At 32.1% G+C, this 115,343-nt stretch carries 86 protein-coding genes and 2 tRNA genes (1 of these 88 cut by a window edge); 47 read left to right on the top strand and 41 right to left on the bottom strand.

Going from position 1 to position 115,343, the window contains the following annotated elements; all coding sequences use genetic code 11:
• Nucleotides 1-46, bottom strand: partial view of a Crp/Fnr family transcriptional regulator gene (locus tag D6200_RS07000; RefSeq protein ID WP_073184509.1) — the beginning only. Its footprint begins 641 nt before the window's first position; 46 of the gene's 687 nt are visible here — the first part of the coding sequence; its start codon is at nucleotides 44-46; the stop codon falls past the left edge of the window.
• A 104-nt stretch (nucleotides 47-150) separates the two neighbouring features.
• Here D6200_RS07000 and D6200_RS06995 point away from each other — a divergent pair, with 104 nt between their 5' ends.
• From D6200_RS06995 to D6200_RS06945, 11 genes are all read left to right on the top strand, one after another.
• Complete coding sequence (locus D6200_RS06995; RefSeq protein ID WP_073184507.1) at nucleotides 151-2,523, top strand: heavy metal translocating P-type ATPase; 2,373 nt, start codon at nucleotides 151-153, stop codon at nucleotides 2,521-2,523.
• Between the two features lie 4 nt (nucleotides 2,524-2,527).
• The gene (gene deoC, locus D6200_RS06990; protein WP_073184505.1) at nucleotides 2,528-3,193 is read left to right on the top strand and encodes a deoxyribose-phosphate aldolase; all 666 of its coding nucleotides are present in this window, start codon (nucleotides 2,528-2,530) and stop codon (nucleotides 3,191-3,193) included.
• A 39-nt stretch (nucleotides 3,194-3,232) separates the two neighbouring features.
• Nucleotides 3,233-3,931: a purine-nucleoside phosphorylase gene (gene deoD / locus D6200_RS06985; RefSeq protein WP_073184502.1), complete on the top strand. Its 699-nt coding sequence runs from the start codon at nucleotides 3,233-3,235 to the stop codon at nucleotides 3,929-3,931.
• A 53-nt stretch (nucleotides 3,932-3,984) separates the two neighbouring features.
• Nucleotides 3,985-5,346, top strand: a complete 1,362-nt coding sequence (gene hemN, locus D6200_RS06980) for an oxygen-independent coproporphyrinogen III oxidase (RefSeq protein ID WP_073184500.1) — start codon at nucleotides 3,985-3,987, stop codon at nucleotides 5,344-5,346.
• Nucleotides 5,347-5,469: 123 nt separating this feature from the next.
• Nucleotides 5,470-5,634, top strand: coding sequence for a cbb3-type cytochrome oxidase assembly protein CcoS (gene ccoS, locus D6200_RS06975; protein WP_073184498.1), 165 nt, complete (start codon nucleotides 5,470-5,472; stop codon nucleotides 5,632-5,634).
• A gap of 33 nt (nucleotides 5,635-5,667) precedes the next feature.
• Nucleotides 5,668-7,869, top strand: coding sequence for a cytochrome-c oxidase, cbb3-type subunit I (gene ccoN / locus D6200_RS06970; RefSeq protein ID WP_073184496.1), 2,202 nt, complete (start codon nucleotides 5,668-5,670; stop codon nucleotides 7,867-7,869).
• A 5-nt stretch (nucleotides 7,870-7,874) separates the two neighbouring features.
• Nucleotides 7,875-8,042 (top strand): cytochrome c oxidase subunit IV, encoded by a 168-nt coding sequence (locus D6200_RS06965; protein WP_047790117.1) that lies wholly within the window; start codon nucleotides 7,875-7,877, stop codon nucleotides 8,040-8,042.
• 14 nt (nucleotides 8,043-8,056) lie between these two features.
• On the top strand, nucleotides 8,057-8,980 hold the full coding sequence (locus tag D6200_RS06960; RefSeq protein WP_047790118.1) for a cbb3-type cytochrome c oxidase N-terminal domain-containing protein: 924 nt from the start codon (nucleotides 8,057-8,059) through the stop codon (nucleotides 8,978-8,980).
• A 36-nt stretch (nucleotides 8,981-9,016) separates the two neighbouring features.
• Nucleotides 9,017-10,438, top strand: a complete 1,422-nt coding sequence (ccoG, locus tag D6200_RS06955) for a cytochrome c oxidase accessory protein CcoG (protein WP_073184494.1) — start codon at nucleotides 9,017-9,019, stop codon at nucleotides 10,436-10,438.
• 76 nt (nucleotides 10,439-10,514) lie between these two features.
• Nucleotides 10,515-10,961 carry a FixH family protein gene (locus D6200_RS06950; protein ID WP_047790120.1) on the top strand — a complete coding sequence of 149 codons (447 nt, stop codon included), beginning with the start codon at nucleotides 10,515-10,517 and terminating at the stop codon, nucleotides 10,959-10,961.
• On the top strand, nucleotides 10,961-11,659 hold the full coding sequence (locus tag D6200_RS06945) for a sulfite exporter TauE/SafE family protein (RefSeq protein ID WP_073184492.1): 699 nt from the start codon (nucleotides 10,961-10,963) through the stop codon (nucleotides 11,657-11,659). The genes D6200_RS06950 and D6200_RS06945 overlap by 1 nt, the downstream gene beginning before the upstream one ends.
• 30 nt (nucleotides 11,660-11,689) lie before the next feature.
• Here D6200_RS06945 and D6200_RS06940 read toward each other — a convergent pair whose 3' ends face one another.
• A complete protein-coding gene (locus D6200_RS06940) occupies nucleotides 11,690-12,985 on the bottom strand; it encodes a hypothetical protein (RefSeq protein WP_073184490.1) in 1,296 nt (431 codons plus the stop codon).
• Nucleotides 12,986-13,114: 129 nt separating this feature from the next.
• Between D6200_RS06940 and D6200_RS06935 the strand changes: the two genes are divergently transcribed.
• A complete protein-coding gene (locus D6200_RS06935) occupies nucleotides 13,115-13,951 on the top strand; it encodes a universal stress protein (protein WP_073184488.1) in 837 nt (278 codons plus the stop codon).
• Between the two features lie 67 nt (nucleotides 13,952-14,018).
• Here the strand turns inward: D6200_RS06935 and D6200_RS06930 are convergent, their stop codons facing one another.
• The 7 genes from D6200_RS06930 to D6200_RS06900 all read right to left on the bottom strand — a co-directional run bounded on the left by D6200_RS06930 (nucleotide 14,019) and on the right by D6200_RS06900 (nucleotide 23,357).
• Nucleotides 14,019-14,723 (bottom strand): DUF4369 domain-containing protein, encoded by a 705-nt coding sequence (locus D6200_RS06930; RefSeq protein WP_073184486.1) that lies wholly within the window; start codon nucleotides 14,721-14,723, stop codon nucleotides 14,019-14,021.
• A gap of 40 nt (nucleotides 14,724-14,763) precedes the next feature.
• On the bottom strand, nucleotides 14,764-16,071 hold the full coding sequence (locus D6200_RS06925; protein WP_047790125.1) for a DUF819 family protein: 1,308 nt from the start codon (nucleotides 16,069-16,071) through the stop codon (nucleotides 14,764-14,766).
• Between the two features lie 42 nt (nucleotides 16,072-16,113).
• Nucleotides 16,114-16,773 (bottom strand): DUF2490 domain-containing protein, encoded by a 660-nt coding sequence (locus tag D6200_RS06920; RefSeq protein ID WP_073184598.1) that lies wholly within the window; start codon nucleotides 16,771-16,773, stop codon nucleotides 16,114-16,116.
• Between the two features lie 140 nt (nucleotides 16,774-16,913).
• Nucleotides 16,914-18,833 (bottom strand): S9 family peptidase, encoded by a 1,920-nt coding sequence (locus D6200_RS06915; RefSeq protein WP_073184485.1) that lies wholly within the window; start codon nucleotides 18,831-18,833, stop codon nucleotides 16,914-16,916.
• 45 nt (nucleotides 18,834-18,878) lie between these two features.
• Nucleotides 18,879-22,073 (bottom strand): WD40/YVTN/BNR-like repeat-containing protein, encoded by a 3,195-nt coding sequence (locus D6200_RS06910; RefSeq protein WP_073184484.1) that lies wholly within the window; start codon nucleotides 22,071-22,073, stop codon nucleotides 18,879-18,881.
• 96 nt (nucleotides 22,074-22,169) lie between these two features.
• Nucleotides 22,170-22,337: an Arc family DNA-binding protein gene (locus D6200_RS06905; protein ID WP_073184483.1), complete on the bottom strand. Its 168-nt coding sequence runs from the start codon at nucleotides 22,335-22,337 to the stop codon at nucleotides 22,170-22,172.
• A 159-nt stretch (nucleotides 22,338-22,496) separates the two neighbouring features.
• On the bottom strand, nucleotides 22,497-23,357 hold the full coding sequence (locus D6200_RS06900) for an SPFH domain-containing protein (RefSeq protein WP_073184482.1): 861 nt from the start codon (nucleotides 23,355-23,357) through the stop codon (nucleotides 22,497-22,499).
• A gap of 122 nt (nucleotides 23,358-23,479) precedes the next feature.
• On the opposite strand from D6200_RS06900, the gene D6200_RS06895 reads away from it, so the two are divergent.
• The 4 genes from D6200_RS06895 to D6200_RS06880 all read left to right on the top strand — a co-directional run bounded on the left by D6200_RS06895 (nucleotide 23,480) and on the right by D6200_RS06880 (nucleotide 28,150).
• Entirely contained in the window at nucleotides 23,480-24,268 is a 789-nt protein-coding gene (locus tag D6200_RS06895) for a S1/P1 nuclease (protein WP_047790129.1), read from the top strand.
• Between the two features lie 129 nt (nucleotides 24,269-24,397).
• Nucleotides 24,398-24,910, top strand: coding sequence for a TlpA disulfide reductase family protein (locus D6200_RS06890; RefSeq protein WP_047790130.1), 513 nt, complete (start codon nucleotides 24,398-24,400; stop codon nucleotides 24,908-24,910).
• A gap of 6 nt (nucleotides 24,911-24,916) precedes the next feature.
• Entirely contained in the window at nucleotides 24,917-25,537 is a 621-nt protein-coding gene (locus D6200_RS06885) for a thioredoxin family protein (RefSeq protein ID WP_073184481.1), read from the top strand.
• A 114-nt stretch (nucleotides 25,538-25,651) separates the two neighbouring features.
• Entirely contained in the window at nucleotides 25,652-28,150 is a 2,499-nt protein-coding gene (locus tag D6200_RS06880; RefSeq protein WP_073184480.1) for a M14 family metallopeptidase, read from the top strand.
• A gap of 84 nt (nucleotides 28,151-28,234) precedes the next feature.
• On the opposite strand, the gene D6200_RS06875 is transcribed toward D6200_RS06880, so the two are convergent.
• Nucleotides 28,235-29,140, bottom strand: a complete 906-nt coding sequence (locus tag D6200_RS06875) for a hypothetical protein (protein WP_073184479.1) — start codon at nucleotides 29,138-29,140, stop codon at nucleotides 28,235-28,237.
• Between the two features lie 265 nt (nucleotides 29,141-29,405).
• On the opposite strand from D6200_RS06875, the gene D6200_RS06870 reads away from it, so the two are divergent.
• The gene (locus D6200_RS06870) at nucleotides 29,406-29,561 is read left to right on the top strand and encodes a YqaE/Pmp3 family membrane protein (protein ID WP_073184478.1); all 156 of its coding nucleotides are present in this window, start codon (nucleotides 29,406-29,408) and stop codon (nucleotides 29,559-29,561) included.
• A 108-nt stretch (nucleotides 29,562-29,669) separates the two neighbouring features.
• Here D6200_RS06870 and pafA read toward each other — a convergent pair whose 3' ends face one another.
• Entirely contained in the window at nucleotides 29,670-31,307 is a 1,638-nt protein-coding gene (pafA, locus tag D6200_RS06865; protein WP_073184476.1) for an alkaline phosphatase PafA, read from the bottom strand.
• Nucleotides 31,308-31,426: 119 nt separating this feature from the next.
• On the opposite strand from pafA, the gene D6200_RS06860 reads away from it, so the two are divergent.
• The 8 genes from D6200_RS06860 to D6200_RS06825 all read left to right on the top strand — a co-directional run bounded on the left by D6200_RS06860 (nucleotide 31,427) and on the right by D6200_RS06825 (nucleotide 41,277).
• Nucleotides 31,427-32,167 (top strand): MlaE family ABC transporter permease, encoded by a 741-nt coding sequence (locus D6200_RS06860; protein WP_047790134.1) that lies wholly within the window; start codon nucleotides 31,427-31,429, stop codon nucleotides 32,165-32,167.
• Nucleotides 32,167-32,931 (top strand): ABC transporter ATP-binding protein, encoded by a 765-nt coding sequence (locus D6200_RS06855; protein ID WP_047790135.1) that lies wholly within the window; start codon nucleotides 32,167-32,169, stop codon nucleotides 32,929-32,931. The genes D6200_RS06860 and D6200_RS06855 overlap by 1 nt, the downstream gene beginning before the upstream one ends.
• Nucleotides 32,932-33,064: 133 nt before the next feature.
• Nucleotides 33,065-33,137 (top strand) — tRNA-Lys (locus D6200_RS06850).
• 46 nt (nucleotides 33,138-33,183) lie between these two features.
• A tRNA-Tyr gene (locus D6200_RS06845) sits at nucleotides 33,184-33,266 on the top strand.
• 114 nt (nucleotides 33,267-33,380) lie between these two features.
• Nucleotides 33,381-35,780 carry a TonB-dependent receptor gene (locus D6200_RS06840; RefSeq protein WP_073184474.1) on the top strand — a complete coding sequence of 800 codons (2,400 nt, stop codon included), beginning with the start codon at nucleotides 33,381-33,383 and terminating at the stop codon, nucleotides 35,778-35,780.
• Between the two features lie 70 nt (nucleotides 35,781-35,850).
• Complete coding sequence (locus D6200_RS06835; protein WP_047790137.1) at nucleotides 35,851-36,963, top strand: C1 family peptidase; 1,113 nt, start codon at nucleotides 35,851-35,853, stop codon at nucleotides 36,961-36,963.
• 213 nt (nucleotides 36,964-37,176) lie between these two features.
• Nucleotides 37,177-39,678: a toxin-antitoxin system YwqK family antitoxin gene (locus D6200_RS06830; protein ID WP_073184472.1), complete on the top strand. Its 2,502-nt coding sequence runs from the start codon at nucleotides 37,177-37,179 to the stop codon at nucleotides 39,676-39,678.
• A 150-nt stretch (nucleotides 39,679-39,828) separates the two neighbouring features.
• Nucleotides 39,829-41,277 carry a DUF389 domain-containing protein gene (locus D6200_RS06825; RefSeq protein ID WP_047790139.1) on the top strand — a complete coding sequence of 483 codons (1,449 nt, stop codon included), beginning with the start codon at nucleotides 39,829-39,831 and terminating at the stop codon, nucleotides 41,275-41,277.
• A 131-nt stretch (nucleotides 41,278-41,408) separates the two neighbouring features.
• On the opposite strand, the gene D6200_RS06820 is transcribed toward D6200_RS06825, so the two are convergent.
• The 3 genes from D6200_RS06820 to pdxH are packed head-to-tail and all read right to left on the bottom strand — an operon-like array spanning nucleotide 41,409 to nucleotide 43,480.
• Nucleotides 41,409-42,305 (bottom strand): Ppx/GppA phosphatase family protein, encoded by an 897-nt coding sequence (locus D6200_RS06820; protein WP_073184470.1) that lies wholly within the window; start codon nucleotides 42,303-42,305, stop codon nucleotides 41,409-41,411.
• Between the two features lie 8 nt (nucleotides 42,306-42,313).
• Nucleotides 42,314-42,802, bottom strand: coding sequence for a SixA phosphatase family protein (locus D6200_RS06815; RefSeq protein WP_073184467.1), 489 nt, complete (start codon nucleotides 42,800-42,802; stop codon nucleotides 42,314-42,316).
• 30 nt (nucleotides 42,803-42,832) lie between these two features.
• Complete coding sequence (pdxH, locus tag D6200_RS06810; protein ID WP_073184465.1) at nucleotides 42,833-43,480, bottom strand: pyridoxamine 5'-phosphate oxidase; 648 nt, start codon at nucleotides 43,478-43,480, stop codon at nucleotides 42,833-42,835.
• 235 nt (nucleotides 43,481-43,715) lie between these two features.
• Between pdxH and D6200_RS06805 the strand changes: the two genes are divergently transcribed.
• From D6200_RS06805 to D6200_RS06795, 3 genes are all read left to right on the top strand, one after another.
• Nucleotides 43,716-45,872 carry a TonB-dependent receptor gene (locus D6200_RS06805; protein ID WP_073184463.1) on the top strand — a complete coding sequence of 719 codons (2,157 nt, stop codon included), beginning with the start codon at nucleotides 43,716-43,718 and terminating at the stop codon, nucleotides 45,870-45,872.
• 120 nt (nucleotides 45,873-45,992) lie between these two features.
• Nucleotides 45,993-46,412 carry a DUF2141 domain-containing protein gene (locus D6200_RS06800; protein ID WP_082118675.1) on the top strand — a complete coding sequence of 140 codons (420 nt, stop codon included), beginning with the start codon at nucleotides 45,993-45,995 and terminating at the stop codon, nucleotides 46,410-46,412.
• A gap of 87 nt (nucleotides 46,413-46,499) precedes the next feature.
• The gene (locus D6200_RS06795) at nucleotides 46,500-47,126 is read left to right on the top strand and encodes a tetratricopeptide repeat protein (protein WP_073184460.1); all 627 of its coding nucleotides are present in this window, start codon (nucleotides 46,500-46,502) and stop codon (nucleotides 47,124-47,126) included.
• On the opposite strand, the gene D6200_RS06790 is transcribed toward D6200_RS06795, so the two are convergent.
• The 7 genes from D6200_RS06790 to D6200_RS06760 form a co-directional block, all read right to left on the bottom strand.
• Nucleotides 47,123-47,800, bottom strand: coding sequence for a hypothetical protein (locus tag D6200_RS06790; protein ID WP_073184458.1), 678 nt, complete (start codon nucleotides 47,798-47,800; stop codon nucleotides 47,123-47,125). The two genes, D6200_RS06795 and D6200_RS06790, sit on opposite strands and share 4 nt — an antisense overlap.
• An 18-nt stretch (nucleotides 47,801-47,818) precedes the next feature.
• Entirely contained in the window at nucleotides 47,819-47,998 is a 180-nt protein-coding gene (locus D6200_RS06785; RefSeq protein ID WP_073184456.1) for a hypothetical protein, read from the bottom strand.
• 239 nt (nucleotides 47,999-48,237) lie between these two features.
• The gene (locus tag D6200_RS06780; protein WP_073184454.1) at nucleotides 48,238-48,873 is read right to left on the bottom strand and encodes a nitroreductase family protein; all 636 of its coding nucleotides are present in this window, start codon (nucleotides 48,871-48,873) and stop codon (nucleotides 48,238-48,240) included.
• An 11-nt stretch (nucleotides 48,874-48,884) separates the two neighbouring features.
• Nucleotides 48,885-49,307 carry an organic hydroperoxide resistance protein gene (locus tag D6200_RS06775; RefSeq protein ID WP_047790147.1) on the bottom strand — a complete coding sequence of 141 codons (423 nt, stop codon included), beginning with the start codon at nucleotides 49,305-49,307 and terminating at the stop codon, nucleotides 48,885-48,887.
• Nucleotides 49,307-49,735, bottom strand: a complete 429-nt coding sequence (locus tag D6200_RS06770) for a MarR family winged helix-turn-helix transcriptional regulator (protein ID WP_047790148.1) — start codon at nucleotides 49,733-49,735, stop codon at nucleotides 49,307-49,309. Before D6200_RS06770 ends, D6200_RS06775 begins: the two co-directional genes overlap by 1 nt.
• A gap of 115 nt (nucleotides 49,736-49,850) precedes the next feature.
• The gene (locus D6200_RS06765; RefSeq protein WP_083574841.1) at nucleotides 49,851-50,408 is read right to left on the bottom strand and encodes a hypothetical protein; all 558 of its coding nucleotides are present in this window, start codon (nucleotides 50,406-50,408) and stop codon (nucleotides 49,851-49,853) included.
• 10 nt (nucleotides 50,409-50,418) lie between these two features.
• A complete protein-coding gene (locus D6200_RS06760) occupies nucleotides 50,419-50,796 on the bottom strand; it encodes a hypothetical protein (protein WP_073184452.1) in 378 nt (125 codons plus the stop codon).
• Nucleotides 50,797-51,104: 308 nt separating this feature from the next.
• On the opposite strand from D6200_RS06760, the gene D6200_RS06755 reads away from it, so the two are divergent.
• Nucleotides 51,105-51,704, top strand: coding sequence for a leucine-rich repeat domain-containing protein (locus D6200_RS06755; protein ID WP_073184449.1), 600 nt, complete (start codon nucleotides 51,105-51,107; stop codon nucleotides 51,702-51,704).
• Between the two features lie 27 nt (nucleotides 51,705-51,731).
• Here the strand turns inward: D6200_RS06755 and D6200_RS06750 are convergent, their stop codons facing one another.
• From D6200_RS06750 to D6200_RS15545, 4 genes are all read right to left on the bottom strand, one after another.
• Complete coding sequence (locus D6200_RS06750) at nucleotides 51,732-52,310, bottom strand: sugar O-acetyltransferase (RefSeq protein WP_073184447.1); 579 nt, start codon at nucleotides 52,308-52,310, stop codon at nucleotides 51,732-51,734.
• Nucleotides 52,307-54,205, bottom strand: a complete 1,899-nt coding sequence (locus tag D6200_RS06745; protein WP_073184445.1) for a beta-N-acetylhexosaminidase — start codon at nucleotides 54,203-54,205, stop codon at nucleotides 52,307-52,309. The genes D6200_RS06750 and D6200_RS06745 overlap by 4 nt, the downstream gene beginning before the upstream one ends.
• Nucleotides 54,206-54,466: 261 nt before the next feature.
• The gene (locus tag D6200_RS15505; protein WP_262509483.1) at nucleotides 54,467-54,601 is read right to left on the bottom strand and encodes a hypothetical protein; all 135 of its coding nucleotides are present in this window, start codon (nucleotides 54,599-54,601) and stop codon (nucleotides 54,467-54,469) included.
• A 243-nt stretch (nucleotides 54,602-54,844) separates the two neighbouring features.
• Nucleotides 54,845-54,988, bottom strand: coding sequence for an ArsR/SmtB family transcription factor (locus tag D6200_RS15545; RefSeq protein ID WP_317039793.1), 144 nt, complete (start codon nucleotides 54,986-54,988; stop codon nucleotides 54,845-54,847).
• A 346-nt stretch (nucleotides 54,989-55,334) separates the two neighbouring features.
• Here D6200_RS15545 and D6200_RS06735 point away from each other — a divergent pair, with 346 nt between their 5' ends.
• Nucleotides 55,335-55,703 carry a cupin domain-containing protein gene (locus D6200_RS06735; protein WP_073184443.1) on the top strand — a complete coding sequence of 123 codons (369 nt, stop codon included), beginning with the start codon at nucleotides 55,335-55,337 and terminating at the stop codon, nucleotides 55,701-55,703.
• Here D6200_RS06735 and D6200_RS06730 read toward each other — a convergent pair.
• Nucleotides 55,671-56,360: a ZIP family metal transporter gene (locus D6200_RS06730; protein WP_047790154.1), complete on the bottom strand. Its 690-nt coding sequence runs from the start codon at nucleotides 56,358-56,360 to the stop codon at nucleotides 55,671-55,673. The genes D6200_RS06735 and D6200_RS06730 overlap by 33 nt on opposite strands.
• Nucleotides 56,357-57,082, bottom strand: coding sequence for a class I SAM-dependent methyltransferase (locus D6200_RS06725; protein WP_047790155.1), 726 nt, complete (start codon nucleotides 57,080-57,082; stop codon nucleotides 56,357-56,359). Before D6200_RS06725 ends, D6200_RS06730 begins: the two co-directional genes overlap by 4 nt.
• 113 nt (nucleotides 57,083-57,195) lie before the next feature.
• Between D6200_RS06725 and D6200_RS06720 the strand changes: the two genes are divergently transcribed.
• Nucleotides 57,196-58,377 (top strand): THUMP domain-containing class I SAM-dependent RNA methyltransferase, encoded by a 1,182-nt coding sequence (locus tag D6200_RS06720; RefSeq protein ID WP_047790156.1) that lies wholly within the window; start codon nucleotides 57,196-57,198, stop codon nucleotides 58,375-58,377.
• 39 nt (nucleotides 58,378-58,416) lie between these two features.
• On the opposite strand, the gene D6200_RS15500 is transcribed toward D6200_RS06720, so the two are convergent.
• Genes D6200_RS15500 through D6200_RS06705 form a run of 3 tightly spaced genes read right to left on the bottom strand, consistent with a single transcriptional unit; the run spans nucleotide 58,417 to nucleotide 60,288 of the window.
• Nucleotides 58,417-59,046, bottom strand: coding sequence for a tetratricopeptide repeat protein (locus tag D6200_RS15500; RefSeq protein ID WP_083574840.1), 630 nt, complete (start codon nucleotides 59,044-59,046; stop codon nucleotides 58,417-58,419).
• 26 nt (nucleotides 59,047-59,072) lie between these two features.
• On the bottom strand, nucleotides 59,073-59,852 hold the full coding sequence (locus D6200_RS06710) for a serine hydrolase domain-containing protein (protein WP_073184438.1): 780 nt from the start codon (nucleotides 59,850-59,852) through the stop codon (nucleotides 59,073-59,075).
• Nucleotide 59,853: 1 nt separating this feature from the next.
• On the bottom strand, nucleotides 59,854-60,288 hold the full coding sequence (locus D6200_RS06705; protein ID WP_053056741.1) for a MarR family winged helix-turn-helix transcriptional regulator: 435 nt from the start codon (nucleotides 60,286-60,288) through the stop codon (nucleotides 59,854-59,856).
• Between the two features lie 729 nt (nucleotides 60,289-61,017).
• Here D6200_RS06705 and D6200_RS06700 point away from each other — a divergent pair.
• Genes D6200_RS06700 through D6200_RS06690 form a run of 3 tightly spaced genes read left to right on the top strand, consistent with a single transcriptional unit; the run spans nucleotide 61,018 to nucleotide 68,939 of the window.
• Nucleotides 61,018-66,768: a beta strand repeat-containing protein gene (locus D6200_RS06700; RefSeq protein WP_125064388.1), complete on the top strand. Its 5,751-nt coding sequence runs from the start codon at nucleotides 61,018-61,020 to the stop codon at nucleotides 66,766-66,768.
• A 13-nt stretch (nucleotides 66,769-66,781) separates the two neighbouring features.
• The gene (locus D6200_RS06695; RefSeq protein WP_159432128.1) at nucleotides 66,782-68,011 is read left to right on the top strand and encodes a gliding motility-associated C-terminal domain-containing protein; all 1,230 of its coding nucleotides are present in this window, start codon (nucleotides 66,782-66,784) and stop codon (nucleotides 68,009-68,011) included.
• Between the two features lie 4 nt (nucleotides 68,012-68,015).
• Complete coding sequence (locus D6200_RS06690) at nucleotides 68,016-68,939, top strand: PorP/SprF family type IX secretion system membrane protein (protein WP_073184919.1); 924 nt, start codon at nucleotides 68,016-68,018, stop codon at nucleotides 68,937-68,939.
• Nucleotides 68,940-69,020: 81 nt separating this feature from the next.
• Here the strand turns inward: D6200_RS06690 and D6200_RS15270 are convergent, their stop codons facing one another.
• Nucleotides 69,021-69,188, bottom strand: a complete 168-nt coding sequence (locus D6200_RS15270) for a hypothetical protein (RefSeq protein WP_159432127.1) — start codon at nucleotides 69,186-69,188, stop codon at nucleotides 69,021-69,023.
• A gap of 304 nt (nucleotides 69,189-69,492) precedes the next feature.
• Here D6200_RS15270 and D6200_RS06685 point away from each other — a divergent pair, with 304 nt between their 5' ends.
• From D6200_RS06685 to D6200_RS06665, 5 genes are all read left to right on the top strand, one after another.
• Nucleotides 69,493-69,852 (top strand): hypothetical protein, encoded by a 360-nt coding sequence (locus D6200_RS06685; RefSeq protein WP_047790760.1) that lies wholly within the window; start codon nucleotides 69,493-69,495, stop codon nucleotides 69,850-69,852.
• The gene (locus tag D6200_RS06680) at nucleotides 69,809-70,246 is read left to right on the top strand and encodes a hypothetical protein (RefSeq protein ID WP_073184917.1); all 438 of its coding nucleotides are present in this window, start codon (nucleotides 69,809-69,811) and stop codon (nucleotides 70,244-70,246) included. The genes D6200_RS06685 and D6200_RS06680 overlap by 44 nt, the downstream gene beginning before the upstream one ends.
• A 110-nt stretch (nucleotides 70,247-70,356) precedes the next feature.
• Nucleotides 70,357-74,034 carry a hypothetical protein gene (locus D6200_RS06675; protein WP_073184914.1) on the top strand — a complete coding sequence of 1,226 codons (3,678 nt, stop codon included), beginning with the start codon at nucleotides 70,357-70,359 and terminating at the stop codon, nucleotides 74,032-74,034.
• Nucleotides 74,035-74,037: 3 nt separating this feature from the next.
• Nucleotides 74,038-75,396, top strand: a complete 1,359-nt coding sequence (locus tag D6200_RS06670; RefSeq protein ID WP_073184912.1) for an endonuclease/exonuclease/phosphatase family protein — start codon at nucleotides 74,038-74,040, stop codon at nucleotides 75,394-75,396.
• Between the two features lie 20 nt (nucleotides 75,397-75,416).
• The gene (locus D6200_RS06665) at nucleotides 75,417-86,162 is read left to right on the top strand and encodes a LysM peptidoglycan-binding domain-containing protein (protein ID WP_073184911.1); all 10,746 of its coding nucleotides are present in this window, start codon (nucleotides 75,417-75,419) and stop codon (nucleotides 86,160-86,162) included.
• Nucleotides 86,163-86,222: 60 nt separating this feature from the next.
• Here D6200_RS06665 and D6200_RS15265 read toward each other — a convergent pair whose 3' ends face one another.
• Nucleotides 86,223-86,399, bottom strand: coding sequence for a hypothetical protein (locus D6200_RS15265; RefSeq protein ID WP_159432126.1), 177 nt, complete (start codon nucleotides 86,397-86,399; stop codon nucleotides 86,223-86,225).
• Nucleotides 86,400-86,670: 271 nt separating this feature from the next.
• On the opposite strand from D6200_RS15265, the gene D6200_RS06660 reads away from it, so the two are divergent.
• From D6200_RS06660 to D6200_RS06640, 5 genes are all read left to right on the top strand, one after another.
• Complete coding sequence (locus D6200_RS06660) at nucleotides 86,671-90,396, top strand: two-component regulator propeller domain-containing protein (protein WP_073184927.1); 3,726 nt, start codon at nucleotides 86,671-86,673, stop codon at nucleotides 90,394-90,396.
• Nucleotides 90,397-90,572: 176 nt separating this feature from the next.
• Nucleotides 90,573-93,641 (top strand): SusC/RagA family TonB-linked outer membrane protein, encoded by a 3,069-nt coding sequence (locus tag D6200_RS06655; protein WP_073184910.1) that lies wholly within the window; start codon nucleotides 90,573-90,575, stop codon nucleotides 93,639-93,641.
• A 19-nt stretch (nucleotides 93,642-93,660) separates the two neighbouring features.
• The gene (locus D6200_RS06650; RefSeq protein ID WP_073184909.1) at nucleotides 93,661-95,244 is read left to right on the top strand and encodes a RagB/SusD family nutrient uptake outer membrane protein; all 1,584 of its coding nucleotides are present in this window, start codon (nucleotides 93,661-93,663) and stop codon (nucleotides 95,242-95,244) included.
• Between the two features lie 79 nt (nucleotides 95,245-95,323).
• A complete protein-coding gene (locus D6200_RS06645; protein ID WP_083574851.1) occupies nucleotides 95,324-97,126 on the top strand; it encodes an alkaline phosphatase in 1,803 nt (600 codons plus the stop codon).
• Nucleotides 97,119-98,624, top strand: a complete 1,506-nt coding sequence (locus D6200_RS06640) for a calcineurin-like phosphoesterase C-terminal domain-containing protein (protein WP_073184908.1) — start codon at nucleotides 97,119-97,121, stop codon at nucleotides 98,622-98,624. Before D6200_RS06645 ends, D6200_RS06640 begins: the two co-directional genes overlap by 8 nt.
• 1,626 nt (nucleotides 98,625-100,250) lie before the next feature.
• On the opposite strand, the gene D6200_RS06635 is transcribed toward D6200_RS06640, so the two are convergent.
• Genes D6200_RS06635 through D6200_RS06595 form a run of 9 tightly spaced genes read right to left on the bottom strand, consistent with a single transcriptional unit; the run spans nucleotide 100,251 to nucleotide 111,130 of the window.
• A complete protein-coding gene (locus D6200_RS06635; RefSeq protein WP_073184907.1) occupies nucleotides 100,251-101,093 on the bottom strand; it encodes a GIY-YIG nuclease family protein in 843 nt (280 codons plus the stop codon).
• Nucleotides 101,090-101,587, bottom strand: coding sequence for a hypothetical protein (locus D6200_RS06630; protein ID WP_073184906.1), 498 nt, complete (start codon nucleotides 101,585-101,587; stop codon nucleotides 101,090-101,092). The genes D6200_RS06635 and D6200_RS06630 overlap by 4 nt, the downstream gene beginning before the upstream one ends.
• 7 nt (nucleotides 101,588-101,594) lie before the next feature.
• Nucleotides 101,595-102,620, bottom strand: a complete 1,026-nt coding sequence (locus tag D6200_RS06625; protein WP_073184905.1) for a PD-(D/E)XK nuclease family protein — start codon at nucleotides 102,618-102,620, stop codon at nucleotides 101,595-101,597.
• 16 nt (nucleotides 102,621-102,636) lie between these two features.
• Nucleotides 102,637-103,038: a DUF6979 family protein gene (locus D6200_RS06620; protein ID WP_073184903.1), complete on the bottom strand. Its 402-nt coding sequence runs from the start codon at nucleotides 103,036-103,038 to the stop codon at nucleotides 102,637-102,639.
• A gap of 25 nt (nucleotides 103,039-103,063) precedes the next feature.
• Complete coding sequence (locus D6200_RS06615; RefSeq protein WP_073184901.1) at nucleotides 103,064-106,174, bottom strand: type I restriction endonuclease subunit R; 3,111 nt, start codon at nucleotides 106,172-106,174, stop codon at nucleotides 103,064-103,066.
• A 17-nt stretch (nucleotides 106,175-106,191) separates the two neighbouring features.
• Nucleotides 106,192-107,382, bottom strand: coding sequence for an AAA family ATPase (locus D6200_RS06610; RefSeq protein ID WP_073184898.1), 1,191 nt, complete (start codon nucleotides 107,380-107,382; stop codon nucleotides 106,192-106,194).
• Nucleotides 107,383-107,403: 21 nt separating this feature from the next.
• Nucleotides 107,404-108,606, bottom strand: a complete 1,203-nt coding sequence (locus D6200_RS06605; RefSeq protein WP_073184896.1) for a restriction endonuclease subunit S — start codon at nucleotides 108,604-108,606, stop codon at nucleotides 107,404-107,406.
• On the bottom strand, nucleotides 108,603-109,586 hold the full coding sequence (gene rhuM / locus D6200_RS06600) for a RhuM family protein (RefSeq protein ID WP_073184894.1): 984 nt from the start codon (nucleotides 109,584-109,586) through the stop codon (nucleotides 108,603-108,605). The genes D6200_RS06605 and rhuM overlap by 4 nt, the downstream gene beginning before the upstream one ends.
• Entirely contained in the window at nucleotides 109,583-111,130 is a 1,548-nt protein-coding gene (locus D6200_RS06595; protein ID WP_073184892.1) for a type I restriction-modification system subunit M, read from the bottom strand. The genes rhuM and D6200_RS06595 overlap by 4 nt, the downstream gene beginning before the upstream one ends.
• Nucleotides 111,131-111,716: 586 nt before the next feature.
• On the opposite strand from D6200_RS06595, the gene D6200_RS06590 reads away from it, so the two are divergent.
• The 3 genes from D6200_RS06590 (at nucleotide 111,717) to D6200_RS06580 (ending at nucleotide 115,293) form a co-directional block, all read left to right on the top strand.
• Nucleotides 111,717-112,406: an SMI1/KNR4 family protein gene (locus tag D6200_RS06590; RefSeq protein WP_073184890.1), complete on the top strand. Its 690-nt coding sequence runs from the start codon at nucleotides 111,717-111,719 to the stop codon at nucleotides 112,404-112,406.
• 1,765 nt (nucleotides 112,407-114,171) lie between these two features.
• Entirely contained in the window at nucleotides 114,172-114,588 is a 417-nt protein-coding gene (locus D6200_RS06585) for a hypothetical protein (protein ID WP_047790780.1), read from the top strand.
• A 171-nt stretch (nucleotides 114,589-114,759) separates the two neighbouring features.
• Entirely contained in the window at nucleotides 114,760-115,293 is a 534-nt protein-coding gene (locus D6200_RS06580) for a hypothetical protein (RefSeq protein WP_125064385.1), read from the top strand.
• The last annotated feature ends 50 nt before the right edge of the window (nucleotides 115,294-115,343 follow it).

The following is a 115,343-nucleotide window of genomic DNA, read 5'->3' as shown; positions in this document are numbered from 1 at the left end:
TTAAAGAATTAAATTCTCTGATGATACATTGCTCACACTTGCTCATAGATATGCCCTTTTTTTTGCTACTCAAATATACGGAAAACCTGATAATTATCATGTTTTAATTTGAGATGTTATCCGACATTTGTACTAGGCAAAAGAGTAAATATGGAAAGCACAACATGTTTTCATTGTGGTAACGAGTGCGACACAAAAACAATTACAAAAGAAGATAAATTTTTCTGTTGTAATGGATGCAAAACGGTTTATGAAATTTTTTCAGAGAACGATTTAACTTGTTATTACGATTTTCAAAACAACCCAGGAGCAATACCTGAAGAGATACAAGGAAAATATGATTTCTTGGATAATGAATCCATTGTAGATAAACTATTAGAGTTTAACGATGGCAATGTACAAGTGGTAAATTTATACATTCCACATATACATTGTAGTTCATGTATTTGGGTATTAGAAAACTTACACAAACTACAAGAGTTTGTATCTTCATCTCAAGTTAATTTCCCAAAGAAAACAGTACGAATTACTTACAATTCCGAAAAAACATCACTTAAAGAAATAGTATTACTATTAAGTTCTATTGGTTATGAACCTTACATAAGTCTTGAAGATTATGAGGTAGGGAAAAAGAAGGTAGACCGTAGTTTAATTTATAAACTAGGAATAGCAGGTTTTGCTTTTGGAAATGTTATGTTTTTATCATTCCCGGAATATTTTGAAGTATCAGAATATTGGTTAGAGCAATACAAAGGAATCTTCCGTTGGTTAATGTTTATATTTTCGTTACCTGTAGTGTTTTATGCTGGAGTTGATTATTTTATTTCAGCATACAAAGGAATTCGCTCTAAAATTTTAAACATTGATGTTCCTATTGCTCTTGGAATTTTAGTGCTATTTGTACGTAGTACAGCAGAGATTATGTTGGATTTAGGGACAGGCTTTTTTGATAGTTTAACAGGGCTAGTGTTCTTCTTATTACTAGGGAAGTTTTTTCAACAAAAAACTTATAATTTCTTGTCATTCGAACGCGATTACAAATCGTACTTCCCAATTGCAGTAACAAGAATAACTACGGATAAAAAAGAAGAAAACACGCAAATCTATGATGTCAATAAAGGAGACAGATTATTAATTAGAAACCAAGAATTAATTCCTGTTGATGGAATTTTAATTAATGGAGAAGCGAAAATAGATTACAGCTTTGTTACAGGTGAGGCTGTTCCTGTAAATAAAAAGTCAGGAGATAAATTATTTGCAGGAGGAAAGCAACTGTCAGGAAGTATAGAGATGGAGGTACTAGCTTCGGTTTCACAAAGCTATTTAACACAGTTGTGGAGTAATGATGTATTTCAAAAAGATAAAAATTCATCGTTTAAAACGTTAACTGATAAAATCAGTAAGAATTTTACCATCATCGTATTGTCAATAGCGTTTTTGTCTACAGCATTTTGGTTATACTATGATTCAAGTGTAGCATTAAACGTATTTACGTCAGTACTAATTATTGCATGTCCTTGTGCCATAGCCTTAGCAGCACCGTTTACTTTAGGGAATATCCTACGAATCTTTGGGAGAAAGAAATTTTATTTAAAGAATGCTACAGTAGTAGAACAATTAGCAGCTATAAACTCAGTTATTTTTGATAAAACAGGTACGCTTACCACCAATAAAGAAAATACGATAACATATAAAGGTGAAGATCTAAATAAACTCCAAAAAGCGATATTAAAAAGCTCATTAAGAGCCTCAAATCATCCACTAAGTAGAATGTTATATGCTTCTTTAGAAGAAGAAATGTTACCAGTTGATAATTACCAAGAATATGTAGGAAAGGGAATTGAGACAAGTTATCAACAAACAAGATTAAAAATAGGTTCGTCTTCTTTTGTAAAAAATGCAGAAGAACGATTAAATTTTGATACTTCTGTTCATATTAGTGTTAACGATAAGTATAAAGGAAAGTTTGTGTTTAAAAATGCTTATAGAAAAGGAGTTGAAAACCTGTTTTCAAGCTTAAATAAAAAATATGAATTATCTGTAGTTTCTGGAGATAATGAAGGGGAAAAGAAGTTTTTAGAAGAGTTATTACCTAAAGAAACAACATTTTTATTCAATCAAAAACCGCAAGATAAGCTACATTATGTAGAGGAACTACAAGAAAAAAACAAAAGTGTATTGATGATTGGTGACGGATTAAATGATGCAGGAGCGTTAGCTCAAAGCAATGTAGGAATAGCTTTATCGGAAAATATCAATGTGTTTTCACCTGCTTGCGATGCTATTTTAGATGCCACAAAGTTTAGTGAAATAGGAAACTATATAAAAGCATCGCAAAAAGCGATAAAAATTATTAAGTATTGTTTTTTATTATCTTTAATGTATAATGTTGTTGGACTTTATTTTGCGGTAACGGGGCAGTTGATGCCAGTAATAGCAGCTATTTTAATGCCGTTGAGTTCAATTAGTGTAGTAGTATTTACAACAATAGCTACCAATATTTTAGGTAGAAAAATAAAATAAAAAGATGCAGATTAATAAATATATAGATCATACTTTATTAAAAGCTACAGCAACTAAAGCAGATATAGTAAAGCTGTGTAATGAGGCCAAAAAATATAACTTTTATGCAGTTTGTGTAAATGGATGTTATGTAGAATTGGTAGCCAAAGAGTTAAAAGGTTCGGATGTAAAAATAGCAGCTGTAGTAGGTTTTCCTTTAGGAGCAATGACTACCAAAGCTAAAATTTTTGAAGCCAAAGAATGTATAAAAAATGGAGCTTCAGAAATAGATATGGTTATCAATATAGGTAAGTTGTTAGATGGTGAAGAAAATTATGTAGAAAAAGAAATTCGGTTGATTAAAGAAGAAATAGGAGAAAATATATTAAAAGTAATTTTTGAAAACTGTTATCTATCTAAGGAACAAATAAAAATAGCAAGTCAATTAGCGGTAGAAGCCGGGGCTGATTTTGTAAAAACATCTACAGGTTTTGGTACTGGAGGGGCTACTTTTAAAGATGTAGCGATAATGGATAGTGTTGTAGATGGAAAAGCACAGATAAAAGCAGCTGGTGGTATTAGAGATATTGAAACAGCTAAGAGGTACATAGAAATGGGAGTAACTCGTTTAGGAACCTCGTCAGGTGTTTCATTAGTAACGAGTGGTATTTCAGATAAGAATCAGTATTAAAATAAGTTTTTAATAACTCAAAATCTAAAAGAACAAAGAATGAGCGTACATATAGAAGCAAAGAAAGGAGAAATAGCAGAAACTGTTTTATTACCAGGTGATCCTATGCGCGCAAAATGGATAGCAGAAACATTTTTAGAAAATCCAACGTGTTACAATGATGTTCGTGGAATGCTAGGTTTTACAGGGACGTATCAAAGAAAGCGAATATCTGTTCAAGGAACTGGAATGGGAATTCCTTCCACATTAATTTATTGTCATGAATTAATTACAGAGTATGGAGTTAAAAATTTAATAAGAGTAGGTTCAGCTGGTTCTTATCAAGAAGATGTAAAAATTAGAGATATTGTTATAGCCATGGCAGCATCGACAAATTCTGGATTAAATACCATACGTTTCAACGGAGCCGACTATGCGCCGACAGCAAGTTTTGAACTATTCCAAAAAGCAGTTGATGTAGCAAAAAACAAAGGAATTCCGCTAAAATCAGGAAATATTTTAAGTTCAGATGAGTTTTATGCTGATGAATTTGAAAGCTATAAAAAGTGGGCAGATTATGGGGTGCTTTGTGTTGAGATGGAAACAAATGGATTATATACTGTTGCAGCAAAACACAAAGTAAATGCACTGTCAATTTTAACCATTTCAGATAGTTTAGTTACTGGAGAAAGAACAACTGCTGAAGAAAGAGAACAAACCTTTAAAGAAATGATTGAAATCGCTTTAGAATTGGCTTAATCGTCATTTTAAGAGGTTTTGATGAAGAATGAAACAAAACAGTAGCATAGAATATGAATTCACTTATTCAAAAATATAATATTCCAGGACCAAGATATACAAGTTATCCAACCGTTCCGTATTGGGAGAATGATAGCTTCTCAAAAGAAAAATGGATTAAAACTTTTAAACAATCGTTTATCGAAAGTAACTCATCAGAAGGAATTAGCTTATATATTCACTTACCATTTTGCGAGAGTTTATGTACGTTTTGTGCATGCCATAAACATATAACAAAACGTCATGAAATGGAAGATCCGTATATAGAAACTGTTTTAAAAGAATGGCAGCTATATGTTAATTTGGTAGATGAAACACCTATAATAAAAGAAATCCATTTAGGAGGAGGGACTCCAACATTCTTTTCAGAAAAACAATTAAAAAGATTAATTGATGGGATTTTTATGAACGCAGAAAAACATCCCAATCATGAATTTAGTTTTGAAGGGCATCCAAACAACACCACAAAAGAACACCTACAAACTTTGTATGACTTAGGATTTACACGAGTAAGTTTTGGAGTGCAAGATTACAATCCAAAAGTACAAGAAGCAATTCATCGAATTCAGCCTTTTGAAAATGTTCAAAACGTACATAATTGGGCAAAAGAAATAGGATATACATCTATCAGTCACGATTTGGTATTTGGACTTCCGTTTCAAACCAAGGAAAATGTAATTCATACTATTAATAAAACAAAAGAGCTAGAACCTGATAGAATTTCGTTTTATAGTTATGCGCATGTTCCGTGGGTAAAAGGAGTTGGACAGCGAGGATTTAATGAAAATGACCTACCAAAAAATGAAGAAAAGCGAGAGTTGTATGAAATAGGAAAGAAATTGTTTGCAGAAATGGGTTACATAGAAATAGGAATGGATCATTTTGCATTACCTACTGATAGCTTGTATGAAGCCACAAAAAAGAAAACGTTGCATCGTAATTTTATGGGGTATACCGCCAATAAAACACAATTAATGATTGGTTTAGGAATGTCGTCAATATCTGATTCTTGGTACGGGTTTGCACAAAATGTAAAAACGGTAAAAGAGTATGAAAGCGTTGTAAACGAAGGAGAAATTCCTGTGTTTAGAGGGCATATATTATCTGAAGAAGATTTAAAAATTAGAAAACATATTTTAAATATCATGTGTCACTTTTCCACTTCGTGGGAAGAAGAGCAGTTACAGATTGAAAATATAGAAACACATATAGAAAAATTAGAAGAAATGATGGCTGATGGTTTGGTTTCTATAAAAGGGAGTAAGTTAACCGTTCCAGAAAAGGCAAGACCCTATGTGCGTAATATTTGTATGGCATTTGATAAAAAGTTACACAAAAAACAACCTGAAACCCAACTGTTTTCAATGACAATTTAAACAACAAATAACTCGAAGAAAAAATCTTCGAGTTTTTTTGTGTAAAAAACTTGAAACATGACAAAAGTCATATTTTAAGAGAATCTTCACAAGTATCTTTGAACTATAATTATCAGGCAAGATATGAGCGTTATTTACTTACTATTATCACTAAGTATTTTAGTGGCTATTATTTTCTTTATAGCATTTATTGTTTCAGTAAAAAAAGGGCAGTACGATGATTCGTACACGCCGTCGGTTCGCATGTTGTTTGATGATGAATTGGTAAAAGAGGAAACAAAGAACTAACAATTAACAATAGATATTAAATTCAAATAGATTATGGAAATGCAACAATTTTATTACGATAATAAGATCGTAAAAAAATTCATCTACGCAACCTTACTATGGGGAATAGTAGGTTTTTCAGTGGGATTGTTATTGGCTTTTATGTTTTTATTCCCAAATTTAACTGACGGTATTTCGTGGTTAAGTTTTGGACGTTTAAGACCATTACATACGAACGCAGTAATTTTTGCATTCGTTGGAAATGCCATTTTTGCAGGAGTTTACTACTCACTACAGCGATTACTGAAAGCCCGTATGGCGAGTGATTTTTTAAGTAACTTTAACTTTTGGGGATGGCAGTTAATAATTGTTGCAGCAGCCATAACACTTCCGCTAGGGTATACCACTTCAAAAGAATACGCTGAATTAGAATGGCCAATCGATATTGCCATAGCCCTAGTTTGGGTGGCTTTTGGTGCTAACATGATTTGGACAATCTTACAAAGAAGACAACGTCATTTATATGTAGCAATTTGGTTTTACCTAGGAACTTTTGTAACCGTAGCAGTATTACATATTTTTAATAGTTTAGAGTTGCCAGTAAGTTTCATGAAAAGTTACTCAGTGTATGCAGGGGTTCAAGATGCACTGGTACAATGGTGGTACGGACACAACGCTGTGGCATTCTTCTTAACGACTCCGTTCTTAGGATTAATGTATTACTTTGTTCCTAAAGCGGCTAATCGTCCAGTATATTCATATAGATTATCTATTGTGCACTTTTGGTCATTAATTTTTATCTACATCTGGGCAGGGCCTCACCACTTATTATATACATCATTACCAGATTGGGCTCAAAATTTAGGAGTTGCGTTCTCAGTAATGTTAATTGCACCATCTTGGGGAGGTATGATTAACGGATTGTTAACTCTTCGTGGAGCTTGGGATAAAGTAAGAGTAGATCCAGTATTAAAATTCATGGTAGTTGCAATTACAGGTTATGGTATGGCAACTTTTGAGGGACCAATGTTATCATTAAAGAATGTAAATGCAATTGCGCACTTTAGTGATTGGATTATCGCTCACGTACACGTAGGAGCCTTAGCTTGGAACGGATTCTTAACTTTCGGTATGTTATACTGGTTAGTACCAAGAATGTTCAAAACAAAATTATATTCTACAGCATTGGCTAACTTCCATTTCTGGATTGGAACTTTAGGTATTATTATGTATGCGCTACCAATGTATGTTGCAGGATTTGTACAAGCTTCAATGTGGAAACAGTTTAATCCAGATGGAACGTTAACTTATGGTAACTTCTTAGAAACAGTAAACGAAATTATTCCAATGTATTGGATGCGTGCTATTGGAGGAAGCTTATTTATCCTTGGAGCATTTGTAATGTTATATAACATTGTTAAAACGGTAAGATCAGGAAGTGGAGTAACAGATGAACTAGCAGAAGCAGCGGCATTAACAAAAGTATCTAAATACAGAACTTCTAAAGAAGGTTGGCATACTTGGTTAGAAAGAAGGCCTGTAAAATTAACTATATATGCTACAGTGGCGATTTTAATAGGAGGAGTTGTTCAAATTATTCCAACATTATTAGTAAAATCTAATATTCCAACAATAACAAGCGTACAACCTTATACTCCTCTAGAATTAGAAGGTAGAGATATTTATATCCGTGAAGGATGTGTGGGATGTCACTCACAAATGGTACGTCCATTTAGATCGGAAGTAGAACGTTATGGAGAATTTGCAAAAGCAGGAGAGTTTGTATACGACCATCCGTTTTTATGGGGTTCTAAACGTACAGGTCCAGATTTATTAAGAGTTGGAGGAAAGTATAACGATAGTTGGCATTTAAATCATATGTATGATCCACAAAGTACATCTCCAGGATCTATTATGCCAGCATACCAATGGTTAGTAAGAAATAAGTTAGATAAGAGTGATACCGAAAGCAAAATGAAAGCAATGGTTAGCTTAGGAGTTCCTTATACGGAAGAAGATATTGCAAATGCACAAACAAGCATGGAAGAGCAAGGAGCTAAAATTCAAGAGAACTTGTATGCTGATCCAGACTTTGCAACAAACTATGAAGCAGATAAAAAGTATGCTCAAGAAAATGGACAAACTTTCATAGAAATGAAAGATAGGGAAATCGTAGCCTTAATCGCTTATTTACAACGATTAGGTACCGATATTAAGATTAAAGATGTTCAAGACCAATTAAGCGCTAAAAACTAGAAATTATGTTAAAGTTTGTAAAAAATCATATGGAAACTATTGCAGGTATTGAAATATACCCAATTATTTCACTAACCATATTCTTTACATTTTTTGTAGTGTTGTTTTGGTGGGTATTTACAGCCAAGAAAGAATATATAAGTAGGGTAAGTGAATTGCCTTTAGATAATTAGTAAAATTTAAAAAGATGAAAAAATATTTTCAGTCTATAGTATATATCATTTTTGTTGCAGTAACCTTTTTTGCTATTGCTACTGCAATTAAATCATATCAAAATCCATTTAGTCTATATGAACACCCATTAGTTTGGATAGCGATTGTAGGGCTTATAACTGTTGTAGTTTTAAAAGAAGTTTTAAATATTGTGGCTCAGCAAAGAGCAGAGCAACTTCAAATGGAAAAAGATGGAATTAAACCAGAAGAAGTTGATAAATGGGCTTGGGCTAAAAAACTTATTAGTAAATGGACAGAGGCCAAAGCAATTGAGCAAGAAGATGAAATTATTCTTGATCATAATTATGATGGAATTAAAGAGTTAGACAATAACTTACCACCATGGTGGCTATATATGTTCTATGCAACAATCATTTTTGCAGCAGTATATTTAGTAAGATATCATGTATTAGGAGCAGATAACCAAGAAATGGAGTATGCTCAAGCAGTAGCAGAAGCTAAAAGAGAATTAGCAGCATTTAAATCAAACTCAAAGGAAGCTATTATTGATGCAGAAACTGCTACAGTATTAACTTCTGATGCCGATTTAAGTAGAGGTAAAGCTGTATTTAATTTAAACTGTGCAGCATGTCATATGGCTGATGGAGGAGGAGGTATAGGACCTAATCTGACAGATGAGTATTGGATTTTAGGAGGAGGAATGAAGAATATTTTTAATACAGTTGCTAATGGAGGTAGAGATGGTAAAGGTATGGTTGCTTGGAACAAAACATTAAAACCTAAAGACATTCAAAAGGTTGCGAGTTATATAATTTCTTTACAAGGAACTACACCAGCAAAACCAAAAGAACCTCAAGGAGAGTTATATAAAGAAGAAGGTCAAGCATCAACTGTTGCAGAACCAGTAGAAGAGCAAGTAAAAGATAGTATTCAATAAAAATAGAAGTTACAAATTAGTTTTTAATAGTTGATTATGGAAACACCCAAAAACGAACAATTCAGAGATAGTATTGGTACTATAAATGATGAAGGAAAAAGGGCTTGGGTGTTTCCAAAAAAACCAAGCGGAAAGTTTTATAAGTATCGAAGCTATATAAGCTATTTTTTATTAGCGTTTTTATTACTAGCACCGTTTATTAAAATTAACGGAAATCAGTTTTTACTATTTAATGTTTTAGAACGTAAATTTAACATTTTCGGATTTCCTTTTTGGCCACAAGACTTTCATTTAATGGTGATTTCAATGATAATAGGAGTGGTGTTTATCATTCTATTTACTGTTGTTTTTGGTCGAATTTTTTGCGGTTGGATTTGTCCGCAAACTATTTTCTTAGAAATGGTTTTTAGGAAAATTGAATATTTAATAGAGGGAGATAGAGGAAAACAAATTCGTTTAGCAAAACAAGCTTGGAATGCAGAAAAAATAAGAAAAAGAGTCTTAAAATGGATAGTCTTTTTTATCATCTCTTTTATTATAGCAAACGTTTTCTTAGCATATTTAATAGGAAGTGATAAATTAATAAGTTACATAACAGGTAACCCATTAGACCATATTAGTACTTTAATATCATTGCTAATTTTTACAGGAGTTTTCTATTTTATTTTTGCATGGTTTAGAGAGCAAGTTTGCATTATAGCTTGCCCTTATGGTAGACTGCAAGGAGTGCTGTTAGATAATAAAACTATTAATGTGGCTTACGATCATGTAAGAGGAGAAGGAAAAGCAGGGAGAGGAAAGTTTAATAAAAAAGAAGATAGAGCAGCGTCTGGAAAAGGAGATTGTATAGATTGTTTTCAATGTGTGCATGTATGTCCTACAGGAATAGATATTCGAAACGGTACGCAATTAGAATGTGTAAACTGTACAGCTTGTATTGATGAATGTGACCATATAATGGAAAAGGTAGGATTGCCAAAAGGACTTATTCGTTATGCAAGTGAAGAAAATATTGTAAAGAAAGCACCTTTTAAATTCACTGCAAGAATGAAAGGGTACTCAGCAGTTTTGTTTATTTTAATAGGAATTTTAATAGGGATGCTGTTTTTGAGGAACGATGTAGAAGCAACAATTTTACGATTGCCAGGGCAGTTGTATCAACACAAAGAAAACGGAGTTATTAGTAATATTTACACTTTTAAAGTAGTAAATAAAACAACAAAACAAATAGATAATGTGAGTTATAAATTGTTATCTCATAAAGGAAAAATAGAAACAGTAACACATCAAGATTTTGAAGTACCTAAACAAGGATTAGCAGAAGGAACCTTATTTATAGAGTTACATCAGTCTGAAATGAAAAATGAAAAAGAAAAACTAAAAATAGGAGTGTATAGTGGTGATAAACTTATTGAAACTACTACAACCAACTTTTTAGGACCAAGAAGTTATAGATAAATCAGTCTAAAGTTCATTAGCTTTTAGGAGTAAGTATGAATAAAGATTAAGAACCAAAGACTAAAAACAAATTAAAATGAAACTAAACTGGGGCACGGGTATAGTAATAGCAATAATAGGATTTATAGGCTTTATTATGTATTTCGTAATTACGATGAGTACAGGTAAAAACTTTAATCACGATTTAGTAACTGAAAAATACTACCAACAAGAATTAGAATTTCAGAACAAATTAGATGCTACTAAAAATGCGAAAGCATTAAAAAAGAATATTAAAATAGAAAAAGTAACTGAAGGAATTAAAGTCCATTTTCCAACGGACTTTAACCCTAAAGATATAAAAGGAAAAGTGTTCCTATACAGACCATCTGATAAACAATTGGATTTCGAAATACCTATTTCGATTTCCGAAACATATTTGCTCGTGCCTGAGAAACGTTTGTTGGGTGGTCGTTGGAACATAACAGTTTCCTGGAACTACAAAAATAAAGATTATTTATTTCAGAAAGAGTTAGTGTTTTAATGTTTCTTTCAGCAATCATATTTGGTTTATTAGGTAGTTTTCACTGTATAGGCATGTGTGGTCCTATAGCCTTTATGTTACCTGTAGACAGAACGAATAAAGTAAAACAGTTTTTTCAAATAACTAGTTATCATTTAGGACGCTTATTTACTTATAGTTTAATAGGCTTTTTATTTGGTTTACTAGGTAAAGGGTTTTATTTTTTTGGGTTTCAGCAACAACTATCAATTATTGTTGGTGTATTAATGATTTTTGCAGTTTTAATACCTAAAACTTTTCAGAAATATAACTTTTCAAATCCAATAAATAAATTGGTAATGAAAGTAAAGTCTTCTTTAGGGAAAGAATTAAAGAAAAAAGGAAATGATACTTTTTTTACCATCGGTTTTCTAAATGGATTTTTGCCTTGTGGATTAGTTTATATGGCAGTTTTTGGAGCGTTGAGTACAACTAATATGTTATCAGGAAGCCTATATATGTTTCTCTTCGGATTAGGAACAATACCATTAATGACGGCAGTGGTTTATGTAGGGAATTTTGCAAATGGTTTGGTGCGAAAAAGAATTCAACAAGCAATACCTTATGTTGTAATTATTATTGGAGTATTGTTTATTCTTAGAGGACTAGGGTTAGGAATACCTTATGTTTCTCCACTTCCTGTATCTGATCTTCATAATTCAGTTGAAGGTTGCCATTAATCATAATTTTGAAAAGTGTAAAAAACTTGTTTAATAGTTGGTTATGTTAATTTCCTGTTTTATATAGTTTCCTTGATTGTCTATTATTACATTTCCTTTTAATGTAAAAACATCATAAAAACTAAGAATTGTTTTGTTTGGTAAAAAAGTTGCATTCACAGTAACTTTACCATAAGCATTATTTAAAAAAGGATTGTTTTCTTCATTAAAATCCCATAGTTTATTTCCTGTTATAGTATCATATGCTGAAATGATATAAGGAGTTTCTTTTTTTATGTTGACTTTGTATCTAATAACAACAACATTATTTCTATAAGAAATAATTTCAGCATTTAAAAAGATAGTTTCTTGTAAGGTAGTAGCTAGCTGTTTCTTTTTTGCATATAATTTATATCTATGTTCGTTTATGCGTCTTAGATAGTATGTGCTGTTAGTGTATTTGTATCTATCAGTAATTAAATTATCATCTGTATGCAAGTATAACACCTCACCGTAATTAGTTTTTACATAGACACTATTTTTTTGAGCAGGAGAATAACTTAATTCGGCAATACCACTTTTTTGATGTTTTTTGGGCATCATACGGTTTAAGTCTTCTTTGTTTTTTATAACCATGTTGCTGTTAACCATGTTAAAAGCTTTTATATAATTATTAGAAGTTTCAAATAACCATAAGGTATCTTTTGCACTAAAAACGTAAACATTATTGCCTGGAATAACTAATTTTTCAAATAAAACTGTATCTATTTTTTTAGTGTTAAATTTTCTTACAACTAAAAATGAAGAGTCATTGCTTACGGTTTTATGTTCTTTAATATAGTTACCTCTTATTTTTTGAACACCTATTTCCCAAATTTCATTATTAGGATTATATATGCGCTCTTTAAGTACATAATCACCTCTTTCATTGATGTTTAAAAAAGAATCAATATTTATGTATTTGGGCATAAAGTAGAAGCTAACAACAAGTAGTGTTAAAATAAAATCTCTTTTGGCTAATTGCGTGTTTTGTGCTTTAAAATTTAAAAATGTTGCAATAGCAGAAAATACTCCAAAGTAAAAAACTAAAGCAATAAAAATCACTAGAAGTAAGGGTAAGGCTACATATAAACCATCATTGTTTAATACAAAAAAATCAAAAGTCCATCCATTTTGTCCTGGTTTATATGAATAATGTGTACTAGTATATGCTATAGATCTATTAAAAAAAATACGATTGGGTATGGTAATAAAAAACTTTAATAAAATACCTAAAATAGAAACGACCATTAAAGAAATAAAGGCACGTACAACAACGCCTACAAATTTAGAAGAGTTTTTATCCATAACAAATGTAAAATTTAAGAAAGCAAATGTATAGAATATATAGTGGTTTATAAAGTGACAAAAATCATAGCTTTACTGATAAAATTTAGGTAACTTTATAGAAGACGTAGAACCTAAAAGTAATTAATCATGAAAAAAATTATAGTCCCAGTTGATTTTTCTAAATATTCTGAAAATGCTTTACAAACAGCAGCTTTTTTAGCAAAAAAGTCAGACGCTGAGGTGTTGGTAGTACATATGCTTGAGTTATCTAATGCTGTTTTAAGTAGATCAGAAAGTTATTTACAACAAGAAATGTTGTTTTATTTACAAATGTCTGAGAAAAAGTTAGCAGAATTTTTAGAGAAAGAGTATTTATCGGGTATAAAAGTAACTCCAATTATAAAGCATTTTAAAATCTTTAGCGAAATAGACCAGTTGGCAAGAAATGAAGGAGCAGATTTGATTGTTATGGGATCTAAAGGAGCTAGTGGTTTAAAAGAAATGTTTATTGGTTCTAATACAGAAAAGGTAATCCGTTATGCGCATGTACCTGTATTAGTAATAAAAGAGGAACCGATAGTAAAACAGATAGAAAAGATACTGTTTGCTTGTGACTTTTCTGATGACGATGTACAACCATATATGGAAGCGAAAGAGTTTCTTAAGAAGTTTAATGCAGATATGGAGCTGGTATATGTAAGTACACCAACGTCTAAGTTTAAAAGCACCGAAGAGTTAGAAGAAAGAATGAAGCATTTTTTTAATCAAACAAATGAAAGTTATGATGAAAACATTCATAAAGTAAAAATAATTTCTGATTATTTTGTAGAAAAGGGAGTGTTCTATTATGCAGACAAAATAAACTCAGATGTTTTAGTAGTAGCTACGCATGGTAGAAAGGGAATAGCACACTTTTTTGAAGGTAGTATTTCAGAAGATATTGCCAATCACAGTAAGTTACCAGTATTGTCTTTTAAAATTTAGAATATAAAAGTAAAAAAGCTCATTCAAACTGAATGAGCTTTTTTACTTCTTTTAAAGAAAAGAATATTTACTTTCCTTCTTTAGTTTTTATATCATCTACAAACTTTTGTAAACGTTTACCGTATTCAGAATTTTTAACTTTATCAGTTAAACTATTATTAATAGTATCTAAAAGCTGAATGTTAGCATCATATAGTTCAGATAATGCAATGTATGGTGCAGCTTCACTATCAGCGTTTGCAATAGCAAAGTTTGTAGAGAATAAGAAACGACGACGTACCATTTTCTTATAATCTGCTTCTACTTGTTCTAATTGTACCTCATCTTGAGCTTGACGAGCTTCTACTTCTTTTTTTACAAAATCTAGACGTTGCTCCATAAAACGTTGGTTTATTTTACGATACTCATTCATTACTTCTTGATTTTTAGAACCTTTAATTTCAGGTTTAAAACCAAACTCTTCAATTTTATCGTTGATGGTAATTTCACCTTCTTCCCCAAAAAACATAATGTGTTTATCTGTTGTATTACCATCAAAAGTTAAGTAATACATTACAGGAGACTCAACATTATCTGTTAATATAAATTTATCATCACCTAACAACGCCATAGAATCAACAGATACCAATAATGTGTCCTTCATCTTTTGAAGATATAAAGTACCTTTTTTTAATCCTTTAATCTGACCTTTAACAACCATGTTTCCTTCTTTTTTAGAGGAACAAGCAAAAGCAACAAGTGCAATTGCGAAAAAAGCAATAATTTTCTTCATTGAATTCAAAATTTGTCTGTTGCAAATATGCAGATTTCTCCTAAACTTTTGAGGCTATTTCCATTAAAATTGTACATAGGATTGCGCCTACGGTACCGATAGCGTATCCGAAAACAGCTAATAAAACACCTACAGTTGCTAAAGATGGATGAAAAGCTTGCGCTACGATTGGGGCAGATGCAGCCCCACCAACATTTGCCTGACTTCCTACTGCTAAGAAGAAATATGGAGCGCGAATTAATTTAGCTACTAAGATTAATAATCCAGCATGAATTGCCATCCATACCAAACCAATAAAAATTAAATTGAAATTATCAAAAATTAGCGTTAAGTCCATTTTCATACCAATAGTTGCTACCAGTACATAAATAAAAATACTTCCTAATTTACTAGCACCGGCACCTTCGTAATTTTTAGCTTTAGTAAAAGATAAAATAACAGCAGCAATTGTTGATATACTAATTAACCAGAAAAAGTTTGATCCCAAGAAAGAGAAAATGTTTTTTGTAGTTTGAGATTCCATAGTTGCTGTTAACGAAGCAAAAACGTCACTTAAATACGCTCCTGCAAAATGACCAAAACCAACAGTACCAAAAGCAATGGCAAGCATAATTATAAAGTCGGTTAAAGTAGGAGTTCTTTTTACACTTTGTGTAAAGTTAGAAACTCTTTGTTTTAAATCTTCAATAGCTGAAGTATCAGCTTTTAACCATTTATCTATTTTGTCTTTTTTACCAATTCCAATTAAAATGATAGCCATCCAAATATTAGCTACTACGATATCAACAAACACCATTCCTCCATATTTAGCTGGATTGTATTGATAAATTTCTAGCATAGCAGTTTGGTTAGCTCCACCACCAATCCAACTACCAGCTAAGGTAGAAAGTCCTCTCCAAACAGCATCAAATCCAGCTCCTCCTACTGTTTCTGGTGAAACAGTAGAAATTAATAAAATGGCAATTGGTCCTCCAATAACAATACCAACAGTTCCTGTAAAAAACATGATTAAAGCTTTTGAGCCCAAGTTGAAAATAGCTTTTAAGTCAATACTTAATGTCATTAAAACTAAGGCAGCAGGTAATAAAAACCTACTAGAAACATAGTATAGTTGTGATTTGTTTTTTACGACTTCGCCAGCAGCACTGGTAGTTTCCCATTCTGGAGAAATAACTCCTAAAGTAGTAAATATTGCAGGGATAAAATAAGCCATGAATAAACCTGGGACTATTTTATAAAACTTAGGCCAAAATCCTGAGGTTTTTGATTCTGTATAAAATACAAAACCTAACGAAATCATTAAAATACCAAATACGATTGCATCGTTTGTAAAAAGAGGTGCTTCCATTTAAAAATAATTTGTCGCTAAAGTATGAAATATTAGTTAGTTCTATTTTCTATGATCTGTACTTATTGCAACTCCTAATTGAATTCTATTAAAGTTACCAACCTCGTTTACATGTATTAGTTGATATCCTGCTTGAAGCTTAACTACGTCAGATACTTTATATTTAAAACCAGCTCCAAACCAGTTTTGATTATAAGCTTCTCCCTCAAAATCTAAAAAGGTTTCATTGTATAGGTATGTAGACCATTTTTCATTGATAGGATGTCCCAATGCAAGTTGATATCGAAAGAAATTACTGGTAGTTGATTTAAAAAAACGTTGTTCACCTCTAAAACGATGTGCTAAGTTTAAACTAGCTATTTTATGATTTACATTTAGGTCTTCATAAATACGATGTTCGTTAAAGTCGCCTGCATTAACATTAAAAGTTTCATCAGTGTTTAAGAAGGCATACCCTATAGTAGCGTTGATATTTTTATTGAACTTATAATTAGCTCCCAAACGCCCGATAAACTGCTGCATGTCATCTCCAACTTCAAAAAAGCGAAAATGTGCCATAGATTTTAAACCAAATTTATCTGAAATTTGGTGTGATCCGTTATACATGTACCAAACCCCTAATTCTTTTGTTGGATCAGGTTGATTTTGTGAAAAACTGTTTAATGAAAGTAAAGAGACAATTAATAAGAATAATTTTCGCATAATAATAGTGTTGTAGTTCTTTGTCATATTAAAAATCTCCCACATAAATAAATATACGGGAGATTTTATGTTGTATTGACAAAAATATAAACTCAATAATTTGTATGAAAAGTTATATTGTTAAAGTTCTTCGAGTTTATTTATAATTGGTCGTTTTTTATAGGTTCTTCTTTCTTTAAGTAGGTGTCTAAAAATTGTAAGATTCTACTATTAGCTTCTATTTGATTTTCCTTTTTAACAAAACCATGCCCTTCATCATCAAACAGCACATATTCTACAGGAACTCCATTTTTCTTAACACCAGCTACAATTTCATCAGATTCTACCTGTAAAACTCTTGGGTCTTTAGCTCCTTGTAATACCATTAATGGCTTGGTTACTTTGTCTGTATGGAATAAAGGAGAAATTCTTTTCAATCTTACTGAGTCTGCAGAGTGTGGATCTCCTAGTTCTTTATATAAAGCCTCTCTAAAAGATTCCCACCAAGATGGAATACTTTTTAAGGTGCGCATCCAGTTTGTAACTCCGTAAATGTTTACACCAACAGCAAATTCTTCTGGAGTGTATGTTAAAGCAGCCATGGTCATATAACCACCGTAAGATCCTCCAATAATACCTATTTTTTCAGCATCAATTTCTGGTTGTTTTGCTAACCAATTTTTCCCTTCTACACAATCTTGCAAATCTTTTTCTCCATGGTTTAAATCATCCATAGTAAAAAAGGTTTTACCGTATCCGCTACTACCTCGATTGTTTACAGCTAAAACAGCATAGCCATGGTTTACTAAATATTGAATTCTAGAACTGAAATTTTGACGTGATTGTCCTCCAGGACCTCCATGAACCCAAACTAAAGCAGGAACTTTAGTGTCTTCTGAAGCTTGATGAGGTACATAGTAAATTGCAGGAATAGTTACTCCATCAAAAGAAGGGTAACGAATTACTTTCGCTTTTACTAAATCAGCAGGATTAATTTCTTTATTTAACACATCGGTTAGCTGCGTTTGTTTTTTTGTTTTTAAGTCATACACATATAAGTTTGAAGGAGTATTAGAACCACCAGCATAAAAACGCATCATACTTTCGTCTCTAGAAAAACCAACGCTAGTAATACTTTTTCCATCAACATTAGGAAGCTCAATATTTTTACCAGCTTTAACATCATAAACTTCAATTACATTTTTAGCATCTTCATTAATGTATGTTACTCTATAGGTACCATTGTTTGTAAAGTAGCTTCCGGAAATATCCCAATCTTTGGCTAGTACTTTTTCTGTTTCGTTAGTACTAATTGTATATTTCATTAAAGTAGCAAATTCACCTTCAGCATCTGTTGTATAGTAGAACTCGGTATCATCAATAGAAAAATCAGCAGCAGAATTACCACTTAATCTTAGGTTAATTTTGGTGATTACTTTGGTGGTTCTATCAAACAAAAATAAATCACTATCGTTAGTATTAACCGTTTTGCTTAGGGCTAGTATGTTTTTATTGTTTGATATTGCTGCTACGTTATAACCTTCTTTATTTTCATAAATCATTTTTGGAGTAAACGTTTCCACATCCATTTCATAGAGATCCATAAAACGATTGTCTCTTTCATTTGAAGTAAAAAAGAAACTTTTTTCATCTTTAGCCCAACCAAAAAAGCTTGCTCTGGCACCTTTAGTTGGTGTTAAATCTTTAATATCACCGTTAAGTTCTCTTAAAAAGATATGATAAATTTCATCTCCATTATTATCCATTCTAAATAACATTCTTTCATCCTTTGGGAAATAAGATGTTGCAAAAACGGAAGAACTATCTGATTTTGTAATAGGTTCAAATTCTCCTCCAGATGTTGAAACGGTGTACATGTTATAGATTCCTGAACGATTACTAGTTACAAGTAACTTAGAATTATCAGGAGAAAAACTTCCACCAAAAACGTTTTCGTTATCCATCATTTGCTCAATAGAATATTTTTTGGGAGCTGTACTGGTTTTAACAGATTCTTTTTTATCCGTTTTACAAGCAATTACCGAAACGGCAATGGCAAGTAATAAGAAATGTTTTTTCATAAGTGTGTGTTTGGGTTATTAATTTCGTTTTTTTGATAGGGTTTGTTATTCTAAGCTAAACTGCTTGGTTTCTTTAAAAGGAGATAAATCTATTTTCTCAACTTCTGCCTTATACTCTTTCCAATCTTTATTAAAGAAAGCATTGGTTTTTTCTAAAGCAGGTTTTAAAGCTTCTTTAAATTGAATAATTAACTGTTTTTCTGTAGAAGTTTGTTCGCCAAATCTACTATTCACATATCTACTAGCAGTTCCTAAACGTTGCATAACATTTACTTCTGGGTTTCGTGTAATTCCTTGTCTTTTATCTACCTTTCCTAAATAAACAGCTAAAAGTGTATCTATTTTCTTAATAATATCTTTAGAATCTTTAATTGATTCTTTATAAAGTTTTTTGTCTTTTTTAGATAGTTTTTGGTTGAAACTATTTGCAATATTTTTACTCTCAACTAACTGTTTTACTGCATCAGCTATAATTTTTTGCTGAGCTTCAAGATCTTTGGCTGCTGCATATTTTTGATCGATTGCGTTTTGAGAAATATGCAGTCTAGGGTCAAACTTTACAGTAATGTTTTGTTCTGATGTTTGATTACCAAACGTAGCTTTTATGCTGTAGGTTCCAGGTTTTACTCTAACACCTCTAGGTTCTCTTTTTTGTTTCCTGATAGTTCTAGAAGGTCTGGCAACACCTTTTTCACTCATAAACCAAACACCTTTATGAATACCATTTTCTTTGGGAGTTTTTCTTTTAAAGGTTCTAATAAGTCTGTTACCATCAAAAACTTCAAATTTGATAGAATCCCATTTTATGGTATTCTCGTCTTCTTTTTTAATAGAATCTTTGCCTTTTACTTCAGTTTTTTTTGTTGATTTCGGTTTATTCACATAAAATTGAACCAAAGCACCACGACTTCTATTAGTTCCATTAAACATAGCATCAGCACCAAATCGGCTACCAGTGGGTTGTTGGTATGCTGCTTGATATGCTGTTGGAGGTGTGAATAACTCAATATTTTTGGTAAGAATGTTTTTGTTTTTAGCTATTGCTCTTAACGGACGAATGTCATCTAACACCCAAGCAGCTCTACCAAAAGTGCCAATAACTAAATCGTGCTCTCTTGGGTGAATTACTAAATCTTTTACAGGAACAGTAGGGAAGCCTTCCGTCCATTTTGTCCATTTTTTTCCTGCGTTGATAGAAATATATAAACCGTCATCAGTTCCTAAGAATAGTAAATTTGGCTCAATTGGGTCTTCGATAATACATTGTGTAAAGCTTTTTACATCGCTTTCATCAACAATACGTTCCCATGTTGCTCCGTAATCTTTTGTTCTGTATGCATAAGGTTTATAGTTAAAACGACGATAATCGTTAGCAACTAGTAGAGCTTCTCCTTTATTTTTATTAGATGCTTTTATTTGCGTAATCCAACTATTTTCAGGTAAACCTTTCAAGTTTTTGGCAACATTTGTCCAAGTTGTACCTCCATTTTTAGTAATATGTACTTGTCCATCATCCGTAGCAATCCATAACATATCTTTTTCTAGGGGAGAAGGTTCAATTACTAAGATAGTACAGTGATTTTCTGCTCCGGTAGCGTCCATGGTTAACCCACCACTTTCTGATTGCTTGAGTTTGCTTTTATCATTCGTAGTTAAGTCTGGAGAAATTACTTTCCACGTTAAACCTTTATCGGTTGATTTGTGTACAAATTGGCTTCCAAAATATAAAGTGCTGTTATCAAACGGGTCAATATTAATAGCTGCATTCCAATTGAAGCGTAGTTTTATAGTAGCATCAGGATGTGTAGGACGAACAGTGTAATTATTACCTGTTTTGTAATCGTAACGAGATACATAACCTTGTTGACTCATAGACCAACCATAACGCGAGTCGTCTTTGTCTGGAATAACATCAAAACCATCACCGAAACTAATCTCTTGCCAATAAGAATTTCGTATTCCTTGGTCTTTCCATACATAAGCAGGTCCGCGCCAAGAGCCATTATCTTGCATACCGCCATACACATTGTAAGGAAACTCATTATCTACATTAATATGATAAAATTGTGCAACAGGCAAATTCCCAATAAAACGCCAAGTTTTACCTCCATCTTTGGTAACATTCATTCCACCATCGTTTCCATCAATCATGAATTTTCCATTTTTAGGATGAATCCACCAAGCGTGATGGTCTGGGTGAATACCATTATCAACACCATAAGCAGGCATGAGTTGCTTAAAGTTCTTTCCTCCATCAATAGAAACATTTACATAGGTAAAAACAGTGTATAGTTTATGTTCGTTTTGAGGATCTACATAAATTTCTGAATAATAAAAAGGGCGATTTCCAATGCCTTTTTTATCATTAATTTTTTTCCAAGAAAAACCACCATCTTCACTTTTATATAAAGCGTTTTTTTTTGCTTCTACCAAAGCATAAACAGTGTTTGGGTTAGAGGGAGCGATTGCTACTCCAATTCTCCCCAATTCTCCTTTTGGAAAACCTTCTTTTTCGGTAATTTTTTTCCAGTTTTCTCCACCATCATGGGTAATGTATAAACCACTTCCTTTACCTCCTGATTTAAAAAACCAAGGATCACGTTTGTGTTCCCACATAGCAGCTATTAGTTTGTTTGGATTGGATGGATCCATAATTAAATCTGCAGCACCGGTTTTATTATTATTGAATAAAATTTGTTTCCAAGTTTTACCGCCGTCGGTAGTTTTGTATACACCACGTTCTTTATGTTCACCCCAAGGTGATCCAATAGCACCAACGTAAACAATGTCTGGATTGTCTGGATGTATCACTACACGATGTATATGACGTGTTTTTTCTAACCCCATCGATTTCCACGATCTTCCTCCATCAAGAGATTTGAATATTCCGTAACCACCATTTAAACTATTACGAGGGTTTCCCTCACCTGTTCCTGCCCAAATTACACTAGGGTTTGATTGTTGTATGGCTAAAGCACCAATAGAGGCTGTTACTTCTTTATCAAAAATAGGTTCCCATTTAATGCCTCCTGAAGTAGATTTCCAAATACCTCCAGAAGCTGTACCAACGAACATAATATCAGGATTGGATTCAACAACATCAATTGCTGTGACACGTCCACTCATTCCACCGGGACCAATGTTTCTCGGTTTCATGTTTTTGACTAAATCCATTGAGAATTCTTGAGAAAAAGTAGCGCAAGAGAAGGTTATAAATAGTAGATAAAAAAGGTTTTTCATAAGAGTTAGTTGCTTGTAATTTAAGATTGTACAATGTACAAAATAGAAAACGTCCAATAAAATTGGACGTTTTTTTTAACAAGTTCTTAAGATTTGTTATTCTTCTTCTTTCTTTTTTGGCTCTCTTTTAGCTTCTTTAAGGGCTTGCATAAGCATCCATTCAATCTGTCCATTGGTAGATCGAAATTCATCGGAAGCCCATTTTTCAATGGCTTTTAACATTTCTTCATTAATACGGAGTGCAAAAGCTTTCTTTTTTGCCATGTTGTGTTTTATAATAGTGTTTTTTGAAACGCAAAAATGGTTACAAAAATACAATTTCAAAATTCTTTTAGTTTATAGTAAAGAGCTCATAAAAATTAAGATATATACTATAATAGTGTTTATAATTTGTACCACGTTAATTGATTTTGTGTTGATAACTTAATGGTTTAAAGTACCAGCATTTACCACAGGAGACGCTTCTTTGTCTCCACATAAAATAACTAATAAGTTACTAACCATGGCAGCTTTGCGTTCTTCGTCTAACTCCACAATTTCTTTTTTGTTTAGCTCTTCTAAAGCCATGTCCACCATATCCACCGCACCTTGCACAATTTTATGTCGAGCAGCAACGATGGCTGTAGCTTGTTGACGCTTTAACATGGCGCTTGCAATTTCTTGTGCATAGGCTAAATAACCAATTCGTGCTTCTAGAACCTCAATACCTGCAATGGCTAATCGTTCTTCTAATTCTTTTTCCAAAGCTTCACTGACTTCGTTTACACTAGAACGTAGTGTAATATCTTCTTCGTGTCCCTCATCTGCGAAATTGTCGTATGGATACATACTAGCTAGTTTTCGTACAGCAGCATCTGTTTGTACACGAACAAAATTCTCATAATTATCAACATCAAAAGCAGCCTTATAGGTTTCGGTAACTCTCCAAACTAAAATAGTGCTTATCATTACCGGGTTTCCTAGTTTATCATTAACCTTTAAACGCTCACTATCAAAATTACTAGCTCTTAACGAAACAGTTTTCTTTTTGTATAATGGATTAGCCCAGTATAAACCATTTTGCTTCACAGTACCTACATATTTACCGAAGAATAATAGAACTTTTGAAGAATTAGGGTTTACTAAAATAAAGCCCAATGCTAAAATAAATGCTATTACAGACATTAATATAAATATTGGATTTTCTGTTTTAACGGCTAATGCGATTCCGCCAATAAAAAGAATAAGTACAATAAAAAACATTAGGTACCCATTTGCTGGTTTGATAATTTTTTCTGCCTTCATATTTGTTTTAATTAAATTGATGTTAAAATGATATCATAAAGATATAAATTAATTTTTGTTAAATCCAAATTTTTGATGATTATATTTTATAATTTAGCTTCCGATTATAATTTAAACCATTCATGAAAACAAAATTTTTAATAGTACTAGTTGCATTGTTAGTGAGTATTTCATCAATAGCTAATAACGAAGATGTTTGGGGGCCAACAGGTCACAGAGCTACTGGAAAAATTGCAGAAAAACATTTGACTAAGAAAGCTAGAAAGAAAATTGAAAAATTACTACAAGGTGAGAGTTTAGCGTTTGTATCTACTTTTGCAGATGAAATAAAGTCTGATAGAAAGAAATATGGAAAGTTTTATACTTGGCATTATGTAAACATGCCGTTAGATGCTCGTTATGAAGATACCGAAAAAAATCCGAAAGGAGATATGATTACTGGTATAGAGCAATGTGTAAAAGTATTAAAAGATGAAAATAGTTCAATTGAAGACAAGCGTTTTTACTTAAAAATGCTAGTACACTTGGTAGGTGATTTACATCAACCCATGCATGTTGGGCAAAAAGAAGATTTAGGAGGTAATAAAATTCAGGTTCAGTGGCATGGAAAAGGCTCTAATTTACACAGAGTTTGGGATGAAGATTTAATTAATAAATGGGACATGAGTTATGTTGAATTAGCTGATAATGCAAGAGATTTATCTAAAGAACAAATCAAAGTAATTCAAAAAGGAACTGTTGTAGATTGGCTACATGATACACATAAGATTACTAAAGAAGTATACAAATCTGCTGAAGTAGGAGAGAACTTACGTTACCGTTATTCGTATGTATACTTTCCTGTAGTGAGAGAACAGTTACAAAAAGGAGGTTTACGTTTAGCTAAATTACTGAATGAAATTTTTTGTTAGTACAACAAAATACAGTGATAAAATAAAGAGCTCGGAAATATATTTTCCGAGCTTTTTTCTTGTTAATATTTAGTTAATTCTATCTTTTTAATACGATAAACAGTTAATTTTGAGAGAAATCGTTTTAAAATGCATAGAAGTAAATTCTTACTCATACTTATAATAACCGCTTTTTTTAGTGGAACAACAGCCAAAGCTCAGGTAAATGACACATCTAAAAAAGTTAAAATTACTACGTTAAATTACGAAGAGTTAAAACCATTTTTACATAAAAGCAACGATAAAACGTATGTAGTTAATTTTTGGGCTACATGGTGTATGCCTTGTGTAAAAGAGTTACCTGCTTTTGAAAAACTTCATAAGAAATATAAAGATAAAAATGTTGAAGTTGTTTTGGTAAGTTTAGATTTTTCTAAGCAAATAGAAACGAATTTGATACCATTTATCAAAAAGAAAAAACTACAATCTAAAATACTTCATTTTGAAGATTCAAATGAGCAGTTTTGGATTAGAGATATTGCAGAAAGCTGGTCAGGTTCAATACCAGCAACCCTAATTTACAATAAGCAAAAGAGAAAATTTTACGAACGAACTTTTAGCTATGTAGAGTTACAAAACGAATTACAAACCTTTTTAAACTAAATAATTATGAAGACAATTAAAATAATATTGATGTTATTGGTGGTGGCATCTATTTCAGCATTTACTAGTGATAACTCTAGAGGTTATAAAGTAGGAGATGAAGCTTCTGATTTTACATTAAAAAATATAGATGATAAAATGGTTTCTTTGGCAAATTATAAAGACGCAAAAGGATTTATTGTTGTGTTTACATGTAATATGTGTCCGTATTCTGTAGCTAATGAAGATAGATTAATTGCTCTAGATAAAAAATATAAAAAGAAAGGCTTTCCTGTCATAGCTATCAACCCAAATGACCCGGAAGTATCAAAAGGAGATAGTTTTGAAGCAATGAAGGTACGTGCGAAAGAAAAAGGATTTACATTTCCTTATCTGTTTGATGAAGGGCAAAAAGTATATCCTAAATATGGAGCAACAAGAACCCCACATGTTTATATTTTAAATAAAGAAAATAATAAATTAATTGTAGAATATATTGGTGCTATTGACGATAATTCTCGTGATGAAAGCAATGTAAAAGAACGTTTTGTTGAAAATGCTGTAGATGCTTTGATAAAAGGAGAAAAACCAACAAAAACTGATACAAGAGCAATAGGTTGCTCTATTAAAGATAAAAGAAACAGATAATTAACAGTTAAATATTTAAAACTAATAAATCCCGCGGTTTATGCGGGATTTTGTCTATTAGTGCTATTAATTACCTAATTTTATAACCAATCGCAAAATGAAACCAAGAAAATAATGAAGAAATTATTACTATCACTACTGTTTGTTAGTGCAACAGTAACGGCTCAAACTATCGATTTGAATTATTACTTGCCAAAAAATGTTTCTTATAACTCCAATATTCCCACTCCAAAATCTGTTTTAGGACATGAAGTAGGAGAGTGGCATGTTACACATGATAAGTTGGTAGAATATATGAAAGCACTTGCGAATGCTTCAGATAGAGTAGTGCTTGAAAACAGAGGAACAACTTATGAAGGAAGACCTTTAGTATTGCTAACAATTACTTCCTCTAAAAACCATCAAAATTTAGAAGAAATACGAGAAAATCATATAAAAGCAACAAACTATGCTTTTATAGATGTTTCTAATAGTCCAATTGTGGTATACCAAGGGTTTTCAATTCACGGAAATGAAGCAAGTGGTTCAAATGCAGCCTTGGCAGCAGCGTATTATTTAGCAGCAGCAGAAGGGCAAAAAATAGAGGAATTATTAAATAACTCAGTAATACTTTTTGATCCAGCAATGAACCCAGATGGTTTACAACGTTTTGCATATTGGGCAAATACAAATAAGGCAAATAATATTAATCCTGATCCGAATGATAGAGAATATCACGAAGTTTGGCCTGGGGGAAGAACTAATCATTATTGGTTTGATATGAATCGCGATTGGTTGCCAGTTCAATTACCTGAGAGTAGAGTACGAATTAAAACATTCCATAAGTGGTTGCCTAATATTTTAACCGATCATCATGAAATGGGAACAAATTCTACCTTTTTTTTCCAACCAGGAATTCCGAGTAGAACAAATCCATTAACTCCAAAAATGAATCAGGAGTTAACTAAAGAAATAGCAACCTATCACGCAAAAGCATTTGATAAAATAGGTTCAACCTATTATTCAGAGGAAAGCTTTGATGATTTTTACTACGGAAAAGGGTCAACTTTTCCAGATATTAATGGAGGAATCGGAATTTTGTTTGAACAAGGAAGTTCTCGTGGGCATGCACAAGAAAGTGAAAATGGAGTTTTAACGTTTCCATTTACCATTCGAAATCAGTTTACAGCAGCATTGTCAACACTAGAAGCTGCTAAAAACATGCGAACTAAAATCTTACAGTATCAACAAGGTTTTTATAAAAATTCAAGAAGCTCAGAAACAAACAAAGCGATAGTGTTTGGTGATGAAAAAGATGCGACGAAAACAAATCACTTAGCTGAGGTTTTACAACGTCATCAAATAAAACTCCACGAGTTAAAAGAAGATTTTACATCGAATGGAAAACGTTTCAAAAAAGGGTATAGCTACGTAGTACCTATGAACCAAAAAAATCATCGATTGGTAAAAGCAATGTTTGATGTACGAACAACCTTTAAAGATAGTTTGTTTTATGACGTATCTGCTTGGACCTTTAATTATGCGTTTGGAGTTGATTTTGCTGAAAATGTTTCGTTATTAAAAGCAGGAGCTGAGGTGGCTCAATTACAACCAAAACAAGGAACAATTCAACAAAAAAGTAGTGTAGGCTACTTATTTTCTTGGAATGAATATAGTACCCCTAAAGCGTTAAATACGATTTTAGAAAAAGGATTGCGAGCGAATGTAGCGATGAAAAAGTTTGTAAACGATGGTAATTCGTATGATTACGGAACTATTTTTATTCCAGCTCAAAATCAAAAATTAAAAGGAAAAGAGTTGTTCGATTTCTTAGGAAAAGTAGCCAATGAAAATCATATTGCAATTAAAGGTGTGTCTACAGGGTTAAATGAAGGAATTGATTTAGGAAGTAGAAACTTTGAAGCTGTAAAAAAGCAAAAAGTAGCGATGTTGGTTGGAAAAGGAGTAACAAGTTATGATGCAGGAGAAATTTGGCATTTATTAGATCAACGTTACGATATGAAACTAACAAAGTTAGATACCGATTATTCTTCGAGAGTAAATCTTGATAAGTATACTACGATTATTGTTCCGAATAGTCGCTCTATTGATAAGAATTTAGTAGAGAAACTAAAAGTATGGGTACGTAATGGAGGAGTGCTAATCGGGTATAGAAATACAGTAAATTGGTTGTCTAACAGAGGGTTTATTAATGTAAAGTTTAATAAAGCTAAAATAGATTCTGTAAATAATGTATCATTTGAAAATCGTTCGTTACAATTTGGAGCGCAAGTAATTGGAGGAGCAATTTTTGAAGCAAAGGTAGATCGCTCACATCCAATCAACTTTGGATATAAAAACGATAAGATAGCTTTGTTTAGAAACACCAAGCAATTCATTCAAGCGGATGCAAAAAGTTTTAACAATCCAATTCAGTACACAAACAATCCATTATTGAGTGGTTATATTTCAAAAGAAAATTTAAAAGAATTAAAAAACACAGTTCCGTTTAAAGTTCAGCGATTAGGTAGTGGTAGAGTGATTGTTTTTACAGATAACACCAACTTTAGAGCGTTTTGGTTTGGAACTAACAAATTATTAATGAACGCTATTTTCTTTGGAAAGTTGATGTAGTGGTTTGTGTAGGCTAGGTGGATATAAACTAGTAGTGTAATAGCTGCTTAATTTTAAGCAGCTATTATTTATGTTGATAAAGTATTAATTTTTATACTTATGAGTAATATTTAAATAAGTGTTTCTTCTTTTTCCAATTAAATTCAAAGAATCATTTTTTAACTCATATTTAAAACACAGTTCTATGGGTAGCGTATTTTTTCTGGAGTTATAATACTCTCGAATATTACTCTTAGTTTCTTTAAGATTATCTTCTTTAATAGTCAATTTTTTTAAACTATCTTGAATAAAGTTATAGGCTCTATCGGAGTAATGTTTTACTTTTAGCTTTAATTTTTTGTTTTTATCATCGAGTTCTATTTTTCCATAATAGAAATTATCAGATGTATCCCTAACCTTTACTCTATTGTTAAATTCAATATAAAGTTTGTCAATTTTGGTTTTAGTATTTCTTGGGGTAATCTCCCATACTCCAAAAAGCTCGTTTTTAACCATGTATTCTTCTTTGAGGTTATTGATGTGTATATACCCGTATAGTATCATACAAGGAATGATTAGAAATTTACCCCAATAAAAAACTTTTAGTTTAGTAGGTATTAATTCAGGAATAAGAGACTCTTTTGAGGTAGATTTTAAAAAGTAGTTTGTCAAGGCTTTCCAATCTGAAAGCAAAAGGAAGAATCCCATGATTGTCAATCTAATTGACATAGGTTTAGCGCCATCAATTTCATAAAAGTAATTTATCAATAAGATATTAACCATGAAACTGAGGAAAAGTATGACTCCAATACGTTCAGTTTTTCTAAATAATAAGAATAAAGCTGATGCTATTTGAACGCCAGCAATGATTAATCCATAAGTTCTAGAATAACCATAATAATGCCAAGTGAGCATTAAACCATTAAAGCTGTTTACATTCTCATCAATGGTTGATGAAAAACCTAAATTAAATTGTGTTTTAAGGATTTTAGCAAATGCATAAGAAAACATTTGAAGGGCAATGTAGTACCTACAAAATACTCTTAATAGATACAAAATATTCTTTTTCGAAAATGTCAATTTTTTTGAATTTAAATTTAAATAATTCTCAAATATATTGACATTCCTATATCACAGCAAATAATTTCCTTTTAAAGCAGTTTGCATGCATTAGCAGAATATATTAGTTAGATTAAGTAAACTTATATGTTTTTAACACAAGTGTAACAAAATTCTAATTAACTCGTCTTTTAAGTATACTAACTAAAAAAGTACTATGAGTTTATTAAGAGTTTTATTAGCAATATTTTTTCCACCGTTGGCAGTGATAGGTAAAGGTTGTGGATCAATTATAATAGTGTTTTTATTAACACTTTGTGGATGGGTCCCAGGAGTTATAGCAGCGCTAATTATATTAAACAATCCGAATTAAACAATATGTTAATTTGATAATTAGGAAATGAATTAATTAAATAAAAACGCCATTTTGATTTTATCAAAATGGCGTTTTCTATTTCTTGTCTATGCTTTTCCAAATCTGTTATTCAAGAACCTCTTCAATAATCTTTCCAGAACATCCATTAGGGAATTCTATCTGTAATAAATTAGAAATCGTTGGAGCAATATCTACAATTTCATATTTCTTTTTAGAAACTCCTTGCTTAATTCCATTTCCATAAAAAATCATCGGAATGTGTGTATCGTACGAGTATCCAGAACCATGCGTAGTCCCTTTTTTTGAACTACTAGCAATAGTTGACGGATTAGGGATTAAAATAACATCACCCGAAAACTTTTGATTGTAACCGTTTTGTAATACATGTAAAATTCCGTTAGTAAACGTTGTGGTTTGCATGGTTCTAGCAGTTACCGATTTGTATATCTTTTTATGATTAATAGCTTCATCCGCTATGGTTTGTGCTACATTTTCATAGTCAAGGTTTAACTCTCTAATCTTATCTTTATTTAAGAACACTTGAAAGTTTGAAACGTTTTCAATGATTTCATCCGATTTAAAATGTTTTAAGGTAATTTCATTTAAAAAGTTTTTGAAAGCAACAGGCTTTACATAACCAGCAGGTATTTTTAAAGATTCTAAGTATGAAGGAACTTGTACTGCAGCATGATCGGCAGTTAAGAATAATGTATAGTTGTCTTTTCCAACCTGTGTGTCTAAAAACTTAAATAAATCAGCTAAATCTTGATCTAAGCGTAAATACGTATCTTCAATTTCTTTGGAAGCAACTCCAAACTGATGTCCAACATAATCGGTTGAAGAATAACTAACTGCTAAAAAGTCAGTGTACTCAGATTTTCCTAAGTTTTCACCAATAATAGCCGCTTTAGCAAAATCAGTAGTAATAGAATTACCAGCAGGAATCCCTTTTATTATACTGTAATTATTATTGCTCTTTCTTAACGTTGGAATGTCGTGCGGAAAAACTGGCTTTTCCTCCCCTTTGAAAGTTACTTCAAAGTTATTATCATCATCAATACTTTGGGTATACGTACTAATATCATATAAAGTTTCCCATGGTTTACTTAAATATTCATCAGCTTTCCCTGAAGCATTGAACTCTTGTACCCAAGTAGGTAATTCATTTAAGTAAAAAGAAGAAGAAATCCATTGCCCTTTATCACCACCGTCAAACCAATAAGCAGCGTTAGCTGTGTGTCCTGCAGGTAAAATAGCAGAACGATCTTTTATGGCAATACCAATGGTTTTACCATTCATGTTTTGAGCTAGTTTCAACTGATCGGTTACTGTAGTAGTTAACATTCTATAAGGAGACTTTTTTCCTCCTTCACCGTTATTACCAACAGTGTTATAGTTATTATCATCAACACAATAAATAGTTTTCTTTAAATATTTATCATACCAATGGTTGCTAATAATTCCATGATTAGTAGGCGTTGTTCCTGTGTAAATAGAAGTATGCCCTACAGCAGTGTAAGTAGGAATATAATTGTAATGAGCGTTTTCTAAAGAGTATCCTTCTCTAAGTAAACGTTTAAAACCGTCGTTACCATATCTATTAGCAAAACGAGTAAGGTAATCGTAACGCATTTGGTCAACAACAACACCAACTACTAGTTTTGGTTTTTGAGTATTTGTTTTTTTATTAACAGAGCAGCTGGTTAAACATATTATAGCTGCTAAAAAAGCTATTTTTCTCATTTTGTTTTTTGAAAATTAAAACTCAAAGGTACATAAAAAGCAAGCTAAAACTTATAAATAAGGCGATGAGTTAATGGTTTTTTAATACTTTAGCAAAAAGAAAAAATATATTTCATTTAATGAATTACATTGAGCATATTGGTAAATACTTTTCAATGCTAAAACAGGTTTTTTCAAAGCCACAAAGAGCAAGAGTATTTCGGGAAGCTTTATTTAGAGAAGTAGATGAGTTGGGGCATAAGTCGATAGGAATTATAGCTTTTATATCGTTTTTTATTGGAGGGGTAATCGCCTTGCAAACAGCATTGAATTTAGAAAGTCCGTTTATACCAAAATCGTTGATTGGTTTTGCAGCAAAACGATCAGTAATTTTAGAGTTTGCACCTACATTTTGTTCTATTATTTTAGCAGGTAAAGTAGGTTCGTATATAACTTCAAGTATTGGAACTATGCGTGTTACAGAGCAAATTGATGCACTTGAGGTGATGGGAATTAACTCATTAAACTATTTAGTGCTTCCTAAAATAATAGCTACAGTTTTCTTTTATCCGTTTTTAATAATTCTAGGAATGTTTTTAGGAATTTTTGGCGGATGGATGGCAGGGGTATTATCGGGTTTGTTTTCTGGAGCAGATTATATAGCAGGAGTTCAATTAGATTTTGATCCGTTTCTTATAACCTATGCGTTGATAAAAACAGTGGTTTTTGCTTTTTTAATTGCTACAGTGCCTTCCTATCATGGATATTATGTAAAAGGAGGTTCATTAGAAGTTGGAAAAGCAAGTACACAGTCTGTAGTTTGGACTACAGTGCTTATTGTTATAGCGAACTATTTCTTAACTCAAATGTTATTAACCTAATGATAGAAGTAAATAATTTACACAAAGGATTTAATGGTGTTGAGATTTTAAAGGGGATAACAACTTCATTTAAACCAGGAGAAACAAGTTTAATTATTGGTCAGAGTGGTTCAGGTAAAACAGTATTTTTAAAATCATTAATTGGCTTACACACACCAGAGCAAGGAACCATTGTTTATGATGGACTTGCGAATACTGATATGACGATAGAAGATAAACGTCAATTTCGTCAAGAATTAGGAATGGTATTTCAAGGAAGTGCCTTGTTTGATTCTCAAACAGTAGAAGAGAATATAATGTTTCCTTTAAAAATGTTTACCAAACAACCCGAAAGTGAAATGCTAGACAGGGTGAATTTTGTGTTGAACCGTGTAAACTTAGAAAATTCAAATAAAAAGTTTCCTGCTGAATTATCTGGAGGAATGCAAAAACGTGTAGCAATTGCCCGTGCAATTGTAATGAAGCCTAAATATTTGTTTTGTGATGAGCCTAACTCAGGTTTAGATCCGCAAACGTCTATTGTTATAGATAACCTAATTCAAGAAATTACCGATGAGTATAAAATTACTACAGTAATAAATACACATGATATGAATTCGGTGATGGAAATAGGAGATAAGATTGTTTTTCTAAAAAATGGAGTCAAAGCATGGGAAGGATCACATAAAGAAATCTTCAAAACAGATAATGAAGCAGTGGTAGATTTTGTGTATTCATCTAATTTATTTAAAAAAGTAAGAAAAGCATACTTAAATGATGTTTAGGTAACTTTCTGTTAATTAATAGGTAACAAAAAACATTAAAAAATTTTCAAAAAAACTTCTAAAAAATGTTTGTGGGAACAATAAAAGCTTCTATATTTGCACCCGCAAACGCAGAATAGCAAAAGCAAAAAATGACCGGGTAGCTCAGTTGGTAGAGCATCTCCCTTTTAAGGAGAGGGTCCTGGGTTCGAGCCCCAGCCCGGTCACTATAAAGCTTCTCTTAACAAATGAGAAGCTTTTTTAAAAAGCTTTGGGGAGATTCCAGAGCGGCCAAATGGGACGGACTGTAACTCCGTTGTCTTACGACTTCGCAGGTTCGAATCCTGCTCTCCCCACAAAAACTCAATCATATCGATTGAGTTTTTTTGTTTGTATAATTATGTTGTTTAATATTTTTTGTTTTTTGTTAAACATAATGTGTATTTTTGTTAAATCTTAAATATTTTGATATGAAAAAAGTGTTGATATTCTTAGTTTTACTTCAGTCGTTTACTGGAATGTCCCAAAATGAAGGAGGAATTTCAGGGAAGGTTATTGATTCTAAAACAAGAGAAGTGCTTCCTTTTGTAAATATTTTAGTACACGGAACAGAAATAGGGACAGTTTCAAATGAAAATGGAGAGTTTGAATTGAGTAATGTCCCTTTAGGGTATAATAAAATACAAGCATCGTTTGTAGGTTATAAAACGTTAATTTCTGACGAGTATTTAGTTACTAAAGATAATTCGCCATATATAACCTTGGAGTTAATTGAAGATGCAACACAGTTAAAAGAAGTTGAAATACAAGCACCACTATTTAAAGAGTCTGTAGATAGCCCTTTATCGCTTCAAAGTTTGGGTATAGCAGAAATAGAAAAGAACCCTGGAGGAAATAGAGATGTCTTAAAGGTTATTCAGTCTTTTCCAGGAGTAGCTTCTAATCCTGGATTTAGAAATGATATTATTATTAGAGGAGGAGCAACTTCTGAAAATAAGTTTTATTTAGATGGAATTGAAGTTCCTGTAATAAACCACTTCCAAACACAAGGAGCAACTGGTGGACCAGTTGGAATTATGAATGCAGATTTAATTCGTAAGGTAGATTTTTATTCAAGTGCTTTTCCTGCTAATAGGGGTAACTCTTTAAGTTCTGTTATAGAGTTTACTCAAAAAAGAGGAAACCCAAATTCACTAAATACAAGGGCAACTATTGGAACTTCGGACGCAGGAATTACCTTAGATGGTCCATTAGGAAAGAACACAACCTTTATGTTTTCTGCTCGACAATCGTATTTACAATTTTTATTTAAGTTGATAAAACTTCCTTTTTTACCAACATACAGCGATTTTCAAGTGAATGTTAAATCGCAATTATCAAAAAACAGTGAATTATCAATAGTTGCTTTGGGTGCTATTGATGATTTTGAAATTAATAAAGAGGTAAATGATGGTGAAACAGATTTAGAAACGATAAAGAGAAATAAAGTTATTTTAAACTCTGTTCCCGTAAACAGTCAATGGAATTATACGGTAGGAGCCAGTTATAAGTACTTTGCTCCAAGCTCGACACACTTAGTTGTATTAAGTAGAAATGAATGGAAAAACAAGGCAGTAAAGTACTTTTTAAATGAAGAAATACCAGCAAACTTATTGTTAGATTATTCATCTAAAGAAATAGAAAATAAATTGCGATATGAAAATAGCTTTGAAACTGCTAACAAAATTGATTTTAACTTAGGTTTTAATTTAGAAACAGCGAGGTATACGAATAGTAATTATCAAAAAAATGCTAATTCAGATGGAGTTATTATTTATGATTTTAATTCAGCCATAGACTTTGTGAAATATGGAGTTTTCGGACAAGTATCAAAAAGATATTTAGATGAAAAGTTAGGAGTTTCTTTTGGAGTTAGAATGGACGGGATTGATTACAATTCAGAAATGAAAAATCCATTTAACCAATTTTCACCACGATTGTCGTTAAGTTATAATTTATCTGAAAAATGGACGGTGAGTTCTTCAGTAGGTCGTTATTATCAATTACCATCGTATACAGTATTAGGATATAAAAACGATATAGGAGAGTTTGAGAATAAAAATGGATTGAAGTACATACAATCAGATCATTTTGTAAGTGGATTGAGTTATAAGCCTGATACAAGTTCAAAAATAACTTTTGAAGGGTTTTATAAAGGATATAAAAACTATCCATTTTCAATAAGAAACAAAATAAGTCTAGCAAACCTAGGTGCTGATTTTGGTATTATAGGAAACGAAGCAGTAAGTTCAACCTCTGAGGGTAGAGCATATGGTTTTGAGTTGTTAGCACAAAAGAAATCGTATAGTGGATTGTACGGAATAGCGTCGTATACTTTTGTGAGAAGTGAATTTAAAGATGCACAAGGAGCCTATATTCCCTCAACTTGGGATAATAAACACTTACTAACAATTACAGCAGGAAAAAAACTAAACAGAAACTGGGAAATAGGAACGAAATTTCGATTAGTTGGTGGTAAACCTTATACGCCATACAATTTAGACGCTTCTTCTTTAAAAGATAATTACGATGTGCAAAACGGCGGAATTTTAGATTATACCAAACTAAACACAGAAAGATTAGATACGTATACACAATTAGATATACGTGTAGATAAAACATGGTTCTTAAAAAAAGCGGCTATTAACTTGTATTTAGATGTTCAAAATATATATGCTAGTAGCTCTAAACAGCAACCATTTTTATTACCTATTGAAGATGGAAATGGAAGAGTGACCGATCCTAACGATAGTTCAAGATATTTACTAGAAGAAATAGAAAGTACAACAGGTAGAGCCTTACCTCGTATAGGTGTTATTGTAGATTTTTAACAGTTTTGAAGTTTAATAGTCTTTTAAAAAGAGTAAATTGCTTGCTTAAATTATCATAAGATTTTTAAATATGAAAAAAATTCTATTAGGAGCAGCATTTACTTTTTTAAGTATAACTTCAACTTCAGCACAAAAGTATCAGTTTTCAACAGTAAAAGACATTGAAGATACTGAAGTTAAAAGCCAAGGAAGAACAGGAACATGTTGGAGCTTTTCTACAACCTCTTTTTTAGAATCAGAAATTATTAGATTGACAGGTAAAAACATTGATTTATCTGAGATGTATACGGTTCGTAACACGTATTCAGATAAAGCAAATAATTACTTATACCGCCAAGGAAAAGCACAATTTAGTGAAGGAGGTTTGGCACATGATGTTATTAATTCTGTAGAAAAATACGGATTAGTACCTGAGCAAGTTTTTACTGGTTTAGATTTAGGACAAGATAAACATAATCACGCTGAAATGATTACGGTGTTAAAATCGATGTTGGATGCTTATATCAAAAATCCAGCAGGAGAATTAAGTCCAAAGTGGAAGCAATCAGTAGAAAGTGTTTTGGATGTATACTTAGGAAAAAATAAAAAGGAATTTACTTTTGAAGGAAAAAAATATACTCCTAAAACGTTTGCAGAGTATGTAAAAATAGATCCTTCAAACTATGTAACGATTAGTTCTTTTGAGCATGCAAAAAAATATGATCAATTCATCTTAAATATTCCAGATAATTTTTCAAACGGAGCATTTTATAATGTTTCTTTAGATGAATTAGTTGCAGTAACAGAAAACGCAATTAAAAAAGGATACACCGTAGAGTTAGACTGTGATGTTTCAGAAAAAACATTTTCATCAAAAAATGGAGTAGCAATAATTCCTGCAAGTAGCACAGAAAATGAAAAAGCACTAACAGAAATAGTTGAAGAAAGAACTGTTACACCAAGTTTACGTCAAGCAGAATTTGAAAACTTTAATACAACGGACGATCACTTAATGCATATTGTAGGTTTGGTAAAAGATCAAAAAGGAAATACCTATTTTAAAGTAAAGAACTCTTGGGGTAAAAATCAAGGAAATCAGGGGTATGTATATATGTCAGTTCCTTATTTTAAATTGAAAACAATATCTGTTTTATTACATAAAGATGCAGTTTCACCGAATTTAAAAAGTAAGTTAAAGATTTAATAGTTTTTAAACATTACTATAAAAATTAGTAGAACTTCAATAATAAATATAGGGCTTTTGGTAATACTCAAAAGCCCTATATTTTTGGATTTGTAACTAAATATGGTTTACGTATATTTTAATAACGTTCTGAAATTACTGTATTTTTGAAACTCAAAAAAAATGTTGCACGTCACAACTAACATTTAAATTAAAAACATATAAAATTAATATATGAAATCCTTTTTTACAATTGCTTTATTATTGTGTTGTATAACTATAGCTAAAGCTCAAAAAGACACACTTTGGTTAGATAAAAACTGGAAAGAAACCAATAAAGAAAATGCTTCTTTTTATAGAAACCCTATACAAAAGGAGGGAAAACTATATCGTGTTAATGACTTTTATATTGATGGTACATTACAAATGACAGGACTTTCTAAGTATAAAGATAGTATTTATTTGCAACAAGCCTTTTGGTATACTAAAGAAGGAAAACTTATAAAGAAAATGAGTTTTGATGATAAGCAACTAAAAGGAATATCTACTTATTATACAGAAAGTAAAGACAAAAAAACGACTATAGCAATCGAAGAGGTTACCTACGAGAATGGAAAAATAACAAAAAGAATATTTTTTGAAGGAGATAAAAATGATATTCGTTATGAGCATTACTATGATAAAGGAAAAATAACTAAAGAAATATATTATGGTAAAAAAGGAAAAAAAATAGGACAGATAACTTATGATAAAAGAGCATATAGAGATGGTAAAAAAGTAAGCTATTATTATAACCCAATGCGTGTTAAATATATTGCAGAATATGAACAAGGAAATCCAGTTTTTACACAATACTTTTATCATAATGGAATTACTCGTAATCGTTTTAATAAAAGTACTTTAACAGAAACATTTTATGATGAACAAAACAACAAGTTAGGGGCTATACAATACAAGTATGAAGAAGAATTAAATTATAAAACTCCTTATGAAGGAAAGAAATACTTGTTTTTTTTCACCAAGACAGCAGTGGTAAAAAAAATAAATACTTATGAAAAAGGAAAATTAAAAAAGGTTGAAACATTTAACAAACGAGGTATTCTAATTAAAAAAGAAGAATTTGGAGATAAAAGGAACCTTGTTAAGGTAATAAGCTACGATGATCAAGGTACTCAAATAGGGGTGTTAGAACAAATAAATGATAAATTAGAAGGTAGAGTTGTAAAAAATAAAGGAGGTAATAAACAAGATATTACTTACAAAAATGGAATAGCAGAAGAAGTAGTAGAATATTATAAAGATACTACATTGGTATTTTCGCATTTAAAAAATTCAGAAATTACCTATTATGATATTTCAGGAAAGAAGTTAGGAAGACTAAAAGTAAAGCTAAAAGAAGGTTATTATAACTCTAGAGCTTTAGAAGCAGGTTATTACTCGCCAACTCCTATTGAAGGTACTCTGTATAAGAAAAACTATAGAAACAAAATTTCAGAAAAAGAGAGCTTTAAAGATGGAGAAGTAGTAGAAAGAACAAAGTATGATTATAAAGAAGATAACGCTCTTTATAAAGAAACAAGATTCTACGAAGATGGAAGTTTATCAAAAATCATTAGCTACTATATTAATGGAGGAAAAAAAAGTGAAGTAACCTATAAACTTAATTCGTACAGAAAAAAGTTAACAGCAATTTATTACGATAAAAGCGGAAAAGTTATCGCTAATTATAACTTTATAACTAAAACAGGAACAGAATACAAGTATTTCTATAAAACAGATCAAATAGAAGAAGTTAAAGAGTTAAATAAAGGAAAACTTATAAAATCAAAAAGATATCAAAAAGTATATAACTCAAGGAATAATGAATATGTTTTAAGAGAATATATAGATGTTAATTCGGAAGCTAAATTTTACTCTAAAGAAGGAAAATTAATAGGGCAAGCGACTTTTACCAATCAAAAACCTACAGGGGTTATGTATGATTATAAAGATCGAATAGAAATAAATGTAAAAAATGGATTAAAGGAAGGAGTTTATAAAAAGTTTGAATACGACGAAAAAACTTTAAAGGAAACTGGAAATTACGTAAACGATAAAAAGCATGGAACTTTTATTTATTATAAAAGAGGTAAAAAACAAAAAGAAGAAAATTATTACGAAAATAAAAAAGAAGGATATAGTATTTATTATGATGAAAAAGGTAAAGAAATATCTCGATTATTATATAAGAAAGGAAAGCCTTTTGAAGGGCAAAAGAATGACCTTTATGGAACCAAAAAAACATATAAAAATGGTGCTCTAGTAAAGAAAATAGAACAAAATAAAAATCAAAAAATAATTACCGAATATATATCAGAAAAAGAAACGAGTACCACTGTTTACAATTTGCAAAACCAGCTGCTATTAACGTATAAGGAATTAAATAACCAATTAGAAGGTGAAGTTGTTCAATATGAAAAAAACAAACCTAAATATACTGCAGTTTTCTCAAAAGGTAAATTAGTAACAGGAATAGTATATTTAAAAGCCAACTCTAGATATCAATCTGAAGTATACTTAAAAATGAGTAAAGTAGACGAAATTATAACAATACAAACATATAACGAGGAAGGAAAGCTACTCTTTACAGGAGAAATAAACCCTAGCTTATACAAAGAGTACTCTGAACAAATATTACCATATAAATTGGGTATCAGAGAAATAGTTTATAATAACGATTTATTTATTTTAGAGTAACCTTAATTTTTTTAGTGAGGTTATTAAAAAAGATTAGTCTTTGTTACGAAATTATTTAGGTAAACTAAAATAGTTTGTCTCTCAGAGTTTTTTAGCCTTTACTAATTACTGAATTTCGTATCTTTCCAAAGTTAACAAAAATTAGAATTTATGGAAGAAAATAAACAAGAAGCAGCAGCGGAGCAATCGAAGCAAGCGATACAGCAAGATGCAAAAGGTTTATGGGAAAAAGTAAAAAAGTTTATTTTAGAGTTACTCGATTTTAGAGATGATACAGACCAAGAAGCAACAATAGAAGCAATAAAAAGTGATATTTCTTTTAAAGGAGCCACAGCTTGGATTTTAATCTGTTCTATTTTTGTGGCATCTATTGGTTTAAATGCAAACTCAACAGCAGTAGTAATTGGAGCCATGTTAATATCTCCACTAATGGGACCTATTTTAGGAGTAGGAATGTCTATTGCTATTAATGATATTGACACATTACGAAAATCGTTAATAAACTTAGCAACTATGATTGTATTGAGCTTATTAACTGCATTTCTATTTTTCTTTATATTTCCACTTCGTGAAGAAACTTCGGAGTTATTAGGTAGGGTAAGACCAGATATTCGAGATGTATTAATAGCTTTTTTTGGTGGTTTAGCATTAATTATTGCACGAACCAAAAAAGGAACAATTGCTTCTGTAATCTTTGGTGTAGCAATTGCAACAGCTTTAATGCCGCCTTTGTGTACTGCAGGGTATGGTTTGGCAATAGGTAATTTTGACTACTTTCTTGGTGCGATGTACTTGTTTACAATTAATACTATTTTTATCGCTTTAGCAACTTTCTTAGTATTAAAACTGTTAGGTTTTACTATGATTCGTTATGTAAACTCAGCTAAACGTAAAAGAATAGCGCAAATAGCATCTTTTATAGCCTTTTTAGTAATGGTTCCAGCGGTATTTACTTTTGTAGGAGTGTATAATGAGAGTGTAATAGACGCAAACTATAAAAGGTTTTTAAAAGCAAAAGTATACGATAATCCTAACTTATGGCTACAGCGTGAAAGACTAGAAGTTAAAGATAAAACAATAAGCTTGTTTTTTAATGGTGATGTAAGTGATGCAACAGAGTCATTTTTACGTAACGAATTAAAGGCTTTTCCTAAAATAGATTCTTATTCTTTAGTTATAAATGAAAATAAAGCTAAAAGTGTTGATAGAGTAGTAGATGCTTATGATAGAGCTGTAAAAGAATTAGATGAAAAAGACAATGTTATAAAAGGTTTACATATGGAGATTGATGATTTAAAAAGAACCATATCTAATTTAAATCAAACGATTGAACAACAAGCTTTATATAGAGATAAGAATTCAATTCCTTTTAGTAAAATTAGTACAGAGGCAAAAATTAGATTCAATGATATAAAAGAAATGAGTTTAGCTAAAGTTCTATCTTCAAGCGACTTTATAAAAGTAGATACAGCAACAGTAGTATCAGTAAAATGGAATGCAAAGTTAAAGGACTCTATTCTTGTAAAAAATGAAAACGAACTGAGAAGTTGGATACAGAAAGAGTTAAAAACAGACAAAGTACAAATAAGAAGAAACTAAAATAAAAAACCGAGCAAATAGCTCGGTTTTTTTTGATTACTTGTTAGAGAAGTATAGTAAATAAAATATTACTTATACTTATTAAGACACTACAATTCCAAAAGAGTCACAAATAAAAAGTAATAGTAAATCTAAAGTTTATTAAAGTATAGGCTTTTAATTATTCCGTCAGAAAGCCCAATTTTAGGAACATATATTTTTCTTGCACCACTCCACTTCATGGCAGATAAGTATATTTTTGTAGCAGGAATAATTACATCGGCCCTATCAGGGTTTAAACTTAATTCCGAGATTCGTTCATGATAACTCATCTTTTTTAAGAATTGGTACTGAGCATTAAGATAAATGTATGAAATAGGTTTACCACTATCTCTACCAGACATTTTAAATAGCTTATTAATATTTCCTCCAGAACCAATTAAAGAAATACGTTTATAGTCACCAGTATTTTCTTCAATCCATTTTTGAACCTTTTTAAAAAGCGCTTTATTTTCAGGTTTTGTATTATTAAGTAAACGTACAGTACCTATTTTAAAAGATTTAGAGTTAATAATTTTTCCTTTAGAAAACAAAGTAAACTCTGTACTCCCCCCACCAACATCAACATATAAGTAAGTAGCATCAGATTCTATTAATTGATTTAAATCTGTTGAAGAAATTATAGCTGCTTCTTTTTTTCCGTCAATAATATCAATCTTAACATCAGTATTTTCTAAAATAGTAGCGGCAACTTCTTCTCCATTTTCAGCTTCTCTCATTGCTGAGGTAGCACAGGCTTTGTATTTTTCAACACCATGAATTTTCATGATTAATTTAAAGGCTTGCATTGCATCAAGCATTCTTTGAGTATTCGCCTCTGATATTTTTCCAGAAACAAAAGCGTCTGCTCCTAAACGAATAGGAACACGAACTAAGGATGACTTTTTAAATTGTGGTTCTTTATTTTTTTCTTCAATAACGTTGGCTACTAATAACCTTACTGCATTAGATCCTATATCAATAGCGCCGTACTTCTTTATCTTCAAAATGTACTAATTTATCTATGGTTTTTAGGAAACTCTACTAAAACTGTGTTTCCTTTCTTAATATCTTTCCAGTGCTTTGTATCAAACTCTATTCCAATAACACCACAAGTAGTTACATGTGCAATAGGTTTGTTTCCAAATTTATTTACAAAACTATTTATACCATGGTCGTGGCTAAAAACAATAGCACTGTTAAAGCTATCGTCAAGAGCTTTTACTGTTTTTACTAAATAACCATCACTAAAGCTATACAATTGACGTTTTATTTTAAGATTGGATAAAGGATATCCAAAGTTCTCACAAAAAATAACAGCTGTATGAAGCGCTCTGTTGGCACTACTAGAAAGAAATACGTCAGGTCTTTTTATTTCTTCCGCTAGGTACTTAGATAAAAGATGGGCATCGTTAATACCACGTTCTTTTAAAGGTCTGTCAATATCTTTAACGCTCTCATATTTCCATGATGATTTTGCGTGACGAACAATATAAAGTGTTTTCATTTAATTATAAAAAGCTATGTAAATATAAAACTAAGGAGCTAAACGTTCAAGTTTCCAAGAAAAATCTTTTTGTAAGGTGTATCGAATGCGATCGTGCATACGGTTAGGGCGCCCTTGCCAAAACTCAATAGAAACTGGTTTTACTAAAAAACCACCCCAATGTTTAGGTCTAGGGATTTCTTGATTCTCAAACTTTTTTTCAAAAGAAGCAAGATTGTTATCCAGCTCATTACGAGAGGTAACTACCTCACTTTGATTAGAAGCCCAAGCACCTAATTTACTTCCATCTGGTCTCGATTCAAAATATCCGTCAGACAAATTCTCAGCAAGCTTCTCAGCCTTTCCTTTAATGATAATTTGTTGTTCTAAACCAGCCCAAAAAAAAGATAGGCATACATGATTGTTATTTAAAATAGCCTTTCCTTTCTCTGAATTGTAATTGGTATAAAAAATAAAACCTTCCCAAGTGTATTTTTTTAATAAAACAACCCTGCTTTTTGGAAAGCCATCTAACCCGATAGACGCAATCGTCATAGCATTTGCTTCCTCTACCATTTCAGATTCATCTGCAACAAAAAACCAATCCCTAAACAATTCAATAGGATTCTCAGGACAGTTATTCTCTAGTAACTCTCTTTTTTCGTAAGATTTTCTATAGTCACTTAAATCGTGTGCCATTATTGTTAATTTATACTATGTAAAAGTACAACTTTATCAAAAGCATTGTAGGTCTTGTATATTAAAATTTAGCAAGATTTGAATAATCAAAAGCAAGAAAGGTAAAATAAAGGGAGTTAAGTAATCTTAGTTTTGATTTGCAAAACAATTCATCTGTAAAATTATACAGTTGAGTATTTCTTTTTTTGTTAAAGTTTGAAAAGAAAGCAGTTTTGTGGTGTCAAAAACGAACAAAATGAAACATTTATTACTTATTGTATGTTTTTTAACGCATACATTATTAATTGCACAAACTACTATTAAAGGAAAAGTAACTGATACTAAAGGAAATCCTATTGAAGGAGCAAATGTATATTTAGAGGGAACTTATGACGGAACTTCGTCTGACGAAAAAGGAAACTTCTCTTTTACAACTTCAGAAGAAGGAGAACAAACATTAACAGTGTCTTTTATTTCTTTTGAAACTTATATAAAAACAGCTGAAGTATCAACGTTTAAAAATTTAAAAATAATACTTCGTGAAGATGTAAATACGTTGGATTCAGTAACTATAAACGCTGGAACTTTTGAAGCCGGAGATAATGCCAAAGTAACAGCGTTAAAACCTTTAGATGTAGTAACCACCGCAAGCGCACTGGGAGATTTTGTTGGAGCCTTGCAAACCTTGCCAGGGACTTCTTCGGTTAGTGAAGATGGACGTTTGTTTGTGCGTGGAGGTGAGGCGGAGGAAACACAAATTTTTATAGATGGAGCTCGAGTGTTTACTCCGTATAGTCCTTCGGCACGTAACATTCCTACACGTGGTCGATTTTCTCCGTTTTTATTTAAAGGAATTACGTTTTCAACAGGAGGATATTCAGCAGAATACGGTCAAGCATTGTCAAGTGTTTTATTACTAAACACGAATGACGAAGCAGTAAAAGAGAAGACAGATATCTCACTAATGACAGTTGGTTTAGGAGTAGGAAACACTCAGATATTTGGAAAAAACTCACTAAGTGTGAACGCATCCTATATCAATTTAGCACCCTATCAAAAATTATTTCCCGATAGGAATACTTGGAATAAACCAGTGCAATCATTAAATGGTGAAGCTGTATATCGTTTTAGATTTAAAAATGAGTCTTTGTTGAAGTTGTACGGAGCTTATAGTTATACTGATTTTGATATGATTCAAGAGGATATTAATTATGAAGATGGATTTCGTTTTGGGTTGAAAAATAGAAACTTGTATTTCAATGGATCTTATAAACAACATTTAACTAATAACTGGACAGTTACAGGAGGAGCATCGTTTACTAATGATAATTCAAAGATAAACATATTGGATGATAAGGTTGTAGATAATGAAAACTCAGCTCATGTTAAGGCAACGTTGAAAAAGAGATTTTCAAACCGATTTAAACTGAATTTTGGTGCAGAATATTTTATAACCGATTTCTCTGAAGATTATAGCAGTGAAACGAATGGAAATACTACGTATGGGGTTGACAATAATATCTTTGGAAGTTTTATTGAAGCAGATATCTTTTTTAGTAAAAAGTTAGCAACGAAAGTAGGAGTACGCATGGAAAACTCTGAATTGTTAGATGAGTTCACCATTTCACCAAGGGCTTCTATAGCTTATAAACCAGGAGAAAATGCACAGTTTTCATTTGCTTACGGACGCTTTTATCAAAATCCGAAAAATGAATATTTAAAATTCAACATGCAATTTAAAGCAGAGAATACTTCTCATTTTATAGCAAACTATCAGTATGTTAAAAACAAACAGATTTTAAGAATAGAAGGATATTATAAAAAGTATCAAGATTTAGTAAAATATGATAATGATAGAGCATTATCCTATTCAAATTTCTCAAACTTAGGAGAAGGGTATTCAAAAGGAATAGATATTTTTTGGAGAGATAATAAAAATGTAAAAAGCACAGATTATTGGGTTTCCTATTCGTTTTTAGATACTGAAAGAGATTATAAAAACTACCCAGTAAAAGCTACACCAAACTTTGCATCAAAACACAACTTATCAGTCGTAGCAAAACATTGGATTGCAGATTGGAAAAGTCAAGTAGGAATGAGTTATAATTTTGCATCTGGACGAAGTTATACAAACCCTAATAAAGGTGGGTTTCTGAATCAGAAAACTAAAAATTATAATTCTGTAAGCTTAAATTGGGCATACTTAATTAGTCAGCAAAAAATTTTGTATTTCTCAGTAAATAATGTTTTAGGAACACAAAATGTGTTTGGATATAATTATAAAAACACACCAAATCCAGCTGGGACTTTTAATAGACAAGCTATAATACCATCAGCGGATAGTTTCTTTTTCGTAGGATTCTTTTGGACGATTAGTGATAATAAAAAGGACAACCAGTTAAATAACTTATAACAACAATTCAGTAATTAAAAATAACGATTCAGTATTCTTTTTTATATAATTAACGAAAATCAAAAGATATTTGAATAGTCAAAATAATAATCAATATTATCTAAAATAAATACGAGACAGATGAAAAAAACAATTTTAACAATGATAATTTTATTTGGGTGCTTAACAGCTATGGTAGCCCAAAATACACATACAGTTTCAATTGATTTTAAAGGGATAAAATCAGATAAAGGTGCATTATTTGTGGCATTATACAATACGGAGAAAAGTTTTTTAAAAGAAGGGTATAAGGGAGAGATCGTAAAGATTACTAATAAAAAGGCTAGGGTTGAGTTTCACGATATTCCAAAAGGCACATATGCGGTTTCTTGCTTTCATGATACAAATAATAATAAAAAAATGGATACAAACTTTATAGGAATACCAAAAGAGCCAATAGGAGTTTCTAACGATGCAAAAGGATTTATGGGACCTCCAAAATATAAAGACGCCAAATTCTTGGTAAATAAAGACATATCATTAGTAATTAATATAAATTAACAAAAGAAGAATTAGTTACTTGATAGAGTATTGAAGATATCCTACTTCCTGTAGAGTAATAAAAACAAAACAATTAAGATTAAAAAGATGAAAAAAATAATCACATTAGTACTATTAATATTTACAATAAGTGTTTCAGCACAAAGTAAATACGAAAAAGGAATGACAAAGGCATTTGAGTTATGGGGAGCAAATGAAACAACGGAAGCAGCTCAATTATTCGAACGTATTTCTAAAGCAGAAAAAGACAACTGGTTGCCGTCTTATTACGCAGGAATGATTAACATTTTAGAAAGTTTTCAAATAAAAGAAGAAGCAACGTTAATAGCTAAATTAAATAAGGCACAAGAGTTTTTAGATATCGCAAAATCCATTTCACCAGAAAACCCTGAAATATTAATTACACAGGCATTATTACATGTTTCATATATGGCTTTTGATGGACAGAAATATGGAATGACGATGTCTATGAAAAATGCGGCGTTGTATGAAAAAGCATTGAAAATAGCTCCTAATAATCCGAGAGTTATTTTGAGTAAAGCAGAGTCAGATATGGGAGCAGCTCGTTTTTTCGGGCAGTCTACAGAGCCTTTTTGTAATAATGTAAAAAGAGCCATTGAACTAGGAAAGGAAGAAAAAATAAAAGAAAAATTTTATCCTAAATTTAATATACAAAGGGCAGAACAGGTGTTGAAAAAGTGTATGAAGTCCTAATACTTTTCTATTAACTGAACTAACAAGTTAAAAGAATCTTCATTAGCTACCCATTTTTTATACTTTTTAAAAGGGAGTTGTTGAAGGTTTTTTGTTGGATATAATTGATGAAAAATAGTAAGGGCAGCTGCAAAACTTCCAGTTGTTGAAGGATGAAAGTTATCTAAGCTATATAAAGACTCTTTGCCTTTATAAGTATTGTATTCTTTCCATAGATTACCTACAGGAAATAACAAAGCATTATTTTGTTTGGCGGCAGATTTGTGATTTTCAATTACTTTATCAAAAGTATGGTAATATCTAACGGATGGCCATACCATAAAGTAACCAAGTTTGGTGTTATATTGCTCGCAAAAGGCTTTTATTGTAGCTCCATCTTGTACTAGCATTCTTTTTCCTTCTGCTTGTGAGGAAGGACCTTGTTGAATAATTAGATAATCGAATTGTTTTTTAGCTAGTAATTTTTGAAGTTTTCCTTCGTTAATATGATCAATAATAGCGTAATTAGGGTAACATAAGCTCTTGGTTTTAATAGTAACACCATGTTGTTTACCAATATACTCCAACATTTTAGGCATGTTGTTCATATAGGTTAAACTATTTCCAATGAATAATATTTGTTGTGCTTGAACTGGAAGTTGAAGAAAGAGAAGTAAGTAAAGTAGTTTTTTCAAAGAAGTTAGTATTATGTTTTATACCTCTAAATTTAACTTATTTTTCAATTCTATTCTACCAAAAGAGGTAATAATAATTTCTCTAGAGTTTGGTTTTTTACGTAACCAATCTTTTTTAATCATTGCTTTGAGAAGAGAAGCACCTAATGCTCCTGCAATGTGATGTTTTCTTTCACTCCAATCTAAACATTGATGCACAAAAGAACGTTTTTTTTTATTGAATAGATTAATAATGTGTTTTCTAAAGTGTTTATAGTTACTTACGTGTTTATTTGAGTGTAAAAGTACATTGCGTTTTTATATCTTATTTCATTGTAAAATGAAGTATGGAATTTATATTAATAAAAAACAAATGCTTTTCTATAAACAGGCAAAGTTGTAAGAAAAGCATTTAGTTAAGTGTTTTACTTTTTAATAAAACGGTGTTTATTGCTGTACTATTTTACATCAATAACAAACTCATCTCTAGGAATTCTAACTTTTTTCATTGGTTTAATCCAGTCCTTTTCATCATCGGCATATCCAATGTACATCAATGATACACTTTTTAAGCCTATTTTATCTAACTCTAAAACTTTATCAACCACTTTATTGTCAAATCCTTCAGCAGGACAAGTGTCTACTTTTAACTCTGCTGCTTGTGCTAGAGCTAAGCCTAAAGCAATATAAGTTTGTCTTGAGGTATGTGCAAAATTAACTTCATTAGGAAGATTTAAATATGCTTTTTTAAGCATATCTGTATAACTGCTAAATCTTCCTCTAGGTAAACCTCTTTCATCAGTAGTAAAATCATATACTTTATCTATTCTTTCTGCGGTATAGTTATCCCAAGCAGCAAAAACTAATACATGTGAGCAGTCTTTCATAGAGTCAGGGTTTAAGGCTCCTTGTACTAATTTTTCTTTAACTTCCTGATTAGATATTGAAATGACTCTAAACTGTTGTAGTCCTGATGAGGTTGGTGCTAATCTAGCAGCTTCTATAATTTTTTCAATATGTTCTTCGTTTACTTTTTTATTTGGGTCAAAAGCTTTTACAGCATGTCTCCAGTTAAGGTTTTCTATTAATGACATTGTATTAATATTTAATTATTTGTTGTATTTAATGTTACTTCAATATTTCCTCTTGTAGCATTTGAATAAGGACATACTTGATGTGCTTTTTCGGTTAAATTTTTAGCTTCTTCTAAAGAAACTTCAGGAATATTTACATCTAAGGCTACTGCAAGTCCAAAGCCTCCATTTTCTATTTGGCCAATACTTACTGTTGCTTTAACGGTAGTTGTACCAGTGTTAATTTTAGATTTTTTAATAACTAGGTTTAATGCACTGTCAAAACAAGCCGAATATCCTGCTGCAAAAAGCATTTCAGGATTTGGATAGTCGTCATTAGCGCCTCCAAGGGCTTTAGGGTGTCTAACATCAAGTTCTAAAACTCCGTTTTCACTTTTTACATGCCCATTTCTTCCACCAGTTGCTTTGGCGCTGATATTATAAATTGTTTTCATTATTTATTAATTTGATTTAAAATATATTCTATTGTGTTTTTAAGCTCTATTAATTTTTCTGTAGAAACATTTAATGAAGTCATCATTTGATCAGGAATACAAGTTGCTTTTTTGTGTATGCTTTTACCTTTATCTGTAAGGTTAATTTTTACAACACGTTCATCGGTGGTTTCTCTTTTCCTTTCTATAAGGTGTTTTTGCTCTAGTCTTTTTAATAAAGGAGTAAGAGTGCCACTGTCTAAGTTTAGTTTAGTGCCAATTTCAGATACACTTTGATTGCCTTCTTCCCATAAAACCATCATTACTAAATATTGAGGATAGGTTAAATCTACCTCTTTTAATAAAGGTCTGTATAAACTAATAATTTCCTTGGCAAGTGTATATACAGGAAAACATACTTGATTTTTTAATTTTAATTGTTCTGACATAATTTACTTAAATAACAACACAAAAATACCTTACAATTAAATTGCGTGCTATTTAATTGTGTTAATGTTACGTGAAAATAGTATTAACTAATTTAGTTCCTAAAAGTTTGGTGTGCTATTTAATTAGATAGGGCTTTCTTAACTCAATTTCCATTGCTCTTTTATAAAAGTTAGCAAACTCTTTTTCTCTATATTTTACTCTCATTGCAGCTAAAACATCAGGCAGCCCTAAGCTAAACCAATTCCAAAGCATGGTGTTAAAATTGTATTTATACATTTGTTTACCTACTTCATTTCTTATTTGCAAGATTTCAGGGGTAGAAATACCGTTTGTATTTAACAAGTTAATTATATTTAAATCATCTTCATGTGTATAAACTGTGTCAAGGTAAGGCTCTAACAGCCAATTCCAGTTTTTAGACTCTTTAAAGGTTGTAATATTGTTTTTTTTAACAAAACTTTTTAAAAGTTCAGCTTTTTCTTTTTGGATAAAAATTACTTCATCCTTAATTTTGATTAAAGGAGGATAAGATTGGTAGCATATAGCGTCTATTTCACAAGCTTTAATTTTTTTATTAGGAAATACTAATGAAGGTTTAAAGGGGTACTTTACTATTTCTATTTCAGTACTTAAAATTTTAGACGTTCCAATTCCGCAAATCATAGTATTCATTTCATAGTTTTTATTTTTTTAATTCATTGACAAATTTTCTAGAAGTCACTGTGTCATAAATTATTTTTAGTTTCATTATTTTGTACTCAGAATCAAACTCAATAATATCAACAACATCAAATTCTACTTTTTTATTATTCTTTAAAGTCCATTTGTAAGTAAAGTAGAGTGCTAAATTATTAGAGTTATTTTGTTCAAAAATTCCTTTTATGAAAAGTTCAGAGTTAGAAGTGTCATTATTTAATTCAAGATAAAATTCGTCGGCTTTTCTTATTCCATAAATAGGTGATTCAACAATCCCATTACTATTAAATAAACTAATAATCTCTTTTATGTTTCCGTTTTGGAGATGCATTATATATTTTTTTGCTATTTCAATTTTATTCATAGATAAAAGTTTATTATTTCTTTTTTAACAATGTGTCGGTGTTTTACTTAAACTATTTAAATAACTTACATACCGGATTTTTTTCTTTGTTTTACTATCAGTTATTACAGAGCCTGATTCCTGGATTAACTAAAAGAAAAATTTAAATTATAAGAAATATTGTTGTGAGCAGTTTTTTCATACTATAAAACAATATTTTTTGAAACGAATATAAAAACAATAGCAACGAAAACAAATTACTTTTCAAAAATCACTTTCTTCTATATAATTTTAGTATTTGTAATTATCAATAAAACAAAATAAACAGAATGAAAGAGCAGGTTACGATTTTAAAAAATGAAGAGTATTCTTTTAGAGAGTTCAACGGAGGTATTGCAATTTTAGATTATATAGGACAATCAACAAGTGTTGTGATGCCCGACTATATAAACAATAAACCTGTAACGTATATATTAAGGGAGGCTTTTGATGATAAAGGGCTCAAAGCAGTAATCTTACCAAAATTTTTAGAATATATAGACGAGGATGCCTTTTATAAAAATGAAATTAAAGAGTTAGTTATACCGTCAAAAGTTACAGAAATAAGAGGTGGAGCTTTTGGAAGAAATAAAATTGAAAAACTCATTATAAAAGGATCATTAACAACAATTCATATGTTTTGCTTTGTAGGAAATGCACTTACGAGTATAGATTTACCAAAATCGGTCACTAAATTATGTAATGATTGTTTTGCTGAAAATAATTTTGAAGAACTTACAATTCCAGAGCACATAACAACCTTAGGGAGCGACTCCTTTAAGGATAGCAAAAAGTTAAAAAAGGTAACTTTACCTCAAAAATTAGAAGATAGTATTACTGGAGCTTTTAGAGGATCAGATATTGAAAATATTGATTTCGTAATATATTAAGGAATAAACTTCTTTATTTTTTAATAGTTAACTATCTAACTTTTTTCTTATTTCACATGGGTTGCCGAAAGCCAGCACATCACTGGGGATGTTTTTAGTAACAGTACTACCAGCACCAATAGTTACATTATTTCCAATAGATACTCCAGGAAAAATTATAGAATTACCACCAATCCAAACATTATCTCCAATAGTTACTGGTTTGGTTGAAGTTAGATAATGAGTTGTGTTATTGGAGTTAATAATACGATCAGAAGCTTTTATGGGGTGTGTAGCGGTATAAATTTGTACATAAGGAGCTATTAAACAATTTTTACCAATGGTAATTTTATTATTGTCTAAAAACATACAGTTAGTGTTTATAAAAGTATTTTCTCCTATAGAAATATTTTCACCATAATCACAAAAAAAAGGCGTTTCTATCCAAACTCCATTACCTTTTGAAGCAAAGAGTTCAGATAAAATTCTATCTCGTTCTAGTGTTAACTCTGAATTTAAGAAATTATATTCTTTTAATAACTTTCTGGCTTTGTGGTAAACTTTAATTAATTCAGGATCTCTTGAATTATAGTAGTCACCATTTAGCATTTTTTGTTTTTCTGTCATCCTTTTAAATAATTTAGTAAGTCTTCTAGTTTTTCGGTAGAATCTTGTAGCCCTCCTTTTCGGTTTCTAAGTAACCAAATTGTTTTATGGTTTTCTATTAAAGTTGTAAGTTCAGAAGCTAATTCCTTTCTTTTTTTCTGTGGAATATTTTTTGTAGCCGTATTTTTAGCTGTTAATCTTGCTAAACCTAAATCAATTCCAAAAAGAGCCAGTTTAGAAGCTTGTTCTAGTTCTTTAATAACGATTAAAGAATCTAAAGCTGTTGGTTGTGCTTTATGTAATAATGCGAGTCCTTTTTTAATTTCAACTTTAGAAGCTAATAAACCACTTTTGGTAATATGTTTGGTTTGGTAATGTCCTTTTATAGTCCATCTAAATCGTCTAATCATTAAATGAAAAGCGTTAGCATTTCCTTCAGGTATTTTAGCTTTTAAGTAAGAATTTCCTAAAGTTAAGACAGCTTTGGCAGCATAACCTGTAGCATCTTTAAATACAAACTTGTTTAAAAGAAAGGCTAAATTTTTTTCTGTTTTATCAGAGTAATTCCATGCATAATTAGCTCCTAAAATTAAGGAGGGATAACTGACAGATTTTGGTTGAAAATGCCCAAAATCTCCCCAATCTGTTATGAGATAACCTTTGGCTTTATATTTTTTTCCTGCTACTGCAGCTTTTTTAAGATTTATAAAGGCATTGGCGTTTCTACCAATTTCAGAACGCCAACTAGACGTACCAGGGCACACGTAAAAATTTAAGTTAGCTTTATGGAATTTAGCTAAATTTTTATCGAAAGGATAAGTAGCATCGTAACCCCAAACTAAAGCAGTCATATTTTTAGGAATATCCTTTATTAATTTAGGATGATTTAGTACAATATCACCCCAAAACTGAGTTTTTTTTCCATTTTTTATAATCTCAGTGTTTAACTTTTTTAAAAAATTTAAATATACTTTTCCTTTACCAATAGAGTCGCATAATGATTTTGATTTACCTAAACCTAACTCTAAAGTTTCATCACCTCCTATATTAGCATAATTGCTAGAAAAGTTGGGTAAAAGCTCTGCATATAACTCTTGTATTAATTTAAATGATTCAGGGTTTGTAGGGGCGAGGGCAGTCCTTTTTTTATTACCCCATTTTGTTTTACAATTGGTTTCACACTCACTTAAACTTAAGTATTCATCATGTTTTAACCAATTTTCCATATGTCCAAAAGAATTTTGGTTAGGTACTAAATCTATTCCTTTTTTTAAACAATAAAAATCGAGTTGTTGAATTTGGCTGGCTGTAAGCGGACTCGCATTTTTCCATACAATGGGATGATTACGATAAGCAAAAGTATGTTCTGTATAAAGTTGTAACTCGTTAATTCGCCATATTGCTAATTGATCTATTAACTGATATAAACTTTCCATTTTAGGTACTTTGTTCCGACTTATATCTAACATGTAACCTCTCTTTTCAAAATCAGCCCAATCACTAATTTTAAGGGTAGGCAATGAGTTGTGCTTATCTTTAGCGTAAGATATTAATTGGTTTAAAGTTTGTTTACCATAACGTAAAGCACTTATATTTTTAGCAGATAAATTAATTTCTGAAGCTTTAAGTTCTAGCTCATATGCATCTATATTTGGAAGACTATTATCTATTTCAAAACAAACTTTAAAATTTCCTCTGTTAGTTTGTATAATATGTTTACCTGTAAAGGCTTCATTATTACTTGTTTTTAAAAAATTATCTAAAAACATTATTTGTGCTTGTTCTACAGCAATAGTATTTTTCTTAATAGATATTTTTTGAGGTGTAAAAAGTAGGTATTTTATAATTGTATCATTAGCAAAAGCCAAATAGTTTGAGAGTATAAAAATAAAAAAAACAACTCCTCTTAAATTCATATTAATATTATTTGCGATTAAAGTTTAAAGATACGTTTAATCTAGACTTTAGTTGTGTAAAGTAGTAAGATTTTAGCACTTTTAGTATCTGTTTTTTTGAAAATTTATAAGAATAGAGAGTCAAAGTACTCTCTGTGTGAAGTTCTAATTGTTAATGATGAAGTTGTTACTAGAGCTTGTAAACATATTAATATTATAAGAATCCAATTAAGTTAAAAGAAGTAATCGAGGAAGTCTTGTAATAATTGCTATAATCAGTATTTATTTTGTCAATATCCAGTTTATCAAGTCGTTTTTGTCAACAATAGTCCAACTATGAGGGTGTCGTTCACCATTTGCTCTATACCCTTTGTTGGTGGTTGGTAGTATACTTAATATCGTAAACAGGATTTTCATTTTTTTTGAAATTATCTTTATTTAAAAACCTGAGTTTTTCAAAGTTTCAGCAAATACAGGAAAAAGCGTTGTAGTTTCCCATCCTCATGAATAACAAAAAAATCATTATAAATACCTTCTTCACAGGTATCCCATATTTATTTAATTCCTATAATGCTAAGCTTACTTGTGATGGTTTTATTATTATATAGGTTTATTGAGATAATATGAATTAATAAAGATAATTTTTAGCAGGAGTTTTCTTTATGAATATGGTAAGAAATGCTCATTCCCTTCTATAATTTCTTTAATTAAACCTAATTGTTTTAGTTCTTTTAAATGTTGTGAGGCTGAAGGTTGAACCAACCCAACCTTGTTAACTAAATCTCGACAGGCACAAGAATTAATTTTAAATAAGTGTTGTAAAATTGTAATTATAACAGGGTGTCCAAAAACTTTAACAAAAGAGAAGTTTCATTTTACTTATCTTCAAACATTTCAGTTTTAGTTAACTCTATTTTTTATTTATTATTAATACATTGTAATATTATGATTGATAATTTAACACACAGTTTTTTATTTTAGTTATTGTTATTTATAAAAGATTTATCGCTAAATTATCTATTAAATTTATTTTGCATACTAAGAAAATTTCTTTCAAGTGTTTTTATATATTTTAAGAACAGACAATTTTAAGCTATAAATCGAAAAGTTATTTGAGTCCAATCTAAAAATAATAATAAATAGAATACTTATGAGTAAAAAATATAAGATTCAAAAAAGCCCGTTTGTAGTACCAACGACTGATGGAAAATTAATTGAAGAGCATTTTGGAAATGCTACTGATGGAAATTCAAAAGTAAGTATAGCATACATGATAGCACCTCCAGGCTGGAGTGAGCCTTTTCAAACACCAGAATTTGAAGAATATACTTATATAATCAAAGGAAAAAAGCAATTTAATATTGATGGTGAAATTGTGGTGTTAGAAGCAGGACAATCGATTAAAATTGAAAAAAAGACACGTGTTCAATATTCTAACCCATTTACAGAACCCTGTGAGTATTTAGCAGTTTGTTTACCTGCTTTCTCAATGGGGTTGGTGCATAGAGAAGATAGTTAACAATATTCCTAAAATAATAGCAGCAAACTTTTGGTAGTTGAATTTATGGTTTTCCGTGCTTTCAAAAAGAATGATGGTTGAAATATGTAAAAACACTCCAACTATTAAAGCTGTAATTTCTGTATGGTATTGTTTTACTAAAAGAACGTTGTTAGATACTAAAATACCTAAGGGACTCATTAATGCAAATAAGGTTAAAAATAAAAAGACTGTTTTTTTAGAATACTTAGCATGTAATAAGAAGGTAGTTAAAACTATTGCAATAGGAATTTTGTGTACAACAATAGCCCATAATAAGTTGTCATCTGCATGATGAATAGGTAATCCTTCTGAAAAAGCGTGTACACACAAACTAATAAATAATAACCAAGGAAACTTAGACGAGTCAGAATGTAAATGTATATGTCCGTGTTCAGCACCTTTAGAAAAAGACTCTAATACCGATTGAATGATGATTCCCACTAAAATTAAAATACCAACTAATCTTGTGTTATTAGTGTAGAGATATACTTCTGGCAATAAATGTAAGATAGTTACTGAAAGTAAATAAGCGCCACTAAATGCTAATAATAAGCGAACGAAGGTTTTACTAGGTTTTAGTGTAAAAACGAATAAAACACCTACTAAAACAGAGACAATTAGTAAAAAGTAACTCATTTAGCAACAATAATTAAGCGATCAGAAGATTGTGAATTAAACTCATTAAGACTGTAATCGCCAAAAACATGTGTTATTTGTAAATTGACACTATTAAAATATGATTGTAGTTTTTCTAAAGTTAAAAATTTTACACGCTCTGTATACGAGTGTGATTTTCCTTCAGCTGTAAAAGAAATATGTTTTAATATAAATCCGTCTTTAATTTCTTTTTTAATATTAAACTCAATACCATCAATAGTTTTTATTTCTTCTTTTATAAGTGTATTTTTTACTTTTTCAACATTTAAAAAGTCCAAGACAAATACACCGTTTTCTTTTAATCCGTTTTTAATACTTTTTAAAACAGCAATGTCTTCGTTATCATCTTCAAAATAACCAAAACTAGTAAAGAGATTAAATATAGCATCATATTTACTTTCAATAGGCTCTCGCATATCCCAAACTTCAAAATGAAGCGTGTCATTCTCAAACTGTTTGGCATGTTTAATACTATTTTTACTTAAATCACCACCCACAACGTCATATCCTAACGAGTTTAAGTATACTGCATGACGTCCTTTTCCACAGGGTAAATCAGCAATACGACTTAACTTAGGCAGTTGTAAGAAAGAAGTGATATTACGCATAAAAAACTGTGCATCGGCATCGTTTCTATGCTTGTATAAAATATGATAGTATGGTGTGTTAAACCACGAAGTAAACCAATCTGTTGTATTCATAATTATAAAGGTCTGCAAAAATACGCAAAACTTACGTTTTTTACATTCAAAGTAGAAAAGATTCATAACAACCCAAAATTAGCTGTACTTTTGCAATGAAATTTTACAGTTACATGGAAAAAGATTTTAAAATGACCGCCATAACCATGGCAGGTTTAGAAGGTGTTTTGGCAGATGAGTTACGTCAACTAGGAGCAATGGAAGTGAAAGAAGGAGTAAGGAGTGTTACTTTTAGAGGTGATAAAGGTTTTATGTACAAAGCAAATATAGCTTTACGTACTGCTATTCGTATTTTAAAACCAATTAAACGCAGTAAAATTTTTGATGAAGAAGATTTATACGAAGCAATTCAACGTGTAAAATGGGAACGTTTTTTGGATGTTGATGGAACGTTTGCGATAGGTTCGGTAGTAAATTCAAAAAACTTTACTTCAAATTCACATTATATTAGCTTAAAATCAAAGGATGCCATTGCTGATTATTTTATGCATAAGTATAAAAAGCGTCCGAATGTAGATTTAAAATATCCAGATGTAAAAGTTCATGTACATATTCACAAAGAATGGCTAACTATTTCGTTAGACTCATCAGGTGAATCGTTACACAAACGTGGATACCGAAGTGCTACGAATATTGCTCCGATTAATGAGGTATTGGCAGCAGGATTAATTTTACTTTCAGGATATAAAGGGGAAGAAAATTTTATTGACCCGATGTGTGGTTCAGGAACTATTTTGATTGAAGCTGCAATGATTGCGAATCAAATTCCTGCAAATATCAACCGTAAGCACTTTGCTTTTGAAAACTGGAAGGATTATGATGAAGATTTATACTTTGTTATTCAAGATTCGTTATTAAAGAAAATACGAAGTTCTCATTTCAAAATTATGGGGTTTGATAAGGCTCCATCGGCAGTTAGAAAAGCGCAGCAAAATATTATCAATGCTAATTTGGATGAGTTTATAGGAGTACATCACGTAAACTTTTTCAATTCTAAAAAAGAAGTATTTGGTAAAACTACAATTTTGTTCAATCCGCCTTATGGAGAGCGTTTAAATATTGATGTAGAAGAATTTTACAGAAAAATAGGAGACACCTTAAAGAATAACTATCCAAATTCAACTGCGTGGTTAATTACGTCGGATATTCAAGCGTTAAAGTTTGTAGGGTTACGAACGTCGAAAAGAATACCGCTTAAAAATGCAGATTTAGATTGCCGTTTTGTAAAGTACGAACTGTATGAAGGTAGTAAAAAAGCAAAGAAGAATTCTTCATTTAACGATGAAGAAGAATAAAAATAAAAACTCCGCTGAAAGGCGGAGTTTTTGTTATGGCTAATTATTCATAGCCAATAATTCGCGTAACTTCTCCTTTCCATTTAAGTTCTCAGGGTTTATTTCTAAACTCTTTTGATAATTTTTTATAGCTTTTCTTATTTGTCCATCTTTCATATATGCTTCTCCTAAAGAGTCGTATGCGTCATATGATTCGGGAAAAAAAAATACTTCAAGTGTAAATAAGTCAATAGCTTTTTCATAAAAACCTCTTTTAATCATTTCATAACCTTTAGTATTTAGCTCAATTTCTGAAAGCTTAAATTTAGAGCCCTTAATCATGGCTTTAGCTTTTTTAAAGCCACTATTTAAATAGGTTTTAATTACCTTTTTGGTAAAAAAGTAATTGTCTAGTTTGGGAGTGTTTCCAGAAATAGTTTTTTCTATAAAATAGCGTACATCTAAAAAGCCTTTATTGGCATCTTTATTTGCAAGAATTATTACAGTATATCCTTCTTGTTTATAAACTCGCCATTCGCTACCCACACCATAATGTCCTCCACTATGACCATATATATTACCTTCTTTTGGGTTTGGAAATTGCATTCCATAACCATAGTAACTGTCTTTTTTTAAAGGAGTAGTGAATAGTTTAGTGTATTCTTTATTAAGTAGTTTATAGTCTTTCAAAGCATTAGAAAACTTATACAAATCATCTAAGGTGGTATATCCGCCCCATGAGCACCACCTCTTACGGGATACGTGTGAAAGTTTATTTTTAGTTTATTTGGATAAATATCAGAAACGGTATAACCTTCAGCGGCATTTTCAATAGGATGATCCAAGTGATAATTATCAGTATTTTTCATAGAAGCTTTAGAATAGATATTATCTTCTAAATAAGTATTGTATTCTTTACCAGATATGGCTTCAATAATTCTACCAAGTATAACGTAATTGGTATTACGATATGAAAATGTTTCACCTGGCTTGTACTCCATTGGTTCATTTTCATAAAGAGAGCTAAAATCTTTTGAAAACCTATATAAATCTTTTGATCCTTCAATGAAAGATTTCCTAACAAAAAAATGAGTTAGTCCACTTGTATGTGTTAAAAGGTGAGCTATTGTAACAGAATCTCTAACAGTTTTATTAGGGTAATTTGGAATAAACTTTCCGATATTGTCTTGAAGTGATAATTTTCCTTCTTGTATTAACTGTAATATGGCTACAGCAGTAAATGACTTACCAATAGAACCTTGATTGAATTTTGTTTCTGTATTATTTTTAATCTTATGACCTATGTGGGCGTAACCGTATGCTTTTTTGAATAAAATGTTATTGTTTTTAGCAATTAAAATAGCTCCACTAAATCTATCTAAAGAATCTAAATAATTTACAATTTGAGTTATTTTTGGACTTTTAAAAGTAGTAGGTTTTTTATTAGTACAAGAAAAAGTTATTATAAGTACAAGTAAGTAGGTTAATTTTTTCATTTTAATGATTACAATTTTTAGTTATTTTTTTTAAGGTTTTATAAAGCTGTTCTAGCTCTTTAATAGAAATGGTATTTAAGGCAGTTTTTCTATTTTTTTGTATTACAGGCTTTAGTTTCTTGATAATTTCTTTTCCTTTTTCTGTAATTTCTAATTTAGCTTTTCGTTTGTCTTCATTGTCTGTAAATTTTATCAGATAATCTTTCTTTATCATCAATTTTACAATTCGTGTCATTGAAGCGTAGTCTTTAAAAATTAAATCGGCAATTTCAGTTTGTGACTTGTCATTATTTTCAAGTAATAATAAAATCAAACCCTGATCTACAGTAATACTAGGTACAACTTCTGAGATATTATGTTGACTTAATTTGCGGTATGCTTTTATAGCTTCCTCAATAGAGTATAGTACTGTGGTGGTTGGTGTATTAAAATTCATTTTGTTTGATATATCAAGTAAAGATATAATTTTATTTGATATATCAAGTAAAAAAATAATGACTAATCATTTTCTTAGATAGAGAAAAAATGCTTAGTTATTGATGTAAAGTTCTTGGAAAAGGAATACAATCATAAATGATTATACGGATACGACTGTCGTCAAAATACTTTAACAGAAGGGATTAATGCAATTTTGAAACATTAATCCTTAATTTATAAATGTAAGAGAGAAAAGGAATTAGAAAAACTCATTAAAAAGTCAATAAATATTTAGAATAATCTAAGACCACACGTGGGTTTGAATATGAAAACACTTAATTTTATACACAACAAAAAATAAGATAAACTAGTTTATCTGGTTTAAATTATATTTTTTAATAGGCAACCTATTTTAGGACGACTCATTAATACTTCTATTTTTATAATTATTAAGCTACTTAAAAGTTCAATTATTTCTTTATTCAAAAGAGTTATTTCTTAAGGGAAATTTACCTGATAATTAAAAAGAGTAAAAGTAATATTTACCTAAATTATTTTTTTTTATTAAATTGTAAGAGGTTAGAGTATTGTAAATCAGTTTACTTTAAGTGTTTTTTTACAGGTGTCACCTTTTAACTATTAATACAGTGCTAGTAAAAGCATTTAATCATACTTAAGAAAAAATAAAGTCAATTTAATAAAATATTATACATGATAATCAAGAAGTCCCACCCAAACAAAGTAAATAATGAAAAAATTAGCTACCCTCGTACTTTTAGTTTTAAGCACAGCTACTATTGCTCAAGTAGGCATTGGAACCTTAACACCTAGTCTATCTGCTCAGTTAGATATTAAATCAGATTCCAGAGGCTTATTAATACCTAGATTAAATATTAATGATTTAAGTACATCATTACCAGTAAATAATAATACAATTAAAGAAAGTTTATTAGTTTATAACACTAATAAAAATTCTGGAAAAGGATTTTATTATTGGAATGGAGTGCTATGGGAACAATTAGTAGATATAACCACGGTCTCAAACCTGATTACTACACAAGTAGATAATCAACAAATAGAAAAATTCTTCTTAAATAGCTCTAATATTCTTACTCTTGAGTTGGAAAATGCAAGTTCTAAATCAGTCGATTTATCATCTCTTTTGCAAGAGAATGAGTTATTAACTGGTATAGGATCACCTATTAATAACTCTGTAGATCCTGTTACAGGAGTTTTATATGTAGATACTAATTCCGGAGATGTTTATAGCTCTGATGGTAGTTTATGGAGTTCAGTTGCATCGTCAGGACCAGACGGAAAATCAGCCTATCAAGTTTGGTTAGATGCTGGAAACAGTGGAACTGAAGCCGACTTTATCCTCTCTTTAAAAGGAGATACCGGAGCTGCTGGAACGAATGGAACCAATGGGACAGACGGAAAATCTGCGTATCAAGTTTGGTTGGATGCTGGAAACAGTGGAACCGAAGCCGACTTTATCACTTCATTAAAAGGAGACACTGGAGCTGCGGGAACGAATGGAACGAACGGAGTAGACGGAAAATCCGCCTATCAAGTTTGGTTGGATGCTGGAAACAGTGGAACCGAAGCCGACTTTATCACTTCATTAAAAGGAGATACAGGAGCTGCGGGAACGAATGGAACGAACGGAGTAGACGGAAAATCAGCCTATCAAGTTTGGTTAGATGCTGGAAACAGTGGAACTGAAACCGACTTTATCACTTCATTAAAAGGAGATACAGGAGCTGCGGGAACGAATGGAACCAATGGGGCAGACGGAAAATCTGCGTATCAAGTTTGGTTAGATGCAGGAAACAGTGGAACCGAAGCCGACTTTATCACTTCATTAAAAGGAGACACTGGAGCTGCGGGAACGAATGGAACCAATGGGGCAAACGGAAAATCAGCGTATCAAGTTTGGTTGGACGCTGGAAACAGTGGAACCGAAGCCGACTTTATCACATCATTAAAAGGAGACACTGGAGCTGCAGGAACGAATGGAGTAGACGGAAAATCAGCGTATCAAGTTTGGTTAGACGCTGGAAACAGTGGAACTGAAGCCGACTTTATCACATCATTAAAAGGAGACACTGGAGCTGCGGGAACAAATGGAGTAGACGGAAAATCCGCGTATCAAACATGGTTGGATGCTGGAAACAGCGGAACTGAAGCCGACTTTATCACTTCATTAAAAGGAGATACCGGAGCTGCGGGAACGAATGGAACCAATGGGGCAGACGGAAAATCAGCGTATCAAGTTTGGTTAGACGCTGGAAACAGTGGAACCGAAGCCGACTTTATCACTTCATTAAAAGGAGATGCCGGAGCGGCAGGAACGAACGGAGTAGACGGAAAATCTGCGTATCAAGTTTGGTTAGACGCTGGAAACAGTGGAACTGAAGCTGACTTTATCACTTCATTAAAAGGAGATACCGGAGCGGCAGGAACGAACGGAGTAGACGGAAAATCAGCCTATCAAGTTTGGTTAGACGCTGGAAACAGTGGAACCGAAGCCGACTTTATCACTTCATTAAAAGGAGATGCCGGAGCGGCAGGAACGAACGGAGTAGACGGAAAATCTGCGTATCAAGTTTGGTTAGACGCTGGAAACAGTGGAACCGAAGCCGACTTTATCACATCATTAAAAGGAGACACTGGAGCTGCAGGAACGAATGGAGTAGACGGAAAATCTGCGTATCAAGTTTGGTTAGACGCTGGAAACAGTGGAACTGAAGCCGACTTTATCACATCATTAAAAGGAGACACTGGAGCTGCGGGAACAAATGGAGTAGACGGAAAATCAGCGTATCAAGTTTGGTTGGACGCTGGAAACAGTGGAACCGAAGCCGACTTTATCACTTCATTAAAAGGAGATACCGGAGCTGCGGGAACGAATGGAACCAATGGGGCAGACGGAAAATCCGCCTATCAAGTTTGGTTGGATGCTGGAAACAGTGGAACCGAAGCCGACTTTATCACTTCATTAAAAGGAGATACAGGAGCTGCGGGAACGAATGGAACCAATGGGACAGACGGAAAATCTGCGTATCAAGTTTGGTTGGATGCTGGAAACAGTGGAACCGAAGCCGACTTTATCACTTCATTAAAAGGAGACACTGGAGCTGCGGGAACGAATGGAACGAACGGAGTAGACGGAAAATCCGCCTATCAAGTTTGGTTGGATGCTGGAAACAGTGGAACCGAAGCCGACTTTATCACTTCATTAAAAGGAGATACAGGAGCTGCGGGAACGAATGGAACGAACGGAGTAGACGGAAAATCAGCCTATCAAGTTTGGTTAGATGCTGGAAACAGTGGAACTGAAACCGACTTTATCACTTCATTAAAAGGAGATACAGGAGCTGCGGGAACGAATGGAACCAATGGGGCAGACGGAAAATCTGCGTATCAAGTTTGGTTAGATGCAGGAAACAGTGGAACTGAAGCCGACTTTATCACATCATTAAAAGGAGACACTGGAGCTGCGGGAACAAATGGAGTAGACGGAAAATCAGCGTATCAAGTTTGGTTGGACGCTGGAAACAGTGGAACCGAAGCCGACTTTATCACTTCATTAAAAGGAGATACCGGAGCTGCGGGAACGAATGGAACCAATGGGGCAGACGGAAAATCCGCCTATCAAGTTTGGTTGGATGCTGGAAACAGTGGAACCGAAGCCGACTTTATCCTCTCTTTAAAAGGAGATACCGGAGCTGCGGGAACGAATGGAGTAGACGGGAAATCTGCGTATCAAGTTTGGTTAGATGCTGGAAACAGTGGTACCGAAGCCGACTTTATCACTTCATTAAAAGGAGACACTGGAGCTGCGGGAACGAATGGAGTAGACGGAAAATCCGCCTATCAAGTTTGGTTAGACGCTGGAAACAGTGGAACTGAAGCCGACTTTATCACTTCATTAAAAGGAGACACTGGAGCTGCGGGAACGAATGGAACGAATGGAGTAGACGGGAAATCTGCGTATCAAGTTTGGTTGGATGCTGGAAACAGTGGTACCGAAGCTGACTTTATCACTTCATTAAAAGGAGACACTGGAGCTGCGGGAACGAATGGAACCAATGGGGCAGACGGGAAATCTGCGTATCAAGTTTGGTTAGATGCTGGAAACAGTGGAACTGAAGCCGACTTTATCACTTCATTAAAAGGAGACACTGGAGCTGCGGGAGCGAATGGAACCAATGGGGCAGACGGGAAATCTGCGTATCAAGTTTGGTTGGATGCTGGAAACAGTGGTACCGAAGCTGACTTTATCACATCATTAAAAGGAGACACTGGAGCTGCGGGAACGAATGGAGTAGACGGAAAATCCGCCTATCAAGTTTGGTTAGACGCTGGAAACAGTGGAACTGAAGCCGACTTTATCCTCTCTTTAAAAGGAGATACTGGAGCTGCGGGAACGAATGGAACCAATGGGGCAGACGGGAAATCTGCGTATCAAGTTTGGTTGGATGCTGGAAACAGTGGAACTGAAGCCGACTTTATCCTCTCTTTAAAAGGAGATACCGGAGCTGCGGGAACGAATGGAACCAATGGATCAGACGGAAAATCTGCCTATCAAGTTTGGTTAGACGCTGGAAACAGTGGAACTGAAGCTGACTTTATCACTTCATTAAAAGGAGATACAGGAGCTGCGGGAACGAATGGAACCAATGGGGCAGACGGAAAATCTGCCTATCAAGTTTGGTTGGATGCTGGAAACAGTGGCACCGAAGCTGACTTTATCACTTCATTAAAAGGAGATACCGGAGCTGCAGGAACGAATGGAGTAGACGGAAAATCTGCGTATCAAGTTTGGTTAGACGCTGGAAACAGTGGTACTGAAGCCGACTTTATTACTTCATTAAAAGGAGACACTGGAGCTGCAGGAACCAATGGGACAGACGGAAAATCCGCCTATCAAGTTTGGTTAGACGCTGGAAACAGTGGCACCGAAGCTGACTTTATCACTTCATTAAAAGGAGATACCGGAGCTGCAGGAACGAATGGAGTAGACGGAAAATCCGCCTATCAAGTTTGGTTAGATGCTGGAAACAGTGGCACCGAAGCCGACTTTATCACTTCATTAAAAGGAGACACTGGAGCTGCGGGAACGAATGGAACCAACGGAGTAGACGGAAAATCAGCCTATCAAGTTTGGTTGGATGCTGGAAACAGTGGTACCGAAGCCGATTTTATCACTTCATTAAAAGGAGACACTGGAGCTGCGGGAACGAATGGAACGAACGGAGTAGACGGAAAATCTGCGTATCAAGTTTGGTTAGATGCAGGAAACAGTGGAACTGAAGCCGATTTTATCACTTCATTAAAAGGAGATACAGGAGCCGCGGGAACGAATGGAACCAATGGGACAGACGGAAAATCAGCCTATCAAGTTTGGTTAGATGCTGGAAACAGTGGAACTGAAGCCGACTTTATTACTTCATTAAAAGGAGATACCGGAGCTGCGGGAACGAATGGAGTAGACGGGAAATCCGCGTATCAAGTTTGGTTGGATGCTGGAAACAGTGGAACTGAAGCTGACTTTATCCTTTCTTTAAAAGGAGATACTGGAGCCGGAGGAACGAATGGAACCAATGGGGCAGACGGGAAATCCGCCTATCAAGTTTGGTTAGATGCTGGAAACAGTGGAACTGAAGCCGACTTTATTACTTCATTAAAAGGAGATACAGGAGCTGCGGGAACGAATGGAACCAACGGAGTAGACGGAAAATCAGCCTATCAAGTTTGGTTAGACGCTGGAAACAGTGGAACTGAAGCTGACTTTATCACTTCATTAAAAGGAGATACAGGAGCTGCAGGACAGGATACTACTTTATCAGGGGTGGGAAACCCTAATGGAACAGTTACAGGTGTTGCTGGTCAAGTTTATACGGATACAGCTTCAGGAATATTATATAAAACTAGTGATGGAATAACATGGAGTGTTGTAAATTCAGACACGCAAGATTTAAGTTTAAGTGGGAATACCATTAGTTTAGTAAACGGAGGAACTGTAGATATAGGAGCTTCTTCTTTAGCAGGAAATGTAGCAGGAAATAATACTTTAGCAACAACAAATCAAACAAATATTGCAAACATTAATTCTTACTTAGCAAGATTAAATAGTATAAGAGTTGTTAAGAACCCTACCAGCACCACAACTATTACTAATTCAGATGGTACAGTAATTATTGAACAAACAGGATTACTAAATCTCGGGTTAGGTGAAGATATAACAATACCAACTCCCAATAATAGTAACCTAGGAAATAAATTGGTGATTGTAAACAGAGCAGGTAATGGCTTATTAATAGGACTTTCAGTAGCTTTAAATTTAAATATAATAGGAGGTGGCTCTATAAAAGGGTCTGGATTAAGTTCATTAGGTATATCCTTGTTAGGAATTAACTCTTCTATAACGATACAATGTGGTTTTGATGGAACCAATTACTATTGGTATAAAATTGATAGTACTTCTTTATAATAAGTTGATAATTATGAAAGAAAAAATAATATCATCAATAATTATGTGCTTTGTTATGACTGTTAAAGCTCAAGTAACAAGTATTGGATCTCTTTATGTTTCTGAAAATACATTGGTAAGTATTCATGAAGATGTACTTATAAATGATTATGGAGCAATTACAAATGATGGTGATTTGTACTTGTTTAAAAACTTTACAAATAATGGAAAGTTTAAGTTTTCTAATAACAAAATAACTGGGTTTACAAGTTTTGTAGGTAATGAAAATCAAGCTATTTCAGGTAGAGGAACCTCTAGTTTTATGTTTGTAGAATTCAATAATGAATTAGAGGGATTAGTTTTTAATTTAGGTAAAGAAATAGAAATAGTAGGAACTACATTTTTTGAAAACGGTATTTTGAAAGTTGAAGAAAATGGGATAGTTACTTATTTAAATGGAGCAACGAACATGGGGATAAGTAATAAAAGCTATGTGAATAATAAAGCACAAAAAATAGGAAACGAAAGTTTTACTTTTCCTGTAGGAGACTATAAGTCAAAAACTTTTATACCAAGAACGGTAACTATTTCTGCTCCTTCAGATCCAACTACAAAATTTTATGTCTGTTTTAATTGGGAAAAGGCAAACATTAATTTCGATAAAAAAGAAGAAGATATTGGTTTAATAGATATGAATGAGTTCTGGGAAGTTCAAAATAAATCAAACAACGAGTTGGTAGCATTAACTCTAACATGGAGTGATGTGACCACGCCAGAAGATATTTACTCAGACCCAAGTAAAATAATAATAGTACGGTGGAATGGAGAAGAGTGGATAAAGGAAAGAGAAGGTATTAGTATAGATGTTTCTAGTAAAAGTATAACTGCTAAAGTTTCTGGTTATGGTGTTTTTACATTAGCATGTGAAAAGAAAAGAGGAACTATTGACCCTGTTATAGACTTTTCTGTTTCAAATTCTTTCTCTCCAGATGGTGATGGAGTTAATGATGAATTTGTAATCCCCGATTTAGCAGAGAAATACCCTAAATTTAAGATGAAAATATACAATAGGTATGGAAATGTAGTATATAATTATAGCAATAATAATGAGTTGAATCCAGTTTGGTGGAATGGAAAGTCACAAGGTAAATTAACATTAACTGGAGATACAGAAGTCATGCCAGCTGCAACTTATTGGTATGTAATAGATTTTAATGACGGAAAAACAAAGCCTTACCAAGGTTGGCTGTATTTAAATAAGTAGCTATATGAAAAAGAAAGCATATGTAATACTACTCATTTTATTAATAAACATAAGTAGTAAAGGTTTAGCTCAGCAAGATCCTCAATACACTCAATATATTTATAATATGGCAGTTATTAATCCTGCCTATGCAGGCAGTAAAGAAGGAATAAGTTTAGGGCTATTGGCACGGTCACAATGGATAGGTGTTAGTGGAGCTCCAAAGACATTTAGTGGATTTGTACATAGTTCTGTAAGTAGAAAAGTAGGGTTGGGGTTATCTTTACTTCATGATAAAATAGGTCCCGTAAGTGAAACACATGCTTATGCCGATTTTTCTTTTACTATAAACACATCAGAAAAAGCCAAGTTAGCTTTTGGGTTAAAAGGAGGAGCAACTTTTCAACAAATAGGACTGTTAACGTTAAATCAAGTAGAATCTAATGACCCTAAGTTTAATCAGAACAGTAATAAAACACATCCAAATTTTGGAGTGGGAGCGTTTTATTACCAAGAAAAATTTTATGTAGGAATTTCTATACCTAATTTACTAGAAACATTGCATTTTGAAAGGTCTAATGGAAAAATAACCAAAGCATCCGAAAAGATGCACAGTTTTTTAACAGCAGGGTATGTGGTGGATTTAAAGAATAACTTTCAGTTAAAACCATCAACATTAGTTAAGTACGCAGATTCGACACCTTTGTCATTGGACTTATCATTAAATCTATTGTGGAATAATAAAGTGGAATTTGGAGTATCTCATAGGTTAGATGATTCATGGAGTGGAATAGTTAATTTTAAAATAAAGAAAAATCTACAAATAGGTTATGCGTATGATCATACTATATCTAACTTAGGAGAATTTAGTTCAGGGTCGCACGAGTTTTTACTATTATTCGATTTTAAATTAAGAGAAGATACTTATAAAAAACCAAGATTTTTTTAAATTTAAGAAGACTTTTTATCTTAAGCTTAATTTTAGAAAGCTATAAAAACTGTTTTTGAACAGTTTTTATAGCTTTTAGTTTTAAGCCCATAAACCACAGCACTCATCATTAATAGGCATCAGACAAGTAGTAGCTTCTTTAGGGGCGGGAATGCATAAATCTTTTACAGGATCATCACCGCCTCCATTGATAAATTGTTGTTCATTTTTGTTTAAGATAGAACCTAAGTTCAAAATGTTTTTAATCATATTTCCAGTTTTTAGAATCTAAAAATAAAAAGTTAATAGAAGGAAACTATGTAAAAAACCATAAAATAAGTAAGGTATTCTCATACTTTATATAATAAAATGAGTTTTTAAATTATTATAAGATTTTTTATTTTAATTCCATTTATTTCAGTGTGTTATGTTTTTTTGTATGGATAGGTAAAAAACACTTGTATCAAAATTATAGTCATTAATACTTAGTATTATTACGTTTATAGTTTTTTTCAAAGAAAAAGGGAAATAAGAGTTTAACTTCGTTACCACTAACTAATTAAACTTTTAAATTATGGCAACTACTGCAACACAAAACCCAGTAATTAACCAACAAGGTTCAGCAGCTATAGATTCAGGTCAGTTTGCAACCTGGAATACAGCGAATGGTTCACAATCTACTCTTACTATTACAAATTCTAGTAGAGCTAATACACTAACTTTTACAATAGCAGGTGCGCCTGCAGGTGTTAATTGTTATGACAATGGAGCTGCTAAACCTGCTAATGGATTATTTAATATTCCGCCAAATTCACCATCTTATAGTGTGGTGTGTAATGGAGATTTTGCAGGTTCGCAAGTAACCGTTTCTAATATTACTAATGCTCAGAATGATGCAACTGCAGAAATTCAGGCACAAACTACACAAGGTTAATAAAAAAAAAGGATTGTATATAGTATGTACAATCCTTGCTTTTTTTGTATTAGCGAGTAATGCAGCATTTTCTCAAAGTATTACAAAATCCAAACTGGATACAATTGTGCTTTTAAAGAATGAATATGCTGTATTAGATACCAATAACGGGTCTCAATGTATTTGTTACATTAATAATATTAGTAAAGCTCAGCAAGCTACTGTTGTTAACACAGGAGATACTAATAATGTAAAATTTAATGACAGTACCTCGTTTAATGGTATTCATATTTTAAAGATTAGACAGCAGCTTATAGCTGTCGCTGATTTTAAAGGGAGTCAACTGATTGTATCCAATTTATCACCTTACGATGTAATAGTAATTGTATCTATTTTATGTCCTAAGGATGATTAGTTTATAGTGTATCACGATGCTTTTTTAAGGGGGGGGTTCAATTCCTCAGTTTTGATACTCATACTTTATTGCACTACCAAGTTATTTTACACACATATTATTCTAATGCTATGGGTTCAACTCTACAAGATACTGAGGGTACTTTATTTAGTAATGTGAATTCTGGAGATCCGTTATTGTATATTAACGTAACACCAGAACTTAATGAATGGTCTGCCATAGTACTACCAGAAGATTCTACCTATAAAGAATCTACACTTACTTTATCAAAAGCAAAAAAACTTTCTGTTTATTTTCTTTTTGCTGAAAATGCTCCTGATGCTGAAAATATTACTAAATATATAAACGAAGTAAGAGCTTATTTACAAAAGTATAGAGAAAACTTTTCAAATAATATTACCACTGCTTGGTTGTTAGATGTAAATTCAAAACCAACCAATGAAAATGTTATTGCAATTAATTTTTATGTGAACTCTCAGAATGTAATTAAGGTTAGCCAAACTTTTAATTACACTATGGGAAATGGTTTTGCAACATTATCAATTAGAAATAATACAGAAGTATCTTTCATTCCAGAAGGTGCAGCTACACAAATACAATTAAATTACGATTTAAACAGTCCCAATATATCTTTTAACAGTAAAGAATTTGGAAGTGATACGTTGCTTAATAAAGACATATCTATAGCATTTACTCAATATAATTGTGGTGCATTTAGTTTTCCAATAGGATTTAATTTAGAAAGTGATTTTAAGGCCTTTTATTCAGAAACTTGTTATTACCATACAGAACCAACAGACAAGAGTATTGAAAAATATAGTTATCCTATTTTTAAACCTCAATCTGATGTAGAGTATGCAATGACCCAAGCGGCTATTGATCCTTTAGATATAGGAAATAAAAAAGGGTTAAATACCTATTTTGCGTTTACAGGAAGCATTTTTAATAGTACTTCAGGAAAATCGACACCTTGCTATTTACCTAGCTTTTTTTCAATAAATACAGGGCACTCTATTACTTTATGGCCAAAAGTTAATTTAATTGAAAACACGAATCCGTCTAACAATTTAACTCCATTACCTAATAGTTCCTTGTTACTTATTTCTCCCAGAGATATTAATGAAACAGAGCGATTTTACTTACAACCTGAGGGCGATTTTTTTCTAGACCCAGAATCAGATCAAGTAGATGAAAATGGACAATTTGACTTTCTACCAGGGTTGTCAGGAACAGAAACTATCTCTTTTACACCTTATTCCATTAAAGATGGAACTCCTGTAGGAGATGTATTACGATTTAAAAGTAAACAATCAGCTTACGCTCCAAATTTTCCTGCACAAGAACTTTCACTGGTAAACCCAGGAACCAATAGTCCAACTTTAGAAAATAAATATTTAACAGGATGGTGTAATATTATATCTGATGTAGCTGAGAATGTACAATATGTTTCTCAGCCTGAAGGCGCTTCTTTATTTGCTAAAGATCATGGAGTAAGCCAAGTTATTACGGGTAAATCTAATTTACTAGGCTTTTATGAACCTAGTGTAGATATGCCTCAACAAAATTTTTATGTTCCTATTGTTCCATACTTGGCAGTAGAAGCAGATTCTCAAAAACCAGGAAACGATAATTTAACTAGTTTTGAATCTGAAGTACTTAGTAAAGAACGAAAAACACTTATTGCAGCACAATTAACTACGCAAAGAGCATCAAAAAGTGTAAGCAAAAGAAAAAGACTTTTGAGTAACGTAGATGGTAGTTATACAAGTTCTACAACTCCGCAAGGATTAATAGCAAATGTAAATAATAATGGAGCTTGGAGTTTACTCAACTTAGGACAAAATGATATTCATCAGGGGGCTACACCTGAATATTTGTATCCTGAAAACCAGACACCAACTGACCCAGCCCAGTACCAGATGAGCTTTGTAAATCTATCCACTACATTACAGAGTGCTTTTTTAACCAATCAGCAGTTTTTAGTAGCAACTCAAAACAATCATTTGGGAGCATTATTTTCTAAAAGTGGAGAACAAGGGGGGCAGACTACATCAGAGGCTATATTTAATAACAAAATGTCAATTGAAGATTGGCTATTTGATATTAATGTAGGAACAACAAATACTTATGCTGATTATAATAACGTAGTTATTTTTAAATTTTGTAAAGGGACTTTATTAGATAGAGTTAAAAATCCAAAAACTTGGACTCAACCCAATACTTTCAATACAGAAGGAGTTGAAGATCCAGCCAATGCTTATCAACAGTTAATAGCTATTTCATCATGGATACAGAGTTATATAGAAGATGCTGAAAAAGCTTATCAATATGGTTTAGAACACCCAGAAAGTAATCAGGCAATTCTGTATGAAAAGTTCCATAATATTATAAACAATAAAGATTGGAACGGAATATTGGTGCTCAAAGCCGATATTGATTTACAAGAGTTTCCTCAACAATTAAAAGGATTGATCTCTGGTATTGACTTGACTAGATTTAATGCACATCATTTTGGAATAGAAGTCAATAAAGTAAATGCTGACGGTGAAATTCAAATGCAAAAAAAGAGTTCTCTATTTGGACTCATTAATTATCTAGACACAGCTTATCAGCAACAATTATTACAAGGGTTAAATACTAATAAGCCTGTACCTCCTTTAGCGGGAGCTACTTACGATTTTAAAGTACTTCAATTACAAGTTCTTTTTGAAAATACAGCGATAAAATTTTTCCAGAGTAAGGTGCAATTAACGATGAACAATTTATTTTCTGATACCGTTATAGGAACGAATAATAAATACGGTTCTAAAACTCTAAATACAGTAGTGCTTGATGGAACTTATCAAGATCATGATGGTACACCAGTGTATGTGTTTGAAAATACGGATGATAACTTATTTTATTTTGATAGCAACCTTCTTAAAAATGTAGAAATTACCAAAATTCAGTTTAATACATTAACAACCGATCCAAAAGCAACTTATATAGAATCTAGTTTTGCTATGTGGGGGTATTTAAACTATGCAGTAATGCAAACAACCACTCCTGAAACAAATGAAACTGAAGAAAAAACAATTATCATGGACGCTTTTTCTTTTGGTAATGGTACAGATACAGATATTATAGATGGTTTAAGTTATAGCAACTTATATATTGATATGGCTTTTGATATCAGTACACCAACAGTAGTAGATTACGCTTTTGATGCTTCAAAAATAGTATTTAACTCAGATCTTAGTACAACTAGACAGCTAAGTTTATACCCTAACTTTGCACTACAAATCAATAACCTTGTCAGTGGAGATAAGGATACCAAACCTTCTAGTTTAGGATATCTTAATTTAAGTTTGCCAGGAATCAATACTACTGGGCTTTCAGAAAATTGGTATGGACTAGAAATGACCTTAAATATGGGAACTCCCGGTGAATTAGCGGCGTCATTAGATTTTAATGCTAGTTTATTGATTGCATGGAGTCCAGGGAATAAAGCGACCGATACTTCCTATAACGCATTTGTAGGAATAAAACTCCCAGGAACCAGCAGTAATGCTAAACTTCTTAGTCTACAAGGAGTTTTAAAATTATCTATTGATACTTTAAAATTAGAATATGTAGAAGCTCAACAATCATATTTAATGACATTGAGTAAAATAGCATTGAAGTTTTTAGGAATTCTCAAACTACCACCAGGAGGAAGTACCAATTTTTTACTTTTTGGTAACCCAAACCCAGGAGCTACTGCCAAAAGTTTAGGATGGTATGCAGCATATAACAAAACAAAACCTTAAGCTATGGCAAGAGTACTCTATTGGAATATACAGCAGTTTGGTATTAATAAAATAAATAACCCAAGTAGAAAAAGGCAACGTGGAAGCTCTTTGTCAGGTCAAGCAGCATCTGTAAATAGAAGACAATATATTATGGATACTATTGTCGCCCATCCTCCAGATATTCTGGTAATAGTAGAGACTTCTACTGGAGGAGGAGCTGAAGGAACTCTTGTGACAGCAGGAGGTAGCCAAGGAGCTTTGGATTTATTAAATAGAATTAGAGCTGCACTTGGGGTAAACTGGATGCTAGTACCTCCTCTGATTCTTGGTGTAGGAGGTGTTTCAGAAGGAATATCTGTCTACTATAACAGTGCTAATCTTAATTTTAGTGGTCCGTGGGGTTGGCAAGGTGGAGGAAATTCGTCAGATTCTATAGCTAATATTGGAGCGCCAAATCTAGCGACCTACGCAGCTCCTTGGAACAATTGTTTACCTGCAGTAGCTGTTCCTGGAGGTAATATCAATGCAGGAATAAATTCTAATAGGTTAGCAGGGCAATGGCTTTTTACAGATAATGCAATGCCTCCGAATAGATTACAATTTCCTGGAGTTGGAAATCGACCACCATATTTAACAACATTTTGGGAGGCAGCTAATAATAGAACTATAAAATTATTGTCATATCATGCACCACCTAATAATGTAGCAGCAGCAAATGGTACAAATCAGCTTTCCAACGTAAGAGAAATAACAAATGATCTAAATGCAGACGAAGTAGGAATTATTGTAGGAGATTTTAATGTTAATATTTTCAATGCTTACTTTGAGCCTATAGCCTATAATAACCTCATTAGTTTTTTACCTGCAGGTGCAGGATATACTAGAGCCATAAATCCAACAGCTAATAACGGATGGCCAGATAAAGGGTATGTTTTTACACATATAAAAACTAGTAATAAAGCAAAACCTTGGTTTACGAATGGATATCCTGGATATGAATACGTTGGAAGTAATCCTAATTTTCAAGGCTATAATAGTATTGACAATATTTTAACTCGATATGGAGCTGCAGCAGGGGGACCCGCAGCAAACATAACCATAATTAATAGGGTTACTGGAAGCCCTTATAATAGGGTGATGCCAACTCCTGGAGGAGCTCCTGCAGGTCATTATGTATATGCTACAAATATGAGTCAAATACCAATTGGAGCACCAAATGCTGGATTACCTGTAGCGTTACCTCTTCCTCCTAATGGTCCGGGAGGAAATGGAGGGATAGCACCTGGAACTATTGGAGGCCTTAGCCAGTTTAAAGGATGGTCAAATTATGGTCATATAAGAAGTACCAGCGATCATCTTCCTTTAATTATAGATATATAACAATATATACACCTCGTATTATGAGTCTTTATAATTTAACAACCACTTTTAGAGATCAGGCAGCTGCTAATAATGGAAATATCACTATTAATGCTGCTACTTTTTCTGCTTCTCAATTAACACCTCCAGAAAACTTAGATGAGTTATTGTCTAAAGGATATCAGTTAGCTGAAGGAACTTTTTTATTGATAGATACGTCAGAAACATCTATTCCAGATCCAGCAGGGAATACATTGACCATAAGTAATGCTAAAGCAAACATTTTAAATGTAGAAAAAACTAATACAGATGTTATTTTAAAGGTTGTTGTTGATGAGAAAGGAGAAGCTCAGTTTACTATACAAATCGCATTAAGTGATTGGACTTTTAAGACTAGTTGGGAATATATGACAGGAGGTGTTTTTGATGGGTTACCTTATACTTCACCATCTTTTATGTTTAGTACAGAACAAAAGGATAATTTTAAATGGCAAAATTCAGACATCCCTTTAGTTGAAGGGCAGAATTTCTCTGCTATGATAACTCTTACAGATTGGTTAGCTGATGTTGTTGATTTTTTAACATCATGGTCGGTAAGTACAAAACTTCCTTTAACAGGGATGTTAGATCCATCAAAAGTAGATAATAAGGAGTATTTATATCCAGATATGAATCTTATTGTACCTATAAATGCTACTCCTGTATCTCTTTTGTTTTTAGAAGTAAGTAACCCTGCTGTAGGTTTCAAGATAGAATCTGTAGAGGATGTTGTAGAAGAAGATTCAGAATCAACAACAGAAATAAGTCAAACCCCTTCTTTATTTTTTCAATTACAGTTGCATCTTGGGACAGATATTCAAATGGATTTCACTACTTCAGTTGCTCCAAAATCATCAGCTTTTGATATTGCAATATCGTCAGATCCTCAAAAACCACTTACGCCATTAAATATGTTCTCATTAATGGCTGGTAATAATTGGTTTAGTAATATTCCTCCAACATTGCAACAGTATTTAAATAGTATTGCATTCAAAGGGTTTACAACTTCCTTAAACTTTACTAATGGTGTACAAATAAATAGTGTTTCAGCACAAGTGGGGTCAGTTGGTACATGGAACCTCTTTGATAATTTTTCGGTTGAAGAGTTTGATGTAAATTGGTGGATATTAGGACCAGGAACAATCAATGCTCAGAGTATTTTTTTCACATCAAGAGTAAATTTTTTTCCAACCATATTCAAAGGAGGTTTTGATGTAGAAATTACTTCTGATCTTACTTTATCAGCAGCTTTTGATGGAACCGTTTCAATCAATGATTTATTAGCAGCCATAACAGGCGGTTTTATAAAAATACCAGAAAGTTTGGTAAGTGTAGTATTTACAGGGTTTGGTATTGATATGGATATCAATAGTAAATACTATGCATTTTTTGCATCAGGAGATATTGAAATGAACCTTATTACCAATATATCATTAACTGATGCAGCATTACAACTTACCTCTACTTCTCCAGTAACAGGAACAGGTTCAAATGTATATACAGCTGCTATTAGTGGTCTTTTTACTATAGGAGATTTAAGATTACAATCAGCAGTAAATTATAATTCTTCAACAGAAGATGGAGGGTGGGATTTAAGCATAAATATGCCTGCAGGTGACAAGTTAAACTTAGGGCAATTGATGGACGGTTTGTTTAAAAAAGTGGGCTTTGAGTTGCCCACTAGTTTTTTACCAGCAGATTTATCAATTACTAGTTTTGATTTAACCGCAGATATTCCAAATGGAGCAGAAAAAGGCTCTTATGAAGTTAAAACGAGTGTGGAGTGGAAGTTTACTTTCCCTATTATTAATCAGAAAATTGATATTGCAGCGGCGTTAGCCTTAAAATATGATGCAACCAAAGCAGCAGGAAAGCAATATTCTGGCGGTGTAATGGGAAGTGTTTTACTTGAATACTTTAATGCTGAAGTTAAAATTGGTTATAATTTTGATGGTGATGACCAATTATTAATGATTGAATGGGAAGGATTTATAGCGAAATATAATGTTGCAGGAGAAAGTAGAACGATCATTTTTGAGATTAAAAATTGGAGTGTAGGATCGTTACTTACCTCATTTATGAAAATGCTATTCGATCCTAACTTTGAATTAGATGCTCCTTGGGATATTCTCAATAAAATAAGTTTAGATGGATTTAAGGTTACTTATGATTTAGATACTAAGGAGGTAGTAGTAGATTATAAATTACCAAAAAGTCTTGATTTAATATTCATAACAATCAATGGTATTAAGCTAACAAAAAATGCACAAGGTGTTCAAATAGCATTTGATGGTAGTTCAGTAGTACCAGCTGTTAACGACAGTAATGTCTTTAACAAAGAAAAAGGACAAGATGTAAAAAATATGCCAGAGGTTCCTGGACAAGGAACGCAATATTTTGAGCTACGTTTATTAGCTATGGGGCAACATGTTGAGCTAAATAATGTAGCTCAATACCAATCAATAAAAGAAGTTACAGATGCTATGGAAAAAGCATTTGAAACTCCAGAAAAAGGCAAAGTACCTATTGGTCCTGGTTCAGGAAACTCGTTACTTTCATTTAATGAAAACTCCAATTGGTTAATAGGTGCCGATTTTGGAATCCTTAATGTTGGTACCAAAGAAAAACCAGTTTGGACATTAGAAATGCAAGCCGTATTCAATGACCCTAACTTATATGGTTTACGAATTGCCATGGCAGGTGATAAAGCTAAAATTTTTGCAGGCTTAGATTTTGAGATTATGTATAAAAAAATCTCAGATGGAGTAGGAGTATACCAAATAGCACTTACACTACCAGACGCCTTGAGATATTTGCAGTTCGGAGCAGTTAATATTACACTTCCTTCTATTGCATTAGCCATTTATACTAATGGTGATTTTATGGTAGATATAGGATTTCCGTATAAACTTGACTTTTCAAGATCTTTTACCTTACAGGCTATTGTACCACCAGGAATTCCAGCAATGGGATCAGGAGGTTTTTACTTCGGAAAACTGAGCAGTGCTACTACCAAAAAAGTACCACAAACTAATTATGGTAATTTTAATCCAGTAATTGTTTTTGGAATAGGTTTACAGGTAGGTGTTGGTTATAGTATTAATTACGGAGTATTAAAAGCTGGATTTAGCATTACAATTTTTGGTATTTTAGAAGGGGTAATTGCTACATATCATCCATATCAAGGAACTCTTCAAGAGAATAATAAGACAGAAGTCGAAACTTCTTATTACTATTGGTTACAAGGAACTCTTGGGTTAATTGGTAAATTATATGGTTCTTTAGATTTTGGAATTATTTCGGCATCTGTAAATATAACAGTAAAAGTATATGCACAAGCAACTTTAGAAGCTTATAACAAAATGCCTCTGGCTATTGTAGCTTCAGTAGATGTACAAGTTTCAGCAAAAATAAACTTAGGGTTATTCTCTATTAAAATTAACTTTAGCTTCAAGGCAGAAATACGAACAGATCTTACCATTGGTACAGATCAAACAAGTATGGCTCCATGGAACAGACAACTTTCAGATTCTGTTGATGACAGAGCTTTGGTATATGCAGCAAAATCAAGTCAATTGTCGGAGTTACCGATCAAAGACATGCATTACAGCTCTAAATTAGTGGTAAGTACAGAAGAAAAGTCACCTACTTTGAACATCTATTTTATTCCACACTTAACTGTTGCTGGATCAGAAAATGGGGATTTAAAGAATCAAACAGCTCAGTATGTAACTTCACTTTGGATTGATGCTCCTGATGCAGAAAACCCAGATAGTACAGTTACTTCATCGTTTGAATATTTAAGTCAAGACTTTTTTAGATGGTTAATACAAAACTATGCAGATGAAACAGCTACAGAAAGTACGAGAGCTACGGCAGACGAATTAGCAGTTTCTGCGGCCGATTTACAGCTATTACTAGCTCTGTTGTCAAATGAAGATACTCCATTACCAATTCCTACAGATAAACTATTATCATTCCTTGAAGATACATTTGAAGCAGTGAACATTCAAAACGTTACAGAAAGTTCAAAACCTGAAACAGCAGCCGTATTCCCAATGTTTTTCGATTTAGAATTATCTGTTCCAGATGCAGGAGTTGATGTTGATTTTAGTACATATAATATGGCAACAGATGCGTATTTATCTGAAGTTAAAAAATGGTTTAATGAATTAGCTGTAAAAGTATCTGAAGAAAATACGAACGCAGCTCTGAAAAAAAGTACCTCAGTAGAACATTCTTTATCAACATTTGTATTTGAAGACTACTTTGTACTTATAGGAAAACAACTTATAGGGTACGCAGAAGATGCATTAAAAAATTACACATATCCATTATCTAAAGGTAACAGTCTAAATGCCATGGCAAACTGGGCTAATGGTATAAGCACTTCTGATGGAACAACCAATGCTGTTGAGGTAAGTAACCTTTCTAAGGCCAACCAATCTCATCCTTTAAATGGTGGAATTGATATTCAAATTACAGGAGTAATGTACACTATTCTTGATGGTGACAATTTTGTTTCTATCGGAGCTAAATACGCCCTAGAAACAGCATTACTGATTACACAAAATGCAGCTATCCCAGGATTATTACAGGTTCAAGAAATTACGTATGAAGCTAAAACTTATACGGTAAAAGCAACTGATACTATTAACGAGGTGGCTACGGGATTGCAAACTACCGTAGCAGATTTAGCGAATGATTCAAGTTTCCAGAAAAATACACTTTTAACTACGGAAGCAAACTTGATTATTGCTGCTGCAAATTATACAGCAAAAAGCGAAGATACCTTTACTAGTATAGCTAGTACCACATTTAATAATATTTCAGTAGATGATTTATTATTACAAAACCAATCTGTTCCAGGACTATTTATATCAGGTGATTCATTTGTTTATGATAGTATTACCTATGAAATTGTACCTGGAGATACCCTAATAGGGATTGCAAAAAAACTAAGTACTCCTACTAATACAGTAACAGTAAATGATCTTGCTAATGATGCAAAAGTTCAATCATTGCAAGTACAACCATTAGGGGTATTATTAATTCAACCTTTCATTCACACAACTGCTACTTTTAGTAATCCAGATGATGCAGAAACTTTAGGTAAAATAGCTCAAAAATATAACACAACCTCTGAGGTTTTAGGAACAAATTATCATAACCAACAAATCAATAATTTATTTTATGATTCAGATAATTACAGTACAACAAACATACCAGAATTAAGATGCTTAGATGTACAAAGTATATTAGATTATTTCAAAGCAAAACAATCATATACACAATTATCAGGTATGGTATCGAGATACCAACTTCATGGAATGAGGTTGCCAACTACCTTACCAGGTTTAACACTCGATGCAAACTCTCCATGTACAGGTGATGATTGTGCATTATATCGATTAACAGGACAGCAATTTGAAATACCAAGTGACGTTAAAGAAGGGTTTACGATTAATTTAATCAACACTACATTAAGTTGGTTGCAATTTAACGGAGAAGTTCCTTCAGGAGATCCTAAAAAAGCGACACTACCAATACAGTTAACTCCAGAAGACATATCACAAATAGCTACTGTGGTTACTTATGCTCAACAAACAGGTATTGAGCCAAATATTTTAAAACTGGCAGCTATGAAGCCTTATAACTTAATTCCTGTTCAATATACATTTCAAACAGTTACCCAATGGAGTACCTCAGGAGAGGTAACCCTTCCTTATGGTAGTTTGGGAGGACAAACTGAAATATCTCCACTAATTTGGAATTTCCCATCAGGTCTTTTACAACAGATAGCCATACCTAAAAGAGCTGGTTCAGCTATGGATATTCAAATAGGAACATATAATGCCACAACTGGAGCAATGGATTATAAAAACTCTGAGTATTATGGATGGTCTACACTTTTAGAAATAGACATTAAAAAGCAGGCTGACGATACTGCTCCGGGTACAAGTACATTTACTTATGAGTTAATAGGAGCGAATGAATCAGGAACACAGATTTTAGAAAGATTATTAAGAGTTTTAGACCCTAATTCTTCTTCTAATAATCAAGGAGTAATTGAAGATATACAGTGGTTGTATGAAGGAAGTGATGGATTACTTTCTGTTGGAAATCTAAATATGAAAACATTTATAGTTCAATCTAACTTATCAACAGAAACAAATCCAGTACAATTAAAATCATTACAAAAAAGTCTTAAAATAGAAGAAGCTGAAAAACCTAATGGAGTTTTAAATTCATTATACGATTTTGTAAAACTGTTATGGGAGTGTAGTATTACAAGATCTGGAGGATACTATTTATTATATAACGAAATTGAAGGAAATACTGGTTTCCCTGATACTATTTTTGATAGTTCAGGAAATGGAACAATATCATTATTGGTTATTTATAGCAATTCATATAATAATATTCTTAAAGATTTTATGAACTGTGCTATAACGGGAGACAAAATTGATACGTCATCTTCTATCGTTTATGCAGAATCTAAAGCCCAAAAAGATTTAAGCTATACAACGACTTCAGCAAATGAAACGCTACAAAGCATTTCATCTCAATACAATATATTAATTAGCGAGCTCGCTAACCTTAATGAAACAGATGTGAAACTTAATACCTCAGCAAAACCAATTGTATTGGACGGATTGCAATATGAGGTTGGTCTTTCATCAGATACACCGTCTAATAACTTAACAGCCATAGCAGAATATTTTAATGTAAATCCAGATGATGTTAAGAGCCTTAATCCAAGTATTGACAATTGGGATAGTTTACCTGTGTGGCAATTGGTAGAAATACCTACAGTTACTTATAAAATAACAACAGGAGAAGGTACACCAGGTAATACGATGCAGAGCATTGCTAATTATTATTTTATTGATGTTGATACATTATCTTTTATAATTAAAGATGCAGCTGTTTTTAATGTCAATACAACATTTGCTATAGTTGATCAGGTAGTTCATAAAGTATCATCAATACAACAAGGCACAGCAGGTTTTGAGTTAAGTAGAACAAATCCGGGAACACCTCCAGATAATCCAAGTGATGCTGGATATGCAGAAACCTATTTGAATAACTTATACAATTTATTAAGCTACCAAGTAGTTGCTAACAGATATTTTAACAAAAGTATTGTAGGCTTACCTTCAGGTCCAGCAAATAATAAAGACCAAAACGAAGAGAATACTAATTCGCCTTGGACTTATAATCAAGTAATACCTATTGCACAGTATGCGGTTGATAACCCTAATAATTCTTACCCGGTAGGATTCCCTCAAAAAGAAGACAATCCATATAGAGGTATAGGTAACACATTACAAATACATTTTGATTGGGTTGATTATTACGGTAATGAAACGGTAACACCGTTTAGTAATCCAGAGTTGAATACAAAATCACCTCTTAATAATCCACCAGTGCAAGTAGGATACCTTGATGAATTAAAAGGGTTCTCGCAATGGCCAAGTTTGTTTATCACTTATGATGTAACCTTAGAAAATGATACAGACCGAGAATTGTTATTAAATTTCTCTTTTGATGTTACACGATACCTAAATACAGATGGTAAACCTTGCGTATCTGACCCTAATAATCCAGATGCACCAGAGTATCAAAAAAATGCATTACACGATTTAGCTGTATATACCAACATATACTATCAAATTAATCAATTTAATCCTTATGTAGAAGATCAAAATACGGTTACACTTTCATTAAGCACTTCATTGCTACCAGGAATTGAAACAGATGTAGACTTAGCACCAATCAATAATTTTGTAAAAGAAATTTACGCTTATTTATATGCTATTGCTTACTGTCAATCGGTTCCTACAGCTCCAACAATGAGTTCAATAAAACAACCAGTTGCAATAGAAAACTTGGAAACAGCTTCTATTTTTGAGTTAACAGTGGCATTACGTATGGAAAGAGATCTTTCTTTTGTTAACAACGATTTTAAAGATAGTCCATCGGTTACTTCAACTAATACAGTTGTTCAGCCAAATACCTATGTTCCTAATCTTGAACAAGAAAATAGTACAGACGAAAAAGTTCAAAACCATTCATTAACAGAATTTGCGGTCAATTTTGAAAAAACATTCTATCAAGAAAATGAATACGTACTTAAAATAGCTACAGGTATAGATAAAGAGTTGGTTAGAAGTCAGAAAAATGAAGCTATTTACATTGTAAGAATGGGGCTAAAACCAGGCAATGGTATTTATTGGAATGTTGAGCCAGCAGGTTCTTATGAACTTACAAACGATTCAATTTCTAAACTATCAAATCTAGGAGTTCCTAGTTCTGTAGTAGATAAGATTACTCCGTTAGTAGGAACTATATATATGAGTAAAGCTAGTTTTGATGAAGCGTTACAAGGAGTTCTTACCCAAGAAGAGTTTACCACATATAAGATACAGATCTATACTTATAGTTTATTAAATGCATCTTTTTATGCGCCTTTACCAATTTCTACTAGCTTAGTATCTAAAAAGGATGTTCCAATATGTTCTTATGTAACAGGTAAAGGGCTAGATTGTGAAAAAGGTACAGTAAAGAACTTTACGGATGTAGATATGGATATTTGGGGAAAACAATGTTTAGATGCAATTGACCTTTTCTTAAGTTCAGAATATGCAGTGCCAGCATTTTTGGTAGACGAATTAAAATCTGAAGAAGAAAAAGAGTTTTTAAAATCTTTAAATAGTGATGCTACATCTTACCTTGAAGCCATAACCAAAGCTAAATCATTACTGGCAGAAACTATTTCAACTAAGGTAGAGACAATTCTTACAGCACCAGAAGTAAATGAAACAAGAAAATTAAATGCTCAAGAAAAGTTTAAACAACAATTACTTATTCAGTTAGGAAATACTTATTCTGTTAATGCAGTGGTACAAATGGAAGTTACTGCCGAATCAGGAATAGCAAGAGAAGGTCAAAATCAGATAGCTCCTCGTTTATATGGTACTCCAAGTATTGTTAGTAGTACAGAAGGAGATAGTAAACTGTATTCAATTTCTAATGCCAAAATACAGTTAGATTACGAAGATGGAGAAAAAACATCTGATATATCTTTTATCTTTTCTACTAAAAACACAAAAGAGTTTACGACAGTGCCTTTAGGAATGGATTATCAAATTACCCATGTTGAATTTGATATTACAGAAGTGCCAGATGTAAAAGGATATCAAGCATCAAAATGGTTAACATTTATAGTGCCTGTTAATTTAGCTGAAACAGTAGAACCTGATTTTGATAAATCTCCATTACAGCAGTCTTTAGGTACTGTAGATATTCCTATAGTTCTTCGTAATTATCCAAAACCACCAACGTTAACAACTCAAGAAGGTAAAGCAGTGTCAGTAGTATGTGATACAACGAAAGAAGTTCTAGAGAAAGCTTCAGAATGGAATTTCACGTACACTTATTCTGAAGATCAAGCAGCACAAGACCAAATTTATTCTGATGTTAGGTTTAATACTTTTGATAGTCAGGATAATAACCTACAAGCTAAACGTGGTAGTACACGTAATCTATTCAACGATATGGCTCAAATGGTAAACGTATGGTCATCAGTATTAAATGATATGACTAAATATTTAACCCTAATATCTCCTACATCTGATGAGACTGATCCAAATCTTGACAAAGCATTTTATGCAATGCAAGCTATGGTGCAGTTAACTAATAATTTATCATTAGCTTGGGATGAACATAATAAAAAAGCAATGCTTTATAAAGCTTCTCAAGTGGGGGATACAGAAACTACAAGTGCTTATAATTTTACCATACAACAAAAAGAAGATCCACATTTTACTACTACTTGTGATTGCCAAGGAGGTGAAGAGTGTAAGCGTTTGGTAGTAAGTATAGTGCTTCCTCAAGATATGTCTGAAATAGACAAGCAGTTGTTTATGAATGAATTTAAGCTGGCGGAGATTCCTAGTGCTCCATTAATTAACATAAATAATTATACAAGAGTACAAGCAACGGATGAATCTGGAGCACCAATTGAAAATTCGTATTGGTACGTAAAAGACCCTAAAGCCAAGGTAAAGGAGTATTTAGGATATCCTTGTTCTTTTGAAATACCAAATAGAACAGTTGAGGTAAACGGACTAAATGTATTACAGTTCCAAAATACATGGGCAGGAATTGCAGTAATTAGAAATGAAGGATTGGTGGAAGACAACCCTACAAATCCTAAGTTTATTTACAGAACTCCTTTAATTAGATTTTCTAATAAACTAATACCGTTGTTAAGTAATAATACTAAAATTAATATAGCTAAAATCTTAGATGAGAATGGAAGCAGTATGTCTTTGTCAGAACATTTGGCAACATTCTTTAAAACATTCTTTACGTACGATCAATTACATCAACAAACAATTAAGGTAACAAGTTATTGGAATTACTATTTACAAGAAACAGCTAAAAGTGATTTACCACCGGTTCAATTACCAGTGTTATTATACACACCTTTTTCTTTTAAAATTCCAGAAGACTATACAATACCGACTGAAGGATGTTCAGAAGAAATTACTTCTGATACACCTTTTGTATGTCAGTTAGCAAAAGCACTAGAAAAATGGTATGAAGATAAAAAACCAACAACAACAGAAGCCTATTTTTCATTTGATTTGTCAGTATTCTCTGAAGTAACCGAAACTCAGCTACCACTAATACAATTATCAAATTTAGTATTACCTTATAAGTACATAAAAAACTTATAAGAAGAGTATTTTAAAAACATGTAGATAAAAGAAAAGCGGACGAAAGTCCGCTTTTAAAATTTAACAAAGCTCTTGTTTGCAATCATAAAAACAAGCACTAAACTCTTCTTTAGTCTGAAAGTTTTGAGATTTACAATAATCAAAGCACACTCTACATGTTGGTAATGCACCACCTAGAACAAGTTTTTGTTCTTTTTTTGTTAATGTCAATCCTAAGGTTGAAATGTGTTGTAACATAATTAGTTGTTTTAAATTTCTTAAAAATAGGATATTAGTACTCTTTAAACTTTTTAAAAACCGTAAAATAAGTAAGGCTTTCCCTTTTTTATATTTATATAAAAAAGGGCTAAAATTTAGTATTAATATAATTTATAATTAGTTAACAATCCTTAGTTATATAGTAGGTTGGAATATTAACATTTAGGTAATCAAAACTTAATTTTACTGTGGTTAATCTGTGTTTTCTCTAAAGTAGTTTTGTCGGTTATAAAAGATGAAATTGTTTGGTATGAGGTTGTTTTTTTTCTTTTTTTTAATTGTTACTACAAGTCTTAGTCAATCGTTAAAATTTAAAACATTAACTACAAAAGATGGACTCTCCAATAACTCAGTAAATGATATTATAAGTGATGTTAAAGGACGACTATGGATTGCCACTTGGGATGGACTTAATCGTTATGATGGTAAAGATTTTAAAGTTTTCAAACATATAAATAACGACTCAACTTCTCTTGCAGGGAATGTAATTTATAGTCTACAAAGAGATGGGACTAAAACAATTTGGTGTTTAACAGATAATAATACCGTAAGTAGGTTTGTAAATCAATCAATCTTTCAAAACTTTTATTTTTCTGAAACGCCTGTAAACCTAAAGCTATCAAAGAAAAATAACCTTGTAGTAGAAACTAAAAGCGGACAATATTTAGAGTTTGATGGAATGAGTTTCCTGAAGGTAAACGAAACACAAGTAAAAACAAACAAACAACTAATTAATGATCAATTATTACTTAACAAGTTTCCTGAAGTAATTATTAATGAATCTTATCAAGACAGAAAAGGAAATATATGGTATGCAACAAGAAAAAGTGGGCTTTATGTAATAAGAAATAATCAGGTAGATATTCACGAAACAAAAATAGAGCACTATACCTACGATTTATATAACCCTTACAGTTTTACAGGAAATGAAATTGAAAAAATTTATGAAGACAGCTTTGGTAACATCTGGTTAGGTCATAAAGATGGAGGATTAAGTATGGCTTACGTTGGGTCTGAACATATAAACACTATTGCTCCCCATCCTGTAGAATATAGGCATTTGCCTAATGAAACTGTAAGAGCTATAACAATGGACAACGATAATAATCTTTGGTTAGGTTATTATACCAAAGGATTATATAACTATAGTAAATCAGACAAATGTTTTATTAAAAAACGATTAGAGAAAGCAAAAGAAAATAAAGATTGGGAAAGAATACGTAGTTTATATACAGCTACAGACGGTTCTATTTGGGTTGGTACTTATGCAGGACTAATTCACATAAATAAAACAAAAGTGTCTTATTACGCAGCAAAAGAGAATCCTTTACTACCAGCAAATAGGATTTATGCAATGACAGAAACTAACGATGGTAGAATTTGGTTTGCTTGTTGGGGAGGAATTGCAGTGTTCAACACAAAAAAAAATAAGTTTGAAAATGTTGAAGGGAGCGAGTTTTTAAAAGCATATCATATTCGAGACGTTTTTGTTAATGGTGAAGAACTGGCTTTAGCAACAGAAAATAATGGAATGATCCTATTTAATAGGAATAATGGAGAAAAACATCACCTTACTACAGAAAATGGTTTAACAGGTAATAGTGTATATAGTATTGATAAAGATGAAGAAACAGGGTTGTATTGGATAGCAACTTTGGGGGGAGTAACAGTTTTTGATCGTAAAAAAGGAGTAGTAAAAACTATTTCAGAGAAAGAAAACTTACCAAGCCATATGGTTTACAGTGTAATTCTTAAAGGAAAACACATATGGGTGAGTACAACTAAAGGTCTTGCTTCAATAAATAGAAAAAACTATAAAGTAAATGTCTTACATCCAGAAGAAGGATGGCAAGCTCCAGAGTTTTCAGAAGGAGCTTATTATAAAGATAACAAGGGGGTGTTGTATTTTGGTGGTATTAATGGAGTTAATTACTTCGCTCCTGAATTAATAGAGTTTAATAAGAATCTCCCTCAATTAGTTGTAGAAATAGATGGGGTAGAAAATAATAATAATAATAATAATAATAGTGTAGTAGAAAAAACATTTTCAGAAAACAATATTAGCCTAGATATAACCCCTGTAGCCTACCGAAAAAATTATGAAAATTTAATTTTATATAAGTTAAGAGGCTTTGATAAAGATTGGAGAGTGTATAGAACAACCCCTATTTTATATAAGAAAATACCACCTGGAGAATATGTTTTAGAAGTGAAAAATAGTTTAAGTGCTTCTAAAACAAATATATTTTCTATAAAAATAATAATAGCCCCACCCTTTTATAAAACCTCTTGGTTTGCATGGAGTTTAGCATCAGGAGGGGTAATTATACTCATTTTAGGTTTAGGGTATAAAGTTCGTAAAGATAAAATTTACCAAGAAAAACTTAAACAAAAAATTAATGAACGAACAGCTATAATTAATAAGCAGAAGAAAGACTTAATAAAAGCTAATGTAAAGCTCGAAGATCAAAACCGAAAAATTATCAAACAAAAAGAAGAAGTACTGGCTTTACATCACAAATTAAAAAACGAAGATTTTGAAATAGATAAATTTAAAACGTTTGTATTGGCAGAGTTTAAAAAGCCATTAATGCAAATGCTACAATATAGTCAGCAAAATAACATTCCAAATGAAATACAAACAAAATTAGTTAGTCAAGCGAAAACCATGATAGATGTATTAACGGAGTGGGATTTTCTAGAGCAAGTAAACCGTATAAATACTACAGAAAAATCGGTAATAAAAATCAATACATTCTTACATCATTTAACCCAAAATTTAGAACGAAAATTACTACAATCAGGAATAAATCTTAGCTATCAAACCCAAGTAGAAGACAAGTGGATAACTATTGATTTACTTCGTTTTAAACTTTTTTATAAATATATTTTCAATGACTTTATAAAGTATAGTAATCAAGGTAGTAACATACAAATAACCTATACCGAAAAAGAAAACAAACTAATACTAAAAGTAAATTCTGATAGTGGTATTTTAGTTAATAATATAAAAAGTTTACAACGCTATAGTCCTTATTTTAAAGCAGCGAAAGATTTACTATTAGAATTAAATGGAAAGTTGGATATAAATAATTCTGAAGAAGGAATTATTTCAATAAAAGTAGAAGTACCCTTTCACAAAGTAACCTCAGAAAAAGCCTCAATGATACAGTGGAATCATATAGGGATGATAAATGAGCTCCCACAAGGCAAACATAAAGTGTTGGTATTGACTAGTGAAATGAACTATGGGATATTACAATCATTATTGGGAGAAGAAGCTTATCATTTAATATTTGAAAACAATGTAGATAAATTATTTTCAGCACTTTCAAGTCTCAATGTAGATACTATAGTATTTTATGATGTAAAACTTACAAATAAAGTAGTACAGTTCTTAGAAAACCGTAAAGAAAATATAAAACTATCTAACTGTCCTATATTATATCTATCAGAAGAAATTGGATACTTTCAAATGGAAGAAGTTACTAAATTAGGAATAGATGTTACCATTCAACTTCCAGTAAGTAAAACTTTTTTGCAAGCAAAGCTAACCAACTTACTAAGCAGCAGAAAAAAACTATTTGAAACAGAAAGTCACATCGGTTGGATTGAGAATCATAAAGACGAGCAATTACTATCACCAAACGAAAAGCTAGTAAAAAAGGCACTTACTTATATGCATGAGTGCTTGCACGATCATACTTTTAATATTGAAAGTCTTCAAGAAAAATTAGAAATATCTAAAGTAAAATGCTACCGTGTTTTTAAAGAAATACTCAAACAATCTCCTTCAGAAGTGTTAATTAACCTAAGACTTCAAAAAGCACAACACCTATTAGGTCAAAATGTATTAAACATTTCAGAAATTAGTTTTGAGTGCGGTTTTGCCAATCCAAAATATTTTAGCAGGCAATTTAAAAAGCATTTTAATATGAGTCCTAAAGCTTACAAAGAACAAAAAGTAGTAGTATAAAAGTTAGCTTCAGATTAGGCTAATGTTAGCAGAAGGTTACTGAAACAAAAGTGTAAGAATTAAGGTGTTTTTATGAGGCTTTTTGAAATATAAGTACTCCTTTTTGAAACCATTTGACCCTCTTTAAAAAGCATCTTGAAATAGATTCGTCTCAGAATCAAAACCTAAATTATCAAATGAAAAAACACTATTTATTTATATTGTTATTATGTTTCGGGGTAGTCTCCGGAACGGTAGCACAAACTATTTTAAAAGGTACCGTTGTGTCTAAAACAGACGGAGAACCCATTCCCGGAGCAACTGTTCTTATTAAAGAGCAAAGTAAGAATGGAGCAGCTACCGATTTTGATGGTAAGTTTACGCTAAGTGTAAATAAAGATCAAGGAACCTTAGTAGTTTCTTTTATAGGGTTTCAAACACTAGAACTTCCTTTTTCGGGAAGCCAAGAGTTTTCAATAGCACTTAATGAAGAGTCGAGCGTTTTAGATGAGGTAGTACTAATTGGTTATGGTAGTGCAAAAAAAGGAGATCTTACTTCAGCAATTTCAACAGTAGAAAACATAGAATCTATGTCTAGTAGGCCAGTATCTACGTTAAATGATTTTTTACAAGGAAGTGTATCTGGTGTAACTGTTTTACAACAAGGAGGAGATCCATCTGAAGACGGTAAAGTAGTAATTAGGGGGTACGGTTCTTTTGCGAATGAAGAACCTCTTACAGTTGTAGATGGTGTACCGTATTACGGGCCAGCAATTAATCCTAATGACATCGCATCGGTATCTATTTTAAAAGATGCAGCAGCTGCTGCAATATACGGAGCACAAGCAGCTTCTGGTGTTATTGTAATTGAAACTAAAAAAGGGAAAAAAGGAAAACCAAGAATTAGTTTTGACTTTTATAGCAGTGTGCAATCAGCAGCTAAATTACCTACGCCTTTAAATGCAAAGCAACAAGCAGATGTATACAATATGGCGGCAGATAATGCAGGTGCTCCAAGACAGTCTGCTCACGATGCAGAACAAAATCCATGGGGTCAAGTAACACGTACTAACTGGATGGATGCTATTTTTAGATCAGGAGCTATGTACAATACCAATATGAATATAAGTGGTGCTACTGATAAGATGAATTATATGACCTCTTTTGGTTATCATAAAAAAGAAGGATTATTACTAAATACCTATTCAGAACGTTTTTCTCTTAGAGTAAAAACAGACATACACCTTACAGATAATATTACTATAGGTGAAAATGTGTATTATTCAAGAAGTGAAGCAGTAGGTACAAACTCAACAAGTTCTTACTCAGGTAGTATTGTAAATGCATTATACATGCCGTCATCAGCACCAATACGTGATGCAAACGGAAATTTTAGTGGAGTAGTACCAGAAAATTTATCAAATTATGCAGGAGCTTACGGAGACGTATATAATCCTGTAGCCTTGTTGTTACGTCCAGATATTAGTAATCCTGTTAATTACTTAAACGCTAACGTATACCTTAACTACGACATTACGGACGAATTAAAGTTTAAAACGAGTTATAGCTATAGTACTACGGATACGAAATATAAAAAGTTTTCTCCAAAAATTCCTGAGTTAGGAAGAACGAATTTAAACAATTATTTATATCAGAGTTACTCAGATACTAAGCGTTGGGTATGGGATAATCAATTAAGCTATAAAAAGAGTTTTGGAAATCATAATTTAGATCTTACCGCTGTTTACTCGTCACAGTTTACCGATTACGAATACTATTTCCAGCAAGGAGAAGGATTTAGTAGTGAAGAACCTTTCAATCAATTCATGTCTAATGCATCAGTAATTAGAACTCCAGAGACAGATGTGTACGAGGATGCTTTAACTTCTGCAATAGGAAGGGTGCTATATAACTATAAAGGTAAGTATTTCTTATCAGGAAGTATTCGTAGAGATGAAACCTCACGTTTAGCTAAAGAAAATCAGGCAGATTATTTTCCATCAGCTTCAGCAGCATGGAAAATATCAGGAGAAGATTTCTTTAATATTGAAACTATTAATAATTTAAAAGTAAGAGCATCTTGGGGACAAATAGGAAATATAAACTCTGTAGGGTATTACTCTTTTGATGTTCCTTTAAACACCACAAATGTTATTTTAGGAGCAGATGGTTCTTTAGACGATAAAGGTACGTATGTAGGAAGACAATCAAACCCTAACCTTAAATGGGAAATTTCAGAATCTTTAGATTTTGGAATTGATATGAATTTATTCAACAATCGACTTTCTATTGTTGCCGATTATTTTGAGAAAACCACAAAAGGAATGATTATTCCTGGACTAGAAGATATTCACCAAGGAACGTCGGCTGCAGATGTAAATGGAGGAGAAGTTAAAAACACAGGATATGAATTTGCAGTTTCGTATAAAGATTATGTAGGAGACTTAAATTATAGTATTAGTGCAAACGCTAGTTTTCTTGATAATGAATTAATGAACCTTAATGGGTATAACAGTAGTGGAATTGATTATATAGCACACTCAGATAATGTTAGAAGCACATTATACCCATACAGATCTGTAGTAGGAAAAGAATTATACTCAACTTACTTAGTGCCTTACTTAGGAATTTTCCAATCACAAGAAGAAGTCAATGCACATAGTAAAGATGGGCAATTAATACAGCCTAACGCAGTACCGGGAGATTTTAAGTTTCAAGACACAAACAACGATGGTAAAATAGATAATAACGACCGTGTTTTTATGGATAGTTATTTACCAGAAGTAACCTATAACTTAGGATTAAATTTAGATTATAAAGGATTTGATTTAAATATGAACTTCCAAGGAGTAGGAGGTGTTAAAGTATTTAATGCATATAAGTTTACAGCTTTCAATGCTTCTCAACAAGGATATAATTTAGATAATGGTGTATTAAACGCTTGGACTCCTGAAAATACAAATACAAACATTCCGAGGTTGTCTACACAAGATAATAATCAAACGTACGGAACCACTTCAAGCTGGTACTTAGAAGACGCTTCCTACTTACGACTTAAAAACGTAACACTAGGTTATACAGTACCAACAAGTAAAATGAGTTCTGTATTAAGTCAATCATCATTAAGAATCTATGTTTCAGGAGAGAACCTGTTTACAATCACAAATTATAGTGGAATGGATCCTGAAGTAGGAGGTAAGGGATTAGATGTTGGAAGATATCCTTCAGCAAGAACTATCTCAGCAGGAATATCATTGTCATTATAACAAAATAAAAAATAAGAAGATGAAAAATACATATATAAAACTAATTGCATACATCGTAAGTATTCAAGTAGGATTTGTTTCCTGTTCAGATGACTTTACAAATCTAGATCCATTAGGAAGTACTTCATATGAAAACTTTTGGAAAACAGAACAAGATGCTTTGGAAGCAGTAAACAGTTTATATTATTATATGAAAGATGATGATATGTTTGGAAGAGGATTCTTTTGGTACATTAATGCATCAGATGATATGGTAACAGGGCGACTAAATGCTACAGCAGATAATGTGAAAAATTTTAATATAACTGGAGATGAAGGATATACCTCTTGGATGTATCCTCAAAGTTATAAGATAATAAGGAGAGCGAACGATATTATTTTAAATGTTCCGCAAATGAATATTAGTCAGTCAACTAAAAATCGTTTGTTAGGCGAAGCTTACTTTATGAGGGGGTTTCATTATTTCTGGTTAGCACATACCTATGGAGATAATGATAAAAATGGAGGTATCCCTATTGTTACCGAAGATAATATGAACAATGAAGCAGGAAGTTATAAACGACCACAAAGCGTCATAGAAAATTATGAATTTATTGTTAAAGACTTAAAAAGAGCAGCAGATTTATTACCTCTTTTTACTGAAATGGGAGAAGGTGATTACGGACGCGCACATAAAGATGCAGCCTTAGCATATATTGCAAAAACCTATTTGTATTGGGCACAATACGACAGTTCTAAATATGCTAATGTGGTAACTTATTGTGATGCAGTAACAAATTCAGGGTCAGGTAGAGCACTTATTGATACAGATAATCCAAAAAAAGATTTCAGGTTGTTACACAGTCATCTTAATAACTGGACGAGTGAATATATTTGGTCTGCTAATTCAGGTGTTGAAGGCGGAAGTATTTTACCAGGTGTAATGTTAGAAAATAAAGGCTGGGGGCAATATAACGGTTGGGGATATTATACACCAACAGAAAGCTTGTATAACGAATTTGAACCTAACGATGCAAGAAGAGAAGTAACCATCTTAAAATTTGGAGACGAGTTTGAATTTTTTGGAGAAACAAAAAGATACCAATCAGAAAACTCACTATCAGGGTTTCAGTTCAACAAATACATGTATGAGTATACATTTGAAAATCCAGTAGGAACGTATATAAATTCCAACGGTAACTCACCAACAACACTATATAATACTCCAATACTGCGTTATGCAGAAATATTGTTAATGAAGTCGGAAGCATTAATACAACAAGGAGGAAACGGAGATGCTGATTTAAACAGCGTAAGAGAAAGAGCAGGATTAGCTCCAGTTACCAATGCTACATTAGAAGATATAAAGCACGAAAGACGAGTTGAGTTTGCTGGTGAGTTTGCTAACAGACATTACGATTTAGTACGTTGGGGAGATGCTGCTGAAGTATATAGTAAACCTTTATATGGTAGAATTCATACAGATAGATCAAACCCAGATTCAGACTACACTGTTGAACAAGTGTGGCAAGCAAGAAATTTTGACCCTAGTTATATGCATGTATGGCCAATTCCTAATGAAGCAATTATCTCTTCAGGAATCAAGCAAAACATAGGATGGTAATTTTAGTCATTTTTTTAGTTTAATTTAAGTTTAACAAAAAGATGTCGTTGAGGCGGCATCTTTTTTATAAATGCATAAAATGAAATTTATTCAAAAGATATTTTTATACCTAATATTAGGGGTAGGAGCTATACAAGCACAAACCTCAAACTATACTTATAAAGTACATTCTCACAACGATTATAAACAATCTGTTCCTTTTTGGAAAGCCTATGCAGCGGGAGTTCATTCTTTAGAAATAGATGTAATATTCAAAGATAATACCCTATTTGTAGCACACGAAACAGCTGAGATTATCAGCAAACACACTATAGAGTCGCTTTATTTAGATCCTTTAAGAACTGCTTTAAAGAATGATCTTCAACTTACACACAAAATACAGTTGTTAATAGATGTAAAGTCAGAACCTTACAGTACGTTAAATCATTTAGTAAAAATATTAAAGAAGTATCCTGATTTAACTAAAAATGAAAATATACAGTTTGTTATTTCAGGTGGAAAACCACAGGTCAAAGATTATGTAGACTATCCGGATTATATACAATTCGACCATCAAAAATTAACTAAGATTTTAAACCAAGAAGCTTGGAATAAGGTTGGGTTAATTAGTGTTGATTATAAAAACTATTCTGTATGGAACGGAAAAGGAAGAATGGTTGCAGATGATCTTAAAAGAGTAAAAAAAGTAATTGAAACAGCACACAATTTAAACAAGCCTTTTCGTTTTTGGGGAGCACCAGATTCAGAGTCAGCTTGGAAAGTTTTTACAGATTTAAAAGTTGATTTTATAAATACCGATCAACCTTTTGAAGCTACTAAATACCTAAAAAGCTTATCAAAAAGAGTGAGCTTCAATAAAGAAAAATCAGAAGTTTACAAACCTACATTCGCCTACGATCAAAAAAACAAAAAAGTAGAAAATATCATCTTATTAATTGGTGATGGAAATGGAGTATCTCAAATTTCAGCAGCAGCTTTAGCAAATGGTGGAAATTTAACATTAACTCAATTAAGAAGTGTTGGGTTTTTAAAAACACAATCTTCAGACGATTTTACAACAGATTCTGCTGCAGGAGGTACTGCTATAGCAACTGGAGTTAAAACATACAATAGAGCAATTGGTGTAGGACCAGATGGCAAACCAGTAAAAAACATCAGTGAGTTATTAGTAGAACACAATTATAATATTGGCTTAATTACTACTGATGAAATTACAGGAGCAACTCCATCGGCTTTTTACGCACATCAAAAAGATAGATCACATATGCAACAAATAGCAAGAGATCTTGAAAAAAGTGAGATTTCATTGTTTATAGGTGGTGGAGCAAAACACTTCTTAAATAAACAAACGATGCCCTTCAGTATTAAAAATACTATTGAAGAAATTGCTAATGATGAAGAAAAAGTAGGAGTTTTTACAGCAGAAGGAGGTATGCCAGGAATCAAGCAAGGAAGAGGTAATTTTTTAGCAAAAGCAACTCAACGTAGTTTGTCTTTTTTAAAGTCGAAAAAAGAATCATTTTTATTAATGGTAGAAGGAGCTCAAATAGATAGTTATGGACATTTTAACGATACCCATGGAATTATAGCAGAAGGAATTGATTTTGACAAGGCGGTAACTGAAGCGATAAAATTTGCAGATGCTAATAAAAATACCTTAGTAATTGTTACAGCAGATCATGAAACTTCAGGGTTTTCTATTCCACAAGGAAATGTAGAAAACCATATGATTGAAGGAGACTTTACTACTCACGATCATACAGGAGCAATGGTGCCTTTGTTTGCATACGGTCCACAATCAGATAAATTACAAGGAGTTTATGAAAATAGCGATCTTTTAGGGAAGGTTCTAGAAATCTTAAAGGTAAAAACTAATGAGTAGATCAAGATTTCTTTTCGGTTTATTAGTACTTATAGTACAAGTAGCTTTAGGGCAATTGCCTAAAATTTCAGGAAGAGTTTATCATGATAAGAATAAAAATGGAATTTATGACAAAGGAGATAAAGTCCTTAAAGGTATACTTGTAAGCAATGGAAAAGATGTTGTAGCAACAAATACTAAAGGGATTTATAAAATAAAGACTTTAGAGAATAATCCACTATTTATTATCAAACCAAAGGGGTACGTTTCACCACGTACCCCACAAAATAATTTGAAGTTTTACTATCTATTTCAAGAGTTAACCAATAAAAAATCATTTGATTTTCCGTTATATATTAATAAGGAAAAAGACAAGGTGAAAATAGCGTTGTTAGGAGATCCTCAATCAGATGTAATTGATGATATTCATCATGTTAATAAGTTAGTAACAGAAGAATTAGTAAAAAACAAACCAGACTTAATAATTCCATTAGGAGATCTTTCGTTTGATAATCTTAACATATTTAAACCTCTATCAGAATCATTAGGGTTGATTGGAGTACCTGTGTTTTATGTAATAGGGAATCACGATTTAAACTTTGGAGAACAAGAACTTTCTAATAGAGACAAAACTTACGAAGCTTCGTTTGGACCTTCGTACTATGCTTTTGAATACGGAAACAACCTGTTTTTGGTGCTCAACAACAATTTCCCAATAAATAATCGTGAGTATATAGGTAAGTTTGATGAAGATCAATTAACATTTGTGTCTCACATTACTAAGAAGTTTGCAACCAAGTATAACTCGATAAAAGTTTTTACGCATATCCCTTTGGAGTATACAAGTAATAAGGAAGAATTCATATCATTAATGAATCCTTTTGACAAAGTATTGATTGCTGCGGGGCATACACATACACAATACCATAGCTACTTTCAAAGAAATCAGAAACCAGCAGTTCATCAGTTAGTAGGAGGAGCGGTTTGTGGTGCTTGGTGGCAAGGAGCGCACGATATTCATGGAGTTCCATTTGCGATGATGTATGATGGTACCCCAAAAGGATATTGGTTCTTAGAAACAGAAGATAAGGATTATCACCTTAGTTATAAGGTTTCTGGAGCACCTATAGAAAAGCAAATGCATATTTGGGTTCCAGAGAACAAAGAATGGGATACAGAAATGAACATTTTAAATGAACCTTATGTATATGCGAATGTGTTTGCAGGAGGAGAATCTACAAAAGTTGAGCTTTCTTTTGATGGTACAACATGGCAATCTATGGAGTATTATCAAGGAGTAGCACCAGAGTTAAAAAGATTTTATTTACTTCAAGAATTAGAAAGGTATAAAGGACAAAAACTATCTAAAATGCCCAAACCAACTACAAAAAGTAAACACCTATGGAGGCTTAAAATATCTGAAAACCTTTCAAAAGGAATGCATTTAATAAGAGTTAGAGTGAAAGACGACTTATTAAAATTACAAGCAGAAGACGTAAGAGTTTTTTACAAGCAATAACAAAAGGAGGGGAGTTTCTTGATAACGGTCATTTCGAAGGAGGTTACGACTGAGAAATCTTTTTCTTGGTTTTAGTCAACTCGAAGATAGCTTACGAAGTAAGTTAAGAGGTCTTAAAGTTATGAGTAACCCTTAATTTATGAGATTAGGTCACTTTCCGCTTTAATTGTGCTCAGTGTTTGTTCGTAATAACGTTTTAAATGTCAGTTCGAGTGATTTTGTGCAACGTAGTGGAACAAAATAGTATCGAGAACCTTGTTACTACCAAATACTTCTCGATACAAAATTCCTTTTTATTATGTTTTATGAATTTCACTCGAAGTGACAGTTAGATGTAATTTTTGGCTTGCTTCCTGAGGACGTTTTATTATCGTCATTGCGAGGAGGTATGACGAAGCAATCTTTTTCTCGTTTCTCGTCATTTCGAGCGATAGCGAGAAATCTTAATATTATGAGTAGCCCTGATTCATGAGATTACGTCACTTTCCGCTTTAATTGTGCTCAGTGTTTGTTCGTAATAACGTTTTAAATGTCAGTTCGAGTGATTTTGTGTAACCAAGTGAAACAAAATAGTATCGAGAACCTTGTTACTACCAAATACTTCTCAATACAAAATTCCCTTCACTATGTTTCAAGAATTTCACTCGAAGTGACAGTTTGTTGTTAATTTTTAGCTTGTTTTCTAAGGACATTTTATAACCGTCATTGTGAGGAGTGAAGGACGAAGCAATCTTTTTCTCGGGTACCGTCACCTCGAATGGATGTGAGAGGTCTTAATGTTATGAGTTACTCTGATTCATGAGATTACGTCACTTTCCGCTTTAATTGTGCTCAGTGTTTGTTCGTAATAACGTTTTAATTGTCAGTTCGAGTGATTTTGTGTAACCAAGTGAAACAAAATAGTATCGAGAACCTTGTTACTACCAAATACTTCTCGATACAAAATTCACTTCACTGTGTTTCATGAATTTCACTCGAAATGACAGTTATTTTGTTTTTGAGATTGCATCACTCTACTGCGTTTCGTTCGTAATGACGTTTTATTATTGTCACTGCAAAGTAAAGAAGACTTATGAGTAAAAACCGACCTATTTTTGTTTCGTTTTGTATCAAGACAAAATGAAAGTATGTGTTTGTGAGTAACTCCTATTCATGGGGTTTAATCACACTTCGCTACTGCTCGGTTCGAAATGACCGTTTTGTTTATAGTAGCATTATTCTTTTTCCATTGATGAAAAAGAACCAAAAAATCTAGTCTTTCGAAACCTTCACTCGAAAATTATCATCCTCGAAACTAAATGAAAAGAACTCGCTATCGCTCAAACAGCTTTTCATTTATAACGTTTCTTGCGGTGTAATTTTCGGCTTGCTTCCTGAGGACGGTTTTTTTATCGTCATTGCGAGGAGGAAGGACGAAGCAATCTTTTTCTCGATAGCGGTCATTTCGAAGGAGTATGCGACTGAGAAATCTTAAGATTACAAGTAACTCCCATACATGAGATTTAGCTCTACTGAACTTAATGTTAAAAATATCTTCTCGTTTTTGTACACCAAAAAAAGAACCAAATAAAAAAGTGTACAGAGACTGTACACTAAAAAGTTTTTCATTTTAAAAAGTGTACAAGATTATTTTCTTTTTAATTCATCTAAGGTTTTACCAGTTTTGTCTTTCCATTCTGTCCAACCATTAGCGGCTCTAGCTAAAACGATTGCAGCAGCGGCACTAGGAGAATTAAAAACATAATCTGATTGAAAAATATATAATCCGTTTTCTTCTTTTAAAATAGAGTCTTCTATGAGTTGTTTTCTAATTCTAGATACCCAAGAACCAATAGATTTGGTTTCTTTTAAGTTACTTTTAGAGCCTTTGTAAACAAGAAAACCATCATCGGTTAGTTCTCCAATAGCAGAAGCATCTTTACCTTTACAGTAGAATAATTCTTTCTGGGTTGTAGCTTTTCGTTTTTCTTCAAAAATAGGATAGCCTAAAGTTGCAAGTAAAATTTTAGCAGTCTCAAAATTATCTAATAAGTCATGTTCTCTACTTTCTGAAATAGATAGTTTATTAGAGCCAGTACCATTGTATAGTTTATACCTTCCTACTTCTTCTGCTTTTTTTATACAGTAATGTTCTAAGAATTTACTATCAGCTTTATTATAGTCATTTGTTTTCGAAACAACAATAACACAATGCGTCCAAAAGTCTTTCTCACGGTTATGCGATTGTATTCGGGTAAAACAATCTTCTCCTTCACCAATATAAACAATAGGTTTTGTACCATCTTCTGAAGGACCAAATAAAAAATATACTCCTGTATAACGAACCATTTCTCGTTGACTTACTTCTTGTATTTTATTTCTAGGGAATAAAATAGCTTTTACTAGTCTACTGGTAATTTCTGCTTCACGAATACTGGTTGGTGAGCCATCTGGTAAAAATATTTGTATGGTTTGTGGGCGATTTGTCATCTATTTGTTAGGGTTTTGTAAATACTATCTACAATTTGTAAAACTTTATTTTTATCAACATGGTTATTGAAATGAATTTCGTTTTGATGCATAGGCCAATTTCCTGTTTCAAAACGTATTTTATAGACTAATTCCGCTTCTACTGCCTGAAAAAAAAGCTTTTGATTTTTTTTGTTATCAAAATTAAGGCCCATATTTTCAAAGGTAAATACTAAAAGTTCAACCATGTCATATTTATCTTTCCATTTGTAGCCATGGTACCCTTTTACACCTTTTGGACGCATACCTTGCCCCAGTCTTAGACCTAATGATTGATTTGCATAACCTACGTATATAATTTCATTTTCTGTTTTGATTACGTATATTTTAGGAACTCCTTTTTGAGTAATAGGCTTTTTAAAGTTTACTTTTTTTCCTTTCTTTTCCTTATAATGAATATAGGAAAGATTGCTTTCTTGTTTTAAGAATAATGTATATCTATAGTTAGAAACCATTATTAATTTAATTTTTTATATAATCATGCCATTGTAAATTAGAAGTATTTTTAATCCATTGTTTCAACTTATTAAAACTATTATAATACCATTCTTGTATTAATTTATCTCCATCAGTATTATTTAAATAATTAGCTAAATTTTCTTCAAGTCTTAAAGCTACTCCATATTCAAAAAAACTTTTTATAAAAACACCTTCTACAATTTCATTTACGATATTTGGGTATTGCTCATGTTTTTTGTCAACATAAATTTGTGTAACCATTTTTAACTCATCAAATTCTATGGCATATAAAACTTCTGAATATTGATTTGTTTTTGAAACTAATACATTCTCTTGATAAAAACATATCCTATTTTGAGATTTAATCTGATTCCAATTTGTATTTTTATTAATATTACTAGCAGCGCCAAAAAACTTTGAAAAATTTGACTTACTATTATCTATATGAAATTCAATTATTTCTATAGTTTTTCTTAAATGTTCTATAGTTAAAAGTTGCTCACTTTTTATGGTGTTATCTTGGCTCATATTGTTATTGTATAAAAAATCTAAATAAGTTTTTATAAGTAGGTTTTCTTCATACCTGCTTAAAAAATGGGCTAGTTCGTACCATCTGTATTGTGAAAAATCAACATAATCCTGATTAATTGTTTTGGGGTCAGCATATTTTGTACAATATCTTAAGTATTTCTTTTTTTTTAAATGGTTTTCTTGTAATGCAATTGTATATCTTTTTAACTGATTTTTTCCTTCTAGAGATTCTACTTTATTCTCTACAAAACAAACATGATTTTTACTTAAAAAAACTAAATCAATAATACAATTAGAGGCTTTTGTAGAGATATGTTGGTAATATTGTGTTGAAACCTTATAATTATCCTTAGGAAGCTTTAAAAAGTTAATACAAAAATCATTAGCAATGTTAGGGTAAAGTATAAAAATATTAGCTAAACTTTCTGTGGTAAAGTCTTCAAGAGGTGTTTTTTTACCCGTATTATTCCTATATAATTTAAATAAATTATCAAACATTATATCTCTGAAACTTTTAAAAGGTATTTTTTTTGATTAAATTATTTTGCCAAAGTGCTAATACTACATCCATTTGAGAATTATGTTTTTTTTCACCTAAAGCTAATTTTTCTCTTACTTTATCCCATAGTTCTTTTTGGGTAAAACTTGGGATTTCATTAAGTATTTCAACAGCTGTTATTGCATATTTTTTGTTAAGATTTTCTCTTTTACTTTTAAGATACACACCGTCTTTTATCCCCTTTATTAAACCAACTTCACACAACCCTAAAAAAGCATTTCTAGGACAACCTTTTTGTTTTGAACTTTCAGATGTAAAATATGTAGATACAGCTTGTTCCCAAGAGTCAACAGGGTTTTCTCCTATTTCTGCAGCTTGTTTTGCTGCTGAACCATATTTATTATAATCCTTTTCCATATTAAATTCAAGTTACTTAAAGAGATCATAATCGATCTCCAACATCTTTAAACTTCTCTACAAAGGCAGAAATTTTTTGAAAAACATTTTGTTTTTTAGTTAAATATTGAGGATTTAAAGGACTCATTTTTGGTAAAATTGAATTTAACTCTGTACCGTTATCACTCGCATATTTTCGTTTTAAAGAGGTTAAAATATAACGTTTTGCAGCTTCCTCATTTAAATTTTCATCTGTAATTAATTCTGATGCTTCTGCTTTCTGTTTTCCTTGTGCATAGGCAAAAAACGCATCTATGATATTTGCTTTTTCTTTTATTTCATCTAAATCGGTTTCATTAATAAAATCTACAATTAAACCCTCTTTAGCTCTATTACCTATACTTGCACGAATTACACGTCTTATTTCTTCTACTAAATCTGCCTTATTCTTGGTTTTCTTATTACTATCAAAAATTAATTCTAAAATATAGTCTAAGTTTATTTCTTGAGATTTTAATAGATCTACTTCAAAAACCACATCATCCCAATCAATATCTGACTCTTCTGCTTCATTTCCTTGTTTCTCTCTTCTTAGCCAATCACGAATGTCATTATAGGTAGAGCGGTAATCTTGTATTGTTCTTTCTGCAGGTACTTCAATAGCTTGCATACTTACAATATCTTCATCTGTTAAGAAGTTTTCTTCTTTAAATGCTTCTATAGCCTCTTCATCTGAATAGTCAATACTTTGCAGTTCTTTAAGATGATTAAACTCATCATAATTTTGCAATATATTTTCTACGCGTAAATATTCACCAAAGAGTTTTGAAAATTCTTTTTTATCCTTTTCTGTTTCTATTTCATTAGGATTTGGGAATTTTTCTTTTAATTCTGCTACCACTTCAATATAACCTCTTCGTGCGTTACCTGTTGCTATATCCGTAAAACCTTCTAAATATTCTTTATAGCTTTTTTCTAATACTACATTTTTAGTACTGCTATCTCCAAAAAGTGTAATGGCATCTATTGTTGCTTGTTCTAAATCTCTAAACGTAACAATATTACCAAAGGTTTTAGTAGCATCGTAAATACGGTTGGTGCGTGAAAAGGCTTGCATTAATCCGTGATAACGTAAATTTTTATCTACAAACAAGGTATTTAAAGTAGGTGCATCAAAACCTGTTAAGAACATCCCCACTACAATTAATAAATCAACCTCTTTATTTTTTACACGTTTGGCAAGGTCACGGTAATAATCTTGAAAGCCTTTACTATCAATACTATAATTCATTTTAAATGCGGCATTATAATCATTAATAGCTTTAGTTAAAAACTCTTTAGCACTTACATCCATAGCTGTAGGCTCAAAGGTTTCGTCTTGTATTTCACCAATTGCCCCTTGTGCTTCATTTGCAGCAAAAGAAAAAATAGTTGCTATTCTTAAAGGTTTATCGCTGTCTTTTTGAAGCTTGTTTAATTCTTCATAATAACATTTTGCTGCATCTACACTACTTACTGCAAACATGGCATTAAAACCGCTATTACTGCCTTTTGTACGGTGTGTTTTTTGTCTGTAATGTTTTAAAATATATTCTGAAATTTCTTTGATTCGAACAGGATGTAATAAGGCTTTTTTGTTTTCTGCTGCGGATAGTTTTTTTAAATCCTGTTCCGACTCAATCCCTTTAAATTTAGGACGAACGTCATTATAATCTACTTTAAATTTTAATACTTTTTCATCTCTAATAGCATCTGTTATTACATAAGAATGTAATTCTGTACCAAATACGCTTTGTGTAGTTTCTGAACCTAAAGCATTTTCAGGAAAAATAGGTGTTCCTGTAAAACCAAATTGATAGTATTTTTTAAACTTCTTTTTTAGGTTTTTTTGCGCTTCTCCAAATTGAGAGCGATGTGCTTCATCAAAAATAAAGACCACTTGCTTTTGATAAATATCTAAATCATTTTCACCTTTCATTAAGTTATTTAACTTTTGAATGGTGGTTACAATAATTCTATTATCGGTTTTATCTATATTTCTTTTTAAACCTGCTGTACTGTCTGAACCGTTTACACTATCTGGCGAAAAGCGTTGGTATTCTTTCATGGTTTGAAAATCCAAATCTTTACGGTCTACTACAAAAAATACTTTATCAACAAACTTTAATTTTGTCGCTGCTAAACGTGCTGCTTTAAAACTGGTTAATGTTTTACCAGAACCTGTAGTATGCCATATAAAACCACCACTTTCTGTAGTTGCCCAATTTTTAGCATTAAACGAACTTTGTATTTTCCATAAGATACGTTCTGTTGCTGCAATTTGATAGGGACGCATTACTAGTAACGTATTATTACTATCAAAAACCGAATAGGTTAACAAGACATTTAAGAGTGTTTGTTTTTGAAAAAATGTTACTGTAAAATCTTTCAAATCTTTGATGGACTTGTTTTTTACATCTGCCCAATTCATGGTAAAATCCCAACTATTTTTATTGCGCTTTACAGTATTGGCAAAATAACGTGTTCTTGTACCGTTAGAAATTACAAAAATTTGCAAGTACTTAAACAAAGAGTTTTCTGTATTAAAACTCTCTTTTGTATAACGATGCACTTGATTAAACGCTTCACGAATAGCAACACCTCGCTTTTTTAGTTCTACTTGTACTAGAGGCAAACCGTTTACTAAAATTGTAACATCATAGCGGTTGGCATGTGTGCCTTTCTGCTCGAACTGTGAAATAACTTGAACCTTATTACGTGAAATATTGTTTTTATCTACTAAATAGATGTTTTGGATATGCCCGTCATCAAATACAAAATCGTAAATGTAGTTATCGTGTAGCTTTCTTGTTTTATCAACTAGGTTATCGCTTGGTTTGTCTAAATACTCTTCTACAAAACGTGCCCATTCTTTATCTGTAAATTGCATATCGTTAAGATTTTGCAATTGTACACGCACATTTGCCAACATAGCTGTTGGTGTGGTTAGATGTTTTACATACTCATAGCCTTGGTTTATTAAATCTTGTACCAATTCTTTTTCTAAATCTGCTTCTGTTTGATAACCTGAAGGAGTTTCATTTACTTCTGAAAACTTTTTGTAGTTATCTAAAACAATGAAATTGTTTGATTCTGCTATGGTTTTATATTGACTCATTGGACTACAACTATTGTTTAAGCTTGTTCTATTTCTATCTCTTCTTGTAAATATTTGGAATTATCTAGCAAATATTTAAATAAATAATTAACCATTTCTTTTTCTGGTGGTGTTGGCTCTCTTACTTCTTCACTTGATAGCGTACTATGGCTATAAAAAGTCATAATACGACTAGCATATCCTTCTCTATTATCTTTTGGTAATAATTCAGACCATTTACTATAACCAAGAAAGTTGGCTGTTTTTTCATACAAATTACGCAACAACACAAAATGAAATTTAGAAACTTCATTATTATCAATTGCATTTTTTATTACGTCTCTTAAATACAGATGATATGAAAAACTTTTGTTAGAATCACCATGTTTAGGGTCTAAATTAAACGTACCATCTTCATTTTTACTCAACATAAAAGCTCCCTTTTTTCTAGCTAAACCAAGCTCATTATAAAGCACATTATAAAAAAGTGGATTGTGTGTAGAAATTATAAATTTGATATCATTTGATTTTCTAATCAATTCAGCTAAATTGACAGCAAGCTCTATTAAGTGATTTTCATCTAAAGAACTTATTGGGTCATCAATAAATATATATTCTACATCATCAAATTGATTGGTTGCTCTATCTTCAGGTTCTGGAATATTTAAAAGCTCAACTACTTGTTCAATTAAACTATAATAAACACACCAAATAAAATTACTTTCTTCACCTTTTGATATTTTAATATTATTCTGGCTTTGGTCATCACCACTAGCTACAGAAAATGTTACTTCAGAATATGCTTTTACAACAATATTTTTACCATTTTCATCTTGTTTGGTATACTCCTCATTAAATAGCGGTGTTATAGAATCTGTAGTAAAGTGTTGAAAGTTTTTTACGATATTATCATCTAATCCTTGGTCTTTTAAAAAGCCTAGTGCTAAATCTGTAAAATTGTTAGGACGAATTAACAACTTACGGTTAGTGTCTGCATCTAAATCATTATCCCAATAAAATAAATCTTCTGTAAATGCATTGTAATACATTACTTTAATACCTGATACTTGCTCCTCTTCCTGTTCTTGGTTAGAAACTTTTGGATCTACCAACAATCTGAATTTACGTGATAGGCGTGTTTTACCCGTACCGTTAAAAGCGTAGATTAACTGTACCTTTTTTTGACTGTCTTCTAGTTTTTGTGCTATTTCTGTTAATGATTGCCCCATATTCTTTTTCTAGCTATTTTTTTATTCTGGAAACGTTAGCAATTTGTTTCTATAATACTCGTATTGTTTTTTACGTAATTCTATTTCTTTTGGTAAACCTTCACTAATTGACGTAGTTAATACATCAAATTTATCAAGGATGTTTACAATTCGCTCTTGTTCTTCTGGCGATGGAATAGGAATTAATGCTTTACCTAAACCCTTTGAGTTTATTGCTGATATTTTACCTGTACGGATATGCTTCTTTATTTGGTCATGAAACTGTCTTGTTCTGGTAAAATAAGCGACATATTTAGGATTTAGATTGCTTTTGTAATAAAAACAAGCATCGTGAATAACAGCTCCTTCTTCACCTAACCAAGCTGTTCCTTGACCTATATCTTCAATGGTTTCACCAGCTGCTACAATTACAACATCTCCTTTTAATGCTCGTCTTAAATTTTTTCTTTCTACCAGTTCTTTACTAACAAATGACTTTGTTTTGTTTGCCCATGTACCATAATGTGTATACATTTCACCATAGTGTATACATGGAACGCCATCTGAAATCATATCGGTTTTGACAAAACGTTTACCTCGAATAAACTCGCCTACATTTTCATCATCCATAGGTAAATGTTTAACTTCTTTTTTATCAAAAGTTAGTAATTGTTCACGGTAAAACTCGTACTGTTTTTTACGTACAGTAAGTTCTGTAGTAAGTTCTGTAGTAAGTTCTGTAGTAAGTTCTGTAAAGGTATCTAAAATACGAACTATTCCTTTTTGGATTTCGAGTGATTTCTCTGGGGTATCAGGACATGGTATTGGGATTGGGATAGTTGTCATCTTACCTTTGGTCAATTTGGCTCTCCCTCCACCTGATAAAAATGGTATGAAATTGACCGTTGTTAAATAATGAAACAAAAAGCGACTATCAAGGCTATTAACACCTCGAATTACGTGTACATGATTATTTGCCCAAAATTTATCGTTCGCCCATTGAATAGAATAATTTTCTAAACTTGCAGAACCATCTTCTGCAATTAAAATATATGTACCTTCATGCGTATAACCTTCAACAAAATCCTGAATATTATTAGCACCATAATAAGGTATTTTTCCAGGAATACGTAAAGAGGATTTAACTGGTTTCCTACCAAAATTTGCTATCTCAACAAAGTCATTATCACCCAAAGTTTTCCATTCAACATCAACCCCTTCCAATAATTTATCTAACTGGCTCATTTTTTACGGCTTTGTTTTTTCGCTGTTTGTTCTAGTTCAGCTAGGGTTTTTAAATAATCTTTTTCTACGGTACTCAGGGTTTTGGCTTTGTATTTTTTATACTCTTGCGTGGCTTTTTCTTTGGCTCTAGTACTAGATATTTTGCCTACGTTTTCTAATACTTTTCGCCCTGTAGAGGCTAATATATTGTCTAACTCGGTAACATAATCCGCCATACGCATTTCGCGTTCTTCTATGGCATTTAGTTCTGCCAAATCAAAATAGGCGGCTACAAGGTTGTTTAGTACTTTTAGCTCTTTTTCTTGTAAAAAGTTTTTGGCTATCATGGCTTCGGCTTGTGTGGGTTGGTCGCCTTTAAAATTGGTTAAGCCTGCAAACGGTTTGTTGCTATCTACTCTTAAAAAAATAACTTCGCTTGCCGTATTGCCATGCGCTGCATAGTGCAATTTATTTTGTACAATTTTAAAAAACGCTAAACTTTCTTGGCTTTTAGGGTCGTAATCGGTAGCTGTAGCATACAAGTCTAACACTTGGCGGTACATGACTTTTTCGCTAGAGCGGATATCACGTATGCGGTTTAATAACTCTTTCCAATAGTTGCCACCCCCAAGATTCTTAAGACGCTCATCGTCCATGGTAAAGCCTTTTACAATATATTCTTTAAGGCGTTGTGTTGCCCATTGGCGAAATCGCGTACCTTGTACAGATTTTACTCTGTATCCTACTGAAATAATTACATCTAGGTTATAGTGATTAGTGGGTTTGGTAGAAAAATCGGAAATTCCGATTTTTCTCATTGTATCTGTTTCGAGCAGTTCTGCTTCTTTGTAAACATTAAGGATATGCTCATTAATTGTTGAGCGGCTTTTATTGAATAGTTCAGCCATTTGGTCTATTGTTAACCAAACCGTTTCCTCTTCAAGTTTAACATTAATTTTAGTTAAACCATCTTCTGTTGTGTATAAAATTAGTTCGCTCATGCTTCAATTTCGTTTACAATGTTATCAATATCGGCACGTAGTTTGTCTATTTTTTTAACAGTAGCTGCTACTTCTTTATTTAACTCTGTAATATCTATTTTTTCGCGTGTATCTTTAGCTTCTACATAAGAACTAACAGAAAGGTTGTAATCGTTATTGGCAATTATGCTATTGTCTACAGATTTTGCTACGTGTTTTACATCTTCTTTGCTATCAAATAATTGCATCACCTTTTCAATGTGGTCGTCATACAACACATTGTTATTGGTTTCTTTTTTAAAGAAGTCTTCACCACTAGCATCAATGAACTGTGTTTTAGTATCGGTTTTATGTTTAGATAATACCAAAAGCGTAACGGCTATACTCGTACCATAAAATAAATTAGGTGCTAAATTGATGATGGTTTCTACATAGTTGTTATCTACTAAATACTTTCTAATTTTTTGTTCTGCACCACCACGGTAAAAAATACCAGGGAAACATACCAATGCTGCTCTACCTTTACTTGATAAATAGCTTAATGAATGTAGTACAAACGCAAAATCTGCTTTTGATTTTGGTGCTAATACTCCTGCAGGTGCAAAACGATCATCATTAATAAGCGTTGGATCATCACTACCTTTCCATTTAATAGAATATGGTGGATTAGATACGATGGCATCAAAGGGTTTGTCATCTCCTAATTGTGGATTCATTAAGGTGTTACCCAACACAATATGAAACTTATCGTAATTTATATTGTGCAAAAACATGTTCATACGTGCCAAGTTATAGGTAGTATGGTTTATTTCTTGCCCAAAGAAACCTTCTTCTATAATATGATTATCGAAATGTTTTTTAGCTTGTAAGAGCAATGAACCAGAACCCGCAGCAGGATCATAAATTTTATTGATTTTATCTTGTTTGTGCATTGCCAATTGTGCAATGAGTTGCGATACGTTTGTTGGTGTAAAAAACTCACCACCAGACTTACCTGCATTGGCTGCATATTTATGTATTAAAAACTCATAGGCATCCCCAAACAAATCGATTTTATTGTCTTGAAAATTACCTAAATTTAATCCTGCAACACCTTTTAAAACATCAGCTAATCGGCTATTTTTATCGCCTACCGTATTTCCTAATCGGTTGCTTGTAGTATCAAAATCTGCAAATAAGCCTTTTATATCCTCTTCTGACGGATAACCATTTGCAGAACTTTCTATTGCTGTAAATATTTTAGCTAAATCGGTATTTAAGTCATCATTGTCATCTGCATTTTTAACCACATTTACAAACAACTGGCTTGGATAAATAAAATAGCCTTTGGTTTTTATAGCATCCTCTTTTATTTCGGGTGTAATTACTGTATCTGGTAAAGCTGCATAATTGATACTATCGTCACCTGCTTCAATATAATCGGTGAAATTTTCACTTATAAAGCGATAGAATAAAGTCCCTAAAACGAAGTGTTTAAAATCCCATCCATCAACAGAGCCACGCACATCGTTGGCTATTTTCCATATTTGATTTTGTAATTGTGTTCTTTGGTCTATGCTTGTCATTTTTTGATTTTATGGTATTGATTTCCAGTTGAATGGAGTTTTATTTAAATCTATATACAATTTTTTTGAAATAGTTGTTAAAAATATAAATCTTTAAGCTAATTAAAGGTATATAAGAATATAAAATTTGTGTCCTTCATGAAGTTTACTAACCTTTTAGGTTTATATAAAATATAGTGTTGTTATATAAGCAAGTTATGTAGTTTATTTTAAACTTGTTGTTTAATTTATTCAGGGTTTTATTATAACATCGATATTACTTGAATCTTGTTATAATCCGTTGGCTTTTTTTAATTAATAGCCCCTAAAGTAACAAAACCCGCACAATTACCCTACGGAAAACCATAAGAAAGCACAAAAAAGAGGTGAGTGTGTTAAAAATAAAATGTAGTGTGATTGTAAACGTTTAAAAAATATACTTACCGTAATAGAAAAATGTTTGTTTTTAGAATTTTGTTAGTTTTAAAAAAGTCTTTATCGTTTTAAAAAAAGTAAAAACAAAGTAGAGGTTTTTGTGTGTGGTTTTTAAGTATATGTAAAATATAGAATTTCGGTAGATTGCAGCTTACATAAAAACATACATACTATGAAAAATAAGATAGAAGAATTGTTAGCGGTAATTTCAATAAAATTTTCAGAAATAAGAGAAACATTACCACCAGGAGCTAGTGATACAGCAATAGCGCGTATAGAAAAAGAAACGAACTTACCTATACCGCAATCGCTAAAAGACTTATTAAAAATAACCAATGGAGACGAGAAGTGGGGTGAAAGTCCACACGGATTTTTTAGCTATTTTTTATATAGTTGTAATCGTATTATTGATACCTATAACTTTTTTAAAGAACGCGAAAACCAAGCTTATCCCGATAGTGTTTATCAAAAAGATTTGGTGAAAAACATTTTGTGCAGTGCTAAAAGGATACCCTTTGCTACCGATGGCTCTGGCCAATACTTGTGTATTGATTATGACCCGGCAGAAAAAGGGACTTACGGACAAATTATTTACTTACCATGTGGGGAATCAGAACCTGTTTCGGTAATTGCAGATAGTTTTGATGATTTTGTAGATTTTCTTATTGATCAATACAAAAATGATCGATTTTATATTGATGATGAAAGAACCGAATGGGATGAGGAAGAATGGACAGAATGGAAGGAAGACCAACAAAGTGATTATAGCAAAGTAGAAATTATTTTTGGACACACTCGTAGAAATGATTGGACGGATATTGCTGATAAATACAATAAAAAGAAAGGAATAGTAAGTAATTAATTAGTTGTTACCGTCATTGCAAGGAGGAAGGACGAAGCAATCTTTTTCTCGTTTCCCGTCATTTCGACCAGCGGGAGAAATCTTAATGTTATGAGTAGCTCCTAATTCATGAGATTACATCACTTTCCACTTCGATCATAGTTTATCTTGAGCGATAGTCGAAAGACTCAGTGTCTGTTCGTAATGACGTTTTATTATTGTCATTGTAAAGTAAAGAAGGTTTATGAGTAAAAACCGACATATTTTTATTTTGCTAGAATTCAAGGTTATGGAGTATAAGAGAATCCAAAGAGTTTACGGTCTGGATTCGAATACGGAATACAACGTAGAATTCAAAAAAGGAAAAATAAGTCTTGATTTTTTGTTTCGTTTTGTATCAAGACAAAATGAAAGTATGTGTTTGTGAGTAACTCCTATTCATGGGGTTTAATCACACTTCGCTACTGCTCGGTTCGAAATGACCGTTTTGTTTATAGTAGCATTATTCTTTTTCCATTGATGAAAAAGAACCAAAAAATCTAGTCTTTCGAAACCTTCACTCGAAAATTATCATTCTCGAAACTAAATGAAAAGAACTCGCTATCGCTCAAACAGCTTTTCATTTTTGACGTTTCTTGTGGTGTAATTTTCGGTTTGTTTTCTAAGGACATTTTATAACCGTCATTGTGAGGAGTGAAGGACGAAGCAATCTTTTTCTCGTTTCCCGTCATTTCGACCAGCGGGAGAAATCTTAATGTTATGAGTAGCTCCTAATTCATGAGATTACGTCACTTTCCACTTCGATCATAGTTTATCTTGAGCGATAGTCGAAAGACTCAGTGTCCGTTCGTAATGATGTTTTATTATTGTCATTACAAAGTAAAGAAGGCTTATGAGTAAAAACCGACCTATTTTTATTTTGCTAGAATTCAAGGTTATGGAGTATAAGAGAATCCAAATAGTTTACGGTCTGGATTCGAATACGGAATACAACGTAGAATTCAAAAAAAGAAAAAGAAGTCTTGATTTTTTGTTTCGTTTTGTATCAAGACAAAATGAAAGTATGTATTTTTGAGTAACTCCTATTCATGGGGTTTAATCACACTTCGTTACTGCTCGGTTCGAAATGACCGTTTTGTTTATTTTAGTATTATTCTTTTTTCATTGATGAAAAAGAACCAAAAAATCTAGTTTTTCGAAACCTTCACTCGAAAATTATCATCCTCGAAACTAAATGAAAAGAACTCGCTGTCGCTCAAACAACTTTTCATTTATAACGTTTCTTGCGGTGTAATTTTCGGCTTGCTTCCTGAGGACGGTTTTGTTATCGTCATTGCGAGGAGGTATGACGAAGCAATATTTTCTCGTTTCCCGTCATTTCTAGCGATAGCGAGAAATCTCAAAGTTACGAGTAACTCCCATTCATAAGATTACGTCACTTCACTGCGTTTGGTTCGTAATGACGTTTGAAATGTCAGTTCGAGTGATTTTGTGTAACGTAGTGGAACAAAATAGTATCGAGAACCTTGTTGTTACCAAATACTTCTCGATACAAAATTCTCTTGACTTTGTTTCGTGAATTTCACTCGAAGTGACAGTTGAGGTAATTTGAAAAAATCTCTACTGTGTATTGTTTATAATGACGTTGCAGTGTTAAAAAACAGTGGTTTTTGTTAAAAAGCTCATAACGAAACGTTAACACTACAATAAGTCTAAAAAATCAACGATTTACTATTCAAAAGAAATTCTCCTTAAAAAAATTGTAACCTTTTAAATTATATATATTATGGAATTGAATTTAGCATTATTAACTACAAAAGCAGAGTGTGATACCGCTATTGAAATCACCACAGCAGAGAAAACCTTATTAGAAAGAAGACTTCGAAATTTAGGGGAATCGTTAGAAGACAAGGCAGAAAGAACCACCACCGTTAAAGAGGGAATTGTGAGTGTAAAAGCTATTATTGCTGGTTTTGAATCGGCATTAGGTGTTATTACCGACGAAAAAGAAAAGCGTAGCTTAGAACTAAAAATTGAGCGTGAAGAAACGAAGTTAAAATCGTTAGAAAATCGAAATGCTAATTACAGTTCAGTAAATGTGTTAGAAGATCAAATAGATCATCAACAACTAGAGGCGCAAGTAACGGTATTAACAGCAGCGATTACAGAAATTGAAAATCACAAAACAACGTTGGCTGCCTAAGCTTCTTTAAGTCCAATCATAGTATTGGACTTTTTTGGGTGTTTTTTGTACACCAAAAAAATTATGATTTTGAAAAGTGTACAACTGGTGTACACTAAAATAATTGCGAACTAAAAAAGTGTACAAGAGGTGTACACCAAAAAAGATGTTACTTTAAAAAGTGTACAAGCTATGTTAGAGAAAATAAGACTCTTTTTTTATTGTTCTATTAGTGCAGTGGCTAATTATTTAGAAGTATCAACCGATACAGTAAAGTCACTATCGTTAAAACGGAGAAATTATAACTTACAACAGTTAGATAGATTGATTCCGCTATATAAAGCACTGGAATTAAAAACATCTGTTACTGAATTAACACATACTACTGCCTTTATAGAGGAAGAACAACAAAAAGCCATATCTGAATTAGAGCGATTACAGAAAAAAGTGGCTAAAAGTTTACGAAATAGACAAGAAGATTTAGAGAGATTACAAAAGAAAAGAGCAATTGGGTTGAGAGGATTGCATGCGTGTACAGCGTTATTACATCAAAATAATCTAACAGTAAAAGATACAAAATGGATTACTCAACGAAAAAGGAATCTAGAGTTGGTGCTACGGGAAAACAATTACATAAAAGTGGTTAAATTGCAAAGTGAGGTTACTGGATTGCAAATTACTTTAGATAAGGTACTACAGGAAATAGAAAGATTAAAAAGTAAGTAATTGTGTTTTCTAAGATGGTCTATTCCTGTCACCTCGAATATATGTGAGAG

This window comes from Tenacibaculum mesophilum (assembly GCF_003867075.1).
GTDB lineage: Bacteria > Bacteroidota > Bacteroidia > Flavobacteriales > Flavobacteriaceae > Polaribacter > Polaribacter mesophilus.
This window is presented reverse-complemented; position numbering and strand designations above follow the sequence as displayed.

Excerpts from the sequence above, each read along its gene's own strand:
- D6200_RS06735 (WP_073184443.1), top strand. The coding sequence starts at position 55,335 with ATGAGTAAAAAATATAAGATTCAAAAAAGCCCGTTTGTAGTACCAACG.
- deoC (WP_073184505.1), top strand. The coding sequence starts at position 2,528 with ATGCAGATTAATAAATATATAGATCATACTTTATTAAAAGCTACAGCA.
- D6200_RS06940 (WP_073184490.1), bottom strand. The coding sequence starts at position 12,985 with ATGGATAAAAACTCTTCTAAATTTGTAGGCGTTGTTGTACGTGCCTTT.
- D6200_RS06890 (WP_047790130.1), top strand. The coding sequence starts at position 24,398 with ATGCATAGAAGTAAATTCTTACTCATACTTATAATAACCGCTTTTTTT.
- D6200_RS06585 (WP_047790780.1), top strand. The coding sequence starts at position 114,172 with ATGGAATTGAATTTAGCATTATTAACTACAAAAGCAGAGTGTGATACC.
- D6200_RS06675 (WP_073184914.1), top strand. The coding sequence starts at position 70,357 with ATGGGTTCAACTCTACAAGATACTGAGGGTACTTTATTTAGTAATGTG.
- D6200_RS06870 (WP_073184478.1), top strand. The coding sequence starts at position 29,406 with ATGAGTTTATTAAGAGTTTTATTAGCAATATTTTTTCCACCGTTGGCA.
- D6200_RS06945 (WP_073184492.1), top strand. The coding sequence starts at position 10,961 with ATGTTTCTTTCAGCAATCATATTTGGTTTATTAGGTAGTTTTCACTGT.
- D6200_RS06655 (WP_073184910.1), top strand. The coding sequence starts at position 90,573 with ATGAAAAAACACTATTTATTTATATTGTTATTATGTTTCGGGGTAGTC.
- D6200_RS06700 (WP_125064388.1), top strand. The coding sequence starts at position 61,018 with ATGAAAAAATTAGCTACCCTCGTACTTTTAGTTTTAAGCACAGCTACT.
- D6200_RS06635 (WP_073184907.1), bottom strand. The coding sequence starts at position 101,093 with ATGACAAATCGCCCACAAACCATACAAATATTTTTACCAGATGGCTCA.
- D6200_RS06875 (WP_073184479.1), bottom strand. The coding sequence starts at position 29,140 with ATGTTTTCTTATGCATTTGCTAAAATCCTTAAAACACAATTTAATTTA.
- D6200_RS06770 (WP_047790148.1), bottom strand. The coding sequence starts at position 49,735 with ATGTCAGAACAATTAAAATTAAAAAATCAAGTATGTTTTCCTGTATAT.
- D6200_RS15270 (WP_159432127.1), bottom strand. The coding sequence starts at position 69,188 with ATGATTAAAAACATTTTGAACTTAGGTTCTATCTTAAACAAAAATGAA.
- deoD (WP_073184502.1), top strand. The coding sequence starts at position 3,233 with ATGAGCGTACATATAGAAGCAAAGAAAGGAGAAATAGCAGAAACTGTT.
- D6200_RS06920 (WP_073184598.1), bottom strand. The coding sequence starts at position 16,773 with ATGCGAAAATTATTCTTATTAATTGTCTCTTTACTTTCATTAAACAGT.
- D6200_RS06760 (WP_073184452.1), bottom strand. The coding sequence starts at position 50,796 with ATGAATAAAATTGAAATAGCAAAAAAATATATAATGCATCTCCAAAAC.
- D6200_RS15265 (WP_159432126.1), bottom strand. The coding sequence starts at position 86,399 with ATGTTACAACACATTTCAACCTTAGGATTGACATTAACAAAAAAAGAA.
- D6200_RS06645 (WP_083574851.1), top strand. The coding sequence starts at position 95,324 with ATGAAATTTATTCAAAAGATATTTTTATACCTAATATTAGGGGTAGGA.
- D6200_RS06580 (WP_125064385.1), top strand. The coding sequence starts at position 114,760 with ATGTTAGAGAAAATAAGACTCTTTTTTTATTGTTCTATTAGTGCAGTG.
- D6200_RS06730 (WP_047790154.1), bottom strand. The coding sequence starts at position 56,360 with ATGAGTTACTTTTTACTAATTGTCTCTGTTTTAGTAGGTGTTTTATTC.
- D6200_RS06775 (WP_047790147.1), bottom strand. The coding sequence starts at position 49,307 with ATGAAAACAATTTATAATATCAGCGCCAAAGCAACTGGTGGAAGAAAT.
- ccoG (WP_073184494.1), top strand. The coding sequence starts at position 9,017 with ATGGAAACACCCAAAAACGAACAATTCAGAGATAGTATTGGTACTATA.
- D6200_RS06720 (WP_047790156.1), top strand. The coding sequence starts at position 57,196 with ATGGAAAAAGATTTTAAAATGACCGCCATAACCATGGCAGGTTTAGAA.
- D6200_RS06910 (WP_073184484.1), bottom strand. The coding sequence starts at position 22,073 with ATGAAAAACCTTTTTTATCTACTATTTATAACCTTCTCTTGCGCTACT.
- D6200_RS06705 (WP_053056741.1), bottom strand. The coding sequence starts at position 60,288 with ATGAATTTTAATACACCAACCACCACAGTACTATACTCTATTGAGGAA.
- D6200_RS06745 (WP_073184445.1), bottom strand. The coding sequence starts at position 54,205 with ATGAATTTAAGAGGAGTTGTTTTTTTTATTTTTATACTCTCAAACTAT.
- D6200_RS06625 (WP_073184905.1), bottom strand. The coding sequence starts at position 102,620 with ATGTTTGATAATTTATTTAAATTATATAGGAATAATACGGGTAAAAAA.
- D6200_RS06605 (WP_073184896.1), bottom strand. The coding sequence starts at position 108,606 with ATGAGCCAGTTAGATAAATTATTGGAAGGGGTTGATGTTGAATGGAAA.
- D6200_RS06915 (WP_073184485.1), bottom strand. The coding sequence starts at position 18,833 with ATGAAAAAACATTTCTTATTACTTGCCATTGCCGTTTCGGTAATTGCT.
- D6200_RS06825 (WP_047790139.1), top strand. The coding sequence starts at position 39,829 with ATGGAAGAAAATAAACAAGAAGCAGCAGCGGAGCAATCGAAGCAAGCG.
- D6200_RS06855 (WP_047790135.1), top strand. The coding sequence starts at position 32,167 with ATGATAGAAGTAAATAATTTACACAAAGGATTTAATGGTGTTGAGATT.
- D6200_RS06610 (WP_073184898.1), bottom strand. The coding sequence starts at position 107,382 with ATGGGGCAATCATTAACAGAAATAGCACAAAAACTAGAAGACAGTCAA.
- D6200_RS06750 (WP_073184447.1), bottom strand. The coding sequence starts at position 52,310 with ATGACAGAAAAACAAAAAATGCTAAATGGTGACTACTATAATTCAAGA.
- D6200_RS06935 (WP_073184488.1), top strand. The coding sequence starts at position 13,115 with ATGAAAAAAATTATAGTCCCAGTTGATTTTTCTAAATATTCTGAAAAT.
- D6200_RS06590 (WP_073184890.1), top strand. The coding sequence starts at position 111,717 with ATGAAAAATAAGATAGAAGAATTGTTAGCGGTAATTTCAATAAAATTT.
- pafA (WP_073184476.1), bottom strand. The coding sequence starts at position 31,307 with ATGAGAAAAATAGCTTTTTTAGCAGCTATAATATGTTTAACCAGCTGC.
- D6200_RS06950 (WP_047790120.1), top strand. The coding sequence starts at position 10,515 with ATGAAACTAAACTGGGGCACGGGTATAGTAATAGCAATAATAGGATTT.
- D6200_RS06835 (WP_047790137.1), top strand. The coding sequence starts at position 35,851 with ATGAAAAAAATTCTATTAGGAGCAGCATTTACTTTTTTAAGTATAACT.
- D6200_RS06960 (WP_047790118.1), top strand. The coding sequence starts at position 8,057 with ATGAAAAAATATTTTCAGTCTATAGTATATATCATTTTTGTTGCAGTA.
- D6200_RS06815 (WP_073184467.1), bottom strand. The coding sequence starts at position 42,802 with ATGAAAACACTTTATATTGTTCGTCACGCAAAATCATCATGGAAATAT.
- D6200_RS06690 (WP_073184919.1), top strand. The coding sequence starts at position 68,016 with ATGAAAAAGAAAGCATATGTAATACTACTCATTTTATTAATAAACATA.
- D6200_RS06620 (WP_073184903.1), bottom strand. The coding sequence starts at position 103,038 with ATGGAAAAGGATTATAATAAATATGGTTCAGCAGCAAAACAAGCTGCA.
- D6200_RS06860 (WP_047790134.1), top strand. The coding sequence starts at position 31,427 with ATGAATTACATTGAGCATATTGGTAAATACTTTTCAATGCTAAAACAG.
- D6200_RS06680 (WP_073184917.1), top strand. The coding sequence starts at position 69,809 with ATGATGCAACTGCAGAAATTCAGGCACAAACTACACAAGGTTAATAAA.
- D6200_RS06880 (WP_073184480.1), top strand. The coding sequence starts at position 25,652 with ATGAAGAAATTATTACTATCACTACTGTTTGTTAGTGCAACAGTAACG.
- D6200_RS06965 (WP_047790117.1), top strand. The coding sequence starts at position 7,875 with ATGTTAAAGTTTGTAAAAAATCATATGGAAACTATTGCAGGTATTGAA.
- D6200_RS06925 (WP_047790125.1), bottom strand. The coding sequence starts at position 16,071 with ATGGAAGCACCTCTTTTTACAAACGATGCAATCGTATTTGGTATTTTA.
- D6200_RS06895 (WP_047790129.1), top strand. The coding sequence starts at position 23,480 with ATGAAAACAAAATTTTTAATAGTACTAGTTGCATTGTTAGTGAGTATT.
- D6200_RS15505 (WP_262509483.1), bottom strand. The coding sequence starts at position 54,601 with ATGAAAATCCTGTTTACGATATTAAGTATACTACCAACCACCAACAAA.
- D6200_RS06725 (WP_047790155.1), bottom strand. The coding sequence starts at position 57,082 with ATGAATACAACAGATTGGTTTACTTCGTGGTTTAACACACCATACTAT.
- D6200_RS06615 (WP_073184901.1), bottom strand. The coding sequence starts at position 106,174 with ATGAGTCAATATAAAACCATAGCAGAATCAAACAATTTCATTGTTTTA.
- D6200_RS06695 (WP_159432128.1), top strand. The coding sequence starts at position 66,782 with ATGAAAGAAAAAATAATATCATCAATAATTATGTGCTTTGTTATGACT.
- D6200_RS06640 (WP_073184908.1), top strand. The coding sequence starts at position 97,119 with ATGAGTAGATCAAGATTTCTTTTCGGTTTATTAGTACTTATAGTACAA.
- D6200_RS06830 (WP_073184472.1), top strand. The coding sequence starts at position 37,177 with ATGAAATCCTTTTTTACAATTGCTTTATTATTGTGTTGTATAACTATA.
- D6200_RS06905 (WP_073184483.1), bottom strand. The coding sequence starts at position 22,337 with ATGGCAAAAAAGAAAGCTTTTGCACTCCGTATTAATGAAGAAATGTTA.
- D6200_RS06595 (WP_073184892.1), bottom strand. The coding sequence starts at position 111,130 with ATGACAAGCATAGACCAAAGAACACAATTACAAAATCAAATATGGAAA.
- D6200_RS06665 (WP_073184911.1), top strand. The coding sequence starts at position 75,417 with ATGAGTCTTTATAATTTAACAACCACTTTTAGAGATCAGGCAGCTGCT.
- D6200_RS06670 (WP_073184912.1), top strand. The coding sequence starts at position 74,038 with ATGGCAAGAGTACTCTATTGGAATATACAGCAGTTTGGTATTAATAAA.
- D6200_RS06765 (WP_083574841.1), bottom strand. The coding sequence starts at position 50,408 with ATGAATACTATGATTTGCGGAATTGGAACGTCTAAAATTTTAAGTACT.
- D6200_RS06885 (WP_073184481.1), top strand. The coding sequence starts at position 24,917 with ATGAAGACAATTAAAATAATATTGATGTTATTGGTGGTGGCATCTATT.
- ccoS (WP_073184498.1), top strand. The coding sequence starts at position 5,470 with ATGAGCGTTATTTACTTACTATTATCACTAAGTATTTTAGTGGCTATT.
- hemN (WP_073184500.1), top strand. The coding sequence starts at position 3,985 with ATGAATTCACTTATTCAAAAATATAATATTCCAGGACCAAGATATACA.
- D6200_RS06780 (WP_073184454.1), bottom strand. The coding sequence starts at position 48,873 with ATGTCATTAATAGAAAACCTTAACTGGAGACATGCTGTAAAAGCTTTT.
- D6200_RS06805 (WP_073184463.1), top strand. The coding sequence starts at position 43,716 with ATGAAACATTTATTACTTATTGTATGTTTTTTAACGCATACATTATTA.
- D6200_RS06800 (WP_082118675.1), top strand. The coding sequence starts at position 45,993 with ATGAAAAAAACAATTTTAACAATGATAATTTTATTTGGGTGCTTAACA.
- D6200_RS06710 (WP_073184438.1), bottom strand. The coding sequence starts at position 59,852 with ATGAAAAAATTAACCTACTTACTTGTACTTATAATAACTTTTTCTTGT.
- pdxH (WP_073184465.1), bottom strand. The coding sequence starts at position 43,480 with ATGGCACACGATTTAAGTGACTATAGAAAATCTTACGAAAAAAGAGAG.
- D6200_RS06650 (WP_073184909.1), top strand. The coding sequence starts at position 93,661 with ATGAAAAATACATATATAAAACTAATTGCATACATCGTAAGTATTCAA.
- ccoN (WP_073184496.1), top strand. The coding sequence starts at position 5,668 with ATGGAAATGCAACAATTTTATTACGATAATAAGATCGTAAAAAAATTC.
- D6200_RS06795 (WP_073184460.1), top strand. The coding sequence starts at position 46,500 with ATGAAAAAAATAATCACATTAGTACTATTAATATTTACAATAAGTGTT.
- D6200_RS06995 (WP_073184507.1), top strand. The coding sequence starts at position 151 with ATGGAAAGCACAACATGTTTTCATTGTGGTAACGAGTGCGACACAAAA.
- D6200_RS06900 (WP_073184482.1), bottom strand. The coding sequence starts at position 23,357 with ATGAAGGCAGAAAAAATTATCAAACCAGCAAATGGGTACCTAATGTTT.
- D6200_RS06685 (WP_047790760.1), top strand. The coding sequence starts at position 69,493 with ATGGCAACTACTGCAACACAAAACCCAGTAATTAACCAACAAGGTTCA.
- D6200_RS06660 (WP_073184927.1), top strand. The coding sequence starts at position 86,671 with ATGAGGTTGTTTTTTTTCTTTTTTTTAATTGTTACTACAAGTCTTAGT.
- D6200_RS06930 (WP_073184486.1), bottom strand. The coding sequence starts at position 14,723 with ATGAAGAAAATTATTGCTTTTTTCGCAATTGCACTTGTTGCTTTTGCT.
- D6200_RS06840 (WP_073184474.1), top strand. The coding sequence starts at position 33,381 with ATGAAAAAAGTGTTGATATTCTTAGTTTTACTTCAGTCGTTTACTGGA.
- D6200_RS06755 (WP_073184449.1), top strand. The coding sequence starts at position 51,105 with ATGAAAGAGCAGGTTACGATTTTAAAAAATGAAGAGTATTCTTTTAGA.
- D6200_RS06630 (WP_073184906.1), bottom strand. The coding sequence starts at position 101,587 with ATGGTTTCTAACTATAGATATACATTATTCTTAAAACAAGAAAGCAAT.
- rhuM (WP_073184894.1), bottom strand. The coding sequence starts at position 109,586 with ATGAGCGAACTAATTTTATACACAACAGAAGATGGTTTAACTAAAATT.